This window comes from Halomonas sp. B23F22_10 (assembly GCF_043496975.1).
GTDB lineage: Bacteria > Pseudomonadota > Gammaproteobacteria > Pseudomonadales > Halomonadaceae > Halomonas > Halomonas smyrnensis.
Window position 1 is genome coordinate 1 of record NZ_JBIEKF010000006.1, and the last position, 113,737, is coordinate 113,737.

Annotated in this window: 98 protein-coding genes and 1 tRNA gene (1 of these 99 cut by a window edge); 45 read left to right on the top strand and 54 right to left on the bottom strand. The window is 67.8% G+C overall.

Annotation, left to right across the window (positions count from 1 at the left end):
- Positions 1 to 149: 149 nt before the first annotated feature.
- The 13 genes from ACGTNF_RS13645 to ACGTNF_RS13705 all read right to left on the bottom strand — a co-directional run bounded on the left by ACGTNF_RS13645 (position 150) and on the right by ACGTNF_RS13705 (position 12,513).
- A complete protein-coding gene (locus tag ACGTNF_RS13645) occupies positions 150 to 1,091 on the bottom strand; it encodes a GIY-YIG nuclease family protein (protein ID WP_394602142.1) in 942 nt (313 codons plus the stop codon).
- Entirely contained in the window at positions 1,088 to 2,521 is a 1,434-nt protein-coding gene (locus ACGTNF_RS13650) for a restriction endonuclease subunit S (protein ID WP_394602143.1), read from the bottom strand. Before ACGTNF_RS13650 ends, ACGTNF_RS13645 begins: the two co-directional genes overlap by 4 nt.
- Positions 2,518 to 4,497, bottom strand: coding sequence for a type I restriction-modification system subunit M (locus ACGTNF_RS13655; RefSeq protein WP_394602144.1), 1,980 nt, complete (start codon positions 4,495 to 4,497; stop codon positions 2,518 to 2,520). The genes ACGTNF_RS13650 and ACGTNF_RS13655 overlap by 4 nt, the downstream gene beginning before the upstream one ends.
- 127 nt (positions 4,498 to 4,624) lie before the next feature.
- Positions 4,625 to 5,134, bottom strand: coding sequence for a helix-turn-helix domain-containing protein (locus ACGTNF_RS13660; RefSeq protein WP_394602145.1), 510 nt, complete (start codon positions 5,132 to 5,134; stop codon positions 4,625 to 4,627).
- Between the two features lie 160 nt (positions 5,135 to 5,294).
- Complete coding sequence (locus ACGTNF_RS13665; protein WP_394602146.1) at positions 5,295 to 5,870, bottom strand: hypothetical protein; 576 nt, start codon at positions 5,868 to 5,870, stop codon at positions 5,295 to 5,297.
- 101 nt (positions 5,871 to 5,971) lie between these two features.
- Positions 5,972 to 7,903: a DUF927 domain-containing protein gene (locus ACGTNF_RS13670; protein WP_394602147.1), complete on the bottom strand. Its 1,932-nt coding sequence runs from the start codon at positions 7,901 to 7,903 to the stop codon at positions 5,972 to 5,974.
- On the bottom strand, positions 7,893 to 8,852 hold the full coding sequence (locus ACGTNF_RS13675) for a toprim domain-containing protein (RefSeq protein WP_394602148.1): 960 nt from the start codon (positions 8,850 to 8,852) through the stop codon (positions 7,893 to 7,895). The genes ACGTNF_RS13670 and ACGTNF_RS13675 overlap by 11 nt, the downstream gene beginning before the upstream one ends.
- 3 nt (positions 8,853 to 8,855) lie before the next feature.
- Positions 8,856 to 9,533 carry a primase/helicase family protein gene (locus ACGTNF_RS13680; protein ID WP_394602149.1) on the bottom strand — a complete coding sequence of 226 codons (678 nt, stop codon included), beginning with the start codon at positions 9,531 to 9,533 and terminating at the stop codon, positions 8,856 to 8,858.
- A 68-nt stretch (positions 9,534 to 9,601) separates the two neighbouring features.
- Positions 9,602 to 9,937 carry a hypothetical protein gene (locus ACGTNF_RS13685; RefSeq protein ID WP_394602150.1) on the bottom strand — a complete coding sequence of 112 codons (336 nt, stop codon included), beginning with the start codon at positions 9,935 to 9,937 and terminating at the stop codon, positions 9,602 to 9,604.
- Positions 9,934 to 10,167 carry a helix-turn-helix transcriptional regulator gene (locus ACGTNF_RS13690; protein ID WP_394602151.1) on the bottom strand — a complete coding sequence of 78 codons (234 nt, stop codon included), beginning with the start codon at positions 10,165 to 10,167 and terminating at the stop codon, positions 9,934 to 9,936. The genes ACGTNF_RS13685 and ACGTNF_RS13690 overlap by 4 nt, the downstream gene beginning before the upstream one ends.
- 80 nt (positions 10,168 to 10,247) lie before the next feature.
- A complete protein-coding gene (locus ACGTNF_RS13695; RefSeq protein ID WP_394602152.1) occupies positions 10,248 to 10,925 on the bottom strand; it encodes a hypothetical protein in 678 nt (225 codons plus the stop codon).
- A gap of 101 nt (positions 10,926 to 11,026) precedes the next feature.
- Positions 11,027 to 12,274: a tyrosine-type recombinase/integrase gene (locus tag ACGTNF_RS13700; protein ID WP_394602153.1), complete on the bottom strand. Its 1,248-nt coding sequence runs from the start codon at positions 12,272 to 12,274 to the stop codon at positions 11,027 to 11,029.
- A 162-nt stretch (positions 12,275 to 12,436) separates the two neighbouring features.
- A tRNA-Ile gene (locus ACGTNF_RS13705) sits at positions 12,437 to 12,513 on the bottom strand.
- A gap of 126 nt (positions 12,514 to 12,639) precedes the next feature.
- On the opposite strand from ACGTNF_RS13705, the gene ACGTNF_RS13710 reads away from it, so the two are divergent.
- A complete protein-coding gene (locus ACGTNF_RS13710) occupies positions 12,640 to 13,662 on the top strand; it encodes a CNNM domain-containing protein (RefSeq protein ID WP_394602154.1) in 1,023 nt (340 codons plus the stop codon).
- Here ACGTNF_RS13710 and ACGTNF_RS13715 read toward each other — a convergent pair.
- The gene (locus tag ACGTNF_RS13715) at positions 13,640 to 14,692 is read right to left on the bottom strand and encodes a hypothetical protein (RefSeq protein WP_394602155.1); all 1,053 of its coding nucleotides are present in this window, start codon (positions 14,690 to 14,692) and stop codon (positions 13,640 to 13,642) included. The two genes, ACGTNF_RS13710 and ACGTNF_RS13715, sit on opposite strands and share 23 nt — an antisense overlap.
- Before the next feature lie 355 nt (positions 14,693 to 15,047).
- Between ACGTNF_RS13715 and ACGTNF_RS13720 the strand changes: the two genes are divergently transcribed.
- From ACGTNF_RS13720 to ACGTNF_RS13755, 8 genes are all read left to right on the top strand, one after another.
- Complete coding sequence (locus ACGTNF_RS13720; RefSeq protein ID WP_394602156.1) at positions 15,048 to 16,607, top strand: pyridoxal phosphate-dependent decarboxylase family protein; 1,560 nt, start codon at positions 15,048 to 15,050, stop codon at positions 16,605 to 16,607.
- Between the two features lie 17 nt (positions 16,608 to 16,624).
- Complete coding sequence (locus ACGTNF_RS13725) at positions 16,625 to 17,953, top strand: lysine N(6)-hydroxylase/L-ornithine N(5)-oxygenase family protein (protein ID WP_394602157.1); 1,329 nt, start codon at positions 16,625 to 16,627, stop codon at positions 17,951 to 17,953.
- On the top strand, positions 17,950 to 19,122 hold the full coding sequence (locus tag ACGTNF_RS13730) for an MFS transporter (RefSeq protein ID WP_394602158.1): 1,173 nt from the start codon (positions 17,950 to 17,952) through the stop codon (positions 19,120 to 19,122). Before ACGTNF_RS13725 ends, ACGTNF_RS13730 begins: the two co-directional genes overlap by 4 nt.
- Positions 19,123 to 19,125: 3 nt before the next feature.
- Positions 19,126 to 21,603 carry a GNAT family N-acetyltransferase gene (locus ACGTNF_RS13735; protein WP_394602159.1) on the top strand — a complete coding sequence of 826 codons (2,478 nt, stop codon included), beginning with the start codon at positions 19,126 to 19,128 and terminating at the stop codon, positions 21,601 to 21,603.
- A gap of 148 nt (positions 21,604 to 21,751) precedes the next feature.
- Positions 21,752 to 22,288, top strand: a complete 537-nt coding sequence (locus ACGTNF_RS13740; RefSeq protein WP_152478370.1) for an RNA polymerase sigma factor — start codon at positions 21,752 to 21,754, stop codon at positions 22,286 to 22,288.
- Between the two features lie 81 nt (positions 22,289 to 22,369).
- Positions 22,370 to 23,155, top strand: a complete 786-nt coding sequence (gene fhuF / locus ACGTNF_RS13745; RefSeq protein WP_394602160.1) for a siderophore-iron reductase FhuF — start codon at positions 22,370 to 22,372, stop codon at positions 23,153 to 23,155.
- Positions 23,152 to 24,099: a helix-turn-helix transcriptional regulator gene (locus ACGTNF_RS13750; RefSeq protein ID WP_394602161.1), complete on the top strand. Its 948-nt coding sequence runs from the start codon at positions 23,152 to 23,154 to the stop codon at positions 24,097 to 24,099. Before fhuF ends, ACGTNF_RS13750 begins: the two co-directional genes overlap by 4 nt.
- 106 nt (positions 24,100 to 24,205) lie before the next feature.
- The gene (locus ACGTNF_RS13755) at positions 24,206 to 26,350 is read left to right on the top strand and encodes a TonB-dependent siderophore receptor (RefSeq protein ID WP_394602162.1); all 2,145 of its coding nucleotides are present in this window, start codon (positions 24,206 to 24,208) and stop codon (positions 26,348 to 26,350) included.
- A gap of 393 nt (positions 26,351 to 26,743) precedes the next feature.
- Here ACGTNF_RS13755 and ACGTNF_RS13760 read toward each other — a convergent pair whose 3' ends face one another.
- Positions 26,744 to 27,058, bottom strand: coding sequence for a DUF3325 family protein (locus tag ACGTNF_RS13760; RefSeq protein ID WP_394602163.1), 315 nt, complete (start codon positions 27,056 to 27,058; stop codon positions 26,744 to 26,746).
- A 300-nt stretch (positions 27,059 to 27,358) separates the two neighbouring features.
- Between ACGTNF_RS13760 and ACGTNF_RS13765 the strand changes: the two genes are divergently transcribed.
- Positions 27,359 to 29,452: a TonB-dependent receptor gene (locus ACGTNF_RS13765; protein WP_394602164.1), complete on the top strand. Its 2,094-nt coding sequence runs from the start codon at positions 27,359 to 27,361 to the stop codon at positions 29,450 to 29,452.
- 102 nt (positions 29,453 to 29,554) lie between these two features.
- On the opposite strand, the gene ACGTNF_RS13770 is transcribed toward ACGTNF_RS13765, so the two are convergent.
- Together ACGTNF_RS13770 and ACGTNF_RS13775 are read right to left on the bottom strand one after the other, a co-directional pair.
- On the bottom strand, positions 29,555 to 31,348 hold the full coding sequence (locus tag ACGTNF_RS13770; RefSeq protein WP_394602165.1) for an ABC transporter ATP-binding protein: 1,794 nt from the start codon (positions 31,346 to 31,348) through the stop codon (positions 29,555 to 29,557).
- A gap of 143 nt (positions 31,349 to 31,491) precedes the next feature.
- Complete coding sequence (locus ACGTNF_RS13775) at positions 31,492 to 32,103, bottom strand: superoxide dismutase (RefSeq protein WP_394602166.1); 612 nt, start codon at positions 32,101 to 32,103, stop codon at positions 31,492 to 31,494.
- Between the two features lie 233 nt (positions 32,104 to 32,336).
- On the opposite strand from ACGTNF_RS13775, the gene ACGTNF_RS13780 reads away from it, so the two are divergent.
- The 5 genes from ACGTNF_RS13780 to ACGTNF_RS13800 all read left to right on the top strand — a co-directional run bounded on the left by ACGTNF_RS13780 (position 32,337) and on the right by ACGTNF_RS13800 (position 37,746).
- Positions 32,337 to 33,104: an ATP-binding cassette domain-containing protein gene (locus ACGTNF_RS13780; protein WP_394602167.1), complete on the top strand. Its 768-nt coding sequence runs from the start codon at positions 32,337 to 32,339 to the stop codon at positions 33,102 to 33,104.
- A gap of 98 nt (positions 33,105 to 33,202) precedes the next feature.
- Positions 33,203 to 34,051: an ABC transporter substrate-binding protein gene (locus tag ACGTNF_RS13785; protein WP_394602168.1), complete on the top strand. Its 849-nt coding sequence runs from the start codon at positions 33,203 to 33,205 to the stop codon at positions 34,049 to 34,051.
- Positions 34,041 to 36,044, top strand: a complete 2,004-nt coding sequence (gene fhuB / locus ACGTNF_RS13790; RefSeq protein ID WP_394602169.1) for a Fe(3+)-hydroxamate ABC transporter permease FhuB — start codon at positions 34,041 to 34,043, stop codon at positions 36,042 to 36,044. The genes ACGTNF_RS13785 and fhuB overlap by 11 nt, the downstream gene beginning before the upstream one ends.
- Positions 36,045 to 36,103: 59 nt before the next feature.
- Positions 36,104 to 36,739 (top strand): DUF1007 family protein, encoded by a 636-nt coding sequence (locus ACGTNF_RS13795; RefSeq protein WP_016855471.1) that lies wholly within the window; start codon positions 36,104 to 36,106, stop codon positions 36,737 to 36,739.
- Complete coding sequence (locus tag ACGTNF_RS13800; protein WP_394602170.1) at positions 36,724 to 37,746, top strand: nickel/cobalt transporter; 1,023 nt, start codon at positions 36,724 to 36,726, stop codon at positions 37,744 to 37,746. The genes ACGTNF_RS13795 and ACGTNF_RS13800 overlap by 16 nt, the downstream gene beginning before the upstream one ends.
- Here the strand turns inward: ACGTNF_RS13800 and ACGTNF_RS13805 are convergent.
- Both ACGTNF_RS13805 and ACGTNF_RS13810 read right to left on the bottom strand, forming a co-directional pair.
- Positions 37,681 to 38,058, bottom strand: coding sequence for a hypothetical protein (locus ACGTNF_RS13805; protein WP_394602171.1), 378 nt, complete (start codon positions 38,056 to 38,058; stop codon positions 37,681 to 37,683). The genes ACGTNF_RS13800 and ACGTNF_RS13805 overlap by 66 nt on opposite strands.
- Positions 38,059 to 38,232: 174 nt before the next feature.
- Entirely contained in the window at positions 38,233 to 39,897 is a 1,665-nt protein-coding gene (locus ACGTNF_RS13810; RefSeq protein WP_394602172.1) for a multidrug ABC transporter permease/ATP-binding protein, read from the bottom strand.
- A gap of 215 nt (positions 39,898 to 40,112) precedes the next feature.
- Here ACGTNF_RS13810 and ACGTNF_RS13815 point away from each other — a divergent pair, with 215 nt between their 5' ends.
- The 6 genes from ACGTNF_RS13815 to ACGTNF_RS13840 all read left to right on the top strand — a co-directional run bounded on the left by ACGTNF_RS13815 (position 40,113) and on the right by ACGTNF_RS13840 (position 47,225).
- Positions 40,113 to 42,245 carry a TonB-dependent receptor gene (locus tag ACGTNF_RS13815; RefSeq protein WP_394602173.1) on the top strand — a complete coding sequence of 711 codons (2,133 nt, stop codon included), beginning with the start codon at positions 40,113 to 40,115 and terminating at the stop codon, positions 42,243 to 42,245.
- Positions 42,246 to 42,343: 98 nt separating this feature from the next.
- On the top strand, positions 42,344 to 43,294 hold the full coding sequence (locus ACGTNF_RS13820) for an ABC transporter substrate-binding protein (RefSeq protein WP_394602174.1): 951 nt from the start codon (positions 42,344 to 42,346) through the stop codon (positions 43,292 to 43,294).
- Positions 43,288 to 44,292, top strand: a complete 1,005-nt coding sequence (locus ACGTNF_RS13825; RefSeq protein WP_394602175.1) for a FecCD family ABC transporter permease — start codon at positions 43,288 to 43,290, stop codon at positions 44,290 to 44,292. The genes ACGTNF_RS13820 and ACGTNF_RS13825 overlap by 7 nt, the downstream gene beginning before the upstream one ends.
- Positions 44,289 to 45,326, top strand: a complete 1,038-nt coding sequence (locus ACGTNF_RS13830) for a FecCD family ABC transporter permease (protein WP_394602176.1) — start codon at positions 44,289 to 44,291, stop codon at positions 45,324 to 45,326. Before ACGTNF_RS13825 ends, ACGTNF_RS13830 begins: the two co-directional genes overlap by 4 nt.
- 136 nt (positions 45,327 to 45,462) lie before the next feature.
- On the top strand, positions 45,463 to 46,308 hold the full coding sequence (locus ACGTNF_RS13835) for an ABC transporter ATP-binding protein (RefSeq protein ID WP_394602177.1): 846 nt from the start codon (positions 45,463 to 45,465) through the stop codon (positions 46,306 to 46,308).
- Complete coding sequence (locus tag ACGTNF_RS13840; protein ID WP_394602178.1) at positions 46,305 to 47,225, top strand: ferredoxin family protein; 921 nt, start codon at positions 46,305 to 46,307, stop codon at positions 47,223 to 47,225. The genes ACGTNF_RS13835 and ACGTNF_RS13840 overlap by 4 nt, the downstream gene beginning before the upstream one ends.
- Before the next feature lie 7 nt (positions 47,226 to 47,232).
- Here ACGTNF_RS13840 and ACGTNF_RS13845 read toward each other — a convergent pair whose 3' ends face one another.
- The 4 genes from ACGTNF_RS13845 to ACGTNF_RS13860 are packed head-to-tail and all read right to left on the bottom strand — an operon-like array spanning position 47,233 to position 51,324.
- Complete coding sequence (locus ACGTNF_RS13845; protein ID WP_394602179.1) at positions 47,233 to 48,381, bottom strand: metal ABC transporter permease; 1,149 nt, start codon at positions 48,379 to 48,381, stop codon at positions 47,233 to 47,235.
- Positions 48,381 to 49,529, bottom strand: coding sequence for a metal ABC transporter permease (locus ACGTNF_RS13850; RefSeq protein ID WP_394602285.1), 1,149 nt, complete (start codon positions 49,527 to 49,529; stop codon positions 48,381 to 48,383). The genes ACGTNF_RS13845 and ACGTNF_RS13850 overlap by 1 nt, the downstream gene beginning before the upstream one ends.
- Positions 49,529 to 50,311, bottom strand: coding sequence for a metal ABC transporter ATP-binding protein (locus tag ACGTNF_RS13855; RefSeq protein WP_394602180.1), 783 nt, complete (start codon positions 50,309 to 50,311; stop codon positions 49,529 to 49,531). The genes ACGTNF_RS13850 and ACGTNF_RS13855 overlap by 1 nt, the downstream gene beginning before the upstream one ends.
- 44 nt (positions 50,312 to 50,355) lie before the next feature.
- Positions 50,356 to 51,324, bottom strand: a complete 969-nt coding sequence (locus tag ACGTNF_RS13860) for a metal ABC transporter solute-binding protein, Zn/Mn family (protein ID WP_394602181.1) — start codon at positions 51,322 to 51,324, stop codon at positions 50,356 to 50,358.
- Positions 51,325 to 51,500: 176 nt separating this feature from the next.
- Here ACGTNF_RS13860 and ACGTNF_RS13865 point away from each other — a divergent pair, with 176 nt between their 5' ends.
- Complete coding sequence (locus ACGTNF_RS13865; protein ID WP_394602182.1) at positions 51,501 to 52,049, top strand: PRC-barrel domain-containing protein; 549 nt, start codon at positions 51,501 to 51,503, stop codon at positions 52,047 to 52,049.
- Between the two features lie 61 nt (positions 52,050 to 52,110).
- Here the strand turns inward: ACGTNF_RS13865 and ACGTNF_RS13870 are convergent, their stop codons facing one another.
- The 5 genes from ACGTNF_RS13870 to ACGTNF_RS13890 all read right to left on the bottom strand — a co-directional run bounded on the left by ACGTNF_RS13870 (position 52,111) and on the right by ACGTNF_RS13890 (position 58,294).
- Positions 52,111 to 52,899 (bottom strand): ABC transporter ATP-binding protein, encoded by a 789-nt coding sequence (locus ACGTNF_RS13870; protein WP_394602183.1) that lies wholly within the window; start codon positions 52,897 to 52,899, stop codon positions 52,111 to 52,113.
- Complete coding sequence (locus ACGTNF_RS13875) at positions 52,896 to 53,999, bottom strand: FecCD family ABC transporter permease (RefSeq protein ID WP_394602184.1); 1,104 nt, start codon at positions 53,997 to 53,999, stop codon at positions 52,896 to 52,898. Before ACGTNF_RS13875 ends, ACGTNF_RS13870 begins: the two co-directional genes overlap by 4 nt.
- A gap of 13 nt (positions 54,000 to 54,012) precedes the next feature.
- Entirely contained in the window at positions 54,013 to 54,981 is a 969-nt protein-coding gene (locus ACGTNF_RS13880; RefSeq protein WP_394602185.1) for a FecCD family ABC transporter permease, read from the bottom strand.
- Positions 54,982 to 55,040: 59 nt separating this feature from the next.
- Complete coding sequence (locus ACGTNF_RS13885; RefSeq protein WP_394602186.1) at positions 55,041 to 55,979, bottom strand: ABC transporter substrate-binding protein; 939 nt, start codon at positions 55,977 to 55,979, stop codon at positions 55,041 to 55,043.
- Between the two features lie 359 nt (positions 55,980 to 56,338).
- Positions 56,339 to 58,294, bottom strand: coding sequence for a ligand-gated channel protein (locus ACGTNF_RS13890; protein ID WP_394602187.1), 1,956 nt, complete (start codon positions 58,292 to 58,294; stop codon positions 56,339 to 56,341).
- 225 nt (positions 58,295 to 58,519) lie between these two features.
- Here ACGTNF_RS13890 and ACGTNF_RS13895 point away from each other — a divergent pair, with 225 nt between their 5' ends.
- From ACGTNF_RS13895 to ACGTNF_RS13980, 18 genes are all read left to right on the top strand, one after another.
- Positions 58,520 to 59,446: a LysR family transcriptional regulator gene (locus ACGTNF_RS13895; RefSeq protein WP_394602188.1), complete on the top strand. Its 927-nt coding sequence runs from the start codon at positions 58,520 to 58,522 to the stop codon at positions 59,444 to 59,446.
- A gap of 69 nt (positions 59,447 to 59,515) precedes the next feature.
- Complete coding sequence (locus ACGTNF_RS13900; protein WP_394602189.1) at positions 59,516 to 59,731, top strand: DUF1656 domain-containing protein; 216 nt, start codon at positions 59,516 to 59,518, stop codon at positions 59,729 to 59,731.
- Positions 59,732 to 59,733: 2 nt separating this feature from the next.
- Entirely contained in the window at positions 59,734 to 60,606 is an 873-nt protein-coding gene (locus ACGTNF_RS13905; protein ID WP_394602190.1) for an efflux RND transporter periplasmic adaptor subunit, read from the top strand.
- Positions 60,607 to 60,612: 6 nt separating this feature from the next.
- Complete coding sequence (locus ACGTNF_RS13910; protein ID WP_394602191.1) at positions 60,613 to 62,670, top strand: FUSC family protein; 2,058 nt, start codon at positions 60,613 to 60,615, stop codon at positions 62,668 to 62,670.
- A gap of 58 nt (positions 62,671 to 62,728) precedes the next feature.
- Positions 62,729 to 63,604 carry an AEC family transporter gene (locus ACGTNF_RS13915; RefSeq protein ID WP_394602192.1) on the top strand — a complete coding sequence of 292 codons (876 nt, stop codon included), beginning with the start codon at positions 62,729 to 62,731 and terminating at the stop codon, positions 63,602 to 63,604.
- Positions 63,605 to 63,667: 63 nt separating this feature from the next.
- Positions 63,668 to 64,105: a PQQ-dependent sugar dehydrogenase gene (locus tag ACGTNF_RS13920; protein WP_394602193.1), complete on the top strand. Its 438-nt coding sequence runs from the start codon at positions 63,668 to 63,670 to the stop codon at positions 64,103 to 64,105.
- On the top strand, positions 63,990 to 64,859 hold the full coding sequence (locus ACGTNF_RS13925; protein ID WP_394602286.1) for a PQQ-dependent sugar dehydrogenase: 870 nt from the start codon (positions 63,990 to 63,992) through the stop codon (positions 64,857 to 64,859). The genes ACGTNF_RS13920 and ACGTNF_RS13925 overlap by 116 nt, the downstream gene beginning before the upstream one ends.
- A 325-nt stretch (positions 64,860 to 65,184) precedes the next feature.
- Entirely contained in the window at positions 65,185 to 66,387 is a 1,203-nt protein-coding gene (locus tag ACGTNF_RS13930) for a quaternary amine ABC transporter ATP-binding protein (RefSeq protein WP_394602194.1), read from the top strand.
- Positions 66,387 to 67,226: an ABC transporter permease gene (locus ACGTNF_RS13935; protein WP_394602195.1), complete on the top strand. Its 840-nt coding sequence runs from the start codon at positions 66,387 to 66,389 to the stop codon at positions 67,224 to 67,226. Before ACGTNF_RS13930 ends, ACGTNF_RS13935 begins: the two co-directional genes overlap by 1 nt.
- An 82-nt stretch (positions 67,227 to 67,308) precedes the next feature.
- Complete coding sequence (locus ACGTNF_RS13940) at positions 67,309 to 68,169, top strand: glycine betaine ABC transporter substrate-binding protein (protein WP_394602196.1); 861 nt, start codon at positions 67,309 to 67,311, stop codon at positions 68,167 to 68,169.
- Positions 68,170 to 68,495: 326 nt separating this feature from the next.
- Positions 68,496 to 68,918, top strand: coding sequence for a universal stress protein (locus ACGTNF_RS13945; RefSeq protein WP_394602197.1), 423 nt, complete (start codon positions 68,496 to 68,498; stop codon positions 68,916 to 68,918).
- Positions 68,918 to 70,618 carry a BCCT family transporter gene (locus ACGTNF_RS13950; protein ID WP_394602198.1) on the top strand — a complete coding sequence of 567 codons (1,701 nt, stop codon included), beginning with the start codon at positions 68,918 to 68,920 and terminating at the stop codon, positions 70,616 to 70,618. The genes ACGTNF_RS13945 and ACGTNF_RS13950 overlap by 1 nt, the downstream gene beginning before the upstream one ends.
- A 516-nt stretch (positions 70,619 to 71,134) precedes the next feature.
- Positions 71,135 to 72,481, top strand: a complete 1,347-nt coding sequence (locus tag ACGTNF_RS13955; RefSeq protein ID WP_394602199.1) for a UDP-glucose dehydrogenase family protein — start codon at positions 71,135 to 71,137, stop codon at positions 72,479 to 72,481.
- Between the two features lie 9 nt (positions 72,482 to 72,490).
- Positions 72,491 to 74,410, top strand: coding sequence for a glycosyltransferase (locus tag ACGTNF_RS13960; RefSeq protein WP_016855446.1), 1,920 nt, complete (start codon positions 72,491 to 72,493; stop codon positions 74,408 to 74,410).
- 46 nt (positions 74,411 to 74,456) lie between these two features.
- Positions 74,457 to 76,022, top strand: a complete 1,566-nt coding sequence (locus tag ACGTNF_RS13965) for a PilZ domain-containing protein (RefSeq protein ID WP_394602200.1) — start codon at positions 74,457 to 74,459, stop codon at positions 76,020 to 76,022.
- Positions 76,023 to 76,087: 65 nt separating this feature from the next.
- Positions 76,088 to 76,972, top strand: coding sequence for a polysaccharide lyase (locus ACGTNF_RS13970; RefSeq protein WP_394602201.1), 885 nt, complete (start codon positions 76,088 to 76,090; stop codon positions 76,970 to 76,972).
- Between the two features lie 54 nt (positions 76,973 to 77,026).
- On the top strand, positions 77,027 to 78,253 hold the full coding sequence (locus ACGTNF_RS13975; protein ID WP_394602202.1) for an alginate lyase family protein: 1,227 nt from the start codon (positions 77,027 to 77,029) through the stop codon (positions 78,251 to 78,253).
- A gap of 46 nt (positions 78,254 to 78,299) precedes the next feature.
- The gene (locus ACGTNF_RS13980) at positions 78,300 to 81,068 is read left to right on the top strand and encodes a tetratricopeptide repeat protein (RefSeq protein ID WP_394602203.1); all 2,769 of its coding nucleotides are present in this window, start codon (positions 78,300 to 78,302) and stop codon (positions 81,066 to 81,068) included.
- A gap of 142 nt (positions 81,069 to 81,210) precedes the next feature.
- Here the strand turns inward: ACGTNF_RS13980 and ACGTNF_RS13985 are convergent, their stop codons facing one another.
- The 11 genes from ACGTNF_RS13985 to ACGTNF_RS14035 form a co-directional block, all read right to left on the bottom strand.
- Positions 81,211 to 82,506: an adenylosuccinate synthase gene (locus ACGTNF_RS13985; RefSeq protein WP_016855441.1), complete on the bottom strand. Its 1,296-nt coding sequence runs from the start codon at positions 82,504 to 82,506 to the stop codon at positions 81,211 to 81,213.
- Between the two features lie 64 nt (positions 82,507 to 82,570).
- Positions 82,571 to 83,767 (bottom strand): ATP phosphoribosyltransferase regulatory subunit, encoded by a 1,197-nt coding sequence (locus tag ACGTNF_RS13990; protein ID WP_394602204.1) that lies wholly within the window; start codon positions 83,765 to 83,767, stop codon positions 82,571 to 82,573.
- A 222-nt stretch (positions 83,768 to 83,989) separates the two neighbouring features.
- Positions 83,990 to 84,874 carry a protease modulator HflC gene (gene hflC, locus ACGTNF_RS13995; RefSeq protein ID WP_394602205.1) on the bottom strand — a complete coding sequence of 295 codons (885 nt, stop codon included), beginning with the start codon at positions 84,872 to 84,874 and terminating at the stop codon, positions 83,990 to 83,992.
- Positions 84,875 to 84,876: 2 nt separating this feature from the next.
- Positions 84,877 to 86,115, bottom strand: a complete 1,239-nt coding sequence (hflK, locus tag ACGTNF_RS14000) for an FtsH protease activity modulator HflK (protein ID WP_016855438.1) — start codon at positions 86,113 to 86,115, stop codon at positions 84,877 to 84,879.
- 170 nt (positions 86,116 to 86,285) lie between these two features.
- Positions 86,286 to 87,602: a ribosome rescue GTPase HflX gene (gene hflX / locus ACGTNF_RS14005; protein ID WP_016855437.1), complete on the bottom strand. Its 1,317-nt coding sequence runs from the start codon at positions 87,600 to 87,602 to the stop codon at positions 86,286 to 86,288.
- 8 nt (positions 87,603 to 87,610) lie between these two features.
- On the bottom strand, positions 87,611 to 87,856 hold the full coding sequence (hfq, locus tag ACGTNF_RS14010; RefSeq protein WP_016855436.1) for an RNA chaperone Hfq: 246 nt from the start codon (positions 87,854 to 87,856) through the stop codon (positions 87,611 to 87,613).
- A gap of 115 nt (positions 87,857 to 87,971) precedes the next feature.
- On the bottom strand, positions 87,972 to 88,910 hold the full coding sequence (gene miaA, locus ACGTNF_RS14015; protein WP_394602206.1) for a tRNA (adenosine(37)-N6)-dimethylallyltransferase MiaA: 939 nt from the start codon (positions 88,908 to 88,910) through the stop codon (positions 87,972 to 87,974).
- A 6-nt stretch (positions 88,911 to 88,916) separates the two neighbouring features.
- Complete coding sequence (gene mutL, locus ACGTNF_RS14020; protein WP_394602207.1) at positions 88,917 to 90,953, bottom strand: DNA mismatch repair endonuclease MutL; 2,037 nt, start codon at positions 90,951 to 90,953, stop codon at positions 88,917 to 88,919.
- A gap of 18 nt (positions 90,954 to 90,971) precedes the next feature.
- Positions 90,972 to 92,423: an N-acetylmuramoyl-L-alanine amidase gene (locus ACGTNF_RS14025; protein ID WP_394602208.1), complete on the bottom strand. Its 1,452-nt coding sequence runs from the start codon at positions 92,421 to 92,423 to the stop codon at positions 90,972 to 90,974.
- On the bottom strand, positions 92,420 to 92,950 hold the full coding sequence (tsaE, locus tag ACGTNF_RS14030; protein WP_394602287.1) for a tRNA (adenosine(37)-N6)-threonylcarbamoyltransferase complex ATPase subunit type 1 TsaE: 531 nt from the start codon (positions 92,948 to 92,950) through the stop codon (positions 92,420 to 92,422). The genes ACGTNF_RS14025 and tsaE overlap by 4 nt, the downstream gene beginning before the upstream one ends.
- A gap of 2 nt (positions 92,951 to 92,952) precedes the next feature.
- On the bottom strand, positions 92,953 to 94,458 hold the full coding sequence (locus ACGTNF_RS14035; RefSeq protein WP_394602209.1) for an NAD(P)H-hydrate dehydratase: 1,506 nt from the start codon (positions 94,456 to 94,458) through the stop codon (positions 92,953 to 92,955).
- Between the two features lie 112 nt (positions 94,459 to 94,570).
- Between ACGTNF_RS14035 and queG the strand changes: the two genes are divergently transcribed.
- Positions 94,571 to 95,716, top strand: a complete 1,146-nt coding sequence (gene queG, locus ACGTNF_RS14040) for a tRNA epoxyqueuosine(34) reductase QueG (RefSeq protein WP_253742728.1) — start codon at positions 94,571 to 94,573, stop codon at positions 95,714 to 95,716.
- 17 nt (positions 95,717 to 95,733) lie between these two features.
- Here queG and orn read toward each other — a convergent pair whose 3' ends face one another.
- A complete protein-coding gene (gene orn, locus ACGTNF_RS14045; RefSeq protein WP_016856102.1) occupies positions 95,734 to 96,327 on the bottom strand; it encodes an oligoribonuclease in 594 nt (197 codons plus the stop codon).
- Between the two features lie 84 nt (positions 96,328 to 96,411).
- On the opposite strand from orn, the gene rsgA reads away from it, so the two are divergent.
- The 3 genes from rsgA (at position 96,412) to asd (ending at position 99,339) form a co-directional block, all read left to right on the top strand.
- Positions 96,412 to 97,446, top strand: a complete 1,035-nt coding sequence (gene rsgA, locus ACGTNF_RS14050; protein WP_152478335.1) for a small ribosomal subunit biogenesis GTPase RsgA — start codon at positions 96,412 to 96,414, stop codon at positions 97,444 to 97,446.
- 73 nt (positions 97,447 to 97,519) lie between these two features.
- Positions 97,520 to 98,350, top strand: coding sequence for a sulfurtransferase (locus ACGTNF_RS14055; RefSeq protein ID WP_394602210.1), 831 nt, complete (start codon positions 97,520 to 97,522; stop codon positions 98,348 to 98,350).
- Between the two features lie 152 nt (positions 98,351 to 98,502).
- Positions 98,503 to 99,339, top strand: coding sequence for an archaetidylserine decarboxylase (asd, locus tag ACGTNF_RS14060; protein ID WP_394602211.1), 837 nt, complete (start codon positions 98,503 to 98,505; stop codon positions 99,337 to 99,339).
- A 114-nt stretch (positions 99,340 to 99,453) separates the two neighbouring features.
- Here asd and ACGTNF_RS14065 read toward each other — a convergent pair whose 3' ends face one another.
- From ACGTNF_RS14065 to ACGTNF_RS14095, 7 genes are all read right to left on the bottom strand, one after another.
- A complete protein-coding gene (locus ACGTNF_RS14065) occupies positions 99,454 to 99,843 on the bottom strand; it encodes a hypothetical protein (protein ID WP_152478332.1) in 390 nt (129 codons plus the stop codon).
- Between the two features lie 102 nt (positions 99,844 to 99,945).
- Complete coding sequence (locus ACGTNF_RS14070; RefSeq protein WP_394602212.1) at positions 99,946 to 100,326, bottom strand: hypothetical protein; 381 nt, start codon at positions 100,324 to 100,326, stop codon at positions 99,946 to 99,948.
- A 9-nt stretch (positions 100,327 to 100,335) separates the two neighbouring features.
- Positions 100,336 to 100,461: a hypothetical protein gene (locus ACGTNF_RS14075; protein ID WP_394602213.1), complete on the bottom strand. Its 126-nt coding sequence runs from the start codon at positions 100,459 to 100,461 to the stop codon at positions 100,336 to 100,338.
- A gap of 162 nt (positions 100,462 to 100,623) precedes the next feature.
- Entirely contained in the window at positions 100,624 to 101,367 is a 744-nt protein-coding gene (locus ACGTNF_RS14080) for a hypothetical protein (protein ID WP_394602214.1), read from the bottom strand.
- A gap of 264 nt (positions 101,368 to 101,631) precedes the next feature.
- Entirely contained in the window at positions 101,632 to 102,765 is a 1,134-nt protein-coding gene (locus ACGTNF_RS14085) for a hypothetical protein (RefSeq protein WP_394602215.1), read from the bottom strand.
- Positions 102,766 to 102,892: 127 nt separating this feature from the next.
- Entirely contained in the window at positions 102,893 to 103,636 is a 744-nt protein-coding gene (locus ACGTNF_RS14090) for a hypothetical protein (RefSeq protein ID WP_394602216.1), read from the bottom strand.
- Between the two features lie 71 nt (positions 103,637 to 103,707).
- The gene (locus ACGTNF_RS14095; protein ID WP_394602217.1) at positions 103,708 to 105,021 is read right to left on the bottom strand and encodes a hypothetical protein; all 1,314 of its coding nucleotides are present in this window, start codon (positions 105,019 to 105,021) and stop codon (positions 103,708 to 103,710) included.
- Here ACGTNF_RS14095 and ACGTNF_RS14100 point away from each other — a divergent pair.
- The gene (locus ACGTNF_RS14100; RefSeq protein WP_394602218.1) at positions 104,989 to 105,309 is read left to right on the top strand and encodes a hypothetical protein; all 321 of its coding nucleotides are present in this window, start codon (positions 104,989 to 104,991) and stop codon (positions 105,307 to 105,309) included. The genes ACGTNF_RS14095 and ACGTNF_RS14100 overlap by 33 nt on opposite strands.
- Before the next feature lie 16 nt (positions 105,310 to 105,325).
- Here the strand turns inward: ACGTNF_RS14100 and ACGTNF_RS14105 are convergent, their stop codons facing one another.
- The 7 genes in view from ACGTNF_RS14105 to tssM are tightly spaced (at most 28 nt apart) and all read right to left on the bottom strand, a layout consistent with a single transcriptional unit that may run on beyond the window.
- Positions 105,326 to 105,715 (bottom strand): hypothetical protein, encoded by a 390-nt coding sequence (locus ACGTNF_RS14105; protein ID WP_394602219.1) that lies wholly within the window; start codon positions 105,713 to 105,715, stop codon positions 105,326 to 105,328.
- The gene (locus tag ACGTNF_RS14110) at positions 105,712 to 106,938 is read right to left on the bottom strand and encodes a LysM peptidoglycan-binding domain-containing protein (protein WP_394602220.1); all 1,227 of its coding nucleotides are present in this window, start codon (positions 106,936 to 106,938) and stop codon (positions 105,712 to 105,714) included. Before ACGTNF_RS14110 ends, ACGTNF_RS14105 begins: the two co-directional genes overlap by 4 nt.
- On the bottom strand, positions 106,938 to 107,792 hold the full coding sequence (locus tag ACGTNF_RS14115; RefSeq protein WP_394602221.1) for a DUF4123 domain-containing protein: 855 nt from the start codon (positions 107,790 to 107,792) through the stop codon (positions 106,938 to 106,940). Before ACGTNF_RS14115 ends, ACGTNF_RS14110 begins: the two co-directional genes overlap by 1 nt.
- Positions 107,793 to 107,807: 15 nt before the next feature.
- Positions 107,808 to 109,913, bottom strand: a complete 2,106-nt coding sequence (locus ACGTNF_RS14120) for a type VI secretion system Vgr family protein (protein ID WP_394602222.1) — start codon at positions 109,911 to 109,913, stop codon at positions 107,808 to 107,810.
- A 1-nt stretch (position 109,914) separates the two neighbouring features.
- The gene (locus ACGTNF_RS14125) at positions 109,915 to 110,202 is read right to left on the bottom strand and encodes a type VI secretion system PAAR protein (protein WP_046079160.1); all 288 of its coding nucleotides are present in this window, start codon (positions 110,200 to 110,202) and stop codon (positions 109,915 to 109,917) included.
- A gap of 28 nt (positions 110,203 to 110,230) precedes the next feature.
- On the bottom strand, positions 110,231 to 110,845 hold the full coding sequence (locus ACGTNF_RS14130) for a GNAT family N-acetyltransferase (RefSeq protein WP_394602223.1): 615 nt from the start codon (positions 110,843 to 110,845) through the stop codon (positions 110,231 to 110,233).
- A protein-coding gene (tssM, locus tag ACGTNF_RS14135) for a type VI secretion system membrane subunit TssM (RefSeq protein ID WP_394602224.1) crosses the window boundary here: on the bottom strand, positions 110,829 to 113,737 show its 3' portion. 745 nt of this gene lie beyond the right edge of the window; 2,909 of the gene's 3,654 nt are visible here — the last part of the coding sequence; its start codon lies off the right edge, out of view — the gene reads right to left on this strand; the stop codon is at positions 110,829 to 110,831. Before tssM ends, ACGTNF_RS14130 begins: the two co-directional genes overlap by 17 nt.

A 113,737-nucleotide genomic window follows, 5' to 3' on the forward strand; every position in this document is an offset into this window, starting at 1 on the left:
GATTTCGGCACGGATCTTCGGTGTCGTCGTCGCTTGCTTATGCAGCTTGATGTCCATGAATCTGCTCCCGGATGAATTGCTGAAGAAGCTCTCTGGCGGCTAGCAGAGGATAACTTCTATAGGCGATTTGATCATCCGGGACCCTACAGCTAGTCTAGGCAAGTCTCCTCGATAGAGGCAGCGGCGCTCACCTGCTGATCCTGCCAGGCGGCGTAGGTCTGGCCGTTGCCCTCAACCTTCCAGTGCTCGCGCCCGTTGGCACTGCGTCCAGAGACCACCGCAGCGGCGGCGCTGGGGCTCGAGAAGGCATAGTCGCTGGCGAAGCGGCGCAGCCCCTGCTCGGCCTCCACCAGCACGCCGTCGTCGCAGAGCTGCTGGTAGAGGTTCTGGTAGCCGCCATCGGCGCCGGTCCAGCTACCCCGGGCCAGGGACCCCTTCAGCACGTAGAACTCGCCGTCGATCTCCTGGCCCAGGGCCCTGATCCCGAAACGGGGCACCTCGGCGACGAAGCGCGGCGAGGGCTGGCGCTCGGTCTCGGCGGATTCGGAGGCGGCGCTGGAGGGCATCGGGCGGTCGCGCAGGAAATCGAGCCCCAGCACCGGCAGCACGGTGCGGATCTGCTCCAGGAAGAAGGCCATGTCGGCCCTGTCGGCCTCGGGAAGGCCGATGTATTCATGGGCGGTGCCATTGATCAGCCGGCTGCGCCCGACCTCGCCGGCGTTGTGGATCAGCAGGCTCTCGAGGTACTTCACGTGGGCCTTGGTCAGATTCTGGTCCTTGCTGGTGACCAGGCAGACCTTCTCCCAGAAGTCCTTGCCGCCCTTCTCTTCGGGGCGGTTGTGCTGCTTGAGCCGTGTGGCCACGTCGTCGCTCTCGCCGATGTAGACCAGCGGGCGCAGGCTGTTCTCGGGGTCCGGCCCGACCAGGAAGTAGATCCCGGTGCGGCCGCACTCCGGGCGCTGCACCAGCTCGCTGAGCTTGCTGCGAGGCCCGGTGAGCACGTGGCCGGTCCAGTTCATGATCTCGGCGGTGAGCAGGCCGTTAGGCGTGCCGTCCACGAGGAAGAGCCGGATGCTGCGTCCCTGAGTCATACCGCCTCCATGGGGGCGTCCTGATCGGCTGGCACCGCGTCGGCCGGCGGCGTCCAGCCACGAACGTCGATCTTGCCGGTAACAGCGGCGGAGATCAGGGCAGAGCGGCGTTCTTGGAGATAGTGGATTTGATCGGCAGCCAACTCCATTAGTCTATCCATCTTTACAAGCCTGGCTTGAACACCTTGGGCGATTAGCTCCTGCTCTTCCATTTCTGGAAATGCTATTTTGCAGGATTCGACTTGGTCTGAGCTTACATTAAACTGAGCAGTACCCGTGACTTGATCAAGCACCTGCTCATAAAATGACGAACTTTGGATAACAAGTTCCAGGTAATTGCCTAGCAGCCCTCTTTCAAGCACGAAGCGCCCTACACGCTGATTCAGCTGTGCCGGCAGGTCGTCACGATTCACTATCGCATAGTTCCCAAGACTCCCTGTGTCGCCAATACTTCCAGACATGCCGTAAAGAATGTCACCTCCAGCTAACTGAAACCGGGAATCGCAATCCTCAGGAGGTATTTTGACTGAATTTTCAAGATCCAGCCTCCCTCTTTTAAGGTTGTTCATCCGAACGATCGTCACTCCATCTTGTGAGAATCTGGATGAATTAAAGGCGTACCCACCTTGTAGGCGACAAACATGACCGAGCTTACATACCTCCCAATGCGCCGGCACTTTCCCCAGCCACTCCACGCCCGAGTCCTTCATCAGCACGTCGGGATCGAGGCCCTTGGTCACGGCATGGGAGATCACCGCCTGGCGCTTCTCCTTGAGCAGCGCGATCAGGCGCTGCTGCTCCTCCACCAGGGCGTCGATGCGGGCAGTCTCGTGGTCGAGGAAGTTGGAAATAGCTACCTGCTCTAGTACCGGAGGACAGGGCATTTCAAGATTAGAGAAGGTTTCCGGGCGAACAACCTTTCTGAGGCCAGTGTAAAAAGGCCTCAGCCCTTTCCTCAAGTCAATGTGGTAGTAATAATAGTAAACATAGCCGGGGTGTGATTCTGGCAATGCCTTCGCAACAGAATAAGCTCCTGTAATCATTCCGTGGAGACTAGAATAGCCAACAGTCCGTGGCGTCTCATCAATATCAAATAGACAAAAAACGACGTCTCCAGGCTGAACAACTTGGTAAGTATCAAACTCTGCCGGGTACTTTCCTTTACCATCGAGGTCTCTGGGAACCACACCTCTAAGTGTCAGAGAAAGAAGCTGATACTGACTTCCACTTTTACCGACAGGCCTGCTGACAATGCGGAACATCCGTTTATTTCGCTCTACCTGCCAGTGCGCCGGCACCTCTCCCAACCACTCGACGCCGGAGTCCTTGTATTCGGGATACGCGGGAAAGGTACTCGGGCTGTCCCTGCCCTCGCCCTTCGGGCCAGCCGCTTCGCGTCTGTTCAAATTTGATCCCTTCAAATTTGTCATGCCGACAGCTCCTCGATCATTGTCTTGATCCGGTCGGTGCAGGCCTTCAAGTCGGCGTCGATGGCCTCCAGCGGGCGCGGCGGCTCGAAGGTGTAGAAATGCCGGTTGAAGGGGATCTCGAAGCCGACGATGCCGATGCGGCCATCCAGTTCGTCACGCTTGTCCTCGTCGATCCAGGCGTCGGGGACGTGAGGCTTCACCTCGCGCTCGAAGTAGTCGAACACCGACTCGTCCAGCGGCACGTTCTCGTTGTCACGCAGGCCGCTGTCGGGTTCGGGATTGCCCTTCTTGTCGGTGCAGATCTCGGCCTCGGGGTCGCGCTCGGACAGGGCGTTGAGGATCGCCTTCAGCAGCGGGGCGCCGACCTTGAGGCCGGTGGGCTTGAGCGTGGCCTTCAGGTCCTTGGTGAAGGCGTCTCGGTTGGTGTAGCGGCACTCGGCGCCCAGGGTGGCGCAGGCGGCCCTGAGGGCCTCTCTGTCGGCTTCTGAGAGCTTCTGTAGGGCCTTCTCGTCATCGAGCCTGGCCAGGCGCTCGGGGCTCGCCTGGAAGTTGAGGCGCAGCGGCCGCTCGACGGTGATGCGCCGGTAGCCGAAGGCCTCCACCGGGAAGATCTTGCTCTCCTCGGTCTCCTGGAAGGCGCCGTAGCCACGCACGATCTCGTCGATGTCGCGGTCGGTCACGTACTGACGCTTGCTGCCCAGCGACTTGCGCATCTTGGTGTAGCGCTCGGTGGCGTTGATCAGCTGCACCTTGCCCCGCCGCTCGGCCGGCTTGTGGTTGGAGAGCACCCACACGTAGGTGGCGATGCCGGTGTTGTAGAACATGTCCGTGGGCAGGGCGACGATCGCCTCGACCAGGTCGTGCTGCAGCAGGTAGCGGCGGATCTCGGACTCCCCGCTGCCGGCCCCGCCGGTGAACAACGGCGAGCCGTTGAGGATGATGCCGATCCGCGAGCCGCCGTCCTTGGGGCTGCGCATCTTGCTGACCAGGTGCATCAGGAACAGCAGCGAGCCATCGGAGACGCGCGGCAGGCCGGGGCCGAAGCGGCCGTCGTAGCCCTTCTGCTTGTGCTCGTCGGTGACCTGCTTCTGGACCTTTTTCCACTCGACCCCGAACGGTGGGTTAGCGAGCATGAAATCGAAGCGCTCGGCGGGCAGCTGGTCGTCGGAGAGGGTGTTGCCGAGCTTGATCTGGGCCACGTCCTGGCCCTTGATCAGCATGTCCGCCTTGCAGATGGCGTAGGACTCCGGGTTCAGCTCCTGGCCGTGCAGCGACACCGTGACCCGGTCGCTGACCTGCTGGATGTACTCGTCGCTCTCGGAGAGGAAGCCGCCGGTGCCCGCCGTGGGGTCGTAGACGGTGGCGATGCGGTGCGGGCGCAGGGTCTCGTCCTGGCCGGTCAGCACCAGCGAGGTGGTCAGGTGCACGATGTCGCGGGGTGTGAAGTGCTCCCCGGCGGTCTCGTTGGAGCTCTCGGCGAACTTGCGGATCAGCTCCTCGAAGATCACCCCCATGCCGTAGTTGGTGATCCGCTCCGGGCTCAGGTCGATGCTGGCGACCCGCTGCACCACCTGGTAGAGCAGGTCGTTGGCGGCGAGCTGCTGGACGAAGTCCTCGAAGTGGAAGTGATCGAAGATCTCGCGGGCGTCCTGGCTGAACGCCTGCACGTAGCTCATCAGGTCGTCGGCGGTCTGGGTATCCGAGAGGGTGCCCAGCGTCAGCGGCGAGGCGTTGAAGAACTGCTGCTCGGCCGCCCTAAGCAAGAGCTTCTCACGCACCGCCTCGGGCTTGGCCTGGTGCTCCTGGGCCCCGGCCAGCACCGCCGCCTTGGTCGGCGCCAGCACGCATTCCAGGCGCCGCAGCAGGGTGAACGGCAGGATCACCCGCCCATACTGGGACTGCTTGAAATCGCCGCGCAGCAGGTCCGCGACGGACCAGATGAAGGCCGCCGTCTGAGAGTGACTGTCCGTGTTCACGATGCTTCCCCACGTTGATGAATCTGGTGATGTTGATTGTGGCCATCATACACAGCGAAGCGAAGTGAGGGGCAGGGGTAGGCCGCCACCCATACAAGCCTGCCCTCCCTTTGAGCGACGGCGGGTATCAATACTCCTCGGGGGCAACCTCGGCCATCAGCTCAGCGAAGCTCTTCAGCCCATCGGTGGGGGCATCGTTCAGGTTATAGGCCTGCCGCTCCAGCCGGATGGCCTTGGCCAAGGCCTCGAGGCCGCTGTTGAGGCTGCGCCCGAATCGATCGTAGTTCTCTTCCGTGATGGGCATGATCGCCAGGGTGGCGGCCAGCCGGTCGGAGATGCTGCGCCAGCGGGCGATGGCCTGGCGGTGCTCGAGAAGCAGCGAGACCGCCTCGTCGCTGGCCTGCTCGATGAGGACGTCGTCCTCTTGGTGCGCGACTCCACTGCGCGAAGGGGCGCGGCTCAACTTGACCTTGGTCGCCTCGCGCACGGGCTCGGTCAGGTCACGCTGCCAGCCCTCGGCCTGGGCCTTGCTGCGGATGGTCGATTCGGGGATGCCGTGCTTGGCGGCGAGATGGCGGATGGAGAGCTGGCCGACGCGGTAGTCGCGCTGGCAGGCCTCCCAATCGTGCTTGCTCATGATGCGATCCTCCCGGATGGCGTGATGAGAATGTCCAAAGTTACTGTAGGACTGAAGGTGCACCGACATGAGCGTAACTGTCGGGGAGTATCATCAGCCATCAGTCATCAATAGGCGTAACGAATAGCTGTTGGCAGACAGCCCTCAGGGTTGCTCTAGTTTACATTGTCACCCCTCTCAGCATCGCATTAGCAGCCCTCCTGCCGGCATTGGCGCGGCGGTGGGCCTGGGGCTCGGCATATGCCGCTGCCGCCCATGCTTCGACATACTGGCGGGCCAGTTTGTCGGCCTCGACTTCGGGCCGGCCCGTCAGACGGTGCAGCAGGTAACACCAGTCATCCGGCACCAGCTCGCAGTGGCGGGCAACATAGGTCATCCAGGGCGGCTCAACGTCGCTTGATGCTGCCGCCAGGGCTTCGATTGGCGGTGGCGCGGGGTAAGCCGGCCAAACCGCCTTGGCAGCCTCCACAGCAGCGGAATCCCCCAGCAGGTGACCAGCATGCCGGCGGGCGTCATCAACATCGAGTGCTACTTCGAAGGCGTCATCTACCACGGTCAACAGCTCGGCCCGCACCTGCTGACTCAGAGGCACTAGTGTCTCGCGTAGGCGATGCGCAAGCTTGGGCCCAAGGTCGCGCCCCGCATCGGCCAGGGCGGCAAGCAGCATCTCGATCTCACGCTCTTGTCCTACTTCGCGTTGCTCTGCCTGCTTGTCGTGCTGTCCCACCTGTCCCATGCGTCCCGACGGCTCAACTGCGGGGGGTTGTGGCGGGACGCGTGGGGGACAGGGGGTGTCCCGCGGCGTCCCAGCGAAGGCGCGATAAACGTCTTCCAGGCTCATGCCAGTCCCTCCTCACTCTCACTTGGGCGGACCGCATATAGGCGGCGGCGGTTGCCGTTGATCCGCACGCGCACGGACCGCGCGCCAGCATCGCGTTCGACGAGCCAGCCGGCCGTCTCAAGGGCTTCGGTACCGCGCTTAAGGTCGAAGCCACCCAGCGCCTCGATCAGCCCCTCGCTATTGAACAGGTAGGTGCGACCCTTAGTATCTTCACGCCACCAGCCGGCCCGGTTGTAGACCGTCGGGGTACGGGCCGGGTCGCTCTCGACGCTGCTGAAACGGGAATCGCCATGTCGCTCGATGAAGCCGGACACGTTGGCCAAAATCTGCTCATGCTCGGACCTGACGCCGCCCTGCCCGGCAGCCCAGGCGTGGAATGCCTGGATAGCGGCGGCCATCGCCTCGCCTTCCTGCCAGCCCGTCAATCCGAACTCAGTGGCCAGCTCACCGGCCAGGCCGATCAGCGCCAGCACCTTGGCGGCCCGACCGTGGAGTGATCGCGTTGCGGCGAAGCCAGGTAGTTGTGCGAAGCGATCCACCTCAGCTGCCAGGTCGCGTTTCTCGGCCACCAGCCGCTCAATAAACGCCGGCCCAAGGTGGCCATAATGGCGAGTCACCTCGCTTTTCAGGTGATCCGCGAAGGCGCGACCATTGGCCAGGTGGTGCAGGTAGTCGAACGCCCCGTGGCGACGCCTGGCGGGGATGTCTAGCAGCCGGACGGCCTGCCCGGCATGAGGCCGCTTTCCGGACTCTGTCATGTGGGCAGCCAGGGTGCGCTCGCCGCTGCTTAGCAGCGCGACGCGCCAGCGATTGGGGAGACGGGCACTGCCACTGCGGTTGGCGCGGGCCTTGCCAGTGCCGTTGCCCAAGGCATAGACGGTGGCGCCAATCTCGCGGCCATCGGCCTCGCCGATCTCGTCGAGTATCAACGCTGTATCGCTCAGGGCGGCGGCTACACCCTCCAACCCATTGCTGGTGGCGCGCCAGGTGCGCTTGAAGTCGGGCCCGCCCCATACGCTCGCCGCGACCTCCAGCAGAGTGGTCTTGCCGTTGGATGAATCGCCCACCAGATGAATGCCGGCGGCCTGGCGGTGCGTCAGGTTCAGCAGCGGACCTGCCAGGGCCGTGGACACGGCTAGCACCATCAGCGGGTTGTCGCTGCAAAGCCGTCCAATTTGCTCTTGCCAGCTCGCCAGACTGCCGGCGGTGGTGAAGTGATCCTGAGTGGAGCTCTCGCTCTGGAAGATGATGCGGTTCGCCAACTCGCCCTGGGCAATGGTGCACCGGGGCATGACGAACGCCCGCCTCTCATCCATCTGATGCCAGCCCACGCGCGTCGCCGCCACCACTACCTCATCAGGCACCTGCTTCGCCGCCCACTGATTCAGCTCCTTGAAAGCGTCGGGCTCGATGCGAACGCCCATGTCCAGCAGCTCGCCGCGCATCTCTTCACCGCTACCCTTCAGCAGCCGCAACGGCATCGCCCACTGACGCCACGGGCCATACAACGGCTTGAGGCGAAGCAGAAGCCCGTGGTTGTTGCCGCGTTCATCGTGGGTGGCGGCCAGGCACTCGATGGGGGTGCATACGCGCTTTTCGAAGGGCTCGGCGTCTCCACCACCCCGGGGGTAGCGCTGCCCGTGAAAGTAAAGCCCCGGCGGCCCGTACTGGGTAGGGGTCAGATAGCAGGCGAAAGAAGGCCTGCTGGGCGCCTTGGCCTGGGTCGGCTCGGCCGCGCTAGGGTCCTCCTCGCGGGCGATGGGACACAACGGGACAAAAGGCGTCTCGGTAGTGTCCCGGTTGGAAGCCGCGTCATTGCTGGGCTGGGACACTGGGGTCAAGTGGGACACGTCCGGCGGCGTATTGGCAGACTCAGGCGAGTCCGGCTGCCAGATGGCGGTCTCGGAGTCGCGGTACTCACTCACCATGGCCACCTCCCAGCCGACAAAGGCGCACGTCGGCAAAGTCGGTGCAGGTCTTGCAGCCCTGGCAGAAGCTCGGCATCAGCAACCTTGCGTCGATGGCCAGTGCAGCATGTCGGGCAGCGACTCTTCCCTTGTTGGTGAGCCCCCGGGCCGGCAGATGGCGATCATCATCACCACAGATGGTGATGTCAGCATCGGGGAGCCGCTGGCGCAGGCGAAGAGCGACCGGGGTCAGGTTGTCGGCGTTGCGCGCGACCACGACCGGGCAGCCCATGGCGTCATGCAAGACGGCGGCGGTACTCCAGCCCTCGGCCACCAGCAGGCGCTCGGCGCCAGCCCGGCGGCCGATCAGGCTTGCCACGCCTCTTACGCGACCTCCAGCCAGGGTGCGCTTACTGCCGTCGGGGAAAATGCGCTCCAAGTTGACCAGCTCCCCATCGTGGTACATCGGCATCAGCAGCATCTCGCCGCGCTTGCGCAGGTTGTGGGACGGCAGCCGCTTTCGCTCCAGGTAGGGGTGGGCCGGATCAGCGGGGCGGGCCTCGGTCCACCAGCGACGTGCCTTATCGGCTACCTGCGCCTCTCGCTGCTGGCGCTCACGGTCGCGTCGATCGCGGTCGCGCATGGCGTCCAGACGAGCCCGGGCTGCGGCCTCGGGATCAGCGGGGCCGTGCAGCGTCACAAACTCAGAAATGCCCGAGTGCCAAAAGCCAAAGCTCGCCGCCTGAGGGCTATGGATGAGATACCAGCCGTTGGCGTTGCCCTTGGGCTTATCGGGCGCGTCGAACCGCTCGAAGCGGCCTGACGCCCTAGGTAGCAAGCTCACGCCGTAGGCGGCCAAGGCGTCAGCCAAGGCGGCCTCGATGGTCGAATTTTCGCGTGACGTCGCCCTAACATACGCTTGCGCCTGCCACCTGGCCGACACAGCCGTCTTCGTTTCTACGGACTTCATCAATCACTTCTCCTTCGCCTCGCGGCGGTGGTCGTGATGGGTGGAACTGCCAGGGAATTCCTCCAGACACTTTGCCATGCACTCGAGAATGGCGCAGATACGCTCGAGCTGCTCTCGTTCACCTTCCTCCACTTCCCCGGCTTTTCCGTCGTGCTGGCAACACCTCTGCTTCGTGAAATCATCACGGGTGATGCTAAGGGTGCAATCTCTCTCACAGTTATCGTCGACCAAAATGGCCACAGAAACATTCGACGGCAGTAGCTTCCGGAGTTGCCGAGAGACCGACATCAATTTTTGAGGACCGGTAACCATCACGACAGGCAGTCCGGTTTCCTCGTGGGCGGCAGCGCATGCAGAATACTGCACACCAACCAGCACCTGACCGGACGCCGACAACTGTTCGACAAGAGGGGCAGTGTCGGAACCATCCCTACCATCGGGAGCTGGCTTGTTCCGAGTGGAGCCATCCCCAGCCTCGACATACTCGAGGCTGATCTGGCCATCCATGAAGTAGAGCGGATTCAGGAGGGTCGCCCCGGTCATGCTCATGGGGGACTTGCCGATCCCCCTGGCCAACAGGTAAGTGCCATCCACACGGGAAGGGTGGGGGCCGGCCTGCCGACAAGCCCCATTCCCGTGACCCTTGCTCTTGTAATACCCAGTGATAGGATCAATTGACATAATCACCTCCTGTCATCTGCGACGGTGGTATGTGTCTTCACGCTCCGGCTAGCGCATGCCAGTAACCTTTATGCTGCTTCCTTTTGCGACAGTGCCGCACGCACTGTGGCAAAGGCGACCGTCTTCCATGGCCCAGAGCTATTGGCGAACTCTTCAACGATCGATTCGCGCAGGGTCGTGCCGACGCCCGAAATGTCCAACAATCCCAACGGGCGACGCAAGCGAGCGCGACGGGACCGGAACATTGCCAGATGGTAGTAGGCAGGCTCGCTGACAGGACCGCCATCTCCGAAGCTCAACATATATAGCCCATGGCCGTGCCATCGACACACGTTGATCTCGCGTGCAGCTAGGTGGCAAGCAAGTGCAAGGCTCTGGGTCCGACGATGAGGCAAAATGCTCATTCCCCCTCCTCCCGCTCGCTGCTGGTTACCCTGTGGCTGTCCTCAATACGCTGGTCGATCCACCTGTCGATTTCAGAAGCGACCCAGGCTACTGCGCGAGGACTAATCTGGATCGGCGCCGGGAAGTCTCCGGCATTGATGAGGCGGTGCAGGGTAGAGTTCGAGATAGCGCAACGGCGCAGAACCTCGGGGCGGCGTACAAGACTGACGTTGTGGGGTGTATTGGCCATGCTTGATTCCTCTCGGAATGAATGCATGGCCAAGGTTATCGGCCCGAGCACGACTTAAAAATAGACGGGAGTACTGCCGTCTAATTTCCGAGCCTCCTCCCCCGCTTCCTGGCATAGTCCGGTGCAACCGTATTGATGTTTTTTCTAATCGTCTCCAAGCCCATCCCCCAGCAGCTTAGCGGTCGATTATCGCCCAACTCCTTGAGGCGCTGAGCCTCTCTTTGAGCGTCTTCTTGCACTTCAAGGGCGACATCCTTGACGCGCTTCTCGCAAGCGTGATCCTCATCCCAAATCTGGATAGCCCTATCCCTCATCCACTTCCGGCCCAGCTGCTGTATCTGTTTTATGTTGTTTTTTCCACGACTATATTCGGCGCGGAGAAGTTGAATTGCCTTCACGCTAAGTGCTTGATAGCTCTCATGGCTAGGGAGTGTAAGTCCACGGTATAGATAGCCTAGAAGTAGTGCAGCGATTGGTTCGGCATCGGAAATTGGCGTCTCGGACCGGGCTAGGAGGCGCTCTATCAGTTCAGAGCACAGTTTCGTTTCCGAGTGCCGCACCGGAGAACTGTTGCTTTCAGCCTCTAGGCACCTCATCTGCGCGAGCATCTCCAAGAGAACTTCCTGACCTTGTCTTAGGCTGCCATCATCGTTGAGCAAATGAAGAGGTGATGCCCTGCCTTCACTGCCAGCAATGTTGCAGTACTGGTTGACATACTTGGGGACATCGAGTCCGAATTGCTGCTCGTTATCAGACATCTCGCTCCTCCTCGCGCATTGCATGGAAGGGATGGATGGCGGAGGCCATGAGTTAGGGTCATCAGACCTAGCTTGCCTAAGGGGTGGTGGCGCCGCGTGAATCAAGTGACAGTGCGAGGCGACTGAACGCTGTCAGTGTTATCTCGCAACTCGTCAAGATAGTCCGCCCACGTCTGTAGCATCTCCCGCCGCTGGTCCAGGTACTTGGTCCGATTGTAGGCGCGGCCGTTGGGGTCCTTCACGCTGTGGGCCAGCTGCTGCTCGACGTAGTGCTCCGGGTAGTTCAAGCGCTCGGCGATGATCGTCCTCGCCGTGGCCCTAAAACCGTGGGCGGTCTGCCTTCCCTTGAAGCCCATGGAGTCCAGGGCAGCCTTCATCGTGTTCTCGGACATCGGCCGCTGGCTGCTACGCAGGCCAGGCAATACAAAGTGCCCACCACCGGTCAGCGGATACAGTTCGCGCAGTATGATCAGCGCCTGACGGGGCAGAGGCACGATCAGCGGTGCTGAGTTCTTGCTCGGCTGGAAACTCCAGGTGGCCTCGTCGAGATTGAAGTCCTCCCAGGCAGCGTGACGCAGCTCTCCGGGCCGAACGAACAACAGGGAGGCTAGCTTCAAGGCAGCAATCGTGACGGGCTGGCCGCGATAGCCGTCAATGGCACGAAGGAGGCCAGACAGTTCGTCGGGGTCGGTGATGGCCGGGTAATGGCTTACCGTCGGGTGTCGCAAGGCCCCCCGCAGATCGGCCGCGGGGTCGCGCTCGGCGCGTCCGGTGGTAATGGCATAGCGCATGACCTGTCCCACGACCGTCTTGATGCGGATGGCAGTTTCCAGATGCCCCCGTTTCTCCACCTTGCGGAGGCACTGCAACAACTCGAGCGGGGTGATGTCGGCCACGGGGCGGTTGCCCACGTAGGGGTATACGTCTCGTTCCAGGCGGCGCTTGTTCTTACTGTAGTGGGCTGGCACTACATTATGCCGGTGGACCTCTTCCAGCCATTCGGTCGCCACGAGCCTAAAGGTGTTGGCCAACGCGGCCTTACCCTCCAGCTTAGAAATCTGCTTGGCGGTGCTGGGGTCCGTCCCTTCAGCCAGCAGCTGCTTGGCCTTGTCCCGAGCGTCTCGGGCCTGGGCAAGCGACACACCCCCGCCCTTCTCTCCATAGACACCGATGGCCAGGCGCTTTTCCTTGCCATGGAAGCGGTATTTCAGCCGCCAGTACTTCCCCCCACTCGGCGTCACCTCAAGGTACATGCCTCCCCCATCGGACAGGCGGTAGGTCCTGTCGCGGGGTTTGGCATTGCGAACGGCGGTAGCGGTGAGCTTGTTCGTCTGGCGGGAATGGCTCATGGGGGCACCTACTGAGCGACAAGTAGCCTTGCCCCCATACATGCCCCCTAAACTAGGGGCATGTCAAGAATCTCTATGGCACTTCTTGAAACGAGAAAATGTCTCTGAGCCCGCTTATCATGGGGCTTATGGCACGTTCTGAAATTCGGAGGGATGTGCTTTTGGTGGGCCCAGTAGGACTTGAACCTACGACCAAGGGATTATGAGTCCCCTGCTCTAACCAACTGAGCTATAGGCCCTTATCAGCGGCTGCGTATGATAGCGAAAGCCGAGAGACAAGGCCATAGCCGCTGGCCTTGCGAGGGGGCGATGGCTCGGGAGAAGATGCCCAGGCTCGACCCTCCTTGGCCACTAGAAGAGACCCCATGTTCCTGCTGATCGGCTTCGCAGTCCTTTCCATCGGCGTTTCCTTTCTCTGCTCGCTGCTCGAGGCGGCGCTGCTCTCCACCACCCCGAGCTACGTGGCCCAGCTACGCGAGACGAAGCCCAGGCTGCACGCGCGGCTCAATCGCCTGAAGCAGAACATCGATCAGCCGCTGGCCGCCATCCTCACCCTGAACACCATCGCCCATACGGTGGGCGCCACCGGCGTCGGCGCCCAGGTCACGGTGGTGTTCGGCGAGGCGTGGCTGGGGGTGGCCTCGGCGCTGATGACACTGTTGATCCTGTTCGTCTCCGAGATCATCCCCAAGACCATCGGCGCCACTTACTGGCGGCAGCTCGCCGGCATGCTGACCACCACGCTCGATGCGATGATCTGGTGCCTCAAGCCCTTCATCTGGATGTCCGAGCAGATCACCAAGCGGATCGGCAAGGACGCCATGGACACCGACATGCGCGGCGAGATCAAGGCGCTGGCCCAGATCGGTCAGGAGGAGAAGGCGCTGGACCCGGAAGAGACGCGCGTGATCGTCAACATCCTCAACCTGCACGATATCCCCGTGAAGGACGTGATGACCCCGCGCACCGTCTCGGTGACGGTGAAGGCCGGCATGACGGTGAAGGCGTTCGACGACGAGCTGGGCCACTCGCCCTTCACGCGCTTCCCGGTGATGGATGGCGGCGAGCAGGCGCTGGGCTACATCCACAAGGCCGACACCTACCAGGCCGACGACGATGTCGACCTCAAGTCGCTGATGCACTCGGTGCCGACCATTCAGGCCGAGGACAACGTCGAGCAGGTGTTCACCATGATGGTACTGGGCCGTCAGCACCTGTGCGTGGTCTACGACGACCTCGGCACCTGGGTCGGCCTCATCACCCTGGAAGACATCATCGAGACGATCCTCGGCCAGGACATCGTCGACGAGACCGACAACGTGGCGAACCTGCGCAAGTACGCCCGCCAGCGCTGGACCAAGCAGCTCAAGAAGCAGGAATCGCCGTGAGCTCCAGTATCGTGTAGGGCGCCTCGCAGGCGTGGCGTTCGTCGCGCTCGTCCACGCTGCCGAGCTCGAGGTTGCGGTCGTTGTCGTAGGCCACGAACAGCCGCTCGCGGTCGAGCACGGCCAGGCCCTCGGCCTTGTGCTCGAACTCCAGCGCTTCGCCTTCGGGCGTGGTCACCAGCCGCGGCGTCACGCCGTCGCGGAATTCCTCCAGGCCGAGCTCCCACAGGTAGCCGCCGATGCGCTCCCGGCCGCCCTCCTCGACCTCGAAGCTGGTCAGGAAGTAGAGCCGGGCGTGGTAGGGATCGTACTCCAGGCTCGAGAGCCCGCACTCGAAGCGCACGCCGTCCTGCTCGTGGGGCACGAAGCGGAAGTGCTCGCGCAGGGCATCGATGAACTCGATGTTGCCGCTGTCGGTGATCTGGTAGTGCGCGCCGACCACGCGGCTGACGTACGCGAAGTCGTCGTGGGCGTTGCCCTGCTCGCGCACGCCGAACAGCAGCAGGCCGTCGCCGCGCTCGCCGGGCACCGTGGCCAGCCCCTCGAGCTTGTAGTAGGGGTAGCCGATGGCGAGGTTGAGCTTGCGCCGCAGCTCCAGCGAGCCTTCCACGCCGTCGCGCGGGTCCGGGTCCACCACCTGCACCGCCTCGGGTTCGCCGAGCGGCCAGATCAGCAGGTGGTTGTAGTCGTTCAGCCCGTGGCCCTGCTCCTCGATGCGGTCGAAGCCGGTCACCGCCAGCACGTGGCGGCCGTCGGTGGTCAGCGCGAAGTCCTCGTACTTCACCGCCTGCTGCAGGCGCGCGGCGGAAAGGTATTCCAGTTGCGCGTCGTCCGGGCCCTCGGGCGTCAGCGGCAGGGCGAAGACCGCGGAGCGCTCGTCGCCGGGCACCGGCTTGTCGCTGGCCATCAACAGCCGCTCGCCGTCATACAGCACGGCGGAGATCTCGGCGTTGACGAGCTCGCCGGCGTCGTCGCGCAGGCCGGCGGGGAAGCAGTGGATCGTGCCTTGCTGAAGAATCCGGGCTTGGGCCATGGTCGGTCTCCGTCGGAAAATGTCGAACCCGCTCAGGCTAGTACGCCCGGCGGGCCTCACGCGATACGACAGCGCCCGCGCGGGTTCGTCTCCTTGTTCGCTGCGCATTTTCTGCACGGGCTTCCCTCTTCTCTATTCCCTCCCCCCTCTTCCCTCCCCCGTGTCCGCCCATCCACCGCCGCTTGAATAAAAAAATTCTTATTCACGGTTCAGTTCCGCGCCTCGCCTGCGTCATCACTCCTGCACACATCATTAATGATAAAGATTTGTATTCGTAAGGGAGCATTGTCTCGTGCTCGCGAGGCATCAGGCGCCGGGCCATGTGGCCCGGCCAGGCAGAAAGAACGAGGTGCCCATGACATCACGGATTGAAGCGCCCGGGCCGCGGCTCGGTACCGAGCCCGCCCCGCTGGCATCCCATCAGCTGTTCAACGCCCGGCACGCCGAGGCCTACTGGCAGCAGGCGACCCGCTGCATCGACCTGGTTCGTCGCAAGGTGGCCGAGGTCGAGCGGCCCTTCACCGGCGCCCGGCCCGAGGAGCTGCGCGGCCGCTTCGAGGCCATCGACCTCGACGCGCCGCTCGGCGAGCTGCGTCCGGCCCTGGAGGAGCTGGAGCACGTCTACCTGGACGACGCCGTCTACTTCCATCATCCGCGCTACGTGGCCCACCTGAACTGCCCCGTGGTGCTGCCGGGCGTGCTCGCCGAGGCGATCCTGGCGCCGATCAACTCCTCGCTGGACACCTTCGACCAGAGCGCCGGCGGCACCTTCATCGAGCAGTCGCTGATCGACTGGACGGCGGAGCGCATCGGCCTCGGCGAGGACGCCGACGGCGTGTTCACCAGCGGCGGCACCCAGTCGAACCTGATGGCGCTGATGATCGCCCGCGACCATCACGGCGCGCGCCAGGACCGCCCCGGCGGCAACAAGCAGCAGGGCCTGCCGGCGGACCATCGGCGGCTGCGCATCCTCGGCTCGGAGCTCAGCCACTTTAGCCTGCAGAAGTCGGCGGCGATCCTCGGGCTCGGCTACCAGGCGGTGATGCCGGTGGCCACCGATGCGGACTACCGCATGGACCCGCAGGCGCTCAAGGCGCGCCTCGAGGAGTGCATCGCCCTCGACCTGGTCCCGATCGCGGTGGTGGCCACCGCCGGCACCACCGACTTCGGCAGCATCGACCCGCTCGAAGAGATCGCCGCGCTGTGCCGAGAGCATGGCATCTGGCTGCACGTCGACGCCGCCTACGGCGGGGGCCTGCTGTGCTCGCGCCGCGAGCGCCACCGCCTGGCCGGCATCGAGCACGCCGACTCGGTCACCGTCGACTATCACAAGACCTTCTTCCAGCCGGTGAGCTGCAGCGCCTTCCTGGTGCGCCGCGGCAGCGACCTGCGCCACGTCACCCATCACGCCGACTATCTGAACCCCGAGAGCCAGGCGCTGGCCGGCACGCCGGACCAGGTCAACAAGAGCCTGCAGACCACCAAGCGCTTCGACGCCCTGAAACTGTGGATGACGCTGCGCATCATGGGCGCCGACGCCCTGGGCGAGATGTTCGAGCGGGTCATGGACCTGGCCGACGAGGCCCACGCACGGCTGTCCGCCCGGCCCGACATCGAGGTGCTGCTCGACCCGCCGCTCAGCACCCTGATCTTCCGCTACCGGCCCGAGGACCTCGATCTGGACGACGAGGCGCTGGACGCCCTGAACGCCCACGTGCGCGCCGCCCTCTCGCGCCACGGCGAGGCGGTGATCGCCGCCACCCGGGTCGATGGCCGCCGCTACCTGAAGTTCACCCTGCTCAACCCGGAGACCACCGTCGACGACCTCAGCGCCATCGTCGAGCGCATCGGCGCCCACGCCCGCGCCTGGTGCGATGGCGCCGCCACCGCCTCGGCCCACGCCGTCGCCTCCTGATGCCACGAGACTTGTCCATGACCCAGCACGTTCACGACTTCATCGCCATCGGCCTCGGGCCCTTCAACCTGGGGCTGGCCTGCCTGGCCGATCCCATCGAGGAGCTCGAGGGGCTGTTCCTCGAGCGCCGCGACGGCTTCGACTGGCACCCGGGCATGCTGCTGGAGGACGCCACCCTGCAGACGCCCTTCCTCGCCGACCTGGTGACCATGGCCGACCCCACCAGCCGCTTCAGCGTGCTCAACTACCTGAAGCAGCAGGGCCGGCTCTACAACTTCTATATCCGCGAGAGCTTCTTCCTGCTGCGCAACGAGTACAACCGCTACTGCCAGTGGGCGGTGGAACAGCTCGACAGCGTGCGCTTCTCCACCGAGGTGGAGCGGGTGGAATTCGAGGAGGCCAGCGGCCTCTACCGCGTGAGCTGCCGCGACACCGGGAGCGGCGAGGCGCGCGAGTACCTGGCCCGCCATCTGGTGCTCGGCACCGGCACCACACCCTGGCTGCCCGAGGGCTGCCGCGACGTCGAGCCGCGGCCGATGCACTCCGGCGAGTACCTCCAGCGCAAGGCCGAGCTGCAGCGCCAGCCGGCGATCACCGTGGTCGGCAGCGGCCAGAGCGCGGCCGAGATCTACCGCGACCTGCTCGCCGACATCGACCGCTTCGGCTACCGGCTCGACTGGATCACCCGCTCGCCGCGCTTCTTCCCGCTGGAGTACGCCAAGCTGACCCTGGAAATGACCTCGCCGGACTACATCGACTACTTCCACGCCCTGCCCGAGGCGACGCGAAACGCGCTGACGCGGGAACAGAAGGGCCTCTACAAGGGCATCAACGAGGACCTGATCAACGACATCTACGACCTGCGCTACGCCAAGGAGCTGGTCGGCGAGGTGCGCTCGTCGCTGTTCACCAACGCCCAGCTCGAGACCTGCCGTTTCGATGCCGAGCGCGGCGAGTACGACCTGACCCTGTGGCACACCGAGCAGCAGCGCCACTATCGCCATCGCACCCAGGCGCTGGTCATGGCCACCGGCTACCGCTACCACATGCCGGACTTCCTGGCGCCGATCGCCTCGCGCATCGCCTTCGACGAGGCCGGGCGCTTCGCGGTGGGCCGCTTCTACGACATCGACGGCGGCGAGGGCCGGCTGTTCGTGCAGAACGCCGAGCTGCATACCCACAGCCTGGCAGCCCCGGACCTGGGCATGGGCCCCTATCGCAACGCCTGCCTGATCCGCGCGATGACCGGGAAGGAGATCTATCCGGTGGAACGACGCATCGCCTATCAGCGCTTCGGCGCGCCCGACGAGGCGGTCTTCGAACCCGAGCAAGCGGAGCCCGCATGACCCCGACGCCCTGGCTGGTGGCGGTGACCGCGGTGGCGGTGATCAGCGATGCCATGCTGCTGCCCTTCTACCCGCAGTTCTTCGACGCGCGCTTCGGCGTGACGGACCCGTCCCACATCGGCGCCTACCTGGCGATGAGCTGCCTGGTGGTGCTGGTGGCGCTGCCCGCCTGGGCGCGCCTGGCACGCCGGGTCGGCACCCTGCCGCTGCTGCTGGTCACCCAGCTGGTGGCGGGCGGGCTCAGCCTCGCCTGCGCCGTGGTCACCTCGCTGCCGTGGTTCTGGGGCCTGTCGCTGGCGATGCTGGTGGCCAAGGCCAGCTACCTGCTGGTCTACCCCTACCTGATGCACTTCGAGCCCCAGGATCGCCACGCGACCCTGATCGGCACCCTCTCGGTCGTCGTGCACGCCGGCGGCATCCTCGGCGCCATGGTCGGCGGCCTGGTGCTGGAGCACTGGGCCGCGGCCCAGGTGTTCCGCGTGATGGCACTGGGCGACGCCCTGCAGGTCGCGGTCTGCGCCTGGCTGATCCGCCGCGGCCGCGCGCCGCATGCGGCACCGGCCACCGAGCGGGGGCCGGCCTCCAGCGGCGCCATCCTGCGTCTGGGCCTGGTGATGCTGCTGTTCTACTTCAGCGCCTATCTGGCACGGCCGTTCTTCGCCCGCTACTGGGAGCTGGCCTCCGGGCTCTCCGGCGAGGTGCTGGCGGGCGCGGTGTTCGCCATCCCCGGCGCCGTGGCGGTGGCCCTGCTGGCGATCGACCTGCTCGCGCGCCGCCCCGCCGGCCAGGCCATCCTGCTGCCGCTGGCCATCGGCCTCGTCGGCCTGCTGCTGCAGGCCAGCGGCGAGGTCGCCGCCATCCTGGCCGGCCGGGTGCTGTTCGGCTGGGCGCTGTTCCGCATCACCGTGCGCCTGGAGCTGCGCCTGTTCCAGCTCAGCACGCCCGACCGCTACGCCAGCGACTTCAGCAAGGTCCACGTCTTCCAGGGCCTCGGCGTGCTCGTCGCCTCCTGGGGCGCCGGCCGCCTGGTCGAGGCCTTCGGGCTGACCGCCCCCTTCCTCGTCGCCGCGACGGGCCTGGCGCTGTGCGCCCTGGCCTACCGGCGACTGCTGGCCGGCGCCGAGACGCGCCCGGCCGCCTCCTCCGATTCCGTTTCTGCAAGGACCTGATCCATGACCCTGTTCCAACCGACGCCGACCACCCAGCCCCTCTATTCGCGCCACGCCCAGGGGCTCGGCACCTTCTCGCTGCGCCCGCTGCACCTGCCCGAGGACCTGGCGCTGATCCACGAATGGGTCACCGCGCTGCGGGCCCATTTCTGGGGCATGCAGGGCCACTCGCCGGAGCGCGTGCAGGCCTTCTATCGCGAGCTCCAGGAGAGCGAGCACGCCCAGGGCTACCTGGGGCTGTTCGACGGCCGGCCGGCCTTCCTGGTCGAATGCTACGACCCGCGCCACGACCCCATCGGCCGCCACTATGACGTGGCCGAGGGCGACCGCGGCATGCACTTCCTGGTGGCCCCGGCCGAGACGCCGCTGCCCGGCTTCAGCACCCAGGTGATCACCGCCATCCTGGCCTTCATGTTCGAGGATCCGGCGACGCGTCGCATCGTGGTGGAGCCGGACGTCAATAACCGCCAGATCCATCCGCTCAATCGCCGGGTCGGCTTCGTCTACGACCGCGAGGTCGCGCTCGAGGACAAGACCGCCCATCTGGCCTTCTGCGACCGCCAGGGCTTCGCCGCGGCGGTGAGCCGGCAGAACCCGCGCCTGGATCCGGCCCTCGCCGCCGACCCGGCCCGCGCCGCCGGCCACCTGCGCCCCGAACTCTGGGCCCGGGCCAACCGCTGGCTGATCCGCAAGGCGATCGCCGAGTTCGGCCACGAGCGGCTGCTGGCCCCCGAGGCCGTGAACGCCGACACGGTTGACGACGAGGCCGCCGACTATCGGCTGAGCGCCCCCGAGGGCAACGTCGAGTACCGCTTCCGTGCCCGGCGCCGGGCGCTGGATCACTGGGCGATCGAGCTCGACTCGCTGGAGAAGCGCATCGACGGCGCCCCCGCCGAGCTCGACGCCCAGCAGTTCATCCTCGAGTTCCGAGGCCCGCTCGGCATCGGCGAGGCGATGCTGCCGCTCTATCTGGAGGAGGTGGCCAGCACCCTGTTCGGCGGCGCCTACAAGCTCGACGGCACCCGCCCGGACGCCGCGGGGCTGGTCGACGCCGACTTCCAGACCCTGGAGGCCGCCATGACCGAGGGCCATCCGGTGTTCGTGGCCAACAATGGCCGCATGGGCTTCGACGCCGTGGACTATCACGCCTACGCCCCGGAGGCCGCCGCGCCGATCACCCTGGTGTGGCTCGCCGTGCACCGCGAGGACGCCCACTACAGCGCCATCGAAGGGCTCGAGTACGAGGCCCTGCTGTGCGACGAACTCGGCGAGGCGACGCTTGAAGACTTCCACCGCCGCCTCGAGGCCCGCGGGCTCGATCCCGCCGACTACCTGCTGATGCCGACGCATCCGTGGCAGTGGTTCCACAAGCTGGCCATCACCTTCGCCGGCGAGGTCGCCCGCCAGCGCATCGTCTGCCTGGGCTACGGCAGCGACCAGTACCGCGCCCAGCAGTCGATCCGCACCTGGTTCAATACCAGCCGGCCGAGCCGGCGCTACGTGAAGACCGCGCTGTCGATCCTCAACATGGGCTTCATGCGCGGCCTCTCGCCGAGCTACATGCGCGCCACGCCGGCGATCAACGACTGGATCAAGCGCCTGGTCGACGGCGACCCGGAGCTCCGCGCCCAGGGCTTCACGGTGCTGCGCGAGGAGGCCGCCATCGGCTTTCGCCGCGACGCCGTCGAGCCGGCCTTCGACACCTACAGCGCCTACAAGAAGATGCTGGCCTGCCTGTGGCGCGAGAGCCCGGAGCACTACCAGCAGGACGGCCAGCGACTGATGACCATGGCCGCGCTGCTCCACGTCGACGGCGACGAGCGGGCGCTGCTGCCGCGGCTGATCGCGCGCTCGGGCCTCACTACCGAGGACTGGCTGTCGCGCTACCTGCGGGCCTACTTCCGCCCGCTGCTGCACTGCTTCTTCGCCTATGACCTGGTGTTCATGCCCCACGGCGAGAACCTGATCCTGCAGCTCGAGGACGGCGTGCCGGTGCGCGCGATCATGAAGGACATCGCCGAGGAGATCGGCATCATGAACGTCGATGCCGAGCTGCCCGAGGCCATCGCCCGCATCGCCGTGGACGTGCCGGAGCCGCTCAAGGTGCTGTCGATCTTCACCGACGTCTTCGACTGCTTCCTGCGCTTCATGTCGGCGATCCTCGTCGAACAGGACGACATCAGCGAGTCGCGCTTCTGGGCGCTGGTGGCCGACTGCGTGATCGACTACCAGCGGGACCATCCCGAGTTCGCCGACAAATTCGCCCGCCACGACCTGTTCGCCCCGGAGTTCACCCGCTCCTGCCTGAACCGGCTGCAGCTCAACAACCACCAGCAGATGATCGACCTGGCCGACCCGGCCAAGAACCTGCAGTTCGCCGGCACCCTCGACAACCCGATCGCCACCTACCGCCCCGCCGCCGCGGCGCTTGAGGCAGATCGCGAGCGAGCGCGCGAGGAGACCGAGGCCACGCCGAGCTGATCGCTCGGCTCACCGACGCCATGCCCGTCATGGCGTCGGCGAGTGCACACTTCGCCCGGGGGCCCTCTCCCGGGCGATTATATTTGATAATGATAATTATTATTGAATAGAATCACCGCTCCGGCACAACGAACGGAGCGTTTCACGAATGGATGCCACGACCCTCGATACCCTCTTCCGCGCCCACGCCCGGGACATCACCGCCTTTCTCCGTCACCAGCTGCCCTGCCCCGACCTGGCCGACGATCTGTGCCAGGAGGTGTTCCTGCGTCTCGGTCAACAGCCATCCGGCCGAGGCGCTTCCGGCACGCGACTGGAACAGCCCCGCGCCTACCTGTTCCGCATCGCCCGCAACCTGCTCATCGACCATCATCGCCGCAGCCAGGCGCGCCCCGCCGACCGGCCGCTGGAGGACGACGACCTTCCCTGCCTGGCCTGCCCCTACGCCGCGGTTCCCTCAGACCCCGAGGCGGCCGCCGAGCGCCGGCTGTGCCGCCGCGGCCTCGCGCGCACCATGGCGGGCCTGCCGCCGCGCCTGCGCCAGGCGCTGGTCTGGCATCGCCTGGAAGGGGTGCCCCAGGCCGAGATCGGCCGCCGGCTCGGCGTCTCGGAGCGCATGGCGGGCCGCTACGTCAAGCAGGCCATCGTCCACTGTCGCGACCGGCTGATGCCCGCCATGGCCTGACGCGCCTCACGAAGAAGCGATCTTTGATAACGATTCCCATTTGATCTACCATGGCACCACGCTTCTTCCGGTGAATGCGCCATGACCCTCGCGCTGTCACAGCTCTATCGCGGCCCCCTCGACTTCCTGACGCCGCCTCGCATCGAGGCGACGCCGGGCGACGACGTCATCGCCGCCAGCCACCTGCTCGACCCGGCCTACCTGGAGGCACTGCTCGAACGCTACGGCGCCCAGTACGGCCACGGCGACCGCCGGGCGGTGGCCTCGCTGTGGTCCAAGTGGCACTTCGCCGGCCTGGCCGCGCACGGCCTGGCGACCAACCTGCTGCTGGAGCGCGACCTGCCGCTGGGAATCGACGAGCTGCATGTGGTCCAGACGCCCGAGGGCCAGACCGCCGGCTTCAGCCTGCGCCACGCCGGCCGACCGCTCGCCGAGCTCGACGGCCTCGGCCGCTTCGCCACCCTGCTCGACGGCCACCTGATCCCGCTGATCGAGACCCTGGCCACGGTGTCCGGCGCCTCGCCCAAGGTGTTCTGGAGCAACGCCGGCAGCTATGTCGAGTACTTCGCCGGCGCCATGGCCGATCACCCCATGGGCTCGCCGGCCGCGGCCGAGCCCGGCCTGGCGCTGATCTCGTCCCGCCACCTGCCCGACGGGCGCCGCAACCCGCTCTATCAGGCGGTGCGCCACGTGGTGCCGGCCGACCCCGAGGCGCCGACCCGCATGCCGAAGACCTGCTGCATTCGCTACCTGCTCGACGACCTCGGCTACTGCGCCAACTGCCCGCTGGAGTGCCGGCGCAAGGCCAAGGCCGCTAAGGCCGCGAAGGCCGCACAGACGGCGACGGTAGAACGGACCGCCCCATGAGCGCCGCGTCCGGCGTGCGCCAGCACACCGCCCGCGACCTGCAGGCCTACGGGCGGCGCTACGGCATCGACTACCGGGTGCCGGCACTCGTCTCGCGCGAGGAGGAGCCGGTGATGCGTGGCGTGGTGCGTGAGCTGTCGCTGGGCCAGGGCATGGAACTGGTGACCTCCGACGTGGAAGTGCTGCACCGCTACGACTCCCGCTCCCACGCGCCCTCACCGCTGTCGATCGTGGTCATGCTGGAAGGCCGCGCCGAGGTCAGCCTCGAGGACCGCACCCTGATGCTGACCCCGGGCATGGCGCTGAGCCTGCGCCTCGATGCGCACCACGGCCTGCACGCCACCCAGCCCGCCGGCCAGCGCCTGCGTGCCCTGACCCTGGGCCTCAGCGAGTCACGCCTGGCCGAGCTGGGCCCGGCGCTGCCCGACCATGGCGGCTCGCGGATGCACGCCTGGCGCCCGCCGAGCGCGCTGCTGCAGGGGCTCGAACAGGCGCTGGCGACACCGCTGCCCGCCCCGGCCCAGAGGCTGCTGCTCGAAGGCCTGGGGCTACAGCTGCTGGCCCACGGCCTGCCACAGCCTCCCGCCCGGAACGATCACGCGGCCGAGGCGACGCGCCCGGCGCCGCGGGAGCGCCAGCGGCTCGAGCGCGTGCGCACCGCCCTCGAGCAGGATCCCGCCGCCGAGCATCGCCTGGAGGCGCTGGCCGAGCTCGCCGCCATGAGCCCCGCCAGCCTGCGCCGCAAGTTCCGCGCGGCCTTCGGCGTGAGCGTCTTCGACTACCTGCGCGACTGCCGACTGGGCCTCGCCCACGACTACCTGAGCCGCGGCTTCAGCGTGCAGCAGGCCGCCCACTTCTGCGGCTATCGCCACGCCAGCAACTTCGCCACCGCCTTCCGCCGCCGCTACGGCGTGCCGCCGAGTTCCCTGACGAAAGCCTGCTGATCGCTTCGCATAGAGCATTGAGCGCTGCGCATACCTCAACCGGCAACCCAAAAAGCAATAATTCTCATTAGTTAATGAATCAAATAATCGCCACAGGAACCTCTGCATGCCGACCCCACGTCCCCTGGCGCTGGCCATCGCCCTCGCCGCCGCCGGCGTCGCTCTCTCCGCCCAGGCCCAGAACGCGTCTCAGAACACCGAGAATCTCTCCACCGTGACCGTCACCGGTCAGGCGGCTACCAAGACCGAGACGCCGTTCAACGAGACGCCCCAGGCCACCTCGCGGGTCGAACGAGAAGAGTGGGAACAGAAAGGCGCAGAGACGGTACAGCGCGCCCTCGACTACACGCCCGGCGCCTTTACCAACCAGATCGGCGCCTCCAACCGCTACGACTACATCGTGCTGCGCGGTTTCACGGACGGTAGCGTCAGCAACACCTTCCTCGATGGCCTCAAGCTGATGGGCGATGCGGGTAGCTACAGCTCGCTGAAGATCGACCCTTACATGCTGGAGTCGATGGAGGTGGTCAAGGGTCCCGCTTCCGTGCTCTATGGCCGGGCCTCCCCGGGCGGCCTGGTATCGCTGACCAGCAAGCGCCCCGAGTTCACGGATGAGATGACCGGCGAGGTCACGGCCGGCTACGGCAACCGCGATCAATACCATGCGGGCTTCGATGTCACCGGCAGCCTCGACGACAGTCAACGAGCCGCCTTCCGCATCACGGGCATCACCCGCGGACAGGAGACCCAGTTCGAGCCGGTCGAGGAAGAAAGCTACGCCATCGCGCCAACCGTCACCTGGGATATCACGGACAAGACCACCCTGAACCTCAACGCCTATATCTCGCGTGAACCGGAGGGGGGCTACCACGCGGGGATGCCCTACGAGGGCACGGTATCCAGTCGCTTCGGCCGCCATATCGATAACGATACCTTCGAAGGCGAACCCGGCCACGACAGGTTCGAACGCGACCAGACGCTGCTGGGTTACGAGCTGGAGCACCGCTTCAGCGACAGCCTGACGGCGCGTCAGAACGTGCGGTACCTGGAATCGGATGTTACCAACCACCAGGCCTATGTCACCAGCTATGCCACCGATACCGAGATGAATCGCGGCTACCTGGAATCCGAGGAAAGTCTCGAGGCCTGGACGGTCGATAACCAGCTCGAATACCGCCTTGACGCAGGGAGTGTGAACCACCGACTGCTGTTCGGTGCCGACTACCAGTACCGTCAGACCAATACTGAAGATGCTTATGCATACGATATTACCGGGCCAGCACCAGACTACGAGGTACTCGTTCCCGGACTCGCTCCCATTGATGTGTTCGACCCTGAATATGGAGCAGATCCTCTCCCGGTCACTCCCACTTACGAAAAGGACCGCACGCTCGAGCAGATCGGTGCCTACTTCCAGGATCAGATCAGCTGGGGCAACTGGCATGCGATGCTGGGTGGACGCCATGACTGGGTAGAAATCGATAACTCCGACAGACTGACCGGCAGCGATAACTCCCGGGAGGACACCCAGTTCAGCGGTCGCGCCGGCCTGCTCTATAGCTTCGACAACGGCGTTTCCCCCTTCATCAACTACACCACTTCGTTCTCGCCCAACAGCCTCGCGAAGAACGATGGCACCATCCTGGAGCCGACGGAAGGGGAACAGATCGAGACCGGGATCAAGTACCAGCCCAACGGCACGTCAGATCAGTACAGCCTGACGGCCTTCCATATCACCCAGGAAAACGTGGCGACCAAGGAAAACCCCGACGCCGAATACGAGACCATCGGCGAGATCCAGTCGCAGGGCATCGAGCTCGAGGCACGGATCCAGCTGGCGGAAGCGTTCAGCGTGCATGCGGGTTACACCTACACCGATGCGTCCTACGAGGAGACTGGAAACAGCTACAAAGGCAACCAGGTAAACTCCGTGCCGGAGCAGACCGCTACCCTGTGGGGCTTCTATCATGCCTCTAGCGGCCCGATGCTCGGCCTCGAGGCGGGTCTTGGTGTCCGCCACTACACCGAGAGCTATGCCGACCGCGACAACACCGAGAAGGTCCCGAGTTACACCCTGCTCGACGGGATGATCGGCTATGACTTCAGCGAAATGGGCCTGAATGGCGTCAGTGCTCGCCTGAACGTCAACAACCTGCTCGATAAGGACTATGTCGCTTCCTGCAACAGCATCAACTACTGCTACTTCGGCGCCGAGCGCAGCGTGAAGGCGACCGTCAGCTACGACTTCTAAACCGCCTCGATGCCGCATGTTCACGCCACCGATGTCTGTCGGTGGCGTGTTGCGTTCAGGTCCTCCCGGCGCTCCCCTCGCGTGCCCCTTCCTCCGCCTGTTCCGTCCTTCTGCCTCACGAGTACTAGCACAACCAGACCGACGGCGCCGGGGCCGAGGTCGCCGGCGAGCTGGCGGCTGGCAGCTATCCGCCAGCTATCGCCTGCCCGGCGCCTGGCGCGACCTGACCCTGGGCGGCGGCGCCCGCTGGCAGAGCGGCACCTATCGCGAGGCGCGGTCCTCGCGACAGACGTAAAGGAAGACAAGGCAGGTGAAGACAAGCAAGGCCATGAACCACGCCCCCGGACCGCCCGGCGGCCCGGGGCGCTTGCCTGAGGACGACGAACGCGGCGCCTAGCCCGCGCCTGGCCGCGCTCGACGCGGCATCGCCCGCCGCGAGAGCATGCGCTCCCGTGCGATCAGCAGCAGGGAGATCGCGCCCGCCCCCAGGCTCAGCTGGCCACACCAGCTCACCAGCCCCACAACGAGGCCCTGCCGGCCCATCGCCTCCACGGCGGCCACCAGCAGCAGCACGATGCCCGCCAGCCTGGCACTCGCGCCACGCCGATGCAGCAGCTTCCACCCGAGTCGACGCCGGACACGCTCAGAACCCAGCGCCAGCCCCGCGAAACCGGCCACGCACTCGGCCAGGGTCAACCAGATCATCATGTCGTTACCTTTCGTGTCCTGCGCAGCCGCGACGGCGCCGGAGCGCGAGGCGCGCCGGTAGACGCCGGGAGAGGAAAGGGCATGGGCAGGATTTCGTCAGAGGGCATGGCACCCATGTTAATAAAAAAGATTACCATTTGCATCAGATGGCTGTCCGGAATGACTCCCTCGTTGGGAGGCTCCCCTGGGCGCATCGACGCGACAAGCCATTTAATAGAAATCAATCTCATTGATATTCATTCCGACCTTGCGTAGGCTCCTCCTGCCAAAAAATCACGCTCCTCTTTCCAGGAAACGACAATGAAAAAGGCCCTGCTCACCGCAGCCATCGCGTCTTCGGTCGCGCCCCTGCATGCCCTCGCCCAGACACCACAGGACACCATGGTGGTCGTGGGCTCCCGTTCGCCCCAGTCCATCAGCGAGGTCCCTGGCGCCGTCTGGGTCGTGGAGCATCAGCAGCTCCAGGATCAGCTGAACACCGGACAATCGCTGAAATCGGCGCTGGGCAAGCTGATCCCCGGCTTCGACATCGGCTCCTCGACGAATCGCACCAACTACGCTCAGAACTTCCGCGGCCGCGATGCCCTGGTGATGATCGACGGCGTGTCGATGAACGGCTCGCGCAGCCTGTCGCGCCAGTTCGATGCCATCGACCCGTTCAACATCGAGCGCATCGAGGTGCTGTCGGGCGCCAGCAGCCTCTACGGCGGCGGCGCCACGGGCGGGATCATCAACATCATCACCAGGGACGGCGAACCCGGCGGGCCCCATCTGGAAAGCGAGGTCGGGCTGGCCACCGGCTTCAACGACTCGAATGAGCTGCAGAAGCGTGCCGCCCAGGCGATGGCCTTCGGCAACGAGCGCGTCAACGGCCGCGTCTCCGCCGCGGTGCAGGAGAACGGCTGGTTCTACGACGGCGACGGCGAGATCATCAAGCCGGACATCGCTCAGTCGGGCCTGCAGGGCAATCGCACCCTCGACGTGATGGGCTCGCTCGACGTCGCGCTCACCGAGCACCAGCAACTCGATCTCCTGGCGCAGAAGTACCGCTCGCGCTTCGAGGGCGACAAGGGCCTCGTCTATCCCGACTACAACACGGGCAGCAGCTACACGGAGCAGATCCAGGGCAGCGAGGTCCGCGACGGCTACGCGTCCGACGTCGACCCGGAGACCGACCGCACCCTGTTCAACGCCAACTACCGCCACGACGCGCTGCTGGGCCAGCAGTTCTACTTCCAGGCCTTCCATCGCCAGGAGTCGTCGGTCTTCAATCCCTTCCCGGGCGGCGGCAACGCCTTTACGGTCTCCGAGCAGAACACCGACCTCTCCGGCGCCAAGGCCATGTTCTCGGCCCAGCTCGCCGCTCCACTGTCCCTGACCTACGGCATCGACTTCAGCCACGAGACCTTCGACTCGCGGCGCTTCACCCTGGTCTCCGACGATGGCGGGCGCACGCTGGACAAGGTCGACACCCTGGATCCGTACTACCCGTCCTTCCAGGCCGACACCCTGGCCGGCTTCGCCCAGGCCGAGTACCAGGCCACCGACGCCCTGCTGCTGTCCGGCGGCGTGCGCGTCGAGCAGACCGACGTCGAGGTCGATCCCCAGGGCGGCAACGACGGCGGCAGCAACGACTACGACGTCTCGCTGTTCAATGCCAAGGCCCTCTACGACTTTCACAACGGCCACCAGGCCTGGCTGGCCTACTCCCAGGGCTTCGAGATCCCCGACATCGCCAAGTCGTACCGCAACGTGAGCTTCGACATCTCCGACAACCCCGTCGACGGGATCAAGACCCAGCAGGTCGAGGCCGGCTGGCGCATGAACGCGGCAGACTGGAACACCCAGATCGCGGCCTACTACAGCTGGTCCGACAAGGCGCTCGACTACGTGTACAGCGACGGCGGCCTGGAGATCGGCACCACCACCATCGACCGCGACGTGCGCACCTACGGCATCGAGGGCAAGGTCCAGCGCTACCTCGGCCGGCACGTCGATGTCGGCACCTCCTTCCACTGGTCGCGCTCCGAAGTCGAGCAGGACGGCGAGTGGCTCGATGCCAGCGTCACCGAGGCCAGCATGCCCAAGGCGGTGGCCTTCGCCAACTGGGCCGACGACGACACCCGCGCCATGCTCCAGGTCAACCGCACCTTCGACATCGACGACGCGGACGGCAACGCGCTCGATGGCTTCACCACCGTCGACACCAGCCTCAGTCAGGACACCGGCGTCGGCACCTTCAGCCTGGGCGTGGACAACCTGCTCGACGAGCAGTACACCACCACCTGGGGACAGCGCGCGGCGATCTTCTACGAGGCCTACGGCGCCTCCTCGCTGTGGGACCTCAACGGCCAGGGCCGCACCTTCCGCCTGACCTGGTCGCTCGACGTCTGACGCCTTCCACAGCGATCACAAAAATGCCCCGGCGGCCACCATGGCCGCCGGGGCATCTTCCGTTGGCGAGCGCCTGCGCGAGCAGGCGACGCCCTCCCCGCGCTACGGCAGCGCCGCCGCCTCGAGCTCGCCGGTCTGCACCCGCCACTGGGCGGCGTAGCGGCCGTCGCGGGCCAAGAGCTCGGCGTGGGTGCCGCGCTCGGCCACCCGGCCCGCCTCGATCACCGCGATCTCGTCGGCGTGGACGATGGTCGACAGCCGATGGGCGATCATGATCACCGTGCGGCCGTGGCCGATCCGGCGCAGCGAGCGCTGGATGGCGGCCTCGGTCTCGTTGTCCACCGCGCTGGTGGCCTCGTCGAGCACCAGGATCGGCGGATCCTTGAGCAGCGCCCGGGCCAGCGACAGCCGCTGGCGCTGGCCGCCGGAGAGGCGCACGCCGCGCTCGCCCACCGCGGTGTCGAGCCCCTCGGGCAGCGCCTGGATGAAGTCCCAGGCCTCGGCGGTGCGCGCCGCCTCGACGATCTCGGCGTCATCGGCACCGGGCTTGCCGTAGGCGATGTTGTCGCGGATCGTGCCCTCGAACAGGTAGACGTCCTGGCTGACCAGGCCGATCGATCGGCGCAGCGAGGCCAGCGTCACCTCGTCCAGCGGCTGGCCGTCGACGCTCACCCGGCCCGCATCCGGCTCGACGAAGCGCAGCAGCAGCTTGATCAGCGTCGACTTGCCGGAGCCGGTGGCGCCCACCAGCGCCAGGGTGTGGCCCGCCGGCACCGCCAGATCGATGCCCTCGACCCCGGCGCCGGACTCGCCGTAACGGAAGGCCACGCCCTCGAAGCGCACCTCGCCGCGCACCGGCTCCGCCAGCGCCTGGCCGGCGTCGTCGCGCACCCGGATCGGCGTGGCCAGCAGGTCGAGGATGCGTCGGGTGCTGGCCATGGCGCGCTCGAACAGGTCGATCACCTGGGCCAGGCCGGTCAGCGGCCACAGCAGCCGCTGAGTGAGGAACACCAGCACCCCGTAGGCGCCGACGTTGAGCTCGCCGTTCAGCGCCATCATGCCGCCCACCGTGAAGGTGGCCAGGAAGCCGGTGAGGATCGCCATGCGGATCACCGGAATGAACGCCGAGCTGATGCGTATCGCGCGGCGGTTGGCCTGCACGTAGGCCTCGCTGGCGGCCTTGAGGCGCTCGGCCTCGCGCGCCTCGGCGGTGAAGCTCTTGATGGTGGCGATGCCCGCCAGGTTGTTGGCCAGCCGGCTGGAGAGCTCGCCGACTCGCTCGCGCACCTCGGCGTAGAGTGGCCCGGCCTTGCGCTGGAAGTAGAAGGCGCCCCACACGATCAGTGGGATCGGCGTGAAGGCCAGCAGCGCGATCAGGGGCGAGAGCACGAAGAACACCGCCCCCACCGCCACCACGGTGACGCCGACCTGGATCATCGAATTGGCGCCGCCGTCGAGGAAGCGCTCGAGCTGGTTGACGTCGTCGTTCATGGTCGCCACCAGCTGCCCGGAGCTTCGCGACTCGAAGAAGCCCATGTCCAGGCGCTGGACGTGCTCGTAGGCGTCCTGGCGAAGCTCGGCCTGGAGCCGCTGGGCCAGGTTGCGCCACAGGATCTGATAGAGATACTCGAACAGCGACTCGCCGGCCCAGATGAAGAAGGTCAGCACCCCGAGGATCAGGATCTGCTCCCGGGCGGTGGTGAAGCCCAGCCCGGCGACGAAGCTGTCCTCCTGGTTGACCACCACGTCGATGGCCACCCCGATCAGGATCTCCGGGGCGATATCGAACAGCTTGTTGATGATCGAACAGACGGTGGCGGCGACGATCCGGCGCCGGTGCCCGCGGGCATAGCGGAGCAGGCGGCCCAGCGCCTCGAAGCTCCTCATATTCGACATGGGGACTCTCCCTGTGGCGGTCTTCCCTGTACGCGACGAAAGACCGCCGGGCCCTGGCAGGCCCGGCGGTCACGATCAAACGGCTACCTTACCCCGTCGTCGCGGGGCTGTCCCGCCAGCCTGCTGGGAATCGCGAGGCGCCCTCAGCCGACGGCGGCGAGATAGCGCCGCTCGACCTCGTCCCAGTCGACCACCTCGTAGAAGGCGGCGATGTAATCGGGGCGCTTGTTCCAGTACTTGAGGTAGTAGGCGTGCTCCCACACGTCGAGGCCCAGCACCGGCGTGTTGCCGTGCATCAGCGGGCTGTCCTGGTTGGCGGTGCTCTCCACCACCAGCGCGCCCTGCGGGGTCACGCTGAGCCAGGCCCAGCCGCTGCCGAAGCGCGTCAGGGCGGCCTGGGTGAAGGCCTGCCGGAAGGCCTCGACGCCGCCCAGCTCGCGCTCGATGGCCGCCGCCACCCGCCCGCTCGGCGCCCCGCCGCCCTCGGGCGACATCACCCGCCAGAACAGCGAGTGATTGGCGTGGCCGCCGCCGTTGTTGATCACCGCCTGGCGCTTGTCGGCGGGCACCCGGTCGATATCGGCGATCAGCGCCTCCACCGGCAGCGCCTCGAGGCCGGTGCCTTCCAGGGCGGCGTTGAGGTTGTTGACGTAGGTCTGGTGATGCCGCGAATGGTGGATCTCCATGGTCAGGGCATCGAGATGCGGCTCGAGAGCGTCATAGGCGTAGGGCAGTTCGGGCAACGCATGCGGCATGACGGCGGCTCCTTTTCGAGAGAGGCGAGAGAGTCGTGGAGCGGCGAAAGCTGAAACCCACGACCACGACCTCAGCCTACGCCCGATAAACCTAAATGAAAACCACTATCACATAGGCTACACCTATCACGGAGATTTGATAACCATTCGTATCAAGAGTACTCTCACGCGGGTGCGCGCGCCTTCGCCCTGACCGCGAGGCCTCGCGCCGCCGACGATCCACGGAGCCCACCATGTTCGATGCCCAGGCCGCGACCTTCGAGGTCAACGGCAAACGCCTGCTGCACCCCACCGATCTTCGCTTCGAGGAGGGCCAGGTCCACGGTCTGATCGGCCACAACGGCTCCGGCAAGTCGACGCTGCTCAAGCTGCTGGCCCAGCAGCAACCCGCCAGCCAGGGCGTCATCCGCTTCGACGACCGGCCGCTCGGTGACTGGGGCCACCGCGAGTTCGCCCGCCAGGTGGCCTACCTGCCCCAGCACCTGCCCAGCGCCGAGACCCTGACCTGCCGCGAGCTGATCGCCTTCGGCCGCTATCCCTGGCGCGGCCTGCTGGGTCGCCATACCCGCGAGGACCGTCAGCAGGTCGAGCGCGCCATCGCCCTGACCCATACCGAGGCCTTCGCCGACCGCCTGGTGGATACCCTCTCCGGCGGCGAGCGCCAGCGGGTGTGGCTCGCCATGCTGCTGGCCCAGGGCAGCCGCTTCCTGCTGCTCGACGAACCGCTGGCGGCGCTGGACATCGCCCACCAGGTCGAGGTGCTGGCCCTGACCCGCCGGCTTTCGCAGGAGCTGGGCCTGGGCGTGATCATCGTGCTGCACGATATCAACATGGCCTCGCGCTACTGCGACCGCCTGGTGGCGCTGCACGGCGGCCGGGTGCTGGCCCAGGGCACGCCGGCCGAGCTGATGACCGGCGACACCCTGGAGGCGATCTACGGCATCCCCATGCACGTGATGCACCATCCCGTCGGCGAGCACCGGGTCGCCATCGCCCACTGATTCCATCACTCGCTCGCCACTCGTTCATGGAGTTCCGCTTGTCTCCTCCGCGCCGCCTTCGTCGACGGGCCCGCCGCTGGCTCGCCGGCCCGCTCGTCATGCTGCTCACGCTCTTCATCGCCCTGCCGGCGCTGGCCGACTCACCACCTCTGGCATCACCGCGGCTGGCGACCCTCGACTGGACCCTGGCCGAGACCCTGGCCGCCCTCGAGGCGCCGCCCGCGGCGATGGCCCAGCTCGACGCCTATCACGCCTGGGTGGGCGAGCCGGCGCTGCCGGACACGGTGACCGACCTCGGCCTGCGCTCCCAGCCCAACCTGGAGCTGCTGGCGGACCTCGATCCCGAGCGCATCCTTATCTCGCCGATGTTCGCGAACCTCGCCCCGCGCCTCGAGGCGATCGCCCCGGTGGACACCCTGACGCTCTATACCCCCGGCCGGGACACCTGGACGGAGATGCGCGAGCTGACGCGCCGCGTCGCCGACATCGTCGAACGGCCCGAGGCCGGCGAGCGGCTGATCGAGGACACCGAGTCGCGCCTGATGCGCCTCGAGCAGCGCCTCAGCGACGACGCCCCGCCGCTGCTGGTCGTGCAATTCATGGACGCCCGCCACGTGCGGGTGTTCGGCGACAACGGCCTCTACCAGGCGGTGCTCGACCGCCTGGGGCTCAAGAACGCCTGGACCGGCGTCACCAACGCCTGGGGCTTCTCGCTGGTCGGCATCGAGGCCCTGGCCGGCCTCGACGCCCGGCTGGTGGTGGTCGAACCCTATCCGGCCGGCGTGCGCAAGACCCTGGCCGACAGTGGCCTGTGGCGGCGGCTGGTCGAACGCAGCCGCGACGAGCCGCTGATCCTGCCGCCGGTATGGAGCTTCGGCGCCCTGCCCTCCGCCCAGCGCTTCGCCGAGCAGCTGGTGACCGCCCTGGAGAACGACGATGTCCGCTGATGCGCCTGCCCACGCCCTCCCGTCACGCCGGCTGACGCCGGGCCGCGCCTGCCTGCTGCTGGGCCTGCTCACCGCGGGGTTGGCCGTGGCCCATCTGGCGTCGAGCACGGGGCTCGTGGCCGGGCTGTCGTCGCTGGTGACGATCCCGGATGCCTCCGCCGACGCTTTGGTGCTGCACTTCGCCTGGTGGCCGCGGCTGGCCATGGCACTGATGGCCGGCGGCGGCCTGGCGCTGGCCGGGGTGCTGATGCAGCAGGTGCTGCGCAACCCGCTGGCGGCGCCGACCACCCTGGGCGTGGCCAGCGGCGCCAACCTGGCGCTGATGGCCGCCAGCCTGCTGGCCCCGGGGCTGCTCGCCCTGGGCCGCGAATGGGTGGCGCTGGCCGGCGGCGGGCTGGCCATGGGGCTGGTGTTCGCGCTGGCCTGGCGTCGTGGGCTGTCGCCGGTGGTGGTGGTGCTCGGCGGGCTGGTGGTCAACCTCTACTTCGGCGCCCTGGCCATGGTGCTGCTGCTGTTCCATCAGGAGGCGCTCAAGGGCCTGCTGATCTGGGGCGCCGGCTCGCTGGCCCAGAACGGCTGGAGCGACGCCGCCTTCCTGGCGCCGCGCCTGGCGCTGGGCGTCCTCGGCGCCTTCTGGCTGTTGCGCCCGCTGGCGGTGCTGGAACTCGACGAGGCCGGCGCCAGAAGCCTCGGCGTGTCGCTCAAGTGGCTGCGCCTGGCCGGGCTCGGCCTGGCGGTGTTCCTCACCGGCTGCGTGGTCAGCACCGTCGGCATCGTCGGCTTCATCGGCCTGGCGGCGCCCAACATCGTGCGCCTGGCCGGCGCCCGCCGGCTGGGCACGCGGCTGCTGTGGTCGACGCTGCTCGGCGCCCTGCTGCTGGCCACCACCGACCAGCTGCTGCAGCGCTACGCCGGCACCCTGCCGACGCTGATTCCCACCGGCGCCACCACCGCCGCCCTGGGCGCGCCGCTGCTGCTGTGGCTGATCCCGCGCCTGCGCCTCAACGGCTCGGCGCCGCCGCGCCACGCCGCCACGTCTCGCGTGCGTCACCCCGCGCCGAGGAGGCTGATCGTCGGGCTGTCCCTCGCCCTGGTCGCGATGGCCGTGGTGGCCGCACTCGCCGGTCAGGGCGCCGACGGCTGGCAGTGGGCCTCGCCCCTCGATGCCGGCCTGCTCGAGTGGCGCTGGCCGCGGCTGCTCGCCGCCGCGGGCTGCGGGCTGATGCTGGCCGTCGCCGGCACCCTGATCCAGCGCCTCACCGCCAACCCCATGGCCAGCCCCGAGATCCTCGGCATCAGCGGCGGCAGCGCCATCGCCCTGATGGGCGCCATCTTCCTGCTGCCCTCGCCCGGCAACCTGACGCTGGTCGGCGCCGGGGTGCTGGGCGCGCTCTCCTCGCTGGCGGTGCTGGTGGCGGTCAACCGCAGGAGCGGCTTCCAGCCCGAGCGGCTGCTGCTCACCGGGGTCGCGATCACCGCACTGTTCGAGGCGATCAAGGCCGTGGTGCTGGCCGGCGGCGACCCCCGCGGCCAGCAGGTCATCGCCTGGCTCTCCGGCTCCACCTACTACGTCGATGCGACGAGCGCCGTGACCGTGGCCGGTACCGCCGCGCTGCTGGCGCTGGCCGCCGCGCCGCTCGCCCGCTGGCTGGACATCCTGCCGCTGGGCGGCGCCACCGCCGCCGCGCTCGGCATCGACCTGCGCCGGGCGCGGCTCAGCCTGCTGCTGCTGGTCGCGCTGCTGACCGCCGCCGCCACCCTGGTGGTCGGACCGCTGTCCTTCGTCGGCCTGCTGGCGCCTCACATGGCACGACTGATGGGCTTCACCCGCGCCCGGGCGCATCTCGCCGGCGCCGCCCTGACCGGCGCGCTGCTGATGGTGCTGGCCGACTGGCTGGGTCGCCAGTTACTGTTCCCGCAGGAGATTCCTGCCGGCCTGGTCGCCTCGCTGATCGGCGGCGCCTATTTCATGTGGGGAATGCGACGACTATGAACCCTATCAAGCCCCGGCCGCGTCGATGGCGCGCCTCCTGGCGACAGCGGATCGCCTCGATGCTGGCCTTTGCCCTGGCATGTTTTCCCCTGACGGGCGTCGCGCATCCTCACGGCTGGGTGGACGTCTCGGTGAAGGTGATGACGAATGACCAGGGGCATGCCGTGGCCCTTCAGCAGCGCTGGCGGCTCGACCCGTTCTACAGCCAGCTGGTGCTGGAAGAACTCGGCGCCGCCCAGGGCGATGAACCGATGGCGGCGCGCCTCGACCAGCTCGGCGTGGAGATCCGCCACACCCTGGCCCCGAAGCACTACTTCACCCACGTGACCCAGGCCGACCGGCCGATCGCGCTCGGGGAGGTCGATGACTTCACCACCCTGGCGCGCGACGGTCGCGTCGAGCTGATGTTCCGACTGCCCCTGTCCACGCCCCTGCGGCTGGAGGAGGCGCCGATGCGCTATCGCATCTATGACCCGACCTACTACCTCGAGGTCGTGCACGAGGCGGACGCCGAGACGCCCAGGCCGGACGCCTTGACGGTCACGAGAGCAGGCTGCAGCACCCGGATCATCGCCGCGGATCCCGATCCCGCGAAGGTCGCCGAGGCGGCCAGCCTGGATCGCGGCGAGCAAGCCCAGGAGGGCCTCGGTCGCTTCTTCGCCGAAACGGGAGAAATACGATGCGATCGTCCATGAATACCGCCCACAAGATGCAGCGGCGCCTGCGATGGCTGGGCCCCCTGTTGATCGGTGGCGTCACCCTGGCGCTGCTGGCGGTGGCCTGGAGCACCTTCGGCCAGGAGGCCAGCCTGCGGCTGGTCGCCTGGCAGCGCGACCTGCATCGCGCCCTGACGGAGGCGATCGCGGCCCTGGACGCTGCGCCGACATCGGCCGCCTGGCTCGGCCTGCTGGGCCTCAGCTTCGGCTATGGCGTCTTCCACGCCGCCGGCCCGGGCCACGGAAAGGCGGTACTCGGCACCTACCTGCTCAGCCAGGGCGGCGCGCTGCGCCGGGCCCTGCTGCTCTCGTGCCTGGCCTCGCTGCTGCAGGCCCTGGTGGCCATCGGCCTGGTCACGGTGCTGGTTCATGGCCTGGGCTGGCTGACCCGCCAGGCCATGGGCTCGGTGGTCTGGCTGGAGCAGGCCAGCTACCTGCTCGTCGTGGCACTGGGGCTCTGGCTATGCTGGCGGGCCCTGGCCGGCCACCGGCGCACGCCGGGCTCCCACGACCACGACCACGACCACGACCACGACCACGACCACGACCACGACCCGCACGAGTGTGACTGCGCCCACCATCTGACGCCCCAACAGGCCACGGACTGGCGCGGCGCCCTGGCCGTGGTGGCCTCGATCGGCATGCGTCCCTGCAGCGGCAGCGTGCTGCTGGTCGGCGCCGCCTCGCTGCTGGGGCACTACTGGAGCGGCGTGCTGGCGGTGCTGGCCATGGCCGCCGGCACGGCCCTGACGGTCTCGGCGCTGGCCCTGGCCAGCGTGATGGCTCGCGGCTGGGCCGAGCGCCGCCTGCAGCGCTCGGCGGGCAGCATGAACCTGGCGCGCTGCCTGCGAGTCGTTGGCTTCGCAGGCGGCGCCCTCATCCTGATGCTGGGGCTTTCACTGTTCGTGGCCGGCGCCCGGTCACCCGACGCGCCGCCGCTGCTCGAGGGCGCCCCCACGTCTTCTCCCTCGCCGTTCGGCGGCTAGCGTCTCGCGCAAGCTACCGTAAGGCGTCGACAGCACGCCGCTGCGATAGCGGAAGGTCTCGTCGAAGCGGTTGACCGCACGCTTGTCCAGCTCGTCACGGCCGACCTCGGACACGGCCCGCGGCGTCTCGATGGTCGGCGTCGCGACCTTCAGCGCGGTGGCGCTGACGACGACGGTGTCGGTCTCGCCCTCCGAGGCGTCCTGCTGGGCCAGCGCCGTGCCGGCGGCGCCGATGAGGGTGAGGCCGAGGCCATAGCGGACGGCGGCGGTCAGGGGAGACAGCCGCCACGAGCGGCGGGATACGCATGTCATTGGTGGGTGCCTTACGGTGCGGGGGACAAGGGGTCGCCAAGACGGAACGCCACGTTCGAGGCTGGCGATTGCTTATGTAATTGTTTGCATTTGCACCAACAAATCACACTAACTCTTGTTACCCCCCTTTCCCGGCAGTCGGTCTGCGCTCCCACACCCGCTTTCCCGCTCGCGTCAGGGCGCGGCCTCGTCGAGCCGGGCCACCGCATCCCGGCTGACGCTCGCCCGCTGGTCGCCCGTCAGTTCGCTCAGCCTGCCACCATGCATCTCCAGCAGCCGGTCGGCATGGTCGAAGTAGTGGTCGTCGTGACTGATGGCGAACACCGTCTTGCCCATCGCCTGCAGCCGCGGCAGCAGGTCGCGGTAGAAGACACGGCGGAACTGCGGGTCCTGATCGGCGGCCCACTCGTCGAGCAGCAGCAGGTCGCGCTCCTCGGCGATCGCCATCAGCAGCGCCAGCCGCTTGCGCTGCCCCTGGGAGAGCTCGGGATTGGTCACGCTCTGACCGTCGAAGGCCAGCTTGTCGCGCATCGCCAGCTCCCCCATCCACGCCTCGACCAGGGCGGGATCGGCCTGGGCGCCCTCGGGCCCGATCAGATCCGCGAACTGGTGAAAGTCGCTGAACACCGCGGAGAACCGCTGCCGGTAGGACGCGGCCTCCCTCAGCGGCTCACCGTCCAGCAACAGCTCGCCCTGCTGGGGCCGGTAGAGGCCCGTCAGCAGCTTGGCCAGGGTCGACTTGCCGCTGCCGTTGCCGCCGATCAGGAACACCATCTCGCCCCGCCGCAGCGTCAGATTCAGGGGGCCGACGGTGAAGCCGGCCTCACCGTCCGCGCCGGTGTAGGCGAAGCGCACGTCGCGCAGGCTCAGGGTCTGCCAGGCCCCCGGCTCGGCCTCGGCCACCGCGAAGTCGCGCTCGGCATCGGCCAGCTCGAGCGCCGCAATCTTGTCGAAGGCCACCTGGGCGCTCATCAGCGTCGGCAGCGCGCCGATGGCCTGAAGCAGCGGCGTGCGCAGGAACAGCAGGGTCAGCGAGTAGGTCGCCGCCACCGAGGTGCTGGCCCAGCCCAGGCCGTTGGCGAGGAAGAACACCACCCCGATGGCGCCGAGCATCATGATGTTCGACCAGTTGATCGCGCTCAGGTGGTAGGTATCGGCGCGGATGATCTGGCCGCGGTAGTCGCGGGCATCGACCTCGTAGCGCTCGTCATAGAGGCGCCGCGCCCGTCCGCGGTTGAGTGCCAGCTCCTTGCGCCCGTGGATGACCGCCTCGTAGTCGCGGTAGAGCCGGTCCTCGCTCTCGCGCACCCGCGCGAGATGCCGATAGACCCGCGCCACCAGCCACGAGCTGACGGCGATGGTGACCGCCAGCCAGGCGGCCGTGACCGCGAGCAGGCCCGGCGACAGCCAGCCCAGATAAAGCGCCGAACCGACGGTCAGCACCAGGCCCTGGAGCAGCTCCGGCAGGCGCACGAAGGCGATGGTCACGTTGCGGATGTCGCTCGACAGGCTGGCCAGCAGTTCGGCGCTGCCGAGGCGCTCGAGGCGCTCCACATCGGTATCGAGGATCTGCTTCACCAGCCGCCCGCGCAGCCCGTGGACGAAATGGTGGCCGAGGATGGTCAGCGCCAGCTGCGAGGCCAGGGTCACCATCAGCAGCGCGACGATCACGCCGAGGAAGGCCGGCAGCACGCCGGCGGGGTCGCCGACCGGGTCGATCAGCCGCCGGTTGATGAAGGCGATGGCACCGATGCCGAGCCCGGCGCTGGCCAGGCTGAGCAGCATCACGCCGAGGAAGGGCCAGCGATAATGGCGATAGACGACGCGCAGCAGTTCCACGAGGAATCCTTGTTCCGGTCGAGAGGAAGGGAGGCATTGTCCGTCTGTGAGGGCATGCGTCAATACGGGGTACGCCGGCGACTTGCGTGAGGCGGAACGCGGCCTCCCGAATTGCGCAACAGAATAAAAAACATTATCGTTTGCAATAGAGAGACGCTCTACCGATCTCGACACATAACGATAACCCCCCGGATCGACCAAGGGATCTTCACGACATGCCCACTCCCCGACAACCGCACCTCAAGCGGCTGCCGCTGTTGCCGCTCGTCCTCGGCTCCGCCCTGCCCGTCAGCGCGCTCGCCGCAGCACAGGGCGCGTCCGACGCCCAGGCCATGAACCCGCTGGTGATCACCGCCACACGCAATCAAAGCCGCGTGGACGAGACGCCCCAGAAGGTCACCGTCATCACCCGCGAACAGATCGAGCAGCAGCTGGCGATCACCCAGGACCCGGGCCAGGTGCTCAGCAACCTGATTCCCTCCTACTCGCCCAGCCGCCAGAAGCTGTCCAACGCCGGCGAGACCTTCCGCGGTCGCTCCCCCTTGTTCCTGGTCGACGGCGTGCCCCAGTCCAACCCGCTGCGCGACAGCGGGCGCGACAGCTACACCATCGACCTCTCGATGGTCGAGCGCATCGAGGTCATCCACGGCGCCAGCGCCGAGCACGGCCTGGGCGCCACCGGCGGCATCATCAACTACGTGACCAAGCGCCCGGACGGCGCCGGGGTGCGCCAGCACGCCGGCATCAGCCTGACCAGCGACGACAACTTCGAGTCCGAGGGCTTCGGCCACAAGCTGGACTATCGCCTGAGCGGCCAGACCGGCGACTGGGACTACGTGGTGGCCGCCAGCCGCCAGGAGCGCGGCGTCTTCTACGACGGCAGCGACGACGAGGTCGGCATCGCCTATCCCGGCGAGATCCAGAACTCCGAGAGCTACGACCTGATGGCCAAGGCGGGCTACTGGATCGACGATCACCAGAACGTCGAGGTCTCGCTCAACCGCTTCGAGCTGGAAGGCAACGGCGACTATGTGCCGGTGGCGGGCGACCGGGACGCCGGTGTCGCGACCACCGCGCGCAAGGGCGATCCGATCGGCGATCCCGGCTTCAACGAGGTCACCACCGCCCGGCTGTCGTACTCCCATGACGACTGGCTGGGCAACAGCGTCGACGCCCAGCTCTATACCCAGCGCTTCCGGGCCCAGTTCGGCACCACGCCGTACTTCCCCTACCAGAGCGACGACGGCACGACCCGCTACGACCAGACCCGCAACGAGTCCGACAAGGTCGGCGCCAAGTTCACCCTGTCCCGCGACGGGCTGCTGGACGATCGCCTGACCCTGACCACCGGCCTCGACCTGCTCGAGGACGAGACCCGGCAGATGCTGGTGCACACCGACCGCACCTACGTGCCGGAGACGCAGTTCCGCAACGCCGCCGCCTTCCTGCAGGGCGACTACAGCCTGACCGAGGCGGTCAGCCTGCACGCCGGCGTGCGTCACGAGCGCGCCGAGCTCGACGTCGGCGACTTCTCGACCATCGACCGCAGCAACGTCACCCAGGACAACGTCAGCGTCGAGGGCGGCACGCCCGACTTCGACGAGACGCTGTACAACGCCGGCATCGTCTATCAGGCCACCGAATGGGCGCAGCTCTACGCCAACTACTCCGAAGGCTTCGGCATGCCCGACGTGGGCCGCGTGCTGCGCGGCATCGGTGACCCCGGCCAGAACGTCGACGGCCTCTTGCAGCTGCAGCCCATCGTCACCGACAACCGCGAGATCGGCGCCCGCTTCGACTGGGATCGCTACGGCCTCGAGCTGAGCTACTACGAGTCGAACTCCGACTACGGCGAGCGCCTGGCCTTCGAGAACGGCACCTGGGTCGGCAGCCGCGAGAAGACCGAGATCCAGGGCGTCGAGGTCACCGGCGAGGCCCGGGTCAGCGATCGCCACCGGCTGCGGCTGTCCTACACCCACGCCGAAGGCGAGTCGGACACCGACGGCGACGGCAGCGTCGACACCGAGCTGACCGGCATCAACATCGCCCCGGACACCCTCAAGCTGGCCTGGAGCGCGGCCTGGAACGACGAGCTGTCCACTCATCTGCAGTTCAGCCGCTACTTCAACCGCAGCGTCGACGACCCCGAGCTGGAATTCGACGGCTACGGCCTGGTCGACGCCTCGCTCACCTATCGCCTGCCGGTGGGCCGCACCAGCCTGGGCGTGGAGAACCTCACCGACGAGGACTACTTCACCTATTATTCCCAGGCCGCCCGCAACAGCGACGAGTATTACTTCAAGGGCCGCGGCCGCACCCTGACCCTGAGCTATCAGCTCGACTTCTGAGCCGTCGTCGCATGAGGCCTTTCATCAGCGGCATCTCAGGATGCCGCTTCGTTCCGTTTCCTGCCGGCCCGATCGCGATGCCCGACCCTGCTTCCCACATGCCCCACGCCAAGGCGGGCGCCGGCCCTCTTTTCCGCTGGCTGGCCGCGCTGCTGGCGCTGCTGTTGCCGCTGGGCCCCGTCGTCGCCGACGCTTCCGACTCGCCGCAGCGCGTCGTCACCCTCTACCAGGGGGCGACGGACAGCGCGGTGGCGCTCGGCATCACCCCGGTCGGCGTCGTCGATTCGTGGCTGGAGCCGCCGATGTATCGCTATCTGCGCGAGGCGCTTGACGGCGTGGAGCACGTCGGCCTGGAGACCCAGCCCAACCTCGAGAAGATCGCCTGGCTGGACCCGGACCTGATCGTGGCGACGCGCTTTCGCCATCAGCGGGTCCGGCCGCTGCTCGAGGCCATGGCCCCGACGGTGGCCAGCGAAAGCGTCTTCGACTTCAAGGCCAGCCTGAGGCTGCTGGCCGAAGCCACGGGCCGGGAGGCGCGCGCCCGGGTGCTGCTCCACGACTGGGACGAGCGGGTGGCCGACTTACGCCGCCGCCTCCGGCACGCGCTGGGCGATGCCTGGCCGCAGAGGGCCGCCGTGGTGCGCTTCAAGAGCGACCACCTGCGCATCTACTCCACCGGCTTCGCCGGCTCGATCCTCGACGAGCTGGGCTTCGAACAGCCGCGCTCCGTGCAGGACCAGGGCTGGGGCATGAAGCTGACCAGCGAGGAGAACATCCCGGTCATCAATGCCGACGTGATCTTCGTGCTGCTGGAACCGGACGATCCCGCCATCGCCCGCCACTACCGCCACTGGCGCTCCCACCCGCTGTGGCAGCGGCTGGACGCGGTGCGCCATGACCGCGTGTTCGAGGTGGATGCGGTGAACTGGATCATGGGCGGCGGCATCCTGGCCGCCAACGCCATGCTCGACGATCTCTATGCCCGCTACGGGCTGTCACCACCGGCCTCGTCATGCGCGGCGTCTGGCGAGGAGGCCGTCGCATGCTGAACGGCCGACGATCGCGCCTCGCCGGGCTGCTGCTGGGCCTGATGCTGGCGACGGCGGCGTTCGCCGCGAGCGTCATGCTGGGCACCACGGAGATCCCGGCGCCGACCTTCATCGAGGCGCTGTGGCACTACGATCCCGCCCGGATCTCGCATCTCATCATTCGCACCGAACGCCTGCCGCGGGCGGTGATCGCCGCCCTGGTCGGCGCGAGCCTGGCCATCGCCGGCGCCCTGATGCAGACCCTGACCCGCAATCCGCTGGCCTCGCCGAGCCTGCTGGGCATCAACGCCGGGGCCATGTGCTTCGTGGTGATCGCGGTCTCGTGGCTGCCCCTGCATGCGCCGGGCGAGATCGTCTGGGCGGCGCTGCTGGGCGGCTTCGTCGCCGCGGGTCTGGTCGCGCTGCTGAGTCGCGGCCGACGGGGCGAGCTGTCGCCGCTGCGGGTGGTGCTGGCGGGCGTGGCCGTCAGCGCCATGTTCGTCTCGTTCAGCCAGGGTCTGCTGATCGTCGACCGGCAGAGCTTCGAGAGCGTGCTCTACTGGCTGGCCGGCTCCGTCTCCGGGCGCGAGCTGTCGCTGGTGGTGCCGCTGCTGCCGCTGTTCGGCGCCGCCCTGCTGCTGTGCGCCGTGCTGGTCCGCCACGCCAACGCTCTGATGCTGGGCGACGAGACGGTGCAGGGGCTGGGCATGCGCGCCGGCACCGTCAAGCTGCTGCTCGGCCTGGCGGTGATCCTGCTCGCCGGCGGCTCGGTGGCGCTTTCCGGCATGATCGGCTTCGTCGGCCTCATCGTGCCGCACATGGCGCGAGGCCTGTTCGGCGTCGACCATCGCTGGCTGCTGCCGGCCTGCGCCCTGCTGGGCGCCGGCCTGCTGCTGCTGGCCGACGTCGGCTCGCGCTTCCTGATGCCCCCGCAGGACGTGCCGGTGGGCGTGATGACCGCGCTGATCGGCACGCCCGTCTTCATTCATCTGGCACGCAGGACATCGGCCCGCTCATGACGCCCTCCTCTTCCCTGCCACGCACGGCCGACGACGCCGGCGAATCCCGGGCATCACGACACGCCATCGTGCTCGCGCTGCTGGGGCTGGCGCTGCTCGCCAGCGTCGGCCTGTCGCTCACCCTCGGCAGTTTCCCCACCGCGGTCGACGAGGTCATGCAGGCGCTGGTGGCGCCCCGGAACAGCGACATCGCCTTCATCGTCTGGGAGCTGCGCCTGCCGCGCCTGCTGCTGGCCGTGCTGGTCGGCGCGGCACTGGCCGTGGCGGGCGCCATCCTCCAGGGCATCGTGCGCAATCCGCTGGCCTCGCCGGACGTGATCGGCATCACCAGCGGCGCCGCCCTGGCCGCCGTGGCCCTCCTCGCGCTGATCGGATCCGGCCTTGACCGCCACTGGTTGCCGGCCTCGGCGCTCGGCGGCGCGCTGCTCAGCACCCTGCTGGTGTTCTCGCTGGCCTGGCGGCGCGGCCTCTCGCCGTCGCGCATGGTACTGGTCGGCATCGGGCTCTCCGCCGCCATGGGCGCCATGACGACCCTGCTGATCGTGATCAGCGACGACAGCGCCGCCATGGGCGCCTTCGTGTGGCTGACCGGCAGCCTCTACGCCGCCCAGTGGCCGGACGTGATGGGGCTGCTGCCCTGGCTGCTGGTCGCCGTGCCGCTGTGTCTGACCCGGTCGCGACACATGGATGCCATGGCGCTGGGCGATCACGTGGCCCAGGGGCTCGGCGTGAACCTGCTGCACAGCCGGCTGCTGCTGATGGCCTGCAGCGTGGCGCTGGCCGGGGCGGCCGTGGCCTTCGCCGGCGGGCTCAGCTTCGTCGGCCTGATCGCGCCCCATATCGCGGCGCGCCTGGTGGGCCGGGGCTTCGCCCGGCTGGCGCCCGTCGCCGCGCTGATCGGCGCGCTGATCGTGCTTTACGCCGACCTGCTGGGCCGGGTGGCGTTCCTGCCCAAGGACCTGCCGGCCGGGATCTTCGTCTCGGGCGTGGGCGCGCCCTTCTTCGTCTACCTGCTGTATCGCAGCCGCCGCTGAGCCAGGGAGCACACGACGACAGCCCCCGGCGGACGGGCCCCGGAGCGGCCTCGGCCGGCGGCGCGGCCACGTTGCAAATGAGAATGTTTTGTCTTACCTTGCCCTGCCTTCCTCCAGCTCGGATCGACACCTGCCCATGTCCAAGATCGCCGCCCCGACGGCCCGCCTGACGGGCGAAGCCCTGCGCGCCGGCTACGACGCCCGCCCCGTGCTGGACGGCGTCGACCTGGCGGTGGCCGAGGGCAAGCTGACGGTGCTGCTCGGCCCCAACGGCTGTGGCAAGTCGACGCTGCTGAAGACCCTGGCGCGGACCCTGACGCCGGACGGCGGCCGGGTCTGCCTCGACGGCCAGGACATCCACCATCGCCGCACCCGGGACGTGGCCCGGTGCCTGGGCATTCTGCCCCAGGGGCCGGACGCGCCGGAGGGCCTCACGGTGCGCCAGCTGGTGGCCATGGGCCGTTTCCCCCACCAGCGGCTGTGGCGCCAGGACGCCCAGGGCGACGCCCGCGCGGTGCGCGAGGCGATGGCCTACGCCGGCGTCACGGAGTTCGCCGAGCGCAGCGTCGACGCCCTCTCCGGCGGCCAGCGTCAGCGCTGCTGGATCGCCATGGTGCTGGCCCAGGAGACGGACCTGATCCTGCTCGACGAGCCCACCACCTTCCTCGACCTCAAGGTCCAGGTCGAGCTGCTGGAGCTGCTGGTGGCGCTGGCCCACGATCAGGGCCGCACCCTGCTGGTGGTGCTGCACGACCTCAACCTGGCGGCGGCCTACGCCGACGAACTGGTGATGATGCGCGACGGGCGCATCGAACGGCGGGGCACGCCCGCCGAGGTGTTCACCGCCGAGAACCTGAAGCGGGTCTTCGACCTCGACGCCCACGTCATCGACGATCCCCGGGGCGGCGGCCCGATCTGCGTGCCGCTTCAGTCGCCCCTGGCCCGCTCGCGTCGCGATGCCCAGCGCGAGGTCAGCGCATGAGCCGGCGCTTCTGCGCGGTCGAGAGCGCCGCCGTCGACGACCCGCTGGCCGGCACCGCCACCCACGCCGAGCGCAACCTGCTGCTCGCCTGGCCGAGCGCCAAGTGGCAGCGCAACCTGCGCCATGCCAGCGACATGCCGGAGGAGATCGTGGCCCGGCTCGACGCACTGGCCGAGGCCGGCCGCCGGGTCAACCTGATTCACCGCCGCGGGCACCCCAGCCACCGCCATCGCCTCTACCTGATGCCCGAGAACCGCGGCTTCGAGGTCGAGCGCGAGGCGCTGCCGGCGTTCCTCACCGCCTTCGACAACGGCGAATCGCTGGCCCGCTGGGAGAGCGCACCGCCAACGGGGTCGCTGCTGCTGTGCTGTACCCACGGCAAGAAGGACAAGTGCTGCGCCAAGTTCGGCTTCGCCGCCTACAAGGCACTCGCCGCGGCGGTCGACGCCCATGCGTTGCCGTTCGAGATCTGGGAGAGCAGCCATCTGGGCGGCTGCCGGCTGGCCGCCAGCGCCATCCTGTTTCCCGCGCTGCGCAAGTACGGGCGCATCACCGAGGCCGACGCGCGGCCGCTGCTCGAAGCCGAGGCCCGGGGAAGGCCCTACCTGCCCTGCTACCGCGGCGACGGCCACCTGTCCCCGGTGCAGCAGTGCGCCCAGCACGCCGCGCTGGGCTGGCTCGAGGCCCGGGAGCGGGTCGCGATGCCACGCCTCGCGACCGAGGACGGCGACGACGAGGCCCGCCGGCTGACGTTCGACTGGCAAGACGGCGCCCACGTGGGCCGGCTGGTCGTGCGCTGCCGGACCGACACCGTGGTGCGCCTCGACACCTGCGCCGACCTCGAGGGCGACGGCGCCACGCCGAGCCCCGTCTGGCGCGCCGTCTCGGTCGAGCCCCTCCCGCCGGGCGAGGCCTGAGCGCCGCCTACCCCCGGTCGTCCGCGGCCCGACGCCCCGGTTCGAGGATCTCCCGGGCCAGCTCGCGCCCGCCCGGGGTCAGGTGCAGCGCCTCGCCGTTGCGCTCGATCAGCGCCTGTTCGCGGCTGCGCGCCACCACCCGGCGTGCCTTGGCATCGTCCCACAGCAGGTGCTCGCGCAGCGCCCGGGTGACGTTCTCCTCGTGCTGCTCGGGGCTGCCCTCGTGGTTGTAGAGGTGCACGGCCAGGGTGCGGATCTCGTTGAGGCGCCGCTGCCCGCGGCGCCGCAGCCACTGGGCGATCACGCCATGGCGCGGGCCGACCAGGAAGGCCAGCAGCAGGAACGCGCCGGTCATCACCGCCATCATGCCGCCGATCGAGACGTCCCAGGCCACCGCCAGGGCATAGCCCGAGACGCTGGACAGGATCGATACCAGCATGCCGTAGACAAACATCAGCCACAGCCGGTCGGTGAGCAGGTAGGCGGTGGCCGGCGGCACGATGACGAAGGCCACGAACAGCACCGCCCCCACGGCGTCGAAGGCCGCCACCGCGGTGCCGCTGGTCAGCAGCAGCAGGCCATGGAACAAGAGCCCCGGCGCCAGCCCCAGGGCCCGGGCCAGCCCCTCGTCGAAGGTGGCCAGCTTGAGTTCCTTGAAGAAGACGCCGACGAAGGCGGCGTTGAGCAGCGTCATGGCGCCCATGGAAAGCAGCGCCTGGGGCACCCGATACTCGCCCAGGGTGACGGTATCGAGCCACACGAAGCCGATCTCGCCGAGCAGCACGGTATGGGTGTCGATGTGCACGTCCCGGGCATACAGGTTGAGCAGCAGCACGCCGATCGAGAACAGCATCGGGAACACCAGGCCGATGGCGGCGTCCTGCTTGACCCGCCGGGTGCTGACCAAGAGCTCGGTGAGCACCACCGTGAGCAGCCCCGTCAGCGCGGCGCCGAGGATCTGCAGCGGGCCGCTCTGCTGATGCGTCGCCAGCCACACGATGACGATGCCGAACACGATGGCATGGCCGATGGCGTCCGAGAGCATGCTGTTGCCACGCAGCACCAGGAAGGTGCCCACCAGGGTCGAGGCGATGCCCACCAGGGCGCCCACCAGCATGATCATCGCCGCGGGATTGTCGAACAGCGCGGCCAGCATCAGGCGCCCTCCTCGTGCAGCGAGGCCAGCACCCGCTCGGCCTCGGCACGCCCCGCCGGCGTCAGCAGCCAGCGCCGCGACGGCCCCGGCTCCCCCGGCGGCCCCTCCCCCCACTCGACCAGGCCACGGCGCTCGAGCTTGCGCAGCGCGGTACGGGTGCGCAGCCCGTGATAGCTGTCGATCAGCCCCTGCTCGGAGCGGAACACCGGATCCTCGTGGCGGGCGGCGAGCCCGTAGAGGGTGGTCAGCACCTGCTGCTGGCGCAGGCGCCGACGCCCCCGCCACAGCCGCAGCGCCTCCCACACCAGGCCGCGGCCCGGGGCCAGGGCGAGCGACAGCAGCACCACGGCGGAAACGCTGAGGATGATCAGCGGGCCGGTGGCCAGGCCCCGCGACAGGGCACTGAGCAAGGCGCCCAGCACGCCGCCGGCCACGCCGATCAGCGCGGCCAGCGTCACCATGCTCTCGAGACGCCGGCTCCACTGCCGGGCCGCCACCGCCGGGGCGATGATCATGGCCGCCATCAGCACCACGCCGACCATCTGCAGGCCGACCACCACGGCGAGCGCGACCATCATCGTCAGCAGCGCCTCGAGCCAGACCACCGGCATCCCCTGGGAGGCGGCGAACTCGGCATCGAAGGTCACCAGCTTGAACTCCTTCCACAGCACCGCCACCAGCGTCAGGGCGATCGCGGTGATGCCGGCCATGATCCACACGTCGGCGCGCAGGGTGGCCGCCGCCTGACCGAACAGGAAGGCGTCGAGGCCACCCTGGGAGGCGTTGTGCGTGCCCTGGATATGGGTCAGCAGCACCACCCCGAGGGCGAAGAAGACGCTCAGCGCGATGCCCAGGGCGGCGTCGGTCTTGAGCCGGCTGAGGCGCGTCAGCAGCAGCATCGTCAGCGCCGCCAGGGCGCCGGTGACCAGCGCGCCGACCAGGATGCTGCCCATGTGACGCCCGCCGGCGATGATGAAGCCCAGACAGACCCCGGGCAGCGCCGCGTGGGACATGGTGTCGCCGAGCAGGCTCTGACGGCGCAGCACCGCGAAGCTGCCCAGCACGCCGCTGATCAGCCCCAGCAGGGCGGCGCCGGCCATGACGTTCTGCAGGGTGTAGTCGTTCAACAGGCTCAGCAGCGAGGCCATCACGAGGCGTCGCCCTCCCCGGCCAACCTGCCGGCCTCGTCGAGCAGCGCGATCTGGCCGCCGTAGGCGCGGCGCAGGTTGTCGGCGGTATAGACCTCGCGCACCGGCCCCTGGGCGATGACCCGCACGTTGAGCAGCAGCAGCCAGTCGAAGTAGCTGCGCACCGTCTGCAGGTCATGGTGCACCACGATCAGCGTCTTGCCCTGGTCACGCAGCCGGTGAAGGATGTCGACGATGGCGCGCTCGGTGGTGGCGTCGACCCCGGCCATGGGCTCGTCGAGGAAATAGACGTCGGCCTGCTGGACCAGCGCCCGGGCCAGGAACACCCGCTGCTGCTGGCCGCCGGAGAGCTGGCTGATCTGGCGCCCGGCGAGATCGGCCATGCCGACCTGCTCCAGCGCCGCCATGGCCTCGTCGCGCTCGCGCCGCCCAGGCCGCCGCAGCCAGCCCAGTCGGCCGTAGAGCCCCATGGTGACCACGTCCAGGGCGGTGGTGGGGAAATCCCAGTCGACGCTGGAGCGCTGCGGCACGTAGCCCACCCGGCGGCGATGCGACCTGTAGGGCAGGCCGAACAGGCGCACATGCCCGGCCACCGTGGGCACGAGCCCCAGCACGCTCTTGATCAGCGTGCTCTTGCCGGCGCCGTTGGGGCCGACGATGCCGGCCATCACCCCGGGCGGGACGTCGAAGTCGATGTCCCACAGCACCGGCTTGCTGTGGTAGCTGACCGTCAGATCCTCGACGTGCAGGGCGAGATCCGGTTCATGCAGCGGTAGGGTCATGGCGTGCCTTTCTGATGCGTGGGATGCGTGGCGGGACGGACGGATCAGGCCTCGGGAATCTCCCAGCGGGCGGCCCAGTCGGCCAGCGCCTCGGGCAGCGGTGCCGGCGTGCCGCCCAGCGCCTCGACGATGTGCCGGGTGTTGGCATGGAGCATGCCGATGTAGGTGCCCTCGGCGGTCCCCGCCTCGCCCATGGCGTCGGCATACAGCTGGGCGCCGACCGTCACCGCCTGGCCGCGTTGGCGGGCGGCGTCGATCACCGCCTGGACGGTGCGGGGATTGATGGTGCTCTCGACGAACACCGCCGGCACCGCGCGCTCGACCACCACGTCCGCCATGGCGCGAATATCGGCCACGCCGGTCTCGGTCTCGGTGCTGATGCCCTGGATGCCGGCGACCTCGATGCCGTAGGCGCGGCCGTAGTAGTGGAAGGCGTCATGGGCGGTCACCAGGATGCGCTGCGCCTCGGGAATGGAGGCCACGCTCGCCGCGATCCAGTCGTGCAGGGCGGCGAGCTCGCGGCCATAGGCCTCGGCGTTGTCCCGCATCGTCGCCGCGCACTCGGGGCGTGCCTCGGCGAAGGTCTCGGCCAGCACCGGCAGGATCTGCGCCCACAGCGACACGTCCATCCACAGGTGAGGATCGATGCCGTAGGCATCCTGTACCCGGATCAGCGCGTCTTCGCCGATGGCGGCCGGCGAGACCGCCACGGTGGGGGTGATCTCGGCGAAGCGTTCCAGCACGTCGCCGAGCCGGCCTTCCAGCGCATAGCCGGAATAGAGGATGGTCTCGGCACGCTGCAGGGACGCCACGTCCCGGGCGCTGGCCTGGAACAGGTGCGGGTCCACCCCCGGCCCCATCAGCGCCGTGACCTCGACGCACTCGCCACCGACCCGCTCGGCGACGTCGCCGAGCATGCCGATGGTCACCACCGTCTCCAGCGGCTCCGCGGCCTGCGCCGGTCCGCTCCCCAGGACCATGGCGAGCCCCATGGTCATCCATCGCATCCGCATCGTTGATCCTCCCGGTCAGCCGCTCCCGCAGATATAACACCCCGGCCACGACCGGGTAAAAGTGCTTGCCTCACACATTGTTACACAACGAGTTGAAACTCATGGACATCAGACGACACTAATGGGTGTCGTCGACACATGACGACGCGATGGACACCGACTCAAGGAGAGACGCCATGACCCGCGATTCCCTTCGCCAGACGAGCATCACCGCCGCCCTGCTCGCCGCCGGCCTGACCGTCAGTGCCACCGCATCGGCCGCCCCTCAGGGCCTGTACTCCGCCGATGAGCTGCTCGATGCCGACGTCTACACCCAGGCGGATTCCGAGCGGTCGATCGGCGAGGTGGAAGATGTGCTGCTGGACGACGACATGCGCCTGCGCGCCCTGGTGATCGACTCCGGCAGCCTGCTCGATCTCAACGAGAAGCAATACGTGGTCGAGGCCGACCAGTTCAAGGTCGAGACCCATCACGGCGAGCGCATCGAGGACATCGAATACCGCGTCACCCTGAGCCTCGACGCCGCCAGCCTGCGCGACCAGCCCGAATACACCGACGGCTGGTGGAACGAGGCCCGCGAGAGCATGCGCAGCGCCTGGGCCGACACCCAGGAAGGCGCGGCCAGCGCCTGGGAAACCACCCAGGAAGGCGCGTCCACCGCCCTGGATCGCATCGGCCAGGCCCTGCAGAGCGCCGGCGAGAGCGCCCAGAAAGCCGCCGAATAATCCCGACTCGGCCACACGTCACCATCCCCACGCGCCCCGGCCCTGCCGGGGCGCGCTGCGTTCAGGCCCGGCGCAGGTCGGTCAGGATCGGCGTGCCGGTGGCCGGATCGGGCACCAGGGTGCAGGTCACGCCGTAGAGCTCGTGCACCAGCGCTTCGGTGACCACCTCGGCGGGCGCCCCCTGGGCGACGATGCGCCCGTCGCGCATGGCCACCAGGTGATCGGCATAGCGGCAGGCGCTGGCCAGGTCGTGCAGCACCAGCGCCAGGGTGCGACCATCGGCGGCCAGGCGCTTGACCAGCTCGAAGACCTCCAGCTGGTGGCCCAGGTCCAGCGCCGAGGTCGGCTCGTCGAGCAGCAGCAGCGGCGTTTGCTGGGCGATGGTCATGGCGATCCAGGCGCGCTGGCGCTGGCCGCCGGAGAGCGCCTCCAGCGGCCGGTCGGCCAGGGCCTCCAGCCCCGCCGCGGCCACCGCCTCCTCCACCGCACGCCGGTCGTCGCCGGACCACTGGCGCAGCCAGCCCTGGTGGGGCTGCCGGCCGAAGCGGATCAGGTCGCCCACGGTCAGCCCCTCCGGCGCCGTGGCCTCCTGGGGCAACAGCGCCAGACGCCGCGCCAGCTCCCGGGATGGCAGGCGCTGGATGTCCTGACCATCGAGCAGCACCGCGCCCGAGTCCGGCGCGTGCAGCCGCGCGAGGCCGGCCAGCAGGGTCGACTTGCCGCAGCCGTTGGGGCCGACGATGGCGGTCACCCGGCCCGGCGGCAGCTCCACCGCCAGGTCCTCGATGATCGCGGTGCGACCGTGGCTCAGGCTCAGCGCCTCGGCCTGCAGGCGTTGCGGGGCGTTCATGAGACTCTCCTATGGGCAGGACGCATCAGGATCCACAGCAGCCAGGGGCCGCCGACCACGGCGGTGACGATGCCCACCGGCAGTTCGATGGGGGCCAGCAGCAGCCGGCCGAGCAGGTCGGCCAGCACCATCACCAGGGCGCCGGCCAGGGCCGAGGCGGTCAGCGGCACGCCCCGCGAGGTGGACAGCGAGCGGGCGATCTCCGGGCCGATCAGCCCGACCATGCCCACCGGCCCGGCCACCGCCACCGCCAGCGCGGTCAGCAGCACCGAGAGCCCGAGGATCTGGGCGCGCCGGCGACGCAGCCCGACGCCGAGCCCGCGGGCCACGGCGTCGCTGAAGCGCATCAGCGACAGCGGCCGGGCCAGCGCCATGGCCAGCGGCCAGCCGAGTGCCAGGCCGATGCCCAGCACCGCGACGGCGCCGCCCGGGCGCGCGTTCAGGGTGCCCACCGTCCACGGGTAGGCCTGGTTGGCAGTATCGATGTCGACCCGGGCCAGCAGCAGCTGAGTGACGGCGCCGAACACCGCGCCGATGCCGGCGACGATGAAGCGATAGCCGCGGGTATCGCCGCCGCTGGCCACGCCGAAGGTCACGGCCGCCGCGGTGGCCGCGCCGACCAGCGCCATGGCCGGCGGCGCCAGCGACACGCCGAGCCCCACGACGGAGGCCACGGCGAAGGCGGTGGCGCCGTTGTCGATGCCGATGATGCCGGGGGTGGCCAGGCGGTTGCGGGCCAGGGTCTGCATCAGGCAGCCGGCCAGCGCGAAGGCGGCGCCGGTCAGCCAGGCCGCCAGCAGCCGCGGGAAGCGCAGCTCCCGCACCAGGAAGCCGGCCAGCGGATCGGCCTCGCCCTTGAGCGCCGCCCAGGCGCCGGCGGGCGACAGCACCTGCTGGCCCAGGCACAGGTAGGCCAGCGAGGACGCCGTCAGCAACCCCAGCAGCAGCAGAGAGACGATCAGCGCGCGGCGCTCGATCAGCAGATGGCGCTCGCCCCGGGCCAGGCGCCAGTAGCCCGGCGGCGGGGCGACGCGCTCGGCGGCGTCCGCCTCGCGGCGTTGGGCATCGGCGCGGGAAGGCAACGACAGGGTATCGGACATCAGGGTCTCCGGCTCACAGGGTCGGCAGTCGACGGGCGCGCACCACGGCGACCAGCACCGGGGCGCCGACCAGGGCGGTGAGCACGCCCAGCGGCAGCTCCGAGGGCGCCACCACCCGCCGCGAGACCACGTCGGCGGCGAGCACCATCAGCGGGCCCAGCGGCAGGCACAGCCACAGGGTGCAGCGAATATCGGAGCCGGCCAGGGCGCGGGCCGCGAAGGGCACCACCAGGCCGACGAAGGCGATCGGCCCGGCGATGGCGGTGGCGGCGCCGACCAGCAGCGCCACCGCGATCACCACCAGGGCACGCACCCGGCCGGGGCGATGGCCGAGGCCCGAGGCGACCCGCTCGCCCAGCGCCAGCGCCGCCAGGGGCCGGGCGATCAGCGCGGTGACGACCAGCGCCAGGCCCAGGCTCGGCAGCACGGCGGCGAGGTCATCGAGGCGGCGGCCGGCCAGGCTGCCGACCACCCAGAAGCGGATCTCGTCGGCGGTGCGTTGATCGAACAGCAGCAGCAGCGAGGTCAGCGAGGCCAGCAGCGCCGAGAAGGCGGCCCCGGCCAGCACCAGGCGCACCGGGTCGTCGCCCGGGCCGCGCAGGCGTGCCACGCTCATCACCGCGAGGCAGCCGCCCAGGGCACCGACCTGGGCCACGGCCACGCGCAGGGTCGCCGCACCGGCGCCCAGCCACAGCGCCACGGCCACGGCGAAGGCAGCCCCGGCGCTGACGCCGAGCAGCCCGGGCTCGGCCAGCGGGTTGCGCGACACGGCCTGCAACAGCGCGCCGGCCACGCCCAGGGACAGCCCCACGGCGATGCCGATCAGGGTGCGCGGCAGACGCAGGGTCTCGACCACGAACCGCGCCTCGCTGTCGCCGTGGCCGGCGAGCACCGCCAGGGCGCGAGCCGGACCGACCTCGCCGGCCCCCCACAGCAGGCTGGCCAGGGCCACCAGCGCCAACAGGCCGGAAAGCATCAGCATGACACGGGAAAGCCCCGCCGATGGGCGGGGCTCGATGTTGACGGAGGCGGCCTTCGACATCAGGGCACGAGCGCCGCTTCGATATCGTCGAGGATGGCCTCGGCGGCCAGCGGGCCGTTGGCGCTGGTCCACAGCTGACCATCCACCGGCACCACCTGGCCAGCGTCGACCACCGGCAGGCGAGCGAAGGCCGGGGAATCCTCGGCCGCGGACAGGGCCTCGTCGCCCTCCTCGTTGAGGGTGGCCAGGAACAGCCAGTCGCCCTGCAGCCTTGACAGGTTCTCCAGGCTCAGCGGATCGCTGTGCACGCCATGACCGTTGACCAGCTCACCGGCGATGACGTCCAGGCCGACGGCCTCGAGCAGGCCGCTGGCGAACAGCCGGTCGGACATCACCAGCGGGCCCTGGGGCATCCAGCGCACCAGGTTGGCGGTGGCGCCGACCCCGGCCGCGTCCACGCGTTCGGCCAGTTCGGCGGCCCGGGTCTCGATGCCCTCGATGGCCGCGTTCACCGCATCCTCGCGGCCCAGGGCCTCGCCGAACTGGCGCCCCTCGACCTTCCAGGCGTCGGGGGTGATGCCCGGGCTCTGCGGCACCACGGTGGGGGCGATCTTCGACAGCAGCGCGTACTGGGCATCGGCGAGGCTCGGGCCGGCCAGGATCAGGTCCGGGCGCTCGCCGACCACCGCCTCCATGTTGATCTCGCGCACCACGCCGACGATCGCCGGGCGCTGATCGCCGAGATGCGGCGCGATGTAGCGGGCCACGTCGTCGCCGCCGCGGGTGGTCACCGCGCCCACCGGCATCACGCCGGCGGCCAGGGCGGCATCCAGGGCGCCTTCATAGAGGGTGACCACGCGCTCGGGGGCGTCCGGCACCTCGATCTCGCCGTGGGCGGTGTCCAGGGTACGCGCCTGGGCCGGGGTGACCGCGGCGGCAACGGCCGCCACCAGGCAGGCGCCGATCAGGGCCGACGCCCTGGGCAGGGAAACTGACATGGAAGCTCCTCGACTCGCCGGGCACCCGTGCGCCCGGCCATGCGAATATTTACCAATGATAATGAATCTCAAAAAAGTTCTCATCCCCGCTCGATGCAACGTCGCGTTCGATGTTTCGCAACGCGGCGAAGCGGGAGTTCAGGAACCGGAACCAGAGGCTGTCGACGACCTCGCCCAGCGGGGCATGAACGCTCGGCGGGCCGTCGCCGGAGAGGGCCACGGGCCGGGCGACAGCACCGTCACGTCGATCGCCTCGTCGCCCTCCGCGGCCAGCACCGCGCTTGAGGCCTCGATCTCGGCCTCAAGCGCCGCCGACGGGCGGCCGGTGACCGGGTCCAGGTCCGGCGATACGCCGGCGATCAGAACGCGACGTTGATGCCCAGCCACAGGCGACGGCCATCCTCGACGTAGCCGTACTCTTCCTCGGTGATGTCCTCGTCGAACAGGTTGTAGAGGCCGGCGTTGAGGGTGGTCTGAGGCGTCAGCTGATAGCCGAGGCCGGCGTCCACGAAGGTATAGGACGGCGCGACGATGGCATCCTGGGACGGACCGGTGGTGGGCTGGCTCTCCTCGCCGCGATAGGTCAGGCGGGTCCACTGGTTCAGGCGCTCGGTGGCCTGCCAGTCCAGCGATGCCGAGACCTGGTGCTTGGGCAGCTGGTTGAGCGGCTCGCCCTCGTACTCGCCGCTCTTCTGCTCGGAGTCGGTGTAGGTGTAGCTGGTGCTCAGGTCCAGATGGTCGGCCAGGGGCGTGGACAGGGAGAACTCGACGCCCTGGGTGATCGCCTCATCGACGTTGACCCGGTAGGTCGGATCGGAACCGTAGTCGTTGGCCCCGTCGGTGCACACGGACGTCGGGCAGTTGATGCGGGTGATCTTGTCGTCGAAGTCGGTGTGGAAGACGGTCAGGCCGGCCATCAGGCCGTTGTCGCCGGCGTAGTGCAGGCCCAGCTCCTGGCTGAGCGAGGTTTCCGCCTCCAGATCCGAGTTGCCGTAGATGTTGCCGCTGCGGCTGACCTGGACCCAGCCGGGGCTGGTGTAGCGCAGATCCGGCGCGCGGAAGCCGGAGGAGACGCCGCCCTTCAGCGTCCAGCGGTCGTCGAGGTGCCAGACGCCATACAGGCGCGGCGACCAGTGGCTGCCGTAGTCCTCGTCCTCGTTGAGGCGCACGCCGCCGGTCAGCGAGAAGTCCTCGGTCAGCATCCATTCGTCCTCGGCGTACAGCGCCCAGCGGTAGCGGGTCAGCTCGCTCAGGTCGGACGTCTCGGACTGGTTGCCGCCGTCCTCCAGGCGCTGATCCTCGTACTGGCCGCCCAGGGTCAGGATATGGGCGCCCAGCGGCAGCACCGCCTTGGTGTCGGCCACGGTGCTCTGGTAGCTGTTGTCGCGGGAGGGGTTGTCGATCTCCTCGTGCTGCACATAGCTGGTGGTGGTGCCGACGTCGAAGTAGCCGTCGTGGCTCAGCGCGAAGTGGCGGCGATCGTACTCCTGTTCGGAGCGCTCGTTCGGCCCGCGAGACCCCACCAGCTCGACGGACTCACCGGGATTGGTGATCCGGCGCTGCTCGCTGTAGCCCGCCTCGAGGCCGATCTCGTGGATATCGTCCGGCGTCCAACTCAGCTTGGCGGTGCCGCTGGCCAGGCGCTGGTCGGCGTAGCCGCCGATGATGGCGTCCTCGTCGCGCTGGTCGTACTGGCCGTAGACCTGCAGGCCGAGACGGTCTCCGATCAGCGGCCCGGCGACATGGAAGCGGCTGTTGTGCTCGTCGCCGGAGGCGGAGTCTTCCTGGATCGTCATGCTGGTGGAGACCTCACCGCCCCACGCCTGCGGCACCTTGCGGGTGATCACGTTGATCACGCCGCCCAGGGCATCGGAGCCGTACAGCGACGACATCGGGCCGCGGATCACCTCGATGCGCTCGATGGCCGACAGCGGCGGCATCCAGCCCTGCTCGATGCCCGGGCCGTCGCTGTTGGGGCGGGTTTCCCGCGAGCCCTGACGCTTGCCGTCGACCAGCATCAGGGTGTACTTGGCGCCCATGCCGCGGATGCTGATGTCCTGGGACGACCCGCCGCCGGTGACGGTCACGCCCGGCACGTTGCGCAGCGCATCGGTGATGTCTCGGTAGGCGCGGCCTTCCAGGTCCTCACGGCTGATCACGCTGATCGAGGCCGGGGCATCCTGCACCTGCTGCTCGTAACCGGCGGCGGTGACCACGACATCGTCAAGCTCGGCCGTTTCCTGCGCGACGGCGGGGGAGGCCGCCAGGCCGGCGATCAGCGAGGCAAGGACGGTGCGAGAAGAGGGGAACGACATGTGTTGCGACTCCTGAAGATCCCACCGGCCTCATCCGGGCCGGCTTAAGTTAATGCGAATTTTTATTATTCACATTCTTCCACATTCGCTCGCTCGCGTCATGGCACGGCGCGTTGCGTGACACGCAACGCGATCACGATCCTCACCGATCACAACAACGAGAATGATTTTCAACCAGCATATTGCTACGATGGGCCTTCCGTTAGCACCCTACGGCTCAACACCATGCACGATGCCGATGAACTGCTCGCCTTCGCCGACGTCATGGACAGCGGCAGCCTCACCCTGAGCGCCCGCCGGCTGGGCGTGGCGAAATCGACCCTGAGCCGCCGCCTCCAGCAGCTGGAAGCGCGGCTCGGCCAGCCGCTGATGCGGCGCCAGTCGAACCGGCTGGAACCCACCGAGGCCGGACGCGTCTTCCACGACTACTGCCTGCGGCTGATCGCGCTGGCCGACAAGGGCCGACAGGCCCTGGACGAGCTGCGCGAGGAGATCAGCGGCGAGCTGACGCTGGAGGTCCACGAGGGCCTGTCGCGCACCTGGGTGGCGCCCGCCCTCGACGCGTTCATGGCCCGCCATCCCGCGCTGAAGCTGAACCTGCTGACCCGCGACCAGCTGCCGGGCCAGGCCGCCTGCCATTCGGTGGCGGTGTGGTACGGCGAGACCGGCGAGACCGCCCTGCGCCAGGAGACGGTGGCCCGGCTGCCGCGCGGGCTCTATGCCCATCCCGACTACCTCGCCCGCCACGGCACGCCGTCCCATCCCCGCGACCTGGACGGCCACGCCTGGATCGACCTGCTCGGCGAGGCCGAACGCGGCCTGGTGCTGCGCCATCCGCGCGAGGGCGAACACGACGTCTGCCCGCCCGGCTCGCGGCTGCGCGTCGATCGCCTGCTGCTGCACTCCGACGCCATCGCCCGCGGCCACGGCCTGGGCGTGCTGCCGGTGTGGATGGCAGAGCGCCGCCGGGCGGCTCACCCGGACCAGCTGGTGCGCTGCCTGCCCGACTGGCAGGCCTCGGCGATGCCGGTGAGCCTGCTCTACCCTCACGGCCACCGGCCACGCAAGGTCACGGCGCTGCTCGAGTTCCTGCGCGGCGCCTGCCCCGCCGACTGGGCCACCGCCCCCGAGGCCGCCCCGGCGGAGGCCTGAACCGCCCGCCGTGCCTGTTGCGACGGCGATTGCTAGAATGGAGCCCTTAACGACGCTCAAGGAGCGAGCATGGGACTTCGCGAAATCGCCGTCGGCGGCCTCTATCTCTCCCCCCTGCTGCTGTATGCCCTGCTCGGCTTCGGCGCCACGCTGCTGATCCGCGCGGTGCTCTATCGGCTGCTGGGCGCGAACCGCCTGTGGTTCGAGGCCTGGTTCGACACCGCCCTGTTCGTGATCTGCACCGCCGTCATCGCCTACCTCTCTTCCACCACCGGGAACGTCTGAACATGCGCACCCTGCTACGCAGCCTCGTCACCCTGGTCGTCGTCGCCCTCGCCATCGCCGCCGGCCTGTGGCTGTGGCACTACTACCTCTATACGCCCTGGACCCGCGACGGCCGCGTGCGCGCCGAGGTGATCACCGTCGCCCCGGACGTCTCCGGTCGCGTGGTGGCGCTGACGGTGGGCGACAACCAGCGCGTCGACGAGGGCGAGACGCTGTTCCAGATCGATCGCGCGCGCTACGAGACGGCGGTGAACCGGGCCGAGGCGGTGGTGGCCCAGCGCCAGGCCGAGCTCCAGCAGAGCCAGGACGAGGCCTCGCGGCGAAACCGGCTGAGCCGTCAGGCGATCAGCGCCGAGGGCCAGGAGACGGCCCGTATCAACCGCCAGGTGGCCAGCGCCACCCTCGACCAGGCCAAGAGCGACCTGGCCAGCGCCCGGCTCGACCTCGAACGCACCACGGTGTCGGCGCCGGCGGCGGGCCACGTGCTCAACCTGCAGCTCAGCGAGGGCAACCACGTCAGCGACGGTGAAGAGGTGATGGCGCTGATCAAGGAGGGCTCCTACTTCGTCACCGGCTACTTCGAGGAAACCAAGACCCCGCAGTTCTCGGTCGGCGACCCGGCGCGGGTGATCCTGATGAGCGGCGACACCGAGCTGGAGGGCCACGTGGAGAGCATCGGCCGCGCCATCGCCGACCCCAACACCGATCCCAACAGCCAGCTGCTGCCCCAGGTGGACCCCACCTTCAGCTGGGTGCGGCTGGCCCAGCGCATTCCGGTGCGCATCGCGCTGGACGAGATTCCCGAGGGGACGACCCTGAGCGCCGGCATGACGGCCTCGGTGTACGTAGAACCGAACGTCGAGCCGACGGAGTAACGGCGCATGTCCCTCTGGCTGCAGGCCTATCTCACGCCGAGCTCCGATGCGGTCAAGTTCGCCGCCAAGGCCACCCTGGCCATGCTGCTGGCGCTCTATGCGGCGCTGTGGTGCGACCTGGAGCGGCCCTACTGGGCGCTGATCTCGGCGGCCTTCCTGCAGGTTCGCCCGATGAGCGGCATGGTGGTCGAGAAGGGGCTCAGCCAGATCAGCGGCACCCTAATCGGCTGCGGCGCCGGCATCGCCATCATGAGCCTGTTCGCCCAGGCGCCCATCCCGGCGCTGGCCGCCCTGACGCTGTGGATCATGTTCTGCACCTACGGCAGTTCGCTGCTACGCAACAACGCCTCCTACGGCTGCATCATGGGCGCCGTCACGGCCATGCTGATCGTGGTGATCGGCGCCGGCCAGCCCGACGGCATCTTCTCCATCGCCGTGGCACGGCTCTCCGAGCTGTCGCTGGGTGCGCTGTGCGCCACCCTGGTCAGCGCGCTGCTGTGGCCGATCAAGGTCGGCGACCATCTCGGCCGACAGGCCGACGACGTGGTCAACCAGGCCTTCCGCCACGCCGCCCTGCGGCTGACCGACAGCGACGATCTCGACGAGCTGCAGGGCACCCTGACCCACAGCCTGGAGCCGCTCACCCAGCTCGAGACCGACAGCCAGGCCGCCCGCTACGAGGGCCCGGAAGGGCCGGGCCGGATCCGCGCCAGCCACGTGCTGACCCGCCGCACCCTGCGCCTGCTGGCCACCCTGCACGCCCTGCAGCAGATCCTGCATCACTACGGCGAGCGCATCTCGCCCACCATCCACCGGCTGGCCGAGGAGCTCGCCGACGGCTTTCGCGAGTCGGCGGAGGTCAGCGGCATCGCCCCGGCCCAGCGACGCCTTCACGCCCTGCGTCACCGGGTCAAGGACTGCCCCGACGACGACGGGACGCCCCTCGAGCAGCGCTGCCTGCTGGGCCTGCGCGAGGCGCTGGGCCACGCCGTGGTGATGCTCGACGCCCGCGATGCCATCAGCCACCCGGGGCGCATGCGGCTGCGAGGCGCGGCGCTGGCCTGGCATCGCGACCACCTGGTGGCCGGCCTCAACGCCGTGCGCGCGGGCCTGGTCTTCTCCCTGCTCGCCGCCTTCTGGCTGGCCACCAGCTGGGACAACGGCCAGGTCGCGATGCTGCTCGGCACCCTGTTCTCGGCCTTCTTCGCCACCCGCGACAACCCGGTGATGGTGTGCATGATGTTCGCCAAGGGCATGCTGGCGGCGATTCCCAGCGCCTTCCTGTTCGGCCACGTGCTGCTGGCCCAGGCCAGCGGTTTCCCGATGCTGGCGATGATCCTGATGCCGCCGCTGTTCCTCGGCCTGCTGGGCGCGGCCAACCCGCGCCTGATGGGCTATTGCCTGGCCTTCACCATCGGCAATATCCTGCTGACCATGCCCGACAACGGCATGGACTTCTCCTTCGACAGCTTCATCAACCGCGCCATCGCGGTGATGATCGGGATGTCCGCGGTGGTGACCGGCTTCCGACTGCTGCCCGGCTTCGGCTCGCGGCTGCGCAAGCGCCGGCTGGTGGGCGCCATCGTCGGCGACCTGCGCCGCCTGACCTCGCCGCCGATCCACGAGGCGGAGGCACGCTTCGTCGGCGGCATGGCCGACCGTCTGCTGCACCTGGCCAGGCATGACGACGTGCTGCCCGAGGACCAGCGCCATCTCTTTACCCTGGGCCTGACCGGGCTCGACATCGGCTATGCCTGCCTGCAGATGCGCCGCCGGCTGGACGACCTGCCGGACGAGGCCCTGCACCGCGCCAAGCGCGACTTCTTCGATGCCCTGGCCCAGGCCTACGCCGACAGCGCCAGGGGCCGCTCGCCCGACGCGGTGGCCCCGGCCGGCGAGGCGCTGGTCGAGGCCGCCCGCCACCAGCCGGCACTGAGCGGGCGCCAGCGGGCCCAGCTCGCCGGCCTGGCGCAGCGTCTCGAGCTGTCGCTGGAGCGCCAGGCACAGCGTGCCCGCGCCCTGCACGGCCTCTCGGCGCCGCCTCCCCAGGCGGAAGTGGCATGAGGCGCGCCCCACCGCCACGGCTTTATCCGCTCATTTCCCTCAGCCAAGGAGACGCTGCATGTTCGCCGAACTCTTCGCCGTGATGGCGCCGGTCATCGCCGGTGCCGGTCTGGGCTTCGGCTGGGTTCGGCTCGGCCACGACTACCCCGTGACCTTCGTCACCCGCCTGGTGTTCAACATCGGCACCCCGGCGCTGGTGCTCGCCTCGCTGGCCGGCGCCGAGATCGACGCCGACAGCTTCGGACGCACCATGCTGGCCACCGCCCTGGTGCTGACCGCCATGGGCGCCGCCACCCTGGTCTCCGCGCGCCTGCTGCGTCGCGACTGGCGGGTGCTGCTGGCGCCGATGATGTACCCCAACACCGGCAACATGGGCCTGCCGGTGGTGCTCTATGCCTTCGGCGAGGCCGGCTTCGCCTTCGGCATCACGGTGATGGTCACGGTGTCGCTGTTCCAGTTCACCCTCGGCACGATGATGACCAGCCGCGGCAATCCGCTGAAGTCGCTGGCCAAGACGCCCACGGTCTACGCCATCCTGATCGCCCTGGCGCTGCTGCTCACCGACACCGACCTGCCGCCGTGGATCGCCAACAGCGTGGACCTGATCTCGGGCTTCACGGTGCCGCTGATGCTGATCACCCTCGGGGTGTCGCTGGCCCATATCCAGGTCAGGAACCTGCGCTCGGGGCTCGGCTTCTGCCTGCTGCGCCTGCCGCTGGCCGCCGGCCTGGCCTGGGGCATCGGCGCGCTGCTGAACCTGCCGCCCATGGCCCATGCCATCCTGGTGCTGCAGATGAGCATGCCGGTGGCGGTGTTCAACTATCTGTTCGCCCAGAAGGCCCGCCGCGAGCCGGAATACGTGGCCAGCCTGGTGTTCTGCTCGACCCTGCTGTCGCTGATCTACCTGCCGCTGCTGCTGGCGTGGCTGATGTAGCCCTGGGCCGGCGACCGTGGACACCGCCTATACTGGAGGCCGCCCCGTCCACGGAGCCGGCCCATGATCCTTCCCTCGCGTTTCCCGTTCGCCTGCCGCCTGCCGAGCGCGGCGCTGCTCGGCCTGCTGCTGAGCGCCCTGGCCCACGCCGAGCCGGCCCCGCCCCGGCTGGTTGATACCCAGCGCCTGGCGATGTGCCTGACGCCGCTGGTCGGCGGCCTCGACCATCCCTGGGGGCTTTCCCAGCTGCCCGACGGCCGGCTGCTGGTGGGCGAACGCCCCGGTCGCCTGAGCCGGCTCGAGGCGGATGGCACCCTGACCCGGCTGGCTGGCGGGCCTGCCCGAGGTCTCGGCCCGCGGCCAGGGCGGTCTGCTCGACCTGGCCCTGCATCCCCGCTTCGGCGACGACGGTGGCGAGCACGACTGGCTCTACTTCACCTGGAGCCGGCCGGTGCCCGGCGGCGACGCCACCGCGCTGTCCCGGGCGCGTCTCGAGGGTGATCGGCTGATCGACGTGCAGCGACTCTTCGTCCAGAACCGCGGCGCCGGCCCGGGGCGACACTACGGCTCGCGGCTGGCCTGGCGCCCCGACGGCACCCTGCTGATGAGCGTCGGCGAACGCGGCAGCCCGCCGCGCGCCCAGGACGGCGGCGACCACGCCGGCAGCATGCTGCGCCTCACCGAGACCGGCGGCGTGCCGGCCGACAATCCCTTCGTCGGCGACCCCGACGTGCTGGACGAGATCTTCAGCCTCGGCCACCGCAATCCCCAGGGGCTGACCGTCGCCGACGACGGCACGGCCTGGTCCACCGAGCACGGCCCGCGCACCGGCGACGAACTCAATCGTCTGGTGCCGGGTGCCAACTATGGCTGGCCGGAGGTCTCCCGCGGCCGCGACTACGTCACCTTCCTGCCGGTCGGCGAGGACAGCGCCCCGGGCATGCGCGACCCGGTACACGTCTTCGAGGGCCGCTTCGCCCCATCGGGCCTGACCCGGGTGACCTCGCCGGCCTTCGCGCCCTGGCGGGGCGATCTGCTGGCCGGCGGGCTGCGCGGCGAGGCGCTGCTGCGGCTGCGCCTCGCGGGCGACAGGGTGATCGAACGCGAGAGAGTGCTCGAGGGAGAGCTCGGCCGCATCCGTACCGTGCGGCAAGGCAACCATGGCCACATTTACCTGCTGGTCGATGCCGCTGAGGGTGGCCTGTGGCGTCTTTCCCCTACGACATCCCGAGCCGCCGCAACCTGCGCCGAATGAGGACTCACCGCCGGCCCACCCGGCCCGGACGGGAGCGCCCGACGAGAATTCAACGCGCCCGCGCGTTACCCAACGGCCGCGTTGATAACAACCTTCGCCCCCCTTCACTCGCGCTCGGCACCATCGTTACGGGCTTTCGCAGCGACGACGGCTTCGATTTTGGCGACATTCGGCACCATTCGAACTTTGTTTGATTCAACGCTACCGTGTTGCGTTTGATTTCGCGTCAACGCAGCCGGCTGGCATGCTGGCGTCACCCTACATCACAACCACTCGCCCACCCCTGCCGTTCAACGCAGGCACGGGCGTCGACCAAGGTTCGCCAATGAGTGACAACCGAAACGTCAAGATTCGGGTCCGCAACCTCAGCAAGGTCTTCGGCAACCAGCCGAAGAAGGCGCTGGAACTGCGCGACCAGGGGCTGAAGCGCCCCGAGATCCTCGACAAGACCGGCCAGACCTTGGGCCTGTCGAACATCGACTTCGATGTCTACGAAGGGGAACTGCTGGTGATCATGGGGCTGTCCGGCTCCGGCAAGTCGACCCTGATCCGCTGCCTCAACCGCCTGATCGACCCGACCGAGGGCGAGATCGTCATCGACGGGCAGAACATCCCGAGCCTCAAGGAGAAGGAGCTGCTGGAATGTCGCCGCCGCCACTTCTCCATGGTGTTCCAGAACTTCGCCCTCTTCCCCCACCGCACCGTGCAGCAGAACGCCGAGTTCGGCCTGGAGATCCGCGGCATCGATGCCGGCGAACGTCGTGAGACCGCCCGCAACGCCCTCAAGCAGGTCGGCCTGGACGGCTGGGAAGACGCCCTTCCCCGCCAGCTGTCCGGCGGCATGCAGCAGCGCGTCGGCCTGGCTCGGGCGCTGGCCAACGACGCCAGCGTGCTGCTGATGGACGAGGCCTTCTCGGCCCTCGACCCGCTGATCCGCGGCGACATGCAGCAGGAGCTGCTGCAGCTCCAGCACCGCATGAAGAAGACCACCGTCTTCATTACCCACGACCTCGACGAGGCCCTGAGCATCGGCGATCGCATCGTGCTGCTCAAGGACGGCGAGGTGGTGCAGATCGGCACTCCGGAGGAGATCCTCACCGCCCCCGCCGACGACTATGTCCGCCGCTTCATCGAGGGCGTCGACAAGTCGCGCATCCTCAGCGCCGAGAGCGCCATGCGCAAGGTGCGCTCCACGGTGCGCGACACCGATGGCCCGCGCACCGCGCTGCGCAAGATGCGTGACCACAGCCTCGATTCCATCTACATCCTCGACCGCGACCGCCGCCTGGTCGGCCTGATCGACGCCGATGGCGCCAGCCAGGCGCTGGAGGATGGCAAGCAGACCGTCACCGAGGTGATGACCCAGGAATTCCGCAAGGTCACCCGGGAGGAGCCGCTGCACAACCTGTTCGCCATGTTCAGCGAGAGCCGCTTCCCGATCGCCGTGGTAGACGACGACCAGGTGCTGCAGGGCGTGGTCGTGAAAGGCGCCGTCCTCGATGAACTCGCACAGGCAGGAGACCACTGATGGCTATCGAATTTCCGCGCATGCCGCTGGGCGACTGGATCGAGAACGGCCTCAACTGGCTGACCAGCGAGTACTCCACCGTGACCCGCGGCATCTCGCGCATCACCCAGACCGGCATCGATGGGCTCAACGATGCCCTGATGTGGCTGCCCGACTGGTCGCTGCTGGTGATCATCGCCGGCCTGTGCTGGTGGCTCGCCAACGTGCGCCTGGCCATCGGCGCCGTCGCCGGCCTGGCACTGATCTGGAACCTCGGGCTCTGGGACCCGATGATCGAGACCCTGACCCTGGTGGTGATCGCCACCCTGGTGGCGGTGGTCATCGCCCTGCCGGTGGGCATCGCCGCCGCGCTCTCCGAGCGGCTCTATCGGACGATCATGCCGGTGCTGGACTTCATGCAGACCATGCCGGCCTTCGTCTACCTGATCCCGGCCATCCCGTTCTTCGGCATCGGCTCGGTCTCGGCGATCTTCGCCACCGTGATCTTCTCCATGCCGCCGGCGATCCGCTTCACCACCCTGGGGATCCGTCAGGTCCCCACCGAGCTGGTGGAAGCCGCCGACGCCTACGGTGCCACCCGTGGCCAGAAGCTGTTCAAGGTCCAGCTGCCGCTGTCGCTGCCCACGGTGATGGCCGGCATCAACCAGACCATCATGCTGGCGCTGTCGATGGTGGTCATCGCCGCCATGATCGGCGCCGACGGCCTGGGCAGCGAGGTCTGGCGCGCCATTCAACGCCTGCGCCCGGGGGATGGCTTCGAGGCCGGCATCGCCGTGGTGATCCTGGCCATGCTGCTCGACCGCCTCACCCAATCGCTGCGCAAACGTGGCAAGGCCTGATGATCGGCCGTTGAACGCCCGCCGGTTGAATCCGGCGGTGTGTCTCAGCATGCTCGTGAACACATTCCGAAGGAGAATCATTATGCCGAAGCAACCGATGCGCATCGCTGGCCTGGCCCTCATCGCCGGCGCCAGCCTGACCGCGGCGACGGCCCAGGCCCAGGACAAGGGCAGCGTTCACCTGGCCTACGTCGAATGGGCCTCGGAAGTCGCCTCCACCAACGTGGTGCGCGCCGTGCTGGAGCAGGCCGGCTACGAGGTCGAGATGACCTCGCTGTCCGCCGCCGCCATGTGGCAATCGGTCGCCACCGGCGATGCCGACAGCATCGTCGCCGCCTGGCTGCCGACCACCCACGCCGACTACCTCGAGCGGGTCAGCGATCAGGTCGACGATCTGGGGCCGAACCTCGACGGTACCAAGCTCGGCCTGGTGGTGCCCGCCGATAGCGACATGAACTCCATCGCCGACCTGAACGACCACGCCGATGCACTGGGCGGCAAGATCACCGGCATCGATCCGGGCGCCGGCCTGATGAGCCTCACCGAGGACGTCATCGACGCCTACGAGCTGGACCTCGACCTGCAGAGCGGCAGCGGCGCCACCATGACCGCGGCCCTGCAGACCGCCATTGCCAACGACGAGCCGATCGTGGTGACCAGCTGGACGCCGCACTGGATGTTCGCCCGCTGGGACCTCAAGTACCTCGAGGATCCCCAGGACGTCTATGGCGGCGCCGAGCAGATCCATACCATCGCGCGCGACGGCCTCGAGGAAGACATGCCGGGCGCCTACGCCATCCTGGACGCCTTCGAGTGGACGCCCGAGCAGATGGGCGACGTCATGCTCATGAACCAGGAGGAAGACTCCGACCCCTACGAGAACGCCAAGCAGTGGGTCGAGGACAACCAGGACCTGGTGCAGGAGTGGCTGCCGCAGTCGTGATGACGGCCACATGACAGCCAGGGGGAGGTGTCTCACGGGGCACCTCCCCCTTGCATGTCGGGCGCCGTCGTCAACGCCGCGAGCGCACACGGAACCGGACGCGTCGCAAATTGCCGGTTATCAGTCCTTTTCTATTTGATTAGAATCCCTTGTCCGATCGAGCCCCGCGCCGTCGGATGACCACGACAATGACAACAAGGGCAACGCCTCCCCGGACGACGCCGATGACCGCGCCGCGGCCGTTGAAAGCGCGGCACGCTCGAATCGCCGTCCAACGGCCACACTGAGCGTGTGAGCGCGGACGCAACCCAACAAGGAGCGCAGGCATGTTCAAGAAGATCCTGGTGCCGGTGGACCTGGCACACCCCGATGTGTTCGAACCATCGCTGAAGATCGTCGCCGATCAGGCCCGGCATTATGATGCCGAGGTCTGCTACGTGGCGATCATCGCCAATACCCCGGGCAGCGTGGCCCGAACCCCGGACGAGTACCAACAGAAGCTGGAGGCCTTCGCCCAGGAGCGCGGCCAGGTGCACGGCCAGCCGGTCAGCGCCAAGGCGATCGTCTGCCCGGATCCCATCGCCGATCTGGATGATGTGCTGGTCAAGGCGATCGACGAGCTGAGCGTCGACCTGGTGATCATGCAGACCCATCCACCGAAGCACCTGGATGTCGTGCTTCCTTCACACGGCGGCAAGATTGCCACCCACACTGACGCATCGGTGTTCCTGGTCCGCCCACAGGACTGATGCGCCCCACTCGTTCCTCGACGTCAACAAGGAGAGATCCCGTGTCGAACGACAGTAAAGCCCCCGAGGGGGGCCCCGGCGAGGGCATTCCCGCCCCGGAAGGTCCGGCCAACCTGATCGATACCGATTACGTGATCGGCCAGGACAACATCACCACCAACAAGTTCGGCCTCGATGTCGATCTGCACGGCAAGGTCTTCACCGTGTCGTCGCTAGTGATCCTGGTCTTCGTGATCCTGACGCTGGCCCTGCAGGCCGAGATCGAGCCGATCTTCGACGCCATCTTCAGCTTCCTGACCGGCAACCTCAGCTGGGTCTTCCTGCTCGGCGGCAACATCTTCGTGCTGGTCAGCCTCGGCATCGTGCTCTCGCCGCTGGGCAAGGTGCGCATCGGCGGTGCCAATGCCACGCCGGACTTCAGTTACGCCGGCTGGTTCGCGATGCTGTTCGCCGCCGGCATGGGCATCGGCCTGATGTTCTACGGCGTCTCCGAGCCGCTGACCCACTTCGGCACCGCCCTCGACGGCACCACCGTGGAGAACGGCGTACGCACCGACTGGGCGCCGCTGGGCGCCGCCGCCGGAGACGAGATCGCCGCCCAGAAGCTGGGCATGGCCGCCACCATCTACCACTGGGGCCTGCACCCCTGGGGCGCCTACGCCATCGTCGGCCTGGCACTGGCGATCTTCGCCTTCAACAAGGGCCTGCCGCTGACCATGCGCTCGATCTTCTACCCGATCCTGGGTGAGCGCGTGTGGGGCTGGCCGGGACACCTGATCGACATTCTGGCGGTGTTCGCCACCCTGTTCGGTCTGGCCACCTCGCTGGGCCTCGGCGCCTCCCAGGCGGCCGCCGGCCTCAGCTACCTGTTCGACGTGCCCAACAGCAACATCACCATGGTGCTGCTGATCATGGGCATCACCGCCGTGGCGATGTGCTCGATCCTGCTGGGCGTCGACAAGGGCGTGCAGCGCCTGTCGCAGCTCAACATGGTGCTGGCCTTCCTGCTGCTGGTGTTCGTGATCATCGTTGGCCCGACCCTGCTGATCGCCACCGGCTTCTTCGAGAACCTGGTCGCCTACGCGGTCAACCTGCCGGCGCTGGCGATGCCCTTCGGCCGTGAGGACGCCAACTTCAGCCAGGGCTGGACCGCCTTCTACTGGGCCTGGTGGATCTCCTGGTCACCGTTCGTCGGCATGTTCATCGCCCGCGTCAGCCGCGGCCGCAGCGTGCGCGAGTTCCTGACCGCCGTGCTGCTGGTGCCGACCCTGGTCTCGGTGCTGTGGATGACCGCCTTCGGCGGCACCGCCATCGATCAGGTCATCTCCGACGGCTTCCAGGGCGTCCAGGACGCCGCGCTGGAGATCAAGCTGTTCGCCATGCTCGGCCAGCTGCCGCTGTCCTCCATCACTTCCTTCGTCGGCATCATCCTGGTGATCGTGTTCTTCGTGACCTCCTCGGACTCCGGTTCGCTGGTCATCGACTCGATCACCGCCGGCGGCAAGGTCGACGCGCCCAAGCCACAGCGCATCTTCTGGGCCATCATCGAAGGCGCCATCGCCATCGCCCTGCTGCTGGGCGGCGGCCTGACGGCCCTGCAGACGGCGGCCGTCTCCACCGGCCTGCCCTTCACCATCGTGCTGCTGCTCGGCTGCTACGCGCTGGTCAAGGCACTGAGAAGCGAGCCCAAGGGCAACTGAAAGACGCCCTGATCTCGACGAGAAAGGCGGCCTTCGGGCCGCCTTTTTCGTTGGCGCGTCGGTCCCGAGCGTCACCGCCATGGCGCCGATCGGACCGAGTGTCGATATGATGCAACACCTATACATCCTTGTTGTCTAATATAGATTTTTTCTCTCGTCGGTCGATGGCGTTCAGGCCGCGCCCCGCGGACCTCTGCGCCGTTTTCCGACGGTGCCGTCAGAGCGCGACAGCCCACGCCGACGCCGCCTCATCGTCCCCCTCCTGCCCCGGCTGACACGATACGCTGTTGGCGTATCGCGACACTTTTCCCCTCCCGGCACGCTGCAGACGGGTCGCCACACGGTGACACCTCGACAAAAAACAACATAGGAGACTGATACAAAAGACTTTATTCCATTGCGGCCCGATGTTTGCTCCTTTACCTGGCAGATCCACGGACGCCCATGACGCACCCTCCCCACCAGGGGCCTGGGACAGGACGTTCGTTTCCGACCACGACCAGGAGCAAGACGCCCATGAAGATCACCATCTTTGGTTCCGGATACGTAGGACTCGTCACCGGCGCCTGCCTCGCCGAAGTCGGCCATGAAGTGATGTGTGTCGATGTGGACGCCGACAAGGTGGCCCGTCTCAGCCAGGGCGAAGTGCCGATCTACGAGCCGGGCCTCGAGACGCTGATCCACCAGAACCTGGCCGCCGGCCGCCTGCACTTCACCAACGATGCCAAGGCCGCAGTCGAGTTCGGCCTGCTGCAGTTCATCGCCGTCGGCACGCCGTCGGACGAGGACGGTAGCGCCGACCTGCGTCACGTGCTCAAGGTCGCCGAGACCATCGCCACCCACATGACCGAGTACCGCATCATCGTCGACAAGTCGACGGTACCGGTCGGCACCGCCAGCAAGGTGGAGCGCACCGTGGCCGCCACCCTCGAGGCCCGCGGCGCGGACATCGAGTTCGACGTCTGCTCCAACCCCGAATTCCTCAAGGAAGGCGCCGCCATCGAGGACTTCTCGCGCGGCTCGCGCATCGTGGTGGGCACCGAGTCCGAACGCGTTCGTCAGGTCATGCGCGAGTGCTACGGCCCCTACAACCGCCAGCGCGACAAGCTGATGTTCATGGGCGTGCGCAGCGCCGAGCTGACCAAGTACGCCGCCAACGCCATGCTGGCCACCAAGATCAGCTTCATCAACGAGATGGCCAACCTGGCCGAGCGCCTGGGCGCCGACATCGAGGAAGTGCGTCACGGCATCGGCAGCGATCCGCGCATCGGCTACCACTTCATCTATCCGGGCTGCGGCTACGGCGGCTCCTGCTTCCCCAAGGACGTCAAGGCGCTGGCCCACACCGCCGAGGCCGCCGGTCATCCGGCCCACCTGATCAACGCCGTCGAGCAGGTCAATGCGCGCCAGAAGAGCCGCCTGTTCGAGATGCTCAGCGATGCCTTCGACGGCGATCTGGCCGGCAAGACCATCGCGCTGTGGGGCCTGGCCTTCAAGCCCAACACCGACGACATGCGCGAGGCCCCCAGCCGCGCGCTGATGGAAGCGCTGTGGCAGGCCGGCGCCCGGGTCCAGGCCCATGATCCCGAGGCCGCCGAGGAGTGCCTGCGGATCTACGGCAACCGCGAGGACCTGGACCTGACCGAGAACCGCGACGAGACCCTCGAGGGCGCCCACGCGCTGGTCATCTGCACCGAGTGGAAGGCCTTCCGGACCGTCGACTTCGGCCGCCTGCGCGAGCGCCTGATCGAGCCGGTGGTGATCGACGGCCGCAACCTGTTCTCTCCCGAGAGCGCCAAGGCGGCGGGGCTGACCTACTACGGCATCGGCCGAGGCGCCTCCATCCGACCCGTCGTCGCCTGAGGCCTCGCCATGTCGAAGCTCCCCGACCACACCTCCGTCGCCAGCAAGGTGACGGAGGTCACCGCCCTGCTGCTGCTGCTGGCCCTGCTGGTGCTGCTGCTCTCCGAGCTGCCGTCGGAGGTCTTCTCGCCGGCGTCGAAGAGCTTCTTCTTCGCCATCGGGGCCATCGGCGCCTGGCGCTACTCCTGGTGGTTCGTCCAGGCGCTGCGCTCGGTGTGGTACAACCGGCGCATCTTCCCGCGGCTGCGCGCCGAGGCGGACGCCGCCGGCGAGGCCGGCAAGCCCAGCGAGCTGTACGTGCTGTGCACCTCGTTCCGCATCGATGCCGACGTCAGCTATCGGGTCTACGAGGCGCTGGTGCGCGAGGTCCGGGACTACGGCGTCCCGACTACCATCTTCGCCTCGCTGGCCGACCGCACCGACGTCGACATCATCACCCACGTGATGGACGACCTCGGCTGGCCGAGCAACATCGAGCTGCGCTACATGTTCCAGAAGGGGGACGGCAAGCGCTCCGCCATGGCGGAAGTGCTGCGCGCGATCTCGCGTCGCGCCCCGGCCCCGGATGCCCTGCTGGTCTCGATGGACGGCGACATCCTGCTCGAGCCCGAGACCCTCGAGCGCTCGCTGTCGTTCTTCCGCACCAACGAGGACCTGGGCGCGCTGACCACCAACAACAGTGCCATCGTCACCGGCGGCGACGTCACCAAGGAGTGGTACGACCTGCGCTACGCCCAGCGCCACCTGGTGATGAGCTCCGGCTCGGTGTCGCGCCGGCTGCTGGTGCTGACCGGCCGCTACAGCGCCTTCCGCCTCGACCTCGCCACCCAGCCGAGCTTCATCGAGCTGGTCGAGAACGACCGCGTCGACCACTGGCGCTTCGGCAACTTCAAGTTCCTCTCGGGGGACGACAAGTCGACCTGGTACTGGCTGCTCAAGAACGGCTGGCGGATGCTCTACCTGCCGGACGTCTACGTCACCGGGTTCGAGGAGCTGCCGGACCGTCGCCGCTTCTTCAAGTCGACCACCGACCTGATGCGCCGCTGGTACGGCAACATGCTGCGCACCAGCGGCCGGGCGATCGCCCTGGGGCCGCGCCCGATGGGCATGTTCACCTGGTGGAGCCTGGTCGACCAGCGCCTGTCCATGTGGACGACCCTGATCGGCCCCACGGTGGCGATCCTGGTGACCCTGTTCGTGCGGCCCTCGTTCATCTTCGCCTACGCGCTGTGGATCCTGTTCACGCGCAGCATCTCGACGCTGATCCTGGCCTGGCAGCGCGGGCGCTTCAGCCTGCTGTGGATCCCGCTGATCTATTACAACCAGGTCTTCGGCGCCCTGCTCAAGACCTACGTCAGCTTCCGCTTCAACCGCCAGAAGTGGTCGCGCCAGGGGATCTCCGCCGGCGAGCCGGACGACCCGGCCGCGGTCAACCGCCAGCGTCGCATGGGCCACGTGCTGCACGGCGCCTTCATCGCGGTGATGCTCTACGTGCTGGTGCTGGCCACCGGGGTGCTGCAGCCGCCGGATCGCACCGCCATGGCCATCCTCCAGGGCCCCGCCGCCGAGGCCGAGGCCCAGACCGGCACGGCCAATCGCTGGATGGCGATGATCCTGGCCGACGGCTCCCCCAGCGGCAACGTCACCCTGCCGCCGGAGCGCCTGGCGCTGGACGAGGGCCTGCTGGACATCGTCGCCACCACCGAGCGCATGCGGACCGAACGACTCACCGGCGCGCCCGGCGACGAGCCGACCACGCTCGAGATCAGCCCCGAACTGGCCCGTCATGTCCACGACGCCAGCGGTCGCCCGCTCGACGCCGGACAGCTCGCGACCTGCCACACGACCCTGGGCTGCGCCCTCGAACTCGACGGCCGCAAGGTGGCCCTCGTCGACCTGAATATCAGCGTGCAACCCGGCCGCTCCTGACCTCGCAGGACGCCGCCGGGAGGCAACCATTGGAGAGAGACTCCCCATGACCGATTACTACGCCGACAATCACGATCGAAGCGAGCCCACGCTGGGCGATCAGCGCCAGGACGGCCGCGGCGCCAGCGGCCAGGCCGACCGTCGGGGCCAGGGCGCCGACCAGACACCCGGCGCCGGCATCGCCCACGAGCGCCGCGACGAGCGTCGCTACCTACGCGTGAAGCGCGCCTTCCAGGTCAAGATGGACGACGGCCAGGGGTTCGACGGCGTCGACCTGTCCCAGGGCGGCTTCGCGATCCACAGCCAGCGGCCGATCCGCGAGGGCGCCCGGGTCCAGGCCTCGCTGCTGCTGCAGGCCGGCGGCGCCGAGATGACCGTCCCCGTGACCGCCGAGTGTCGGCACTGCACGGCCGGCGAGCGAGGCCACACCGCCGGCTTCGAGTTCACCGACATCAGCCCCGGCCACCAGGAGCTGCTGCGCCGCCTGATCCGCGCCAGCCTGAGCGGCCGCGAGATGGACCTGGAAGGCCTGATGGCCGGCGAGGACCCGCAGACCCCGCGCAAGCGCGGCGGTGCCGGCCAGCCGCAGCCGGCCCAGCGTCCGCCCAAGCCGCTGGGCCGCTATGTGGCGCTGTTCATGGCCATCGGCGTGCTGGGCCTGGTGGCGGCGGCCACCGCCTACCGCAACTTCATGCTGATCGAGCCGAACTTCGCCGCGGTGACCGCACCGCGCATCGACATCCGTGCCCCGGGTCCGGGCATCCTCCAGGCCCATGACCTCAAGGCCGGCGACCGGGTCGAACGCGACGCGAAGCTGACCAGCGTCAAGAACGTCGACCTCGAATCGGACCTGATCCTGGCCAAGGCCGCCCAGAGCTACAACAGCCAGCTGATCGAAAATCTGCAGAACAACATCGATGGCGGTGCCAATCAGGTCAGCCTGGCCAACTCCGCCAAGCCGGCCAACGGCGAGTCGGTGAGCTTCGAGACGGTCTCGCCGGAGATCGCCCAGGCGCGCATCGACCAGTTCGAGACCGCGCGCGACTTCCAGAGCTCGCGGATCACCGCGCTGGAAGCCCGCCAGTCCCAGAACGAGGTCTACAGCCCCTGCAACTGTCTGGTGGCCTGGGCGCTGAGCAGCTCCGACGGCACCTACATCAACGAGAGCGAGCGCATCATGACGCTCATCCGCACCGGCGACAACGACATCATGGTCGAGGCGCTGGTGCACATGGATGACATCGATCGCATCGGCCCGGACCAGCAGGCCTACATCTCGCTGCCCAACACCGCCGGCCCGATCAGCGCCCGGGTGCGCAGCGTGGCGCTGGACATCGAGCGCCAGCCGCGTGCCGGCTTCCCCAGCTGGGTGCGTCAGCAGCAGAACGTGGCCAGCGTGCTGCTGGTGCCCGAAGAGCCGCTGCCGGCCGACGCCGTCGGCACCCCGGTGGACGTGCGCTTCACCGAGACCCCGCTGGTCGGCAGCGCCGCCGAATGGGTCTGGCAGGGCGCCCGCTCGGTCGCCCAGCTGGTGGACGGCCTGGTCGACGGCGTCACCGGCGCCAACGACGACGAGGCGCCGCTCGCCGACGGCGAACGCCAGGCGAGCTGAGTCCGAGCGCCCTATCACGAGGACATCCCGGCCGCCCGCGCGGCGGCCTCCGACCGGAGCCCGATATGTCAGCCGAACACGTCATCCCGAGAAAGCGCCCCCTGGCCCTGCTGATGCTGGCCCTGCTGCCCGGCCTGAGCGCCCCGGCCCTGGCCGAGGGCAAGGGGCCCGCGATCACCTCACCGAGCGTGGCCGCCTGCTCGACCCGCTATCCGCAGGTCGCCGCGCCCTCCCCTGCCCTGCAGGCCGAGGATGCCCAGGCCGCCATCCGCGAAGGCTTCGCCACCCAGCGCGACTGGGGCACCGAGAACGCCGAACGCCTCGCGGCCGGCGAGACCGGCCTCGATGAGGCCGGCCTGCGCATCCACTACCCCGAGGGCACCTCGTCCCCCGGCGATACCGAGACGGGCGGCGCCGGCTTCTATGCCGCTCCCGACGCCCTGGCCGGCGCCGAGCGCGCCTGCCTGCAGTACCGGGTACGCTTCGAGCCGGGCTTCGACTTCGTCAAGGGCGGCAAGCTGCCCGGTCTTTACGGCGGCGAGGCGCCCAGCGGCGGCGAGGAGGCCGACGGCGAGAACGGCTTCTCCATGCGCTACATGTGGCGGGCCAACGGCCAGGGCGAGCTCTACGAGTATGCCGTCGACCAGCACGAGGACTACGGCAAGTCGGTCGGCCGCGGCCGCTGGACCTTCCCCACCGGCCAGTGGGTGACCCTGGAGCAGGAGATCATCCTCAACGATCCCGGTCAGGAGAACGGCGTGGCCCGCGTGTGGGTAGACGGCCAGCCGATCCTCGAGCAGCGCGGCATCGTCTACCGCACCGACGAGGACGTGACCATCGACGGCCTGATGTTCTCCACCTTCTTCGGCGGGCACGGCAAGGATTGGCGCACGCCCCGTGACCAGCACGTCGACTTCGCCGGCTTCCGCTTCTATGCCCCCCGTTCCTGATTCCGAGGACTCTCGATGTCTCTGTCTCCATCAACCCGCCTAGGTCACGGCGACATGCCCCGTCGCCTGCTCGCCGGCCTGTCCCTGGCCCTCTGCGGGCTGGGCGCGGGCGGGCTGACCACGGCCCAGGCCATGACCCTCGAGGAGCGTGCCGAGCTCGACCTGTCGAGCTACGAGGTGACGGATCCCGACGCCTCCTATTTCGACGTCGAGGCGCGCAGGGCGCAGCTCGAGGACACCGACAACGCGATCCTGCTGCAGGAGATCGACCAGCTGTCGACCGGCACCAGCTGCTCGCAGCTGCTGGCGTACAAGCCGATCAACACCCGCATGCGGATCCCCGGCTACTACCCCAGCCCCGATGAGTGGGAACTGGCCTCGGAGCCGCTGTTCCAGTTCGAGGACAACGTCTCGCACCTGGCCGGCAGCTACATGGCCACCGGCGATGACTACTACGCCGAATGCCTGGTGCGCTTCCTCGACAAGTGGTCGCAGGACGAAGCGCTGACCAACTTCTATTACGACTCCATGGAGCCCCAGGCCTGGTTCGCCACCGAATCGATGATCTTCGCCGCGGCCATGGCCTATTCAGTGGTGCGCCCCGAGATCGAGGGCATGGAGGAGGAGCGTGAGCGGGTCGAGGCCTGGCTCAACGACCTGGCCCACCAGCACTCCGACATCCAGGGGCAGCCCGGCAACAGCTGCTGCAACAACCACTTCTACCGTCGGGCCCTCTACGGAACCATGGTCGGCGTGCTGACCGAAGACAACGATCTGTTCCGCTTCGGCGTCAGCGCCATCTACTCGGCGCTGCACGACATCACCGACGAAGGCGCGCTGCCGATGGAGATCGCCCGTGGACGCCGCGCGACCCACTACCAGAACTACGCACTGCTCTACCTGATCACCAACATGCAGGTCATCGCGCACCAGGGCTACGACATCTTCGACCTGGAGGTGGACGGCCACGGCATCCAGGACGCCGTCGACTTCGCCCTGGAGATCTTCGCGGATCCCGCCGCCCTCGGCGACATGGCGCCCCACGAGCAGTACACCGGCTTCCTCAAGGACAGCCAGTACTTCGCCTGGATGGAGATCTACCAGTCGCGCTTCCACGATCCGCGGATCGCCGACTTCGTGCGCCGGCAGCGTCCCATCTACAACCGCAGTGCCGGCGGCTACATGACGCTCTACTTCATGGACCCCGACGCCCAGCAGAACATCGTCATGGATGAGACCCAGCGCGAGGACGCCGCGTTCAAGGGCCTGAGCGAGCAGTGAACGCTCGCTCCGACGTTCATCCATCACTTCGAGGCAACCCGACATCATGACCCAGATTCCACGCGACATCTCATCTCCTCGCCAGCCCACGGGGCTGAAGCTGGCCGTCTCGGCCACCCTGGTGGCCTGGCTCGGCGGCTGCGCCACCACCCCGCAGCCCGACGCCCACGTCACCGCTCCCGTGCCGCCGCAGTACGCGGACTGGTTCGACGGCGGTCAGCCGCGCACCCTGGAATGGATGCACAAGAACACCGTGGAGAAGGCGCAACAGCTGCTCGATCAGGGCCGCAGTCAGCAGGCCATCGCCGAGCTCGAGACGCTGATGCAGAAGGGGCTGCCCAAGGGCTACTACGAGATGGCCAAGATCTTCGATCAGGGCCAGGGCGTGTCCCCCGATCCGGAGCGCGCGGCCAGCCTCTATTCCGAGGCCATCAAGACGCCCTCCTACATCACCGGCAACGCCTCGCTGAACCTGGCCAAGCTCTACCGTGAGGGGCGCGGCGTCGAGCGCAACGACGTGCTCGCCTACTACCTGATCCAGCAGGCCATCGAGGAAGAGGTCGGCCCCCGGGCCCAGGCCGCCATGGCCGAGCTGCTCGTCGAGGGCGGCGACGGCGTCCAGGCCGACCCCGAACAGGCCGCCGCGCTCTACCGGCGCGCCGCCGAGGCCGACAACGGCGCCGCCCTCGAGGCCCTGGCCAAGGCCCACGGCCCCGGCGGCTGGCTGGCCGAAGACCGCGGCCTTTCCAGCCAGTACGCCCAGCGCTACGCCGAGCTGCTGGAGCAGGACGCCCGCGCCGGCGACGTCGGCGCCATGAATCAGCTGGCCGGCCTGTTCACCGAGGACGGCCTGATGGGCCACCAGCCCCAGCGCCACATGCACTGGCTGAACAAGGCCGCCGAGGCCGGCGATCCCGGCGCCCTGAGCCGGGCCGGTCGCTCGCTGGTGGAAGGCAACGCGCCCCAGCGCGGCCAGGCGATGCTGGAGCAGGCCGCCCTGGACGGCAATGTGTCGGCCATGGAAACGCTGGGCAAGCTGCTGCTGGAAGGCAACGCCAACGTGGCCGCCAGCCCGGAACGTGCCCAGCACTGGCTGAGCGCGGCCATCGCCCAGGGCTCGGTGGATGCCCAGGTCACCCTGGGCCGTGCCCTGCTCGACGGCGACGGGCTGCCCCCCAATCCGCGCCGCGGCATCGAGCTGCTCAAGCAGGCCGCCGAACAAGACGACGCCCTGGCGCTGTCGCTGCTCGGTGCCTACTACCTCGAGGATGAGGGCCACGCCAGCCAGCCGAGTCAGGCGCGCGAGTATCTGGAGCGAGCCAACGAGCTGGGCCACCCCTACGCCACCCAGCAGCTGGGGCAGATGTACCTGGAAGGCAACGGCGTAGCGGCCGACGGACAGCGCGCCGAGGCCCTGCTGAAGGACGCCGCCGACCAGGGCCAGACCGCCGCCCTGCGCATGCTCGGCGAGGCCTACCTGGAAGGCGAAGTGCTGCCCTACCATCCGTCGAAGGCCGAGGAGCTGCTGAAGCAGGCCGCCGATGCCGGCGACGCCTCCGCCAAGACGGCGCTGGGCGCCGGCTATCTCGAGGGCACCCTCCAGCAGCGCCAGCCCTCACGCGGCCTCGCCCTGCTGGAAGAGGCCGCCCGCGAGGGGGATGCCTACGCGATGGTGGTGCTGGGCCGCGCCTACCGCAAGGGCGACGGCGTGCCCCGCGACCTGGGCAAGGCCAGCGAGTGGCTGAATCGCGCCCGGGAGGCCGGTCACGACTCGGCCGAGGATGCCCTGTCACGGCTGCGCTATGACCAGGGCAAGTCCGGCAACATCAATGCCCTGGTGGAGGCCGCGGAAGACGGCCACCCCGGCTCCATGGCGCGCCTCGGCGAGGCCTTCCTGAACGGCCGTGGCGTGCAGCAGAACCTGAACGCCGCGCGCTCCTGGCTGCAGCGCGCCGCCAACGAGGGCCATCCTGGCGCCAGCGCCGATCTGGGACGGATGTATCTCGAGGGCAAGGGCGTGACACGCGATCCCGCCCGCGGCGCCCGCTACCTGCAGCAGGCCGTCGCCGGCGGCCACGCCGGTGCCCGCGGCGATCTGGGCAAGCTGCTGCTGACCGGCGAAGGCGTGAGCGCCGACCCCGAGCGCGGCATGCGACTGCTCGAGCAGGCCTCCGCCCGCGGCAACAGCGGCGCCCGGCTGGCCCTGGCCGACGCCCTGCTCAAGGGCGAGCACGTCGCCCAGGACACCCAGCGCGGCATCGAGCTGCTGCGCGAGTCCGCCGAGGCCGGCGACGACTATGCCGCCCAGCGCCTCGGCGCCGCCTACCTCGAGGGCAAGGGCGTCCAACCCGATCCGCAGCAGGCCGAGACCTGGCTCACCCAGGCCAGCGAGGCCGGCAGCCTCTCGGCGCGCACGCTGCTCGGCACCGCGCTGCTGCGCGGTGAAGGCGGCATGAGCGTCGACGCCGCGCGCGGACGCCGCCTGCTCGAGCAGGCCGCCGAACAGGGCCACGCCGGCGCCCAGGCCACCCTCGGCCGCGAGCTGCTGCGCGGCGAGACCCTCGGCCAGGACCTGCGTCAGGGCGCCGACTACCTGCTGGAGGCCGCGCGCCAGGGCCACGAGACCGCGCGCCTGGCGCTGGCCAAGGCCTACCTGACCGCCAACGGGCTCGAGAACGCCAACCGCGAGCAGGCGCTGCTGTGGCTCGACGAGGTGATGGACGGCAACGGCGAGATGGCCGCCCAGACGCTGCACGACCTGCTGTCCGACGAGGACGCCATGCAGGCGCTGCAGGTGGCATCGGCCGAACGCTGATCGCGCCCGGCCTCTCATGGCGGGAGGCCACACACGACGACGGGCCGGCAGTTTCCTGCCGGCCCGTCGTCGTTCGGGGGAAGGCCCGAAGGCCTAGCCGCCGCGGCGCCTATTCGGCGAAGGGCTTACTTCACCGAAGGGCTCATTCACCGAAGGGATTGCGCAGCACGATGGTCTCGTTGCGATCCGGGCCGGTGGAGATGATGTCGATGGAGGTGCCCACCTGCTCCTCGAGGAAGCTGATGTAGGCGCGGGCGTTGGCCGGCAGCGCCTCGACGCTCTTGATGCCGATGGTCGACTCGCTCCAGCCCGGCAGGTCCTGGTAGACCGGCTCGATGGCCTCGTAGCCTTCGGAGTCCACCGGGGTGTCGAGCAGCTCGCCGTCCTTGCTGCGATAGCCCACGCAGACGCGGATGTTCTCCAGGCCGTCGAGCACGTCGAGCTTGGTCAGGCAGATGCCGGACACGGAGTTGATCTGCACGGCGTGGCGCAGGGCCACGGCGTCGAACCAGCCGCAGCGGCGCGCACGGCCGGTGGTGGCACCGAACTCGTGGCCCTTCTCGGCCAGGTGACGGCCGTGCTCGTCGAACAGCTCGGTCGGGAACGGGCCGGAGCCGACGCGGGTGGTGTAGGCCTTGGTGATGCCCAGCACGTAATCCAGGTACAGCGGGCCGACACCGGAACCGGTGGCGGTGCCGCCGGCAGTGGTGTTGGAGCTGGTCACGAACGGATAGGTGCCGTGGTCGATGTCCAGCAGCGAGCCCTGGGCGCCCTCGAACAGGATGTTGTCGCCGGCCTTGCGCACGTCGTGCACCAGGCTCACGGTGTCGCAGACCATGGAGCGCAGCTCGTCGGCCATGCGCATGGCATCGTCGAGCACCTGCTGGAAGTCCACCGGCTCCTCGCCGTGGAACTTGGTCAGCACGAAGTTGTGGTAGTCCAGCACCTCGCCGAGCTTGGAGGCGAATCGCTCGCGGTGCAGCATGTCGCCCAGGCGCAGGCCGCGGCGGGCGACCTTGTCCTCGTAGGCCGGGCCGATGCCGCGACCGGTGGTGCCGATCTTGGCCACGCCGCGGGCCTTCTCGCGGGCCTGGTCGAGGCGCTCGTGGTACGGCAGGATCAGCGGGCAGGCCGGCGACAGGCGCAGGCGCTCGCGCACCGGCACGCCCTTGGCTTCCAGCTCGCGGATCTCCTCGAGCAGCGCTTCCGGTGACAGCACCACGCCGTTGCCGATCACGCAGGTCTTGTCGTCACGCAGGATGCCGGAGGGGATCAGGTGCAGGACGGTCTTCTCGCCATCGATCACCAGGGTGTGACCGGCGTTGTGTCCGCCCTGGAAGCGCACGACCGCGCCTGCGGACTCGGTGAGCAGGTCGACGACCTTGCCCTTGCCTTCGTCACCCCACTGGGTGCCCAGTACGACTACGTTCTTGCCCATTTGCCTCGTCTCTCGTTGCTGCGCCGCCAGCGTCCGGCGGTGCCGATATCGTGTCTGCCTGAGATCAGGCCTGATCGCTGGCCGCGGCCAGCGGCGCGACCTGCCAGCCGCCGTCGGCGGGGATCAGGTGCCGCTGGCAGCGGTGTTCCTGCGGACCGGTGCGCTGCCCGGGCAGCGCCTGGACGACCCGCTCGCCCTGCTCGCGCAGGGCCTTGATGGCCTCGGCCAGCCCCTCGCCCTCGGCCGGCGCCCAGATGCCGTCGTGGGGCGGCTCGCTGGGCACCAGATTGGCCAGCAGCTTGAGCTCCAGGGAGAAGCCGGTGGCCGGGCGGGCGCGACCGAAGGCGCGGCCGGTGTCATCGTAGCGGCCGCCCTTGGCCAGCGCCTGGCTGTAGCCGGGCACGTGGGCGGCGAACATCATGCCGGTGTGGTACTGGTAGCCGCGCAGTTCGGCCAGGTCGAAGTAGAGCGCCACGTCGGGGTGCTCGGCGACCACGCCGGCGTGCAGGGCACGCAGCTGGTCGAGCGCCGCCCCCACCGCCTGGGGCGCCTCGGCGAAGGCCTCGCGGGCCTGCTCCAGCACCTCGGGGCCACCGTGCAGCTCGCCCAGGGCGCACAGCATGTTCGCCATGGCCGGATCGCTGACGCTTTGCTCGACCCGCGCGGCCAGCTCGCCGGGCGACTTGAGCTCGAGGGCCTCGAACACCGCCTTCTCCTGCTCGGCGGTCAGCTCGGCGGCCTCCACCAGGCTACGGTAGATGCCGATGTGGCCCAGCGCCAGGTGGATCTCGCCGGCGCCGGCGACCTGCAGGCTGGTCAGCGCCAGGCGCAGGACCTCCAGGTCGGCTTCCAGGCCGGCATGGCCGAACAGCTCGAGGCCAACCTGCACCGGGCTGCGACCGCCCTGATGCTGGTCCGCCTTGGCCCGCAGCACGGTGGTGCAGTAGCACAGCCGCACCGGGCCCTGGCGCTTCAGCGAGTGGGCATCCATGCGCGCCACCTGGGGCGTGACGTCGGCGCTGACGCCCATCATCCGACCGGTCATCTGGTCGGTGAGCTTGAAGGTCTGCAGATCGAGTTCGGTGCCGGTGCCGGTGAGCAGGGAGTCGAGGAACTCCACGGGAGGCGGCATCACCTGGTCGTAGCCCCAGCGATGGTAGAGATCGAGCAACGCCCGGCGCAGCTCCTCCATGCGGCTGGCCTGAGGAGGCAGCACCTCGTCCATGCCGTCGGGCAGCAGCCAGCGGTCAGCGATGGTCATGTCGTTCTTCCTGCAAGACGATGATTGGCCTTCGGCGAGCCTGGCGGCAGGGTGAATCACACGCCTGGCGGAGCGCCGGAGGGGAATGCCGGGAGTGGTCGGCCACAAAAAACGGCCACAAAAAAACCGGGCCACGCCCGGTTACAGGAGTCTATCACGTTTGGTGGCGGGAGGAACCCCGCACGAACGGAAGGGGCGGCCTGAACCGCCCCTTCCCGGCCGTCACTCGCCGCCCTGGGCCGTCGGGCTCTTGAGGTACTGGAAGAAGTCGCTGGACGGATCCAGCACCAGCATGTTGCCGTCGCCCTGGAAGCTCGAACGATAGGCATCCAGGCTGCGCCAGAAGGAGAAGAACTCCTCGTCCTTGCCGTAGGCATCCGAGTAGATGGCCGCGGCCTCGGCATCGCCCTCACCGCGCAGGGTCTCGGAGCGCTCGTTGGCCTGGGCCAGCAGCACCTGACGGCGACGGTCGGCGTTGGCGCGGATGCGCTCGGACTCTTCCTGGCCTTGGGCACGCCACTCGCGGGCCTCGCGCTCGCGCTCGGAGCGCATGCGATCGTACACCGCCGAGGAGACGTCCTCGGGCAGGTCGATGCGCTTGACCCGGATGTCGAGGATCGCCACCCCGAGCTCGTCGCGCATCAGCTCGTTGAGCTCCTCGGTGGGTCCGGTCATCAGCTCGTCACGCTGCTCGGAGATGATCTGCGAGAGGTTCAAGCGGCCGAACTCGTTACGCAGGCTCTCGTCGACCCGCGGCTGGATCAGGCGCACGGCCTGCAGCTCGTCGCCGGCGGTGGCCTCGTAGTAGCGGGTGGGATTGACCACCTGCCACTTGACGTAGGAATCCACGATCACCGCCTTCTGCTCGAGGGTCAGGTAACGGCTGGCGTCGGTGTCCAGTGTCAGCACCCGGGTGTCGAACTTGCGGATGGTCTGGGTGATCGGGATCTTGACGTGCAGACCCGGCTGGATATTTTCCTCGACCACTTCACCGAAGCGCAGCTTCACCGCGCGCTCGGTCTCGTCGATCACGTAGAGGCTGTTGCTGGCCAGCCAGGCCACGGCGGCCAGGCCGCCGACGATGAGCAGGGAACGGTTATTGATCATCGTTAACGGCCCTCCCGGCTGATTCCGTTGCTGCGAGCACTGCGGCTGTCACTGCTGCCGTCGGCCTGGCTGGCGCTCAGGCGCTCGAGGAGCTGAGGGTCCATCGACACGGTGTCGCCACCCTGGCTACCGGCGGCGCCGGTGTTGCCGCGGCTCAGGCGATCCATCGGCAGCACCATCAGCGGCGCGTCGTCGTTGACGTCGACCATCACCTTGCTGGTGTCGCCGTAGACGTCGGACAGGGCGTCGAGATAGAGGCGCTCGCGCATGATGGCCGGCGCGTCCTGGTACTGGGTCAGCAGTGCGTTGAAGCGGTTGGCCTGACCGCGAGCCTCGGCCACCACCGATTCGCGGTAGCCCTGGCCCTGCTCGACGATACGCTGGGCCTGGCCCTGGGCGGCCGGAATCACGGCGTTGGCGTAGGCCATCGCCTGGTTGATGGTGCGCTGACGATCCTCGCGGGCCCGGATGACGTCATCGAAGGCGTCCTGCACCGCGTCGGGCGGCGAGGTGGACTCGACGTTCAGGGTCTGCAGGCGGATGCCGGTGCCGTAGCTGTCCAGGTAGGACTGCAGGCGGCTGGCCACCGCGGTGCCGAGGATCTCGCGGCCGGAGGTCAGGATGTCGATCATGTCGGTGCCGCCGACCACGTGACGCAGCGCGCTGTCCAGGGCGTTCTCGAGCGAGAGCTCCGGGTTGCGCACGTTGAGCACGTAGCCGCGCGGATCGGCGACCTGGTACTGGGCCGAGATCTCGACGGAGACGATGTTCTCGTCCTGGGTGAGCATCGACTGGGTCTGGCTGACCGAGCGCACCCGGGTCACGTTGACCATGCGCACGTCATCGATCAGCGGCGGGTTCCACTGCAGGCCGGGGGTGACCACTTCCTGGAACTTGCCGAACCGCAGCACCACGCCGCGCTCGGACTGGTCGACCAGGTAGAAGCCGGACGCGGCCCAGATGGCCAGCGCCACGATCAGCAGCAGGCCCGGCAGGGCGAAGGCGTTGCGCGGCTTGCCGCCGCCACCGCCCTTGCCACCGTTGCCGCCGCGCTTGCCGCGGCCGCCCAGCATGCCGTTGAGCTTGTCCTGAAACTTCTTCAGGGCCTCGTCGAGGTCGGGCGGCCCCTGATTGTTGCCGCCACCGCCGCGGTTGCCACCGCCGCCGTTACCGCCGCGGCGCCCTCCCCCGCTCCAGGGGTCGTGCTGGTTGCCGCCGCCACCGGGCTCATTCCAGGCCATACGTCGTCTCCACTCTGCGTTGCGTTCCGCCGCGCGCTCCGGCACGACGGGCATCGGTTGCGATCCTTGTGGTGCCGACCCTGGTGTGTCGGCACCCGAAGGCGACTCTTTTATTACGGTCTCGTTGTTCCGGCCTCGTCACCGCCTTGCCGTGCCTCGCGGTTTCCCGCTCACTCCTCCCAGAGGGGGCGGTCCTGCAGAGCCTCCGGCAGGTAATCATCGGCGCGTTCGCCGAGCCGTGCCATCAGCTGCAGGAAATCGCGACGCGGCAGGCGGATCTCGAGCTGGGTACGCCCCATCTCGTCGAAGCGTTCCTCGCGCACCGCGCCCAGCTCGTGCAGGCCGGCGCGCAGCTTGCCCTGCTGCGGTTCCAGGGTGACGTCGAAGTCGATGATGTCGTCGGCCAGGCACTCGGAGAGCGCCTGCTCGAACAGCTCCAGGCCCTTGCCGTCGCGGGCCGACAGCCACACCGTCTCGGGCATGCCATCGGCGCCGCGCTCGATGCGCGGGGCGCTGTCGAACATGTCGATCTTGTTCATCACCTTGAGCGTCGGCACGTCCAGGGCGCCGATCTCGTCGAGCACTTCCTCCACCTGGCTCACGTTGAGGTCGCGGTCGGCATCCGCCGCGTCGATCACGTGCACCAGCAGGGTGGCCTCGGCGGCCTCCTGCAGGGTGGCCTGGAAGGCCTCCACCAGCTTGTGCGGCAGGTGGCGGATGAAGCCCACGGTATCGGCCAGCACCACCGGCCCCACGTCCTCGATCTCCAGGCGCCTGAGCGTCGGGTCGAGAGTAGCGAACAGCTGGTCGGCCGCATAGACCCGAGAGGCAGTCACGGCGTTGAACAGCGTCGACTTGCCGGCGTTGGTATAGCCGACCAGCGAGACGCTGGGCACCTCGGCTCGGGAGCGCGCGCGCCGATTCTGATGGCGCTGGCTGCGGACCTTGTCGAGGCGCTTGTGAATGGCCTTGATACGCCCACGCAGCAGCCGGCGGTCGGTCTCGAGCTGGGTCTCGCCCGGGCCGCGCAGGCCGATGCCGCCCTTCTGGCGTTCGAGGTGGGTCCAGCCGCGCACCAGGCGCGTCGACATGTACTCGAGCTGGGCCAGCTCGACCTGCAGCTTGCCCTCGTGGGTCCGCGCCCGCTGGGCGAAGATGTCGAGGATCAGGCCGGTACGGTCGAGCACGCGACACTGGAGCGACTGCTCGAGGTTGCGCTGCTGGGAAGGGCTCAGGGCATGGTTGAAGATCACCAGCTCGGCCTTGTGAACCTGCAGCGCCTCGCGCAGCTCCTCGGCCTTGCCCGAGCCGATGAAGGAACGGGGATCGGGCCGGCTGCGCGAGCCGGTCAGCAGGGTGGCCGGCTCCGCGCCGGCCGAGCGCACGAGCTCGAGGAACTCGCCTGGGTCTTCGCGCTCTTTCTCGTCCTGGAAGTCGACATGGACGAGTACCGCCGTTTCACCGGCGTCGGGACGTTCAAAAAACAATCAATACCTCACGCATTGCTTTCCGACGGCGCATCGGGAGCCGGCAGCCGCACGTTGCGCGACGGCACAACGGTGGAGATGGCGTGCTTGTAGACCATCTGGCTGACGGTGTTGCGCAGCAGAATCACGAACTGGTCGAAGGATTCGATCTGGCCCTGCAGCTTGATGCCGTTGACCAGGAAGATCGATACCGGAATGCGCTCCTTGCGCAGGATGTTCAGGTACGGATCTTGAAGGGACTGCCCTTTGGACATGTTGCTCTCCCTGAATTGTTTCTGGAGTTGATCATTCAGTGCTCGCCCCGTCCGGGGGCGACACAGGGTAACCGATGAGCCCGGTCGTACGGCCGCTCGAAGCGACCATCTTACGCTAAGTCCCGAATTCGCGCACCAGTTTCAGGAGTTGTGCAAGCGGGTCGGGGCCCAGGCTATCCACCCAGTGCAGCGCCGGCCAGCGACGCATCCAGGTCAGCTGACGCTTGGCCAGCTGGCGGGTGGCCACGATGCCGCGGTGACGAAAGGTCGCATGATCGACCTCGCCCTCGAGGTATTCCCACCCCTGACGATAGCCCACGCTCTTCATCGACGGGAGCTCCGGCGTCAGATCGCCGCGCGCCTTGAGCGCGGCCATCTCGTCGAGGAAGCCGGCCTCGAGCATGGCGTCGAAACGCCGGGCGATGCGCGCATGCAGCACGCCGCGATCGGCGGGCGCGAGCCCTATCGACAGCGGCCGCCAGGGAAAGGTTTCCGGGCGCTGCTCATGCCACAGCTCGGTCAGCGACCGGCCGCTGATGCGATACACCTCCAGCGCCCGCATCAGGCGCTGGGGATCGTTGGGATGGATGCGCTCCGCGGCCGCCGGGTCGACCCGCGCCAGCGCCTCATGAAGACCGGCCAGGCCGAGACGCTCGGCATCGCGCTCCAGCTCGGCGCGCACCTCGGCGTCGGCCGACGGCAGGTCGGCCACGCCCTCGACCAGGCGCTTGAAGTACATCATGGTGCCACCGACCAGCAGCGGCACCCGGCCGGCCGCGGTGATCTCGGCCATCTCGCGCAGCGCGTCCTCGCGGAACTCCGCCGCCGAGTAGGGCTCGGCCGGATCGCGGATGTCGATCAGCCGATGCGGCGCACGGGAAAGCTCGTCGGCGGAGGGCTTGGCGCTGCCGATGTCGAGGCCGCGGTAGACCATCGCCGAGTCGACGCTGACCAGCTCGCAGCCCAGCCGCTCGTACAGCTCGATGGCCAGGTCGGTCTTGCCGGCGGCGGTGGGGCCCATCAGGAAGATGGCGGGTGGGCGGGTGTCATGCATCGTCGTTCACTGCCCCCTCAGGAAGAGGCGGTCCAACTCCTTCATGCTCAGCTCGGTCCAGGTCGGCCGGCCATGGTTGCACTGGCCGCTGCGCTCGGTGATCTCCATGTCGCGCAGCAGGGCGTTCATCTCCTCGACCGTCAGCTGACGGTTGGCGCGCACGCTGCCGTGGCAGGCCATGGTGGACAGCAGCTCGTTGATGCGCGCCTCGAGGCGATCCGAACGGCCGTAGCGCTCGAGGTCGCCCAGCATGTCGCGGATCAGCGGCTCGACGTCGGCGTCGACCAGCAGCGTGGGCACCTGGCGCACCAGCAGCGTCTCGGGGCCGGCCACGTCGAGCTCGACGCCGAGCCGGGCGAAGGCCTCGTGCTCGGCCTCGGCGGTCGCCACCTGGGCGGCACTGGCGGCCAGCGAGACCGGCACCAGCAGCGGCTGGGCCTCGAGGGCGCCGCCGTGCACCTGGGTCTTCATGCGCTCGTAGACGATGCGCTCGTGGGCGGCGTGCATGTCGACGATCACCATCCCGCGCTCGGTCTGCGACAGGATATAGACGCCGTGCAGCTGGGCCACGGCGTAGCCCAGCGGCGGCGCCTTGGTGGCGTCCTCTTCCGGCATCGCCGGGCGAGGCGCGGCCCCGGGCGCCGACTCGGACGGCTCCGGAGACGAGCCCTCGGCGGGTGCGGCGACCGTGGCCCCGAGCGGCGAGCGCGCCTGGCGCTCGGCCAGCGCCACGTCGGCGGCGGCGCCACCGGCCCCCGGCGCGGCAGGCTGGGGCGTCAGCAGGCTCTCCTCGTGCTCGGGATGCAGCGCCCGATAGCCCTCCATGAAGGCACGCACGCGATCCGGCGAGACCTTGCGTTCGCCCTCCTCCGCGCGGCCGTGCAGCGCCATGGGCTGCTGCTGCCAGGCGGGCTGGGGCGGCGCCTCGCGGACCTCGCCGGCGCGGGCCGCCTCGGCTTCCGCGGGCGCGCCGGGCGCAGCATCCGCGGTCTCGCCCGGCTCCGCGTCGCCGCCCACGCTGGCGCCGGCCCGGGCCTCGCCCAGCGCCCGGTGCAGGCTGGAGAACAGGAAGTCGTGGACCATGCGCCCGTCGCGGAAGCGCACCTCGTGCTTGGTCGGGTGCACGTTGACGTCGACCACCGTCGGGTCGACCTCGAGATACAGCACGAACACCGGATGGCGGCCGTGGAACAGCACGTCGCGGTAGGCCTGACGGATGGCGTGGGCCACCAGCCGGTCGCGCACCACCCGGCCGTTGACGAAGAAGTACTGCTGGTCGGCCTGGGCCCGGGAATGGGTCGGCAGCCCGACCCAGCCCCACAGGCGCAGCCCGCCGGTCTCGAGGTCCAGGTGCAGGGCGTTCTCCAGGAAGCCCTTGCCGAGCAGCGCCTGGAGGCGCCGCTCGTGGCCCACCAGGTCGCCGCCGGGGCGCAGCTGGTGGAGGGTCTTCTGGTTGTGGCGCAGCACCCAGCCGACATCGAGTCGCGACAGCGCCTGGCGGCGGAAGGCCTCCTCGACGTGGCCGAACTCGGTCTTCTCGGTGCGCAGGAACTTGCGCCGCGCCGGGGTGTTGAAGAACAGGTCACGCACCGTCACCGAGGTGCCGCGCGGATGCGGCGAGGGCGTGACCCGCGGCTCCATGCGCCGGCCCTCGACCACCACCCGCCAGCCGCCGGTGGGATCGTCCTGGGTATTGGAGACCAGCTCGAGCCGCGACACCGAGCTGATCGAGGCCAGCGCCTCGCCGCGGAAGCCGAGGCTGGCCACGCCCTCGAGGTCCTCGAGGGAGGCGATCTTGCTGGTGGCATGGCGCGACAGCGCCAGCGGCAGGTCGTCCTCGTCGATGCCGCCGCCGTCGTCGCGCACCCGGATCAGCCGGGCGCCGCCGGACTCCAGCTCCACCTCGACGCGGCTCGCGCCGGCGTCGATGGCGTTCTCGACCAGCTCCTTGACCACCGAGGACGGACGCTCGACCACCTCGCCGGCGGCGATCTGGTTGGCCAGCCGGGGATCGAGGATCCGGATATGTGAGTTATCGCTCATAACGCTCCCGTGACCCGCTCACGAACGGGGAATCCGCAGCACCTGCCCGACGCGGATCACGTCGCCGTTCAGGGCGTTGGCCTGGCGCAGCTGCGCCACCGGCACGCCATGACGGGCGGCGATCTCGGAGAGGGTATCGCCGGGCTGGATGCGATATTCGTTGCCGCCGGTATCGCGCCCCTGGTCGCGCTGCCAGGCCAGCAGGCTGGCCGGCGGCGGATTGCGCTGGAAGTGCGCCCGGACGCCGCCGAACACCGCGTCCATCATCTGCTCCTGATAGCCCGACTGCTGCAGCCGGCGCTCCTCGTCGGGGTTGGAGATGAAGCCGGTCTCGACCAGCAGTGAGGGAATGTCCGGCGACTTGAGCACCACGAAGCCGGCCTGCTCCACCCGCGGCTTGTGCAGATCGTTGATCCGGCCCAGCCGGTCGAGCACCTGTCCGCCGATGGTCAGCGAATCGTTCAGGGTCGCGGTCATGGTCAGGTCGAGCAGCACGCCGCGCAGCACCTCGTCCTTGTCGTCGAGCGACAGGTTGCCGTCGACGCCGCCGATCAGGTCGGAGCGGTTCTCGCTGGCCGCCAGCCACTGGGCGGTCTCGGAGGTCGCCCCGCTCTGGGACAGCGCGAACACCGAGCTGCCGTGGGGCCGCGGGCTGCGGAAGGCGTCGGCGTGGATCGAGACGAAGAAGTCGGCCTTCTGCTCACGGGCGATGCGGGTGCGCTGGCGCAGGCCGACGTAGTAGTCGTCGTCGCGGATCAGCACCGCCTTGAAGCCCTCGGCGTCGTTGACCTTGCGCGCCAGCCGCCGGGCCATCTCCAGCACCACGTCCTTCTCGCGGGTGCCCGAGGGGCCGATCGCGCCGGGATCCTCGCCACCGTGGCCGGCATCCACGGCGATGATGATGTCGCGCTTGGGATGCGGCTGGGCGGGCTCTCGGGGCGGGGTCGTCGCGGCGGCATCGCGGCCCTGCACCTGGGCCTGCGTCTGGGCGCGGTCGGCGGCGATCTCCTGATCGCGGATCATCGCCTCGATGGGATCGATCGGGTCCTCCACGGCGCTCTCGCCGGGATACTCGAGGTCGACCACCAGGCGGTGACCGTACTGTTCGTTGGGCGCCAGGCTGAAGTGGCGCGGCTCGACCTCGCGGTTGAGCTCCAGCACCACACGCAGGTCATCGCCGTCGCGCACGCCGGTACGCACGTCGCGGATGGCGCTGCCGTCCAGGTCGAGCCGCTCGACGTCGGCGGCCAGGCGGGTGTCCGAGAGGTCGATCACCAGCCGGCGCGGATCGTCGAGGCTGAAGACGTTCGCCTCGGCCGCGGACGACAGGTCGAACACCAGCCGGGCATGGTCGGGGGCCGCCCACAGGCGCAGGTTGTCGACGCTGGCCGCGAGGGCCGCGGACGGCATCAGCGCCGCCAGCGCCAGCAGGCCGCCGAGCAGGCGGCGGGACACGGTGCCCTGGCTCATGAGAGGCGGTCGCCTTCCGGGCCCGTCGCCCCGGGCTGCGCTGCCTCGGACTGCTCTGCTGCAGACAAAGAGGCATCGGCGGCGAGGCGCTCGATCACCGCGCGGCCGTGGTCGCTGCCGGCGACCAGCGTCGCCCGGCGGCCCTCGCCGTCCAGGCTCAGCGTCACCGTCAGGTCCGGCGTCGGCAGCCAGCCCTCGCCGCGGGCCGGCCACTCGATCACGCACAGCGCGTCGTCGGCCAGCAGGTCGCGGCCGCCGATGAACTCGAGCTCCTCGGGATCGCCCAGGCGATAGAGGTCGAAGTGGTTCACGCGCACCTTCTCGAGCTCGTAGGGCTCGACCAGGGTGTAGGTGGGGCTCTTGACCGCGCCGCGATGCCCGTAGGCGCGCAGGATGCCGCGGGTCAGGGTCGTCTTGCCCGCGCCCAGCTCGCCCTCGAGAAAGAGCAGGCCGTGGCCGCCGAGGGCCCGGCCGAGGGATTCGCCGAAGGCCACCTGGCGGTCTTCGTCATCGAGTCGCAGCTGCATCGTCATTCGCCCATCGTCGGGTTGACCAGAATTCGCGCACAGGATGCCAGATCGCCGGCCAGCAGGCCACGCTGGCCGCCCGCCGCCGCGGCCTCGTCGGCGGCCAGGGCGTGCACCATCACGCCGACCCGGGCGGCGGCCTCGCCGTCGAGCCCCTGGGCCAGCAGCGCGCCGAGGATGCCGGACAGGGCATCGCCCATGCCGCCGCTGGCCATGCCCGGATTGCCGTAGGGGCACACGGCGAGCCCCGAGGGCCCCGCGACCAGGCTGCCGGCGCCCTTGAGCACCACCGTGCCGCCGTAGCGGCGCTGCAGCTCGGCGGCCGCCGCCGGGCGGTCGGCCTCCACCTCGGCCGCACTCGTGCCGAGCAGGCGGCCGGCCTCGCCGGGATGCGGCGTCAGCAGCCAGTCGTCCCGGGAAAGGCCGCCGAAGCGGCCGGCCAGCAGGTTGAGGGCGTCGGCGTCGACCACCAGCGGCCGGCCGGCGTCGAGGGCGGCCTGCAGCATCGCCTGGCCCCAGCTGCCCTGCCCCAGCCCGGGGCCGACCACCAGCACATCGGCCTGCGACGGCAGCTCGCCGAGATCGGCGGCGCCGCGCACGCCGTGGACCATCACCTCGGGGCGGCGCACCAGGCTCGCGGTGACGTGCTCCGGTGCGGTGGCCAGGCTGACCTTGCCGGCGCCCAGCCGGGCGGCATGCTCGGCGGCCAGCAGCGCTGCGCCGCCGAAGCCCGGCGCCCCGCCGAGCACCAGCGCATGGCCGGCGTCACCCTTGTGGGCGTCCCGCGGGCGCGGCGGCAGCGCCGCGGCGATGGCGTCGCGGTGCAGCAGCTCGGCCGCCGGCAGCATGTCGGCCGCGGCCGAGGCGGGGGCGTCGAGCCCGCGAAAGCTTACCTCGCCGGTCAGCGCCGGGGCGCGGCCGGTGTGCAGCCCCAGCTTGTCGCCGATGAAGGTGACCGTGCGCGTGGCCTCGACCGCCACGCCCAGCTCGGCGCCGGTGTCGGCGTGCACGCCGGAGGGAATGTCGATGGCCAGCACCGGCCGCTCGGCCGTGTTGATCGCGGCGATGGCCTGGCGGAAGTCGCCGCGCACCTCGCCGGCAAGCCCGGTGCCGAGCAGCGCATCCACCACCACCTCGCCGGCAAGCGTGAGCCCCGTCCGCCAGGGCTCGAGCCCCACGCCCGCCGCGGTGGCCATGTCGGCGGCCTGGCGGGCGTCGCCCGTCAGCGCCTCCACCGGCTTGAGCGCCACGCGCTGCACGGCCCAGCCCTCGGCGGCGGCCAGCGCCGCCAGCACGTGGCCGTCGCCGCCGTTGTTGCCGGCGCCGCACAGCACGCTGAGCGAGCGGGCCTCTGGCCAGGCCTCGCGCAGCACCTGAAAGGCCGCCGCCGCGGCGCGCTGCATCAGCGCGAAGCCCGCGATGCCGGCGGCGATGGTACGACGGTCCAGCTCGCGGACCTGCTCGGCGCGATACAGCGCCCGGCCGGATGCTTCGGACGATGCCGTCATTCCCTGTCTCCCTTCGAGGCGATGCTTTACCATGGACGTTCCACGAAGTGTGTCCTGTCTCCCGCCGCTCGCCAAGCGTCGCGGCGCCTTTCCGAACGGTGTTTCCTCAATCATGACCCAGCCGTCTCCCGCGGGCGACGCCCCCGATCGTCTCACTCAACAGACCGACTTGGCTCAGCAGACCGACTTGGCCGAGCTGGCCGAGCGCATCAAGACCTGGGGCCGCGAACTCGGTTTCCAGCAGGTGGGCATCGCCGACGTCGACCTGTCCGAGGACGAGGCGCGCCTGCAGCGCTGGCTCGACGCCGGCCATCACGGCGAGATGGGCTTCATGGCCAAGCACGGCACCAAGCGCACCCGCCCCGAGGAGCTCGAGCCCGGCACGGTGCGGGTGATCAGCGTGCGTCTGGACTACCTGCCGCCGGAGGTGGAAACCACCAGGATGCTGGCGCGGCCGGAGAAGGCCTACGTCTCCCGCTACGCGGTCGGGCGCGACTATCACAAGCTGATGCGCAAGCGCCTGGCGAGCCTGGCCAAGCAGATCCAGGCCGAGATCGGCCCCTTCGGCTATCGCGCCTTCGTCGATTCCGCCCCGGTGATGGAGCGTGGCCTGGCGCGCAAGGCCGGGCTCGGCTGGTTCGGCAAGAACGCCATGCTGCTGAACCCGAAGGCTGGCTCGCTGTTCTTCCTCGGCGAGCTCTACACCGACCTGCCGCTGCCGGTCGACGAACCCTTCGAGGCCGAGCACTGCGGCAGCTGCAGCGCCTGCCGCACGGCCTGCCCCACCGACGCCATCGTCGAGGACAAGGTGGTCGACGCGCGGCGCTGCATCTCCTACCACACCATCGAGCTGCACGGCGCCATTCCCGAGGAATTCCGCGCCGCCATGGGCAACCGGGTGTTCGGCTGCGACGACTGCCAGCTGGTGTGCCCCTTCACCCGCTTCACCCGGGCCAGCAGCGAGGCCGACTTCGCCCCGCGCCACGACCTGGACCGCGCCGATCTGGTCGCGCTGTTCGCCTGGGGCGAGGAGGAGTTCCTGGACAGGACCGCCGGCAGCCCGATCCGCCGGATCGGCTACGAGCGCTGGCTGCGCAACCTGGCGGTGGGGCTCGGCAACGCGCCCTGGAGCGAGACGGTGGAGGCCGCGCTGCGCGCCCGGCTGGCGTATCCCTCGGACCTGGTCCGCGAGCACGTGCGCTGGGCGCTGGCGCGGCAGCAGGAGAAGAAGCGGAACACGATCGCCGTCGAGGCCTAGCCCCGACGACGAACCGCTTACTCTTCCTCGTCGCCGTCCTCGTCCTCGAGGCGCAGGAAGGTCTGGCGATAGTGCGACAGCTCGGCGATCGATTCCTTGATGTCGTCCATCGCCAGGTGGACGTTGCGCTTGCTGAAGCCGACCAGCGCGCCCGGATTCCAGCGCTTGGCCAGCTCCTTGACGGTCGAGACGTCCAGGTTGCGGTAGTGGAAGAAGGCCAGCAGCTCGGGCATCTCGCGCTCGAGGAAGCGACGGTCCTGGTGGATGCTGTTGCCGCACATCGGCGAGCTGCCCGGCGCCACGTGCTCGCGCAGGAACGCCAGCGTCTCCTGCTCGGCCTTGGCGGTGTCGACGGTGCTGGCCTTGACCCGCGAGACCAGCCCCGAGGCGCCGTGGGTCTTCTGGTTCCAGTCGTCCATGCCCTCGAGCAGGGCATCCGGCTGATGGACGGCGATCACCGGCCCCTCGGCGACCACGTTGAGCTCGGCGTCGGTGACCAGGGTGGCCACCTCGATGATGCGTTCGCGGTTCGGGTCGAGCCCGGTCATTTCCAGGTCGATCCACACCAGGCGCCGGGTGCGCGGATCCTGGGCATCTTGGTTCGCGGCCATGGGACGTTCCTTGATCGTGCGGCCGGCGACAGCCGGCCCCGTTGATGAGTACAATGCCGCCATTGTACCGACCTTCGGGCCCTCATGAGCAAACGCAAGTTGACCCGCCAGCAGCGCTGGCGCATCGAGAAGATCCAGGCCGAACGCGCCAAGCGCGCCGAGAAGCGCGGCCAGCAGGATGCCGACAAGCTCGACGCCGGCGAATACGGCGCCGAACAGCCCGGGCGGGTGATCGCCCACTTCGGCCGCACCCTGGACGTGCGCCCGGAGGGCGACGGCGACCCGGTGCGCTGCCACCTGCGCGCCAACCTGGAGGGGCTGGTCACCGGCGACCGGGTGATCTGGCGTGCCGGCGAGGACGGCAGCGGCGTGGTGGTGGCCCGCGGCGAGCGCGCAAGCGTGCTCGAGCGCCCCGACCCCCGGGGCCAGCTCAAGCCGGTGGCGGCCAACATCGACCAGATCCTGATCGTGTTCGCCGTGGAGCCCGAGCCCCACGCCAACCTCATCGACCGCTACCTGGTGGCCGCCGAGGCCACCGGCATCGCGCCGGTGCTGGTGCTCAACAAGGCCGACCTGCTGCCCGAGAACGGCGGCGAGCTCGGCGCGCTGCTGGAACGCTACGCGGCGCTGGGCTATCCGGTGGTGACCACCACCACCGCCCGCGACGGCGGCCTGGACGCCCTCCATCGGCGGCTGGCCGGGCGCACCTCGGTGTTCGTCGGCCAGAGCGGGGTCGGCAAGTCCTCACTCATCGACCGCCTGCTGCCGGACGAGGAACTGCGCATCGGCGCGCTGTCGGAGGACTCGCGCAAGGGCCGCCACACCACCACCACCGCCCGCCTCTACCGCTTCGCCCCGGGCGAGCGGGACGCCGATGGGGCCGGCGAGCTGATCGACTCCCCCGGCATCCGCGAGTTCGGCCTGATCCACCTGGACGAGGCTCAGGTCGCCGAGGGCTTCATCGAGTTCCGCGAGCACCTCGGTCGCTGCCGCTTCCGCGACTGCCGCCACCGCAAGGAGCCGGGCTGCGCGCTGCTGGCCGCCGTCGAGAGCGGCGAGATTCACGCCGACCGCTTTGCCAGCTACCGCCGTATCGTCGATAGTCTCGAAGAGAGCTGAAAGAACAACGGCATGCCCGAGCCGGGCGGATTCAGGCCAGGACGTCTAGGCCAGAACGATCAAGGAGAGCCCCATGAGTTCAGAAGACAACCTGCTGCCGCTGATCGTCGAGCCCGAGCGGCTCGAGGCGCAGCTGGACGCCCCTTCGCTGCTGATCATCGACGTGCCGCTGAAGGCCGAGAGCCATGAGCGGGGCCACGTGCCCGGCGCCGTCTATCTGGACCCCAAGCGGCTGCTGCGCGGCGAGGGCGACGTGCCCAACGAGGCGCCGGACGCCGAGGCGCTGTCGGCGCTGTTCTCGTCGCTGGGGCTGACCCGGGACACCCACGTGGTGGCCTACGACGACGAGGGCGGCGGCTGGGCCGGCCGGCTGCTGTGGACCCTGGAGCTGATCGGCCACACCCGCTACTCCTACCTCAACGGCGGCATCCACGCCTGGCGCGCCGCCGGGCTGCCGACCTCCACCGAGACCAGCGCCCCCGCGCCGAGCGACTATCGGGCCGAGATCCTCCACCCCGAGGTGGCCATCGACCGCGTCGAGCTGGCCGAGCGCCTGGGCGAGAAGGGCTTCGCGATCTGGGATGCCCGCACCCGCGCCGAGTACGACGGCGAGAAGGGCGACAACAAGCGCCTCGGCCACATCCCCGGCGCGGTGAACCTGGACTGGCTCGACGCCATGGACAAGGCGCGCGACCTGCGCATCCGCGACTACGCGGAGCTCATCACCGAGCTCGAGACGCTGGGCCTGACGCCGGACATGGAGGTGGTCACTCACTGCCAGACCCACCACCGCAGCGGCCTCACCTGGCTGGTGGGCAAGGCGCTCGGCTTCGAGAAGATGCGCGCCTATCCCGGCTCCTGGAAGGAATGGGGCAACCGCGACGACACGCCGATCGAGAAATAAACGGCAAGACGCGGCGGCGCCGCTTGAAGCAGGCCGCCTGCGGAAGGAAGACCGGCGCGTCGCGCCTTGGAGAGGGAAGACAGCCCCGTCGCTGCCTTGCTTCTTCGCTCCTTCCTCTGATCACTCATGCAACCGACCGGAACGTTCCCTTCGTGACCCCAGCCAAGCTGTTCGCCCTGATCCAGTATCCCCTGCCCCACCACCTGCTCTCGCGGCTGATCGGCCGGCTCGCCGACTGCCGGGTGTCCTGGGTCAAGGACCTCGCCATTCGCGCCTTTATCCGCCAGTTCAAGGTGGACATGGGCGAGGCCCACCAGCCGGACCCGAGCGCCTATCCGAGCTTCAACGCGTTCTTCACCCGGCCGCTGAAGGACGGCGCCCGCCCCATCGGCGAGGGGCTGGTCTCGCCGGCCGACGGCACCCTCTCGCAGTTCGGGCGCCTCGAGCACGGCCGGCTGATCCAGGCCAAGGGCCACCACTTCACCGCCGCCGACCTGCTGGGCGGCGACCTGGAAGCCGCCGGGCGCTATCGCGACGGCAGCTTCGCCACCGTCTATCTCTCGCCCAGCGACTACCATCGCGTGCACATGCCGGTGGCCGGCACGCTCCGGGAGATGGTCTACGTGCCGGGCCGGCTGTTCTCGGTCAACGCCGCCACCACCCACCACGTGCCCAACCTCTTCGCCTGCAACGAGCGCCTGGTGTGCCACTTCGACACCGAGCACGGCCCCATGGCGCTGGTGCTGGTCGGCGCCATGATCGTCGCCGCCATCGAGACGGTGTGGGCCGGGCAGATCACGCCCCTGCCCCGCAGCGGCGTTCAGCGCATCCGCTTCGACACCCCGGTGCATCTCGAGAAGGGCGAGGAGATGGGCCGCTTCCAGCTCGGCTCCACCGTGGTGATGACCTTCGCCGAGCCGGTCGATTTCAACGGCCTGGATGCGGAACAGACGGTCAGGATGGGTCAGCGACTCGGCGACTTCGGCTGACACCTAGCCCCCGGCTATCGGGTTCACCCTCGAGCCACCCACGAACAGGGCCCACTCAGGTGAGTGGGCCCTGTCGTGTCCGGCCGATCATGTCACATCACGATCGCCAGCGGCTCAGCTCGAGCGCTCCAGCGTGATCTCGACCGGCGAGCGCATGGCCTTCCGCGGCTTGCCCAGGATTTGAACGCCCATGGCGACGATGAAGATCCCCGCGAAGACCGGCGTCGGGATCTTGCCGAAGAAGTGCAGCGCCAGGGTGGCCAGGATGATCGGCACCGTCACCAGCACGATACGAGAATACTTCTTCGCCGCCTCTTCCATCTGGCGAAGATGGCCGGAGAGCGTCTCGCGTGACGCCCCCGCCACGAGATCGTCGGCCCCGCACTTGGGGCACTCGGCCGTCTCGTTGCGCAGCAGGCGCAGCGCATGGCGATGCCGCAGCCCGACCCGTTCCTGGCATGCCGGGCAGACATAGGTGGCGACCTTGATCCCCGAATCCTTCATGATGCGCTTTCCAAGAGATGAATGTGGGCGCCATTGTAACGGCCTTGCGGCGTCGATCGGACAAACCTCGGTAAAACCATCGGCCACCGAGGTTCAAGAGGTTCAGCGCCGTGCATCGTGCTGGTCGGAAGCATCATCCGACGAGGCCGCGGGACGCTCCACGAAACGCACGTTCTTGGTCGGCGCGTGGGCGTAGGCGTTCACGTCTTCGGGCTCGGCGGTGTAGCTGTCTTCATAACCCGGCACCGACTGGGCCATCCGATCGGGGCGGCTGCCCCAGGGGGCGGCGTTCACCTTCTCGTGGTGCTCGTCCCGCAGGCGATTCAGTTCCTTTTCGTCCACCTTGGCGTAGAGATCGCGCCAGTAGGTGGCCGGACGGCCACGCTTGCCGGCTTCGTCGAAGGCTCGAGTGGTCGGGTCGAGATGGCGGAACGGCTCGAGCCGGGGAATGTCCGGCTGTACTGCCCCCTGGTTTCTGCACACCCTACGCAGCTAATGCGGGAGTGCAGAAACCAGGGGGTCATTAAACGGTGGCGGTGCCAGCCGGGGAATACGATCGGCCGTGAAGGCCGTGTCCTCGTACCCTTGCTGTTCTTCCGGCTGCGCAGCATCGCTCATGTTCTGCCTCCTTGCGTGTTCCAACACTCACGCCGGTTCGGCCAAAAGGCACGCTACCGCCGGGCAGACCGCAGCGCACCTTCCCTGGCGGAAATATTGAGTCACCGGCGTCCTTGCAGTGCTGCTTTTGCTTGACTGATAGGTAGTTTTTCAAAACGAAGGCTAAATCGCCATCCCCCCTTCAAAAACCTCCATCTTTCTTTCTACATAAGGAACCTCCGACACCTTCTCCCTTATAAAGGCAACTCGTTTATCCTCTTCACCCTTTTTACAATACAAGGTGCGATATCCGTTCTGTGTAACACCTTCACTTGCATGAAAGGTAAACCGGAGCCCAATCAGCCGACGCTTTCTCCAAAGAGCCACTTCTTCCACATCGAGCCAAGAAGCGCTGCAATGCTCTGCTCCTCTCACAAGTTCCTGGTAACTACTGGCATTACCCATCGACAGTGCAATCAGGCCCAAACCAGCTGGTCCAACTGCACCAAGAACAAAGTAGGGATTAAAGAAGGCAGCCACCAGAACGGCAATGCCAGAGACAATTGCCGTCCACTTCATCACCGGCTTCACCGAATCAATCTGGGGTTTCCACGAGAACATCTCATAGCCTTTATCTGTCAATCGATAAACGACAATAGAGGTTTGGTGAGTCATACTCATGGCAACAGGCACAAGCAAAAAGAACATAACAATGGAAGCTTTCTCAATAAAGCCACCTTCTCCTAAAAAAAAACCCATATAAAACCACAAGCCTGCCATGAAAAACAACATAAAAGAAAAAACTACGTTTGCCACCAAGGTGTTATAGTCACGCACTCGGATCTGCCAGCTCATCACCTCGGGCTCAGCAGTACGTTCCCAAGGCATCTCAGGAACGTAATCTTTCTTTGGCTGAATAAACCACATCACACGAACACCTTTTCAAAGATACTGAATCAAAAATAATTACAAAACAATCAGGGACAGGTACTGATTAGCGCCTTGAAGCACGCTACCGCCGGCAAAACAATCAGGGACAGGTACTGATTAGCGCCTTGAAGCACGCTACCGCCGGGGCAGGCGGCAGTGCGCCTTCCCTGGCGAAAATTGATGGGCACGGCGTCCTTGCCGTGTGATGTATCGTTCAGTGAATCAATGCCTTAGTAAGAGGCAGGAACCACGCTTGCCCCGTCAGGCTGGGAGCGTCGTCTCCTCGGCGTAGACCTCGGCGAAGATGGCGGTGATCGGCCGGTTGGGCTGCTGGGCGTAGCGCCGGCGCACTTCCGCCGAGAGGCGCTCGAGTACCTCGCTGGGCTGGGCCCATTCTTCCTTGGGAATCGGCTGCGACCATTCCTCCAGACTCGCCGGCAGGGTCTTGCGCCCGGCCTTCTGGATGGCGCGGATTTCCCACTCGGCGAGATGGAAGGGAATCGTCCACAGGTCGATGATGTGCCACAGGTACCACATGGAGACCTTGAACAGGCCGATCTCGCCGTCGCGATGGCGACGATGCAGTCGACGGCGAGCGTGATGGAAGGTATGCACGCCCTCGTAGGGCGGATCTTCGGGGCGATGCAGGCCATTCGGATCCTGAATCTCCTCGCGGGTATGCACCTCGTATTCCATGTAGGCCCGCACCGACTCCCACAGCCCCATCGCCAGCGGCCGGCCCGGCTGCTGGAGCTCGACAAAATGCTGCTGCCCCGTCTCGGGATCGATGAAGCCGAGCCCCAGGGCATACTGGCGCTGCACGCCGTACTGGGTCGCGCCCTGTGCCTCGGTGAACCAGGCCGCCACGCTTTCCCACGGCACGACGATCGGCGGCTTGCCGCCGCCCGGCGCGAAGGCTACTTCACGACGCTGACGATGGAAGCGGGTGGGAACATCGTTACGAAACTTGAAATGGTATTGGCATTTTATAAACAACGCCATAAGCAACACCAAAAAACAAAAAACAGAGGTCGTGAGAATACTCACATTAAAAAGTTTCTTAGCAGCCAAGAGAAACACATCGAAACTTTCACCGTATAATCCAGCAGCCCCGCCCCCTATCAATGGCATAAGAAACGCCAGCATCAAATAACCGATAAAAGGAATCCCTAGGGTAAACTGCCAGGTAAAGGGCGTGGGCAGGCTACCGCCCAAGTCCAGATAGGCATCGTTGACCTCGCCGACAGCCTGATTGAAGTCGACGGGCGCCGCTCCCGTGGGCAAGGGCACCGGGGAAAGGTAGATGATCTTGCCTGCAGGGAAAGGAGTGATATCTCCGGCGCGATGGGGCTGAGCCATATCGGGTCTGGGAATTTCAGTTTCTTTGGCAGACATGCGTGAGCCTTGAAGAACGCTGGCGCCAGGGAAGACGACAGCGCGCCTTCACTGGCGAGAATGTGTTGTGCGGTGAGTGTCGACCGGTGCCCCGACAAGTCGATGAGGCTCACCCCAATGTTGCCGCCTACTGAGCAGAAATTTCGTTAACAATCAACTTGCGCTCAAAAAAATCAACACTGGGTGTCACGTTTTTAATGAAACCCAGAACTCTTTCAACGTCGCCCTTATTACAATAAATTTTCTGGTAGCTGGAGTGTGGACCAAAACCATCATCAAAGGTCATCTTTAACCCTATAAGTCGACGTTTATCCCAAAGCACGATTTCTTCAACGGCATCCCAGTCACGATTTTCATGCCTTTCCCCGCGAACCAGGGATTGGTATCCACTAGAATTGCCCATCGACAATGCAATCAAACCAAGGCCCGCCGGCCCAACTGCGCCAAGAATAAAATAAGGATTGAAGAAGGTGGCCACCAGCACGGCAACACCAGAAACTATCGCTGTCCACTTCATCACCGGCTTCACCGAATCGATCTGGGGTTTCCACGATATCTTTTCATAACCTTTATCCGTCAAGCGATAAGCGATAATAGAAGTTTGATGAGACATACTCATCACTATGGGCATCATAAGAACAGACATCACAATTAACAGCATTGAGTTTTCATCAACAACGCCACCACCTTGGAAGTAGACCAGAGCCCATAGAAACCCCCCTACAAGGAGGTAGGTGCCCAAGAAAACCATATTTCCTACAAAAGTATTGTAGTCACGCACCCGAATCTGCCAGCTCATGAGCTCTGGCTCATCGACACGTTCCCAGGGCATCTCAGGCACGTAATTTTTCTTTGGCTGAATAAACCACATCACACAAACACCTTTTCAAAGATACTGAATCAAAAATACTTACATACTAACCGCAACCGTCCCGCATAAATTCAAGCCGGGACCGTCAGATTGAACAGTCGGCCCATCGCTTGCCGAACAGGGGTGTTCTCCGCCGGCTCCAGGGTAAAACCACCCGCATCTGCCTCTGGCTTATAAAACACAAAGTCAGCGCCATTAGGGGAGTTCAGTAGCGCCGCCGGATAATCGATCGACAGCGCAAATTCCGCCTCCGGGGCTTGTACGTCGGCAGGCAGCCAGGCCTGCCAGACACGGGTCTCCTGCGGGCCGTAGTCAGCCAATCCCGGCAGTTCATCGGGCAAGCGCTCAGTTCGATCCTCGAAACTTGAAGCCGACGCCCAGAAGCCCTGGCTCGCATTATGAGAGAGCTTGAGCTTTTCCCCCGCCAGCATCGAGGGCAGCGCAACCTTGAGCCAATACCCTTGATGGACCTGAGCCGGTGCCCGCCCCCGGTAGCCAAGCGTGGTCACCGGCTCCAGGCGTGCCGATGGCTGGTAGAGGGTTTTCAGCAAGGCGCGCCATTCATCAGCTTGGCCTTCATCATCACTTGACCAATGGGGGGAATTCCCCCAACCACTCCGGTAGAGCCAGAGACGAATACCCTCGCGGTGATAATGTCCCGCGATAAAGGAGGAGAAAAGATACACCACCCCGGCGATGGCGAAGACCCAGACTGTCCAAGGTGCCATGATCCAGGCGAAAGCGAACCACCTGCCCAACAGGGCCCCAGCAAACTGAGCGCCTGATAACGCCCCCATAACGCCGCTACTTGCCATTTTCGCTTTTAACGACAAATTCTCTTCCGTGCTTGTAGCGTCTTCTAACTGACCATAAATCTGCCAGGTTTCTATACCAGCACCAATCGCCCCAAAGACCGCCATGCCGGCCGCGCGGGTGGTCAGTTTGGCAGCTGTGCGGGCAAAAGCTACGTTGCCACTCCATCGTTTAACACCCGCGTTGGCCAATCGGGTAGTTACGTCTTCAATCTTCGCCACATGAGACAACGCATGCTTATTCCAGTACGGCATCACCCATAGCGCCATCACCGCATTGGTCGTGTACCCCAAGCCGCTGATCAGGGAGTGCCGGGCATTACTATCCATGCCGTCGCGCTCAATGGTGGCGAGGGTGTTGCCCACGTTCAGCAGGTTCAGCCCGGCGATCAACAGCGGTAGCCCACCGCCATAGCGATTCATCCACCCCCGCATTCGAGCCTGGGCAGCGGCGGCACCTTCCTGAAGCTTGAGCCGATTCTGTTCACGCAACTCATCAAAGCCGAGCGTTTCGCTCGGCCCACCGGAGCTTCCTGCCTGATGAGCGATGAACTGCTTCGGCTCACGGGTCATCAGCTCATCGAGCTCCTGCTGCTGGCCATTGAGATCCTGCAACTGCGCAGCACGATCATGTGGCGCAGCCGGGCGTGCCAGAGCCCCTCTCAGGCCGCGAATGCTGTTTTGACGACGCACGACTTTGCCTCGCCAACGACGGTGGCGGGCCATGAAGTCGCCATCCCGGACCAGTCGGGTGTTCTTGGCCGCATTATCGGGATGCACGAAAGCCGCTTGCATGGTCTGAGAGAGACCCTGGGCGAGGTGCTCGCTGTTGATAGTGGCGCCAGCTCCCACCGGCGGTAGCAACTTATTCCAAAATTTAAAAAACCCAGTCTTTTATCTTGACTGCAAGACCAAATGCCAACAGAAGAGAAACAGCTGGTATATAAGTATACATAGGAAAAACCACAAGGAACTTTATCTTTTTTGGCAACGCGTCAACATCTATTTCCTCAAGGGCACGAGGGAATTTTTTTTTCACAAGCCGCGACTTAGGAAAAAGCAGAAAAACTCCATAAGCCATTCCTCTCCCCATCCCCCACGGCCACACTCCTCTATATCCCCTATTCGGAAAATCAGGACTATCAAAAAAGCCATCCATTTCTTCTAAATACACAAACAAAAGCACAAACCATACCAAAAGTGATAACAGGCTTACCCCCCCTACTGAAAGTATTATAACCCCCAGCACAAACTCAACATCAATCATTTTGAGGTCCCATATATAGATTCACCTACCCACTCTCCACCTTGCTTCATTGCCGCGCCACCTACCTCCCCACCCACGTAGCCACCAGCACCTACCAGTACAACACTGCAAGCAATCGTTCCTATCCCTCCCGTCGGCACTCCCAACGCCAAACAAACTCCACCGGCCACAGCACCAGCAGCAGCACCTCCTGCTGCCCCGCCTGCTACTCCTCCTCCAAATCCAGACCATTCTCTCACTCTGGCAATTTGGCATTCTTCCTCACGCCCTGAAGCACAGGCTTCGCGTATACTCGCCTGGGTGGAAACGGCACTTAATGCAATACCGACATACCCGGCTCGCCCAAGCCACTTGCTTGCGTTGGCAATATTGCCATAGTTATCTGCATAGCCCGGTATGCCGGAGGCGGCGGATCCTGCTTGACGCCAGTGATGGACTGCACTTTTTGTAGAAAGACCTAATGCATGACGAAGATCTGGATGCTCTGGAATGCCAAGCCCCATGCGTGTCACCCGGTCAAGCATAGCATCCAATTCTTTGAATAGGGCTCTTCGCCGAGCGTAAAACTCTTCTCCCCCAACTCGCCCTGTGCGCTCATAGACGCGTTGATACAGAGCTTCTATCTCTCTTAATTTTGATTCAACCATCTGGGCATGCTGCTTCATGCCGGATGCAGTATTACCAATAGCTGCCCCAGCACCGCCTGTGGAAGCCCCTAAAAGATCATAATAATCAACCGTTCTCTGGGCCTCTTCGTAAGTCAGCTCAGCGTTTTTTTCATTCACCTCTTGTGCAATCTGCATCAACAGGTTCTCTTCTTCCGTACACTGGAGGCTTCTCGGGTCACTCAGCACAACGACTTGACCAGGGCTCACGCCATCTTTCAGCCCTGGGTTCAGTCTCTCCAGCATGGCATCGACATCACCGCCAGCTTGACCGGAAAATAGATAATCCTTGAGTTCTTCCATCGTCCGGGGGCTTTTGACAATATGAAATCCAGGCTCCACTTCGTCGACATCGGCGCATGGGCTATCGCCCATAATATCGTCTGGACAGCTATTGTCTCTCACTTCACTGGTGTCAGGGAGAGTTAATAAGTCACCTTCCTGGAGCCGGCTTGGATCATTCAAGGCCGGATTTCTCTCCATGATGGAAGAAATAGAAACCCCTTTCTCCCTGGCAATCCCCGTTAATGTCTGGCCCTGTTTTACTGCATATTCCATTACAGCCCCTCGCCTTCCTGAATGTCATACAGCATCGCCTCGACTTTATCGAGTCGCCTTGCGGGTGGACAGCTTGCATCACCTATCACTTCGCGGCATTCCGTCGACTCAAGTGCATGAGGGTGCCTCAAAAACACCCATATAAACCGTTCTAAATCCGCGGTCTTTTTATAGCCTTCACTTTTTGCGATATCGAAAAGCCTGGATATATCGGACTCCCATGACGCTCCTGATGGAGATCCATTTATCTTATCATGAGCTTCACTAGCAACTTCCTGTACAAAGCGTTCATTCATTTGATGTTTCCATCGCGCCAAGTACTCACCAGTTAAATGCAGCCAGCCTTCCTCTTTTGGTTGAGCAGCGCCTTCCGAAACACCTCCCCGATATACCTCCCACCCATCTCCCACATGAGCAGCCCATTGCGTAACGGGCCCAGAAAAGTCTTTCAGGTCATTTATCTCAAAGACCTGCATTATCGATGACAGCCACTCGGGGGAATAAAACCGCCAATAGGCCATTTGGCCTGAAGGAAGAGTGACGCTTATCAGGCTTTGCAAATGCTTTAGAACATCAGAGAAAGTAGCCGAACTGGTGAAAACAATGCCATTGTCTCGCCATACCTCCGATAGGCTCCATATCTTACTCGCGCTTCCCGGAGCATATAGGCATGGGCTGACGTCAATAGCCTCTTCATGACGCGTCCCATAATAGACAGGACATATCTGTGGTGATTCCTCGTACTCATAGGCCTTTTGCATAGCCTGAAATAGCGCGCCATCGAATAGAACGAACACCGATTCTTGATCAGACCTGTCTTCAGTCAGCGTCTTCAAGGTAGATGAAAGATCCATAGTCGAGCCCCTCCCCTATTTGCACGGGCACGAAGCCAGCGGGCAGCTACCATCGGCTTGCTGATGACACTGAGGACTAAGCAACAACCCTTCTGAGGCCACTTGCTTTAAGCGTTCAGGCTTACCTGGAAATACTGGTGTCATGGTGACGTCATCATGGATTTCTTCTGTCGCCTCCCCCGGCAGGATCGGCGCCTGGGCGCTCTGCCCGGTGCCGCTGCCGGGGCTGCCGCCGGAGTTGATCTTCACGCTCGGGCCGACGATGGTCACCCCGCTGGGGTCGAGCTTCACGAAGCTGCCACCGGCCTTCAAGGTGATCTCGGCGCCGGCCTCGACCACCACCTTCATGCCGGCCTTGTGGTGCACTTCGCTGCCGGCCTCGACCAGCTGGGCGCGGCCGATCTTCTCGTGGCGGGTCTGGCCCACGCTGAGATGGTCGTCGCCGTCGACTTGGGTGCGCCGCTCGCCATGCACGGTGTGATGGTCGTCGCGGTCGATCTCGGTGATGCGGTCGCGCTTCACGGCCAGGTGGCTGTCGCGGCGGATCTCCTCGGTGCGGTCGTTCTCGGTCAGCAGCTCCAGGTCCTTCTGGGCGTGCAGCCAGATCTGCTCCTGGTCGTGCTGGTCCTCGAAGCGCAGCTCGTTGAAGCCCTCGCCCTGGTGGGTCTGGGTGCGCAGCACGGTGCGCGTCTTGTGCTCCGGCAGCGAATACGGCGGCGTATTGACCGCGTGGTAGGTGCGCCCGGTGATCAGCGGCTGGTCCGGGTCGCCCTCCAGGAAGGAGACGATCACCTCGTGGCCGATGCGCGGGATCGCCATCATACCGTAGCCGCCGCCGGCCCAGCCCTGGCTGACGCGTAGCCAGGCGCTGGCGGTTTCGTTGGGCTCGGCGTAGCGGTCCCAGGGGAACTGGCAGCGCACCCGGCCGTGTTCGTCGCAGTGGATCTCTTCGCCCTCGGGGCCGACCACGAAGGCCACCTGGGGGCCGTCGACCCGCGGCTTGGGCCGCGGCGCCGGGCGCCAGGCGACGTCGTCCGGGGTCAGGCTCAGGGTGTTGTAGTAGCGGGTCATGGCCGATTGATCACTGGCCGTGATACCGACGGCGTCCTCTTCCACGGCCTGAGGCTGGTCGCCCTGGTGGACCACCTTGACGACCTGCCAGCCGCGATTGAACTCGGCCACGTCGTGGTCGGCCAGGGTGAAGCGCGCGCCCGGGGTGAGCTCCGGCAGGTCGCTCTCGCCGTCGAGGGTCAGGGCGTCGTGGCGCAGGTGCTCGAGCCGGTGGCGGGTGAAGGCCCGGCCCGAGGCATCGGCCTTGTAGCGGCCCGGGTAGTCGTAGTGCTCGTAGTCCTCGCGCTGGCTGTGCTGTTCCAGCCGCTGGCCCTGTTGGTCGTGCAGCTGCGCATAGGCCGGCTGCTTGAACGAGTAGTCCTTGAGCTGGGCCCGGGCCGGGCGCACCCGGGCGGTCTGGGTCAGCCGCCGCAGGTGGCGCTGGGGCGGCGTGCCGCCGGCGCGGTGATGGTAGCGGCGCTCGCCGAGGCCGGTGAGCACCTGGGGATCGTCGGCGAACACCAGCCGATGGGCGCCGAGGTCGGCGTCCTCGAACTCGTGGAAATAGAACAGCCCTTCCTCGGCGGCCAGGCGCTCGAGGAACTCGAGGTCGGTCTCGCGGTACTGCACGCAGTACTCGCGCTCGGCCGGCTCGCGGGTCACCGCGAAGGCCACGTCGGTCAGGCCGCGCTCCTCGCACAGGGTGTTGAGGATGGTCAGCGGCGAGACGCGCTGGAAGATGCGCGAGTTCTGGCGCAGCGAGAGCCGCCACAGCGAGGGGCGGATCACCACCTCGTAGAAGCTGCGGCGATGGCCGCGGTCGCCGCGGCCGAATTCGGCCACGATGCCGTGGACCCGGCGCTGGGCCACGCCGTCCTGCCACACGGTCAGGCTCGCCGGGCGGTCGAGCAGCGCCTCGGGCGAGAGGTCGGCGGCCCGGCTGGCGAAGCTCACCCGCAGGTGGAAGGGCGCCGAGAGCGCCTCTTCATGGGTGAAGTCGACGACGGCCAGATCGGCGTCCTCGGACCCCGTGAGGCTCAGGGTGAACTGCAGTCCGCTACGGTCGGCCATGTCAGCTGCCCTCCCCGCTGGCGGTGCCGATCACCACGCCGCCGCAGTCCACGGCGTGATCGGTGAGCGCCACCGGCTTGCCGTCGACCAGGATGCTGCCCGAGCCGGCGGCGATGGCGCGCGGGTGGGGGCCGTGGTTGGGCTTGTCGTGGGGCTCCAGCGGATCGCCCAGGCGGGCCACCGGCTTGCCGTCGATCATCGTCGTCGGGCTACCGGCGATCACCGGCGTGGGCGGAAAGCCCTCGTGGTCGGTGCCGAGATCCCCCAGCAATACGAACTTGCGTCCCATGCGTCCTCCTTGCGAGGCGCGCCGCCGCTCAGGCGCCGCGCGTGCGTTCGCGTTGATCGTTCCACTCTACCGGGGCCTCGAAGCTGGCCACGCCGCCGGCGTCCACGTGCATGCGCCGGAATCCCGCCGCCGCCAGGCTGGCCGGGGCGGCGCCCTGCAGCGGCAGTCGGGTCTGCAGCGGCGTGCCCATCAGCTCGCGCCGGGCGGCCAGCAGCAGCCGGGCGCCATGGCCGCGGCCCTGCCACTCCGGGGCGATGAAGAAGAAGCGCAGCTGCCAGGCCGACTCGTCGTCGCGCCGACACACCAGCAGCATGCCGAGCAGCGGGCCGTCGCCGTGGCGCAGCGCCAGCAGCCGGCCCTGCCAGTGCGCGACCCGGTCGCCCTCGCGCTGCAGCCAGAGGCCGCGATGGACCACGAACTCCAGCGAGCGGCGCAGGGTCTCGAGGCGGCTCTCGTCGCGCAGCACCCAGGGGGACAGCCCCTCCTCCTCGGCGCGCCGCGCGGCCTCGAGCAGCAGCGGGATGTCCTCCACGGTGGCCGCCACCAGCCCCGGCGCCGCCTCCGGCGGCGCGGGCTCGGCGGCGGGAGCTTCGACGGGCCGGCTCGGCGACGCGCCCAGCCAGCGCTTAAGCGTCGTCAGCATCGCCCTGCCCTCCTTCGGCGTAGAGCGCCCTGGGCAGGCGGAAGCCCGCCACCAGCGACCGGGTGAAGGGATTGCGCGGCCCGTCGGCGACCAGGCGGTAGCGCATGCTGCCGCCGTCGACCCGGAAGCTGAGCTCCAGCTCGCGCTCGCCGGCGCCGGTCAGTTGGGCCTCGTCGAGCAGGCGGAACCAGGCCCAGGGGCCGTCGCGGCGCAGCGTGCGCGGCGAGCGATTGACCTGGCTCGGCACCAGGGTGACGCGGCTCTCGTTGCTGTCGCGCAGGCCGTTGGGCCAGATCATCGGCACCCGGCGGCTGGCGCCGTGGGCGTAGTCGATCAGCTGGCCGTCGACGCTGATCACGCCGCGGCGCTTGTCGGCGCTGAGGCTCAGCGGCTCCAGGCTGAAGGGCACGTCGAGCACGCCGTCGCGGTTGAGGTAGGCCTCGCGGATGCGCTCGGCGCGCTGCACGGCGTCGAGCACGCCCTGGCGCAGCAGCGAGTCGCCCTCGGCGTTGCGCAGGGCCTCCGGCGCGCCCTCGATGAACGGCTTGAGGTTCTGCTGGTAGAAGGCGTCCAGGGTGCCGTCGGGGGCGAAGAACTCCTCGAAGTCGGCCAGCGACACCTCACGCGACGCCTGGGGCGCCAGCGGATAGCGGCCGGCCAGGCGCTGCTGGAAGGGCACCACGACCTCGTCCATCCACTGGCGCTCCAGATGGCGGATCGCGCTTTCCATCAGCAGCTGCCAGCTCTGGTCGGCCAGGCTCTCGAGCATGCCGCCCACCGGCGCCGGGCTGTCCTCGGCGATGCGCTGCAGCGCCGCGATCGGATCGCCGCCCTGCAGGGAGAGGCGGTCGCGGGCCAGCAGGAAGGCCTGCTGGCCGCGGTCGCCGGCCTCGTCGACCTGGCGCAGGTAGTCGCGCAGGTCGCCGACGGCGTCCTTGATCTCGTCGAGATTGGAGGGGTTGTCGCCACGCGATTCGGTAAGCGCGTTGAGTTCGGCGAAGTGGCGCTCGATCTCGCTGGCCAGGCGGTAGCGCGGCGACTCCTGCAGGGCCTGGCGCGCGGCCTCGTCGTCCGCCGGCAGCTCGGGATAGAGGCGGGTCTGCTGAGACAGCTCGCCCAGCAGGCGATCCAGCGGACGGCTGGCGCCGAGCAGGCCGTCGGCCACCACCACCGCCTGATGGAGGTCGGGCAGCGGCACCAGGCGGATATCGGCCAGGGCCTCGCGCCAGGTGACGTGATAGTCGCTGGCGTAGCGCTCGCGCAGCGCCTCCTGCAGGCGCCGGCGGTCGGCCTCGCTGAAGTCGATGTCGTCGCGCTGGCCGAGCACCCAGGTATCGATCAGCGCCAGCTCGGTGGCCTGATCCAGCCGCTCGAGGAAGTAGCCCTCGAAGCCGTTGCGGGTCAGCAGGCCGGGGATGCGCACCCGCTCGGCCTCGTCGTTGCGGGCCATGAACACCAGACTGAAGGCCGAGCCGACGCTCGAGCGCAGGTCCAGCGGCGCGGCGCTGCCCTGGGAGATGCCGGCCTTGAGCGAGGCATACACGCGCTCGGCCATGGGCTGGCGGGCGAGCTCCTGCTGGGCCGCCTCGATGCTGCCCTCGAGCGGCGCCATGGCATCCCGGGCGCCGGGCGTGCCGGCCTCGGCGTGGCCCGCCAGGTCGGTGTAGGCCAGGGCGTAGTCGAGGTGCGCCAGCAGGCGGCGCTGGACGTCGCCCTGCCCGGGGAAGGCCGCCTGCCAGCGGTCGGCCATGAAGTCGTGCACGCGCTGGGGCTGGCGGCCGCTGGCGTCGGACATCATGCGCAGGATACGCAGCAGCGCCAGCTTGTCGTTGCTGCCGTCCGGCGCGCGGTTCATGTCGTCCATGATGCCGATCATCAGCGCCGGCAGGAACTGCTGTTCGAGCAGGCGCAGGTAGGCGTTGTCGACCTCCACGCCCAGCTCGTGCCCCTGATAGAGGCCCATGTCGGCCAAGAGCCAGGGCCGCGAGCGGTAGTCGCCGAACTCACTCGTTGCGCCGAGCAGGCGGTCCAGCGGCTGGAGCAGCGCGCGGCCGGTGGGATCGTCGCTCTGCCAGTGGCTCGGCCGCACGGCGAGGAAGGCCTCGGCCTTGTCCTCCACCGCGGCCAGCGCCTGGGCGTTCTTCTCGTAGAAGTGGTACCAGCCACCGACCAGGGCCGCCCCGCCGAACAGGCAGGCCAGCGCGCTGGCGCGGCGGAGGCGATGGCGGCGGCGCGCCGCCCGGGCGTTGTCCCCGGCGAGCCCCGACTCCGGATAGATGATGCGGTCGAACAGCTCCTCGGTGAAGAACAGCGCCGAGCTGGTGGCCCGGTGGGCCGGCTGCACGCCGTCGCTCATGCCGTAGCGCCGCGCGGCGGCGTCGACGAAGGGATCCTCCGGCACGCCCTGCTGGTAGACCGAGGTGAAATAGGCGCCCCGCACCATGGCCGCGGTGGAGAAGCGGTCGCTGGACAGCGCCTCGCCGATGAAGCCGAGCAGCACGTCGCGCAGGCCGGCCAGCTGGCGCACGAAGCGGAACACCGCCTCGCGCTCGTCGCGATCGCGGCATTCGGCCAGCAGGGTCGGCAGCGTCTGGTTCAGCCGCTCGAGCATGCCGTCGTAGGCCTCGGCGAACTCCTCCTCCCAAAGGCCCGGCTTGTCGAGGGACGCGGCGGAGAAGGTGAAGCCGAGCGGGGCGCGGCGGGCGGCCCGGGAATAGTGACGGAAGAAGTCGTCGAAGCCGTGCAGCAGGTCCATCTTGCTGAAGGTGACGTAGACCGGCAGGCGGCTGCCGTGGCGCTCCATCAGCTCGCGCAGCCGGGCGCGCAGCAGCGAGGCGTAGGCCTTGCGCACCGCCACCTCGGCGTCGCTGAGCCGCGCCAGGTCGAGCACCA

Coding starts and splice junctions, on each gene's coding strand:
- ACGTNF_RS13715 (WP_394602155.1), bottom strand. CDS start 14,692: ATGGCCCAAGCCCGGATTCTTCAGCAAGGCACGATCCACTGCTTCCCC.
- ACGTNF_RS13700 (WP_394602153.1), bottom strand. CDS start 12,274: ATGAGCCATTCCCGCCAGACGAACAAGCTCACCGCTACCGCCGTTCGC.
- ACGTNF_RS13840 (WP_394602178.1), top strand. CDS start 46,305: ATGAGCCGGCGCTTCTGCGCGGTCGAGAGCGCCGCCGTCGACGACCCG.
- ACGTNF_RS13800 (WP_394602170.1), top strand. CDS start 36,724: ATGCGATCGTCCATGAATACCGCCCACAAGATGCAGCGGCGCCTGCGA.
- ACGTNF_RS13940 (WP_394602196.1), top strand. CDS start 67,309: ATGCCGAAGCAACCGATGCGCATCGCTGGCCTGGCCCTCATCGCCGGC.
- ACGTNF_RS13950 (WP_394602198.1), top strand. CDS start 68,918: ATGCGCCCCACTCGTTCCTCGACGTCAACAAGGAGAGATCCCGTGTCG.
- ACGTNF_RS13895 (WP_394602188.1), top strand. CDS start 58,520: ATGCACGATGCCGATGAACTGCTCGCCTTCGCCGACGTCATGGACAGC.
- ACGTNF_RS13665 (WP_394602146.1), bottom strand. CDS start 5,870: ATGGGACAGGTGGGACAGCACGACAAGCAGGCAGAGCAACGCGAAGTA.
- ACGTNF_RS13870 (WP_394602183.1), bottom strand. CDS start 52,899: ATGAACGCCCCGCAACGCCTGCAGGCCGAGGCGCTGAGCCTGAGCCAC.
- tsaE (WP_394602287.1), bottom strand. CDS start 92,950: ATGCAGCTGCGACTCGATGACGAAGACCGCCAGGTGGCCTTCGGCGAA.
- ACGTNF_RS13750 (WP_394602161.1), top strand. CDS start 23,152: ATGAGCGCCGCGTCCGGCGTGCGCCAGCACACCGCCCGCGACCTGCAG.
- hflC (WP_394602205.1), bottom strand. CDS start 84,874: ATGATCAATAACCGTTCCCTGCTCATCGTCGGCGGCCTGGCCGCCGTG.
- ACGTNF_RS13805 (WP_394602171.1), bottom strand. CDS start 38,058: ATGACATGCGTATCCCGCCGCTCGTGGCGGCTGTCTCCCCTGACCGCC.
- ACGTNF_RS13975 (WP_394602202.1), top strand. CDS start 77,027: ATGCCCCGTCGCCTGCTCGCCGGCCTGTCCCTGGCCCTCTGCGGGCTG.
- ACGTNF_RS13850 (WP_394602285.1), bottom strand. CDS start 49,529: ATGGCCTCGCTGCTGAGCCTGTTGAACGACTACACCCTGCAGAACGTC.
- ACGTNF_RS14120 (WP_394602222.1), bottom strand. CDS start 109,913: ATGGCCGACCGTAGCGGACTGCAGTTCACCCTGAGCCTCACGGGGTCC.
- ACGTNF_RS13735 (WP_394602159.1), top strand. CDS start 19,126: ATGACCCTGTTCCAACCGACGCCGACCACCCAGCCCCTCTATTCGCGC.
- ACGTNF_RS13660 (WP_394602145.1), bottom strand. CDS start 5,134: ATGAGCAAGCACGATTGGGAGGCCTGCCAGCGCGACTACCGCGTCGGC.
- mutL (WP_394602207.1), bottom strand. CDS start 90,953: ATGAGCGATAACTCACATATCCGGATCCTCGATCCCCGGCTGGCCAAC.
- ACGTNF_RS13825 (WP_394602175.1), top strand. CDS start 43,288: ATGCTGAACGGCCGACGATCGCGCCTCGCCGGGCTGCTGCTGGGCCTG.
- ACGTNF_RS13730 (WP_394602158.1), top strand. CDS start 17,950: ATGACCCCGACGCCCTGGCTGGTGGCGGTGACCGCGGTGGCGGTGATC.
- ACGTNF_RS13845 (WP_394602179.1), bottom strand. CDS start 48,381: ATGCTGGCCGCGCTGTTCGACAATCCCGCGGCGATGATCATGCTGGTG.
- ACGTNF_RS13920 (WP_394602193.1), top strand. CDS start 63,668: ATGATCCTTCCCTCGCGTTTCCCGTTCGCCTGCCGCCTGCCGAGCGCG.
- ACGTNF_RS14080 (WP_394602214.1), bottom strand. CDS start 101,367: ATGTGGTTTATTCAGCCAAAGAAAGATTACGTTCCTGAGATGCCTTGG.
- ACGTNF_RS13965 (WP_394602200.1), top strand. CDS start 74,457: ATGACCGATTACTACGCCGACAATCACGATCGAAGCGAGCCCACGCTG.
- ACGTNF_RS13755 (WP_394602162.1), top strand. CDS start 24,206: ATGCCGACCCCACGTCCCCTGGCGCTGGCCATCGCCCTCGCCGCCGCC.
- ACGTNF_RS14085 (WP_394602215.1), bottom strand. CDS start 102,765: ATGTCTGCCAAAGAAACTGAAATTCCCAGACCCGATATGGCTCAGCCC.
- ACGTNF_RS13775 (WP_394602166.1), bottom strand. CDS start 32,103: ATGCCGCATGCGTTGCCCGAACTGCCCTACGCCTATGACGCTCTCGAG.
- ACGTNF_RS13830 (WP_394602176.1), top strand. CDS start 44,289: ATGACGCCCTCCTCTTCCCTGCCACGCACGGCCGACGACGCCGGCGAA.
- ACGTNF_RS13680 (WP_394602149.1), bottom strand. CDS start 9,533: ATGTCAATTGATCCTATCACTGGGTATTACAAGAGCAAGGGTCACGGG.
- ACGTNF_RS13770 (WP_394602165.1), bottom strand. CDS start 31,348: ATGTCGAATATGAGGAGCTTCGAGGCGCTGGGCCGCCTGCTCCGCTAT.
- ACGTNF_RS13990 (WP_394602204.1), bottom strand. CDS start 83,767: ATGACCATCGCTGACCGCTGGCTGCTGCCCGACGGCATGGACGAGGTG.
- ACGTNF_RS14075 (WP_394602213.1), bottom strand. CDS start 100,461: ATGAGCGATGCTGCGCAGCCGGAAGAACAGCAAGGGTACGAGGACACG.
- ACGTNF_RS13885 (WP_394602186.1), bottom strand. CDS start 55,979: ATGTCAGTTTCCCTGCCCAGGGCGTCGGCCCTGATCGGCGCCTGCCTG.
- ACGTNF_RS13865 (WP_394602182.1), top strand. CDS start 51,501: ATGACCCGCGATTCCCTTCGCCAGACGAGCATCACCGCCGCCCTGCTC.
- ACGTNF_RS13945 (WP_394602197.1), top strand. CDS start 68,496: ATGTTCAAGAAGATCCTGGTGCCGGTGGACCTGGCACACCCCGATGTG.
- ACGTNF_RS13970 (WP_394602201.1), top strand. CDS start 76,088: ATGTCAGCCGAACACGTCATCCCGAGAAAGCGCCCCCTGGCCCTGCTG.
- ACGTNF_RS13820 (WP_394602174.1), top strand. CDS start 42,344: ATGCCCCACGCCAAGGCGGGCGCCGGCCCTCTTTTCCGCTGGCTGGCC.
- ACGTNF_RS14100 (WP_394602218.1), top strand. CDS start 104,989: ATGAGCGATGAACTGCTTCGGCTCACGGGTCATCAGCTCATCGAGCTC.
- ACGTNF_RS14055 (WP_394602210.1), top strand. CDS start 97,520: ATGAGTTCAGAAGACAACCTGCTGCCGCTGATCGTCGAGCCCGAGCGG.
- ACGTNF_RS14125 (WP_046079160.1), bottom strand. CDS start 110,202: ATGGGACGCAAGTTCGTATTGCTGGGGGATCTCGGCACCGACCACGAG.
- ACGTNF_RS13675 (WP_394602148.1), bottom strand. CDS start 8,852: ATGAAGTCCGTAGAAACGAAGACGGCTGTGTCGGCCAGGTGGCAGGCG.
- ACGTNF_RS14035 (WP_394602209.1), bottom strand. CDS start 94,458: ATGACGGCATCGTCCGAAGCATCCGGCCGGGCGCTGTATCGCGCCGAG.
- ACGTNF_RS14115 (WP_394602221.1), bottom strand. CDS start 107,792: ATGGATCTTTCATCTACCTTGAAGACGCTGACTGAAGACAGGTCTGAT.
- ACGTNF_RS13765 (WP_394602164.1), top strand. CDS start 27,359: ATGAAAAAGGCCCTGCTCACCGCAGCCATCGCGTCTTCGGTCGCGCCC.
- ACGTNF_RS13930 (WP_394602194.1), top strand. CDS start 65,185: ATGAGTGACAACCGAAACGTCAAGATTCGGGTCCGCAACCTCAGCAAG.
- ACGTNF_RS14065 (WP_152478332.1), bottom strand. CDS start 99,843: ATGAAGGATTCGGGGATCAAGGTCGCCACCTATGTCTGCCCGGCATGC.
- ACGTNF_RS13955 (WP_394602199.1), top strand. CDS start 71,135: ATGAAGATCACCATCTTTGGTTCCGGATACGTAGGACTCGTCACCGGC.
- fhuB (WP_394602169.1), top strand. CDS start 34,041: ATGTCCGCTGATGCGCCTGCCCACGCCCTCCCGTCACGCCGGCTGACG.
- hfq (WP_016855436.1), bottom strand. CDS start 87,856: ATGTCCAAAGGGCAGTCCCTTCAAGATCCGTACCTGAACATCCTGCGC.
- ACGTNF_RS13760 (WP_394602163.1), bottom strand. CDS start 27,058: ATGATGATCTGGTTGACCCTGGCCGAGTGCGTGGCCGGTTTCGCGGGG.
- ACGTNF_RS13815 (WP_394602173.1), top strand. CDS start 40,113: ATGCCCACTCCCCGACAACCGCACCTCAAGCGGCTGCCGCTGTTGCCG.
- fhuF (WP_394602160.1), top strand. CDS start 22,370: ATGACCCTCGCGCTGTCACAGCTCTATCGCGGCCCCCTCGACTTCCTG.
- ACGTNF_RS13670 (WP_394602147.1), bottom strand. CDS start 7,903: ATGGTGAGTGAGTACCGCGACTCCGAGACCGCCATCTGGCAGCCGGAC.
- ACGTNF_RS13650 (WP_394602143.1), bottom strand. CDS start 2,521: ATGACAAATTTGAAGGGATCAAATTTGAACAGACGCGAAGCGGCTGGC.
- ACGTNF_RS13690 (WP_394602151.1), bottom strand. CDS start 10,167: ATGGCCAATACACCCCACAACGTCAGTCTTGTACGCCGCCCCGAGGTT.
- ACGTNF_RS13980 (WP_394602203.1), top strand. CDS start 78,300: ATGACCCAGATTCCACGCGACATCTCATCTCCTCGCCAGCCCACGGGG.
- ACGTNF_RS13710 (WP_394602154.1), top strand. CDS start 12,640: ATGTTCCTGCTGATCGGCTTCGCAGTCCTTTCCATCGGCGTTTCCTTT.
- ACGTNF_RS13720 (WP_394602156.1), top strand. CDS start 15,048: ATGACATCACGGATTGAAGCGCCCGGGCCGCGGCTCGGTACCGAGCCC.
- ACGTNF_RS13695 (WP_394602152.1), bottom strand. CDS start 10,925: ATGTCTGATAACGAGCAGCAATTCGGACTCGATGTCCCCAAGTATGTC.
- ACGTNF_RS13685 (WP_394602150.1), bottom strand. CDS start 9,937: ATGAGCATTTTGCCTCATCGTCGGACCCAGAGCCTTGCACTTGCTTGC.
- ACGTNF_RS13900 (WP_394602189.1), top strand. CDS start 59,516: ATGGGACTTCGCGAAATCGCCGTCGGCGGCCTCTATCTCTCCCCCCTG.
- ACGTNF_RS13725 (WP_394602157.1), top strand. CDS start 16,625: ATGACCCAGCACGTTCACGACTTCATCGCCATCGGCCTCGGGCCCTTC.
- hflK (WP_016855438.1), bottom strand. CDS start 86,115: ATGGCCTGGAATGAGCCCGGTGGCGGCGGCAACCAGCACGACCCCTGG.
- ACGTNF_RS14105 (WP_394602219.1), bottom strand. CDS start 105,715: ATGATTGATGTTGAGTTTGTGCTGGGGGTTATAATACTTTCAGTAGGG.
- orn (WP_016856102.1), bottom strand. CDS start 96,327: ATGGCCGCGAACCAAGATGCCCAGGATCCGCGCACCCGGCGCCTGGTG.
- ACGTNF_RS13795 (WP_016855471.1), top strand. CDS start 36,104: ATGCTGGCCTTTGCCCTGGCATGTTTTCCCCTGACGGGCGTCGCGCAT.
- ACGTNF_RS13935 (WP_394602195.1), top strand. CDS start 66,387: ATGGCTATCGAATTTCCGCGCATGCCGCTGGGCGACTGGATCGAGAAC.
- ACGTNF_RS14130 (WP_394602223.1), bottom strand. CDS start 110,845: ATGCTGACGACGCTTAAGCGCTGGCTGGGCGCGTCGCCGAGCCGGCCC.
- ACGTNF_RS13785 (WP_394602168.1), top strand. CDS start 33,203: ATGCTGCTCACGCTCTTCATCGCCCTGCCGGCGCTGGCCGACTCACCA.
- ACGTNF_RS13985 (WP_016855441.1), bottom strand. CDS start 82,506: ATGGGCAAGAACGTAGTCGTACTGGGCACCCAGTGGGGTGACGAAGGC.
- ACGTNF_RS13875 (WP_394602184.1), bottom strand. CDS start 53,999: ATGTCCGATACCCTGTCGTTGCCTTCCCGCGCCGATGCCCAACGCCGC.
- ACGTNF_RS13915 (WP_394602192.1), top strand. CDS start 62,729: ATGTTCGCCGAACTCTTCGCCGTGATGGCGCCGGTCATCGCCGGTGCC.
- queG (WP_253742728.1), top strand. CDS start 94,571: ATGACCCAGCCGTCTCCCGCGGGCGACGCCCCCGATCGTCTCACTCAA.
- ACGTNF_RS14025 (WP_394602208.1), bottom strand. CDS start 92,423: ATGAGCCAGGGCACCGTGTCCCGCCGCCTGCTCGGCGGCCTGCTGGCG.
- ACGTNF_RS13905 (WP_394602190.1), top strand. CDS start 59,734: ATGCGCACCCTGCTACGCAGCCTCGTCACCCTGGTCGTCGTCGCCCTC.
- ACGTNF_RS14090 (WP_394602216.1), bottom strand. CDS start 103,636: ATGTGGTTTATTCAGCCAAAGAAAAATTACGTGCCTGAGATGCCCTGG.
- ACGTNF_RS13890 (WP_394602187.1), bottom strand. CDS start 58,294: ATGTCGTTCCCCTCTTCTCGCACCGTCCTTGCCTCGCTGATCGCCGGC.
- ACGTNF_RS14110 (WP_394602220.1), bottom strand. CDS start 106,938: ATGGAATATGCAGTAAAACAGGGCCAGACATTAACGGGGATTGCCAGG.
- ACGTNF_RS13645 (WP_394602142.1), bottom strand. CDS start 1,091: ATGACTCAGGGACGCAGCATCCGGCTCTTCCTCGTGGACGGCACGCCT.
- ACGTNF_RS13740 (WP_152478370.1), top strand. CDS start 21,752: ATGGATGCCACGACCCTCGATACCCTCTTCCGCGCCCACGCCCGGGAC.
- miaA (WP_394602206.1), bottom strand. CDS start 88,910: ATGCATGACACCCGCCCACCCGCCATCTTCCTGATGGGCCCCACCGCC.
- ACGTNF_RS13780 (WP_394602167.1), top strand. CDS start 32,337: ATGTTCGATGCCCAGGCCGCGACCTTCGAGGTCAACGGCAAACGCCTG.
- ACGTNF_RS13880 (WP_394602185.1), bottom strand. CDS start 54,981: ATGCTGATGCTTTCCGGCCTGTTGGCGCTGGTGGCCCTGGCCAGCCTG.
- ACGTNF_RS14095 (WP_394602217.1), bottom strand. CDS start 105,021: ATGACCCGTGAGCCGAAGCAGTTCATCGCTCATCAGGCAGGAAGCTCC.
- rsgA (WP_152478335.1), top strand. CDS start 96,412: ATGAGCAAACGCAAGTTGACCCGCCAGCAGCGCTGGCGCATCGAGAAG.
- ACGTNF_RS13835 (WP_394602177.1), top strand. CDS start 45,463: ATGTCCAAGATCGCCGCCCCGACGGCCCGCCTGACGGGCGAAGCCCTG.
- ACGTNF_RS13960 (WP_016855446.1), top strand. CDS start 72,491: ATGTCGAAGCTCCCCGACCACACCTCCGTCGCCAGCAAGGTGACGGAG.
- ACGTNF_RS13855 (WP_394602180.1), bottom strand. CDS start 50,311: ATGACCCTACCGCTGCATGAACCGGATCTCGCCCTGCACGTCGAGGAT.
- ACGTNF_RS13860 (WP_394602181.1), bottom strand. CDS start 51,324: ATGCGGATGCGATGGATGACCATGGGGCTCGCCATGGTCCTGGGGAGC.
- ACGTNF_RS13910 (WP_394602191.1), top strand. CDS start 60,613: ATGTCCCTCTGGCTGCAGGCCTATCTCACGCCGAGCTCCGATGCGGTC.